The organism is Burkholderia sp. Bp9140 (assembly GCF_003853425.1).
Lineage (GTDB): Bacteria > Pseudomonadota > Gammaproteobacteria > Burkholderiales > Burkholderiaceae > Burkholderia.
Genome location: NZ_QTPQ01000036.1, coordinates 1 through 87,505, shown reverse-complemented (window position 1 = coordinate 87,505; position 87,505 = coordinate 1). Strand labels below are relative to the sequence as shown.

At 67.0% G+C, this 87,505-nt stretch carries 80 protein-coding genes and 3 pseudogenes; 31 read left to right on the top strand and 52 right to left on the bottom strand.

Annotated features, from left to right (window positions below; translation table 11 throughout):
• Both DIE21_RS27275 and DIE21_RS27270 read right to left on the bottom strand, forming a co-directional pair.
• On the bottom strand, positions 1 to 92 hold a 92-nt coding region (locus DIE21_RS27275; RefSeq protein WP_124488979.1), incomplete at its 3' end, for an SDR family NAD(P)-dependent oxidoreductase.
• A gap of 52 nt (positions 93 to 144) precedes the next feature.
• On the bottom strand, positions 145 to 885 hold the full coding sequence (locus DIE21_RS27270; RefSeq protein WP_124500594.1) for an acetoacetate decarboxylase: 741 nt from the start codon (positions 883 to 885) through the stop codon (positions 145 to 147).
• 455 nt (positions 886 to 1,340) lie between these two features.
• Here DIE21_RS27270 and DIE21_RS27260 point away from each other — a divergent pair, with 455 nt between their 5' ends.
• Positions 1,341 to 1,922, top strand: coding sequence for an undecaprenyl-diphosphatase (locus tag DIE21_RS27260; RefSeq protein WP_124500593.1), 582 nt, complete (start codon positions 1,341 to 1,343; stop codon positions 1,920 to 1,922).
• Between the two features lie 39 nt (positions 1,923 to 1,961).
• Here DIE21_RS27260 and DIE21_RS27255 read toward each other — a convergent pair whose 3' ends face one another.
• The 4 genes from DIE21_RS27255 to DIE21_RS27240 form a co-directional block, all read right to left on the bottom strand.
• Complete coding sequence (locus DIE21_RS27255; protein ID WP_124500592.1) at positions 1,962 to 2,186, bottom strand: hypothetical protein; 225 nt, start codon at positions 2,184 to 2,186, stop codon at positions 1,962 to 1,964.
• Positions 2,187 to 2,305: 119 nt separating this feature from the next.
• Positions 2,306 to 3,127 (bottom strand): siderophore-interacting protein, encoded by an 822-nt coding sequence (locus tag DIE21_RS27250; RefSeq protein WP_124500591.1) that lies wholly within the window; start codon positions 3,125 to 3,127, stop codon positions 2,306 to 2,308.
• Positions 3,128 to 3,165: 38 nt separating this feature from the next.
• Positions 3,166 to 3,873: a PadR family transcriptional regulator gene (locus DIE21_RS27245; RefSeq protein WP_124500590.1), complete on the bottom strand. Its 708-nt coding sequence runs from the start codon at positions 3,871 to 3,873 to the stop codon at positions 3,166 to 3,168.
• A gap of 340 nt (positions 3,874 to 4,213) precedes the next feature.
• The gene (locus DIE21_RS27240; protein ID WP_124500589.1) at positions 4,214 to 5,164 is read right to left on the bottom strand and encodes a helix-turn-helix domain-containing protein; all 951 of its coding nucleotides are present in this window, start codon (positions 5,162 to 5,164) and stop codon (positions 4,214 to 4,216) included.
• A gap of 422 nt (positions 5,165 to 5,586) precedes the next feature.
• On the opposite strand from DIE21_RS27240, the gene DIE21_RS27235 reads away from it, so the two are divergent.
• On the top strand, positions 5,587 to 7,185 hold the full coding sequence (locus tag DIE21_RS27235) for a GMC family oxidoreductase (RefSeq protein ID WP_124500588.1): 1,599 nt from the start codon (positions 5,587 to 5,589) through the stop codon (positions 7,183 to 7,185).
• A gap of 41 nt (positions 7,186 to 7,226) precedes the next feature.
• Entirely contained in the window at positions 7,227 to 8,714 is a 1,488-nt protein-coding gene (locus DIE21_RS27230) for an NAD-dependent phenylacetaldehyde dehydrogenase (RefSeq protein WP_124500587.1), read from the top strand.
• A 70-nt stretch (positions 8,715 to 8,784) separates the two neighbouring features.
• Here the strand turns inward: DIE21_RS27230 and DIE21_RS27225 are convergent.
• The 3 genes and pseudogenes from DIE21_RS27225 to DIE21_RS27215 form a co-directional block, all read right to left on the bottom strand.
• Positions 8,785 to 9,097 (bottom strand): annotated as a pseudogene (locus DIE21_RS27225) (porin); the annotation flags it as partial.
• 119 nt (positions 9,098 to 9,216) lie between these two features.
• Positions 9,217 to 10,164, bottom strand: coding sequence for an aldo/keto reductase (locus DIE21_RS27220; protein WP_124500586.1), 948 nt, complete (start codon positions 10,162 to 10,164; stop codon positions 9,217 to 9,219).
• 378 nt (positions 10,165 to 10,542) lie between these two features.
• Positions 10,543 to 11,163: a LysE/ArgO family amino acid transporter gene (locus DIE21_RS27215; protein ID WP_124500585.1), complete on the bottom strand. Its 621-nt coding sequence runs from the start codon at positions 11,161 to 11,163 to the stop codon at positions 10,543 to 10,545.
• Positions 11,164 to 11,269: 106 nt separating this feature from the next.
• Between DIE21_RS27215 and DIE21_RS27210 the strand changes: the two genes are divergently transcribed.
• On the top strand, positions 11,270 to 12,163 hold the full coding sequence (locus DIE21_RS27210; protein WP_124500584.1) for a LysR family transcriptional regulator ArgP: 894 nt from the start codon (positions 11,270 to 11,272) through the stop codon (positions 12,161 to 12,163).
• Positions 12,164 to 12,210: 47 nt separating this feature from the next.
• Here the strand turns inward: DIE21_RS27210 and fnr are convergent, their stop codons facing one another.
• The 3 genes from fnr to DIE21_RS27195 all read right to left on the bottom strand — a co-directional run bounded on the left by fnr (position 12,211) and on the right by DIE21_RS27195 (position 14,653).
• Positions 12,211 to 12,957, bottom strand: coding sequence for a fumarate/nitrate reduction transcriptional regulator Fnr (fnr, locus tag DIE21_RS27205; protein WP_124500583.1), 747 nt, complete (start codon positions 12,955 to 12,957; stop codon positions 12,211 to 12,213).
• 157 nt (positions 12,958 to 13,114) lie between these two features.
• Positions 13,115 to 13,582, bottom strand: coding sequence for a universal stress protein (locus DIE21_RS27200; RefSeq protein ID WP_124500582.1), 468 nt, complete (start codon positions 13,580 to 13,582; stop codon positions 13,115 to 13,117).
• Between the two features lie 660 nt (positions 13,583 to 14,242).
• Positions 14,243 to 14,653: a DUF3005 domain-containing protein gene (locus DIE21_RS27195; protein WP_124500581.1), complete on the bottom strand. Its 411-nt coding sequence runs from the start codon at positions 14,651 to 14,653 to the stop codon at positions 14,243 to 14,245.
• A gap of 278 nt (positions 14,654 to 14,931) precedes the next feature.
• Between DIE21_RS27195 and DIE21_RS27190 the strand changes: the two genes are divergently transcribed.
• On the top strand, positions 14,932 to 15,165 hold the full coding sequence (locus DIE21_RS27190; RefSeq protein ID WP_124500580.1) for a hypothetical protein: 234 nt from the start codon (positions 14,932 to 14,934) through the stop codon (positions 15,163 to 15,165).
• Between the two features lie 137 nt (positions 15,166 to 15,302).
• Positions 15,303 to 16,223 carry a serine O-acetyltransferase EpsC gene (gene epsC / locus DIE21_RS27185; RefSeq protein ID WP_124500579.1) on the top strand — a complete coding sequence of 307 codons (921 nt, stop codon included), beginning with the start codon at positions 15,303 to 15,305 and terminating at the stop codon, positions 16,221 to 16,223.
• 81 nt (positions 16,224 to 16,304) lie between these two features.
• Here epsC and DIE21_RS27180 read toward each other — a convergent pair whose 3' ends face one another.
• The 3 genes from DIE21_RS27180 to DIE21_RS27170 form a co-directional block, all read right to left on the bottom strand.
• A complete protein-coding gene (locus DIE21_RS27180) occupies positions 16,305 to 17,108 on the bottom strand; it encodes an SDR family oxidoreductase (protein WP_124500578.1) in 804 nt (267 codons plus the stop codon).
• Positions 17,108 to 17,737, bottom strand: coding sequence for a GTP cyclohydrolase I FolE (folE, locus tag DIE21_RS27175; RefSeq protein ID WP_124500577.1), 630 nt, complete (start codon positions 17,735 to 17,737; stop codon positions 17,108 to 17,110). Before folE ends, DIE21_RS27180 begins: the two co-directional genes overlap by 1 nt.
• Positions 17,738 to 17,839: 102 nt before the next feature.
• Positions 17,840 to 18,766 carry a LysR family transcriptional regulator gene (locus DIE21_RS27170; protein ID WP_124500576.1) on the bottom strand — a complete coding sequence of 309 codons (927 nt, stop codon included), beginning with the start codon at positions 18,764 to 18,766 and terminating at the stop codon, positions 17,840 to 17,842.
• A 116-nt stretch (positions 18,767 to 18,882) separates the two neighbouring features.
• On the opposite strand from DIE21_RS27170, the gene pobA reads away from it, so the two are divergent.
• The 7 genes from pobA to DIE21_RS27135 all read left to right on the top strand — a co-directional run bounded on the left by pobA (position 18,883) and on the right by DIE21_RS27135 (position 25,809).
• Positions 18,883 to 20,115, top strand: coding sequence for a 4-hydroxybenzoate 3-monooxygenase (gene pobA / locus DIE21_RS27165; protein ID WP_124500575.1), 1,233 nt, complete (start codon positions 18,883 to 18,885; stop codon positions 20,113 to 20,115).
• A 145-nt stretch (positions 20,116 to 20,260) separates the two neighbouring features.
• Complete coding sequence (locus DIE21_RS27160) at positions 20,261 to 20,977, top strand: 3-oxoacid CoA-transferase subunit A (RefSeq protein WP_006756646.1); 717 nt, start codon at positions 20,261 to 20,263, stop codon at positions 20,975 to 20,977.
• Positions 20,978 to 20,987: 10 nt separating this feature from the next.
• Positions 20,988 to 21,644, top strand: a complete 657-nt coding sequence (locus DIE21_RS27155; RefSeq protein ID WP_124500574.1) for a CoA transferase subunit B — start codon at positions 20,988 to 20,990, stop codon at positions 21,642 to 21,644.
• 88 nt (positions 21,645 to 21,732) lie between these two features.
• On the top strand, positions 21,733 to 23,091 hold the full coding sequence (locus tag DIE21_RS27150; protein ID WP_124500573.1) for a 3-carboxy-cis,cis-muconate cycloisomerase: 1,359 nt from the start codon (positions 21,733 to 21,735) through the stop codon (positions 23,089 to 23,091).
• A gap of 13 nt (positions 23,092 to 23,104) precedes the next feature.
• On the top strand, positions 23,105 to 23,890 hold the full coding sequence (pcaD, locus tag DIE21_RS27145) for a 3-oxoadipate enol-lactonase (protein ID WP_124500572.1): 786 nt from the start codon (positions 23,105 to 23,107) through the stop codon (positions 23,888 to 23,890).
• A 10-nt stretch (positions 23,891 to 23,900) separates the two neighbouring features.
• The gene (pcaC, locus tag DIE21_RS27140) at positions 23,901 to 24,287 is read left to right on the top strand and encodes a 4-carboxymuconolactone decarboxylase (protein ID WP_124500571.1); all 387 of its coding nucleotides are present in this window, start codon (positions 23,901 to 23,903) and stop codon (positions 24,285 to 24,287) included.
• Between the two features lie 163 nt (positions 24,288 to 24,450).
• Positions 24,451 to 25,809, top strand: coding sequence for an MFS transporter (locus DIE21_RS27135; RefSeq protein ID WP_124500570.1), 1,359 nt, complete (start codon positions 24,451 to 24,453; stop codon positions 25,807 to 25,809).
• 123 nt (positions 25,810 to 25,932) lie between these two features.
• Here DIE21_RS27135 and DIE21_RS27130 read toward each other — a convergent pair whose 3' ends face one another.
• The 4 genes and pseudogenes from DIE21_RS27130 to DIE21_RS37920 all read right to left on the bottom strand — a co-directional run.
• Positions 25,933 to 26,181, bottom strand: a complete 249-nt coding sequence (locus DIE21_RS27130) for a hypothetical protein (protein ID WP_124500569.1) — start codon at positions 26,179 to 26,181, stop codon at positions 25,933 to 25,935.
• 107 nt (positions 26,182 to 26,288) lie between these two features.
• Positions 26,289 to 26,906 carry a LysE family translocator gene (locus tag DIE21_RS27125; RefSeq protein ID WP_124500568.1) on the bottom strand — a complete coding sequence of 206 codons (618 nt, stop codon included), beginning with the start codon at positions 26,904 to 26,906 and terminating at the stop codon, positions 26,289 to 26,291.
• 223 nt (positions 26,907 to 27,129) lie between these two features.
• Positions 27,130 to 29,277 (bottom strand): TonB-dependent siderophore receptor, encoded by a 2,148-nt coding sequence (locus DIE21_RS27120; RefSeq protein ID WP_185640707.1) that lies wholly within the window; start codon positions 29,275 to 29,277, stop codon positions 27,130 to 27,132.
• Positions 29,278 to 29,425: 148 nt separating this feature from the next.
• A pseudogene (locus DIE21_RS37920) lies at positions 29,426 to 29,530 on the bottom strand (bacterioferritin); the annotation flags it as partial.
• 91 nt (positions 29,531 to 29,621) lie between these two features.
• Between DIE21_RS37920 and DIE21_RS27110 the strand changes: the two are divergent.
• From DIE21_RS27110 to DIE21_RS27095, 4 genes and pseudogenes are all read left to right on the top strand, one after another.
• Positions 29,622 to 30,827 (top strand): MFS transporter, encoded by a 1,206-nt coding sequence (locus DIE21_RS27110; protein ID WP_124500566.1) that lies wholly within the window; start codon positions 29,622 to 29,624, stop codon positions 30,825 to 30,827.
• A 345-nt stretch (positions 30,828 to 31,172) separates the two neighbouring features.
• Complete coding sequence (locus DIE21_RS27105) at positions 31,173 to 32,477, top strand: dicarboxylate/amino acid:cation symporter (protein ID WP_124500565.1); 1,305 nt, start codon at positions 31,173 to 31,175, stop codon at positions 32,475 to 32,477.
• 437 nt (positions 32,478 to 32,914) lie between these two features.
• A pseudogene (locus tag DIE21_RS27100) lies at positions 32,915 to 34,848 on the top strand (SMP-30/gluconolactonase/LRE family protein).
• 268 nt (positions 34,849 to 35,116) lie between these two features.
• Positions 35,117 to 38,002, top strand: coding sequence for a bifunctional YncE family protein/alkaline phosphatase family protein (locus DIE21_RS27095; protein ID WP_124500564.1), 2,886 nt, complete (start codon positions 35,117 to 35,119; stop codon positions 38,000 to 38,002).
• A gap of 132 nt (positions 38,003 to 38,134) precedes the next feature.
• Here the strand turns inward: DIE21_RS27095 and DIE21_RS27090 are convergent, their stop codons facing one another.
• From DIE21_RS27090 to DIE21_RS27050, 9 genes are all read right to left on the bottom strand, one after another.
• Positions 38,135 to 38,584: a GNAT family N-acetyltransferase gene (locus DIE21_RS27090; protein WP_124500563.1), complete on the bottom strand. Its 450-nt coding sequence runs from the start codon at positions 38,582 to 38,584 to the stop codon at positions 38,135 to 38,137.
• Between the two features lie 64 nt (positions 38,585 to 38,648).
• A complete protein-coding gene (locus tag DIE21_RS27085; protein WP_124500599.1) occupies positions 38,649 to 39,605 on the bottom strand; it encodes a hypothetical protein in 957 nt (318 codons plus the stop codon).
• Between the two features lie 288 nt (positions 39,606 to 39,893).
• A complete protein-coding gene (locus DIE21_RS27080) occupies positions 39,894 to 40,916 on the bottom strand; it encodes a MerR family transcriptional regulator (protein ID WP_124500562.1) in 1,023 nt (340 codons plus the stop codon).
• A gap of 72 nt (positions 40,917 to 40,988) precedes the next feature.
• On the bottom strand, positions 40,989 to 41,945 hold the full coding sequence (locus tag DIE21_RS27075) for an amidohydrolase (RefSeq protein WP_124500561.1): 957 nt from the start codon (positions 41,943 to 41,945) through the stop codon (positions 40,989 to 40,991).
• Positions 41,923 to 42,870: a YncE family protein gene (locus tag DIE21_RS27070; RefSeq protein WP_124500560.1), complete on the bottom strand. Its 948-nt coding sequence runs from the start codon at positions 42,868 to 42,870 to the stop codon at positions 41,923 to 41,925. Before DIE21_RS27070 ends, DIE21_RS27075 begins: the two co-directional genes overlap by 23 nt.
• A gap of 52 nt (positions 42,871 to 42,922) precedes the next feature.
• Positions 42,923 to 44,215: an MFS transporter gene (locus tag DIE21_RS27065; RefSeq protein WP_124500559.1), complete on the bottom strand. Its 1,293-nt coding sequence runs from the start codon at positions 44,213 to 44,215 to the stop codon at positions 42,923 to 42,925.
• Between the two features lie 128 nt (positions 44,216 to 44,343).
• Positions 44,344 to 45,261 carry a dihydrodipicolinate synthase family protein gene (locus DIE21_RS27060; RefSeq protein WP_124500558.1) on the bottom strand — a complete coding sequence of 306 codons (918 nt, stop codon included), beginning with the start codon at positions 45,259 to 45,261 and terminating at the stop codon, positions 44,344 to 44,346.
• Positions 45,262 to 45,269: 8 nt separating this feature from the next.
• Complete coding sequence (locus DIE21_RS27055) at positions 45,270 to 46,442, bottom strand: L-rhamnonate dehydratase (protein WP_124500557.1); 1,173 nt, start codon at positions 46,440 to 46,442, stop codon at positions 45,270 to 45,272.
• Between the two features lie 50 nt (positions 46,443 to 46,492).
• Positions 46,493 to 47,539, bottom strand: coding sequence for a 4-hydroxythreonine-4-phosphate dehydrogenase PdxA (locus DIE21_RS27050; RefSeq protein ID WP_124500556.1), 1,047 nt, complete (start codon positions 47,537 to 47,539; stop codon positions 46,493 to 46,495).
• 155 nt (positions 47,540 to 47,694) lie between these two features.
• Between DIE21_RS27050 and DIE21_RS27045 the strand changes: the two genes are divergently transcribed.
• Positions 47,695 to 48,642: a LysR family transcriptional regulator gene (locus tag DIE21_RS27045; protein ID WP_124500555.1), complete on the top strand. Its 948-nt coding sequence runs from the start codon at positions 47,695 to 47,697 to the stop codon at positions 48,640 to 48,642.
• A 247-nt stretch (positions 48,643 to 48,889) separates the two neighbouring features.
• Here DIE21_RS27045 and DIE21_RS27035 read toward each other — a convergent pair whose 3' ends face one another.
• Positions 48,890 to 50,176, bottom strand: a complete 1,287-nt coding sequence (locus DIE21_RS27035; RefSeq protein WP_124500554.1) for an MFS transporter — start codon at positions 50,174 to 50,176, stop codon at positions 48,890 to 48,892.
• 403 nt (positions 50,177 to 50,579) lie between these two features.
• Positions 50,580 to 50,735: a DUF3309 family protein gene (locus tag DIE21_RS27030; protein WP_124500598.1), complete on the bottom strand. Its 156-nt coding sequence runs from the start codon at positions 50,733 to 50,735 to the stop codon at positions 50,580 to 50,582.
• Positions 50,736 to 50,947: 212 nt separating this feature from the next.
• Here DIE21_RS27030 and DIE21_RS27025 point away from each other — a divergent pair, with 212 nt between their 5' ends.
• The 6 genes from DIE21_RS27025 to DIE21_RS27000 all read left to right on the top strand — a co-directional run bounded on the left by DIE21_RS27025 (position 50,948) and on the right by DIE21_RS27000 (position 56,570).
• Complete coding sequence (locus tag DIE21_RS27025; protein ID WP_124500553.1) at positions 50,948 to 51,622, top strand: histidine phosphatase family protein; 675 nt, start codon at positions 50,948 to 50,950, stop codon at positions 51,620 to 51,622.
• Positions 51,623 to 51,642: 20 nt separating this feature from the next.
• A complete protein-coding gene (locus DIE21_RS27020) occupies positions 51,643 to 52,674 on the top strand; it encodes a phosphotransferase (RefSeq protein ID WP_124500552.1) in 1,032 nt (343 codons plus the stop codon).
• A 76-nt stretch (positions 52,675 to 52,750) separates the two neighbouring features.
• Entirely contained in the window at positions 52,751 to 53,515 is a 765-nt protein-coding gene (locus tag DIE21_RS27015) for an SDR family oxidoreductase (protein WP_124500551.1), read from the top strand.
• A gap of 7 nt (positions 53,516 to 53,522) precedes the next feature.
• Entirely contained in the window at positions 53,523 to 54,281 is a 759-nt protein-coding gene (locus DIE21_RS27010) for an SDR family NAD(P)-dependent oxidoreductase (protein ID WP_124500550.1), read from the top strand.
• Positions 54,282 to 54,319: 38 nt separating this feature from the next.
• Positions 54,320 to 55,564, top strand: a complete 1,245-nt coding sequence (locus tag DIE21_RS27005) for an acyl-CoA dehydrogenase family protein (protein WP_124500549.1) — start codon at positions 54,320 to 54,322, stop codon at positions 55,562 to 55,564.
• A gap of 100 nt (positions 55,565 to 55,664) precedes the next feature.
• Positions 55,665 to 56,570 (top strand): LysR family transcriptional regulator, encoded by a 906-nt coding sequence (locus tag DIE21_RS27000; protein WP_124500548.1) that lies wholly within the window; start codon positions 55,665 to 55,667, stop codon positions 56,568 to 56,570.
• Positions 56,571 to 56,620: 50 nt separating this feature from the next.
• Here DIE21_RS27000 and DIE21_RS26995 read toward each other — a convergent pair whose 3' ends face one another.
• From DIE21_RS26995 to DIE21_RS26920, 16 genes are all read right to left on the bottom strand, one after another.
• Positions 56,621 to 57,754, bottom strand: a complete 1,134-nt coding sequence (locus DIE21_RS26995) for a J domain-containing protein (protein ID WP_124500547.1) — start codon at positions 57,752 to 57,754, stop codon at positions 56,621 to 56,623.
• A gap of 98 nt (positions 57,755 to 57,852) precedes the next feature.
• A complete protein-coding gene (locus DIE21_RS26990; RefSeq protein WP_185640706.1) occupies positions 57,853 to 58,560 on the bottom strand; it encodes a GntR family transcriptional regulator in 708 nt (235 codons plus the stop codon).
• Positions 58,561 to 58,624: 64 nt separating this feature from the next.
• Positions 58,625 to 59,671 (bottom strand): proline racemase family protein, encoded by a 1,047-nt coding sequence (locus DIE21_RS26985; RefSeq protein WP_124500546.1) that lies wholly within the window; start codon positions 59,669 to 59,671, stop codon positions 58,625 to 58,627.
• A gap of 7 nt (positions 59,672 to 59,678) precedes the next feature.
• Positions 59,679 to 61,169: an aldehyde dehydrogenase family protein gene (locus tag DIE21_RS26980; protein ID WP_124500545.1), complete on the bottom strand. Its 1,491-nt coding sequence runs from the start codon at positions 61,167 to 61,169 to the stop codon at positions 59,679 to 59,681.
• Positions 61,170 to 61,171: 2 nt separating this feature from the next.
• Positions 61,172 to 62,245: a proline racemase family protein gene (locus DIE21_RS26975; RefSeq protein ID WP_124500544.1), complete on the bottom strand. Its 1,074-nt coding sequence runs from the start codon at positions 62,243 to 62,245 to the stop codon at positions 61,172 to 61,174.
• A gap of 44 nt (positions 62,246 to 62,289) precedes the next feature.
• Positions 62,290 to 63,579 (bottom strand): FAD-binding oxidoreductase, encoded by a 1,290-nt coding sequence (locus DIE21_RS26970; protein ID WP_185642845.1) that lies wholly within the window; start codon positions 63,577 to 63,579, stop codon positions 62,290 to 62,292.
• A complete protein-coding gene (locus DIE21_RS26965) occupies positions 63,576 to 64,592 on the bottom strand; it encodes a 4-hydroxyproline epimerase (RefSeq protein WP_124500543.1) in 1,017 nt (338 codons plus the stop codon). Before DIE21_RS26965 ends, DIE21_RS26970 begins: the two co-directional genes overlap by 4 nt.
• Before the next feature lie 63 nt (positions 64,593 to 64,655).
• Positions 64,656 to 65,534: a dihydrodipicolinate synthase family protein gene (locus tag DIE21_RS26960; RefSeq protein ID WP_124500542.1), complete on the bottom strand. Its 879-nt coding sequence runs from the start codon at positions 65,532 to 65,534 to the stop codon at positions 64,656 to 64,658.
• 34 nt (positions 65,535 to 65,568) lie between these two features.
• A complete protein-coding gene (locus tag DIE21_RS26955; RefSeq protein WP_124500541.1) occupies positions 65,569 to 66,234 on the bottom strand; it encodes an amino acid ABC transporter permease in 666 nt (221 codons plus the stop codon).
• Positions 66,235 to 66,244: 10 nt separating this feature from the next.
• Positions 66,245 to 66,916, bottom strand: coding sequence for an amino acid ABC transporter permease (locus tag DIE21_RS26950; protein ID WP_124500540.1), 672 nt, complete (start codon positions 66,914 to 66,916; stop codon positions 66,245 to 66,247).
• A 10-nt stretch (positions 66,917 to 66,926) separates the two neighbouring features.
• A complete protein-coding gene (locus DIE21_RS26945; RefSeq protein ID WP_124500539.1) occupies positions 66,927 to 67,766 on the bottom strand; it encodes an amino acid ABC transporter ATP-binding protein in 840 nt (279 codons plus the stop codon).
• Between the two features lie 99 nt (positions 67,767 to 67,865).
• Entirely contained in the window at positions 67,866 to 68,699 is an 834-nt protein-coding gene (locus tag DIE21_RS26940; protein WP_124500538.1) for an ABC transporter substrate-binding protein, read from the bottom strand.
• A gap of 388 nt (positions 68,700 to 69,087) precedes the next feature.
• Positions 69,088 to 71,454 carry a DNA polymerase II gene (locus DIE21_RS26935; RefSeq protein WP_124500537.1) on the bottom strand — a complete coding sequence of 789 codons (2,367 nt, stop codon included), beginning with the start codon at positions 71,452 to 71,454 and terminating at the stop codon, positions 69,088 to 69,090.
• Positions 71,451 to 71,837 carry a hypothetical protein gene (locus tag DIE21_RS26930; RefSeq protein WP_260426791.1) on the bottom strand — a complete coding sequence of 129 codons (387 nt, stop codon included), beginning with the start codon at positions 71,835 to 71,837 and terminating at the stop codon, positions 71,451 to 71,453. The genes DIE21_RS26935 and DIE21_RS26930 overlap by 4 nt, the downstream gene beginning before the upstream one ends.
• A gap of 31 nt (positions 71,838 to 71,868) precedes the next feature.
• On the bottom strand, positions 71,869 to 73,515 hold the full coding sequence (locus tag DIE21_RS26925) for an EAL domain-containing protein (RefSeq protein ID WP_124500536.1): 1,647 nt from the start codon (positions 73,513 to 73,515) through the stop codon (positions 71,869 to 71,871).
• A gap of 422 nt (positions 73,516 to 73,937) precedes the next feature.
• Positions 73,938 to 74,243, bottom strand: coding sequence for a hypothetical protein (locus DIE21_RS26920; protein WP_124500595.1), 306 nt, complete (start codon positions 74,241 to 74,243; stop codon positions 73,938 to 73,940).
• 193 nt (positions 74,244 to 74,436) lie between these two features.
• On the opposite strand from DIE21_RS26920, the gene DIE21_RS26910 reads away from it, so the two are divergent.
• Both DIE21_RS26910 and DIE21_RS26905 read left to right on the top strand, forming a co-directional pair.
• Positions 74,437 to 74,730: a hypothetical protein gene (locus DIE21_RS26910; protein WP_260432551.1), complete on the top strand. Its 294-nt coding sequence runs from the start codon at positions 74,437 to 74,439 to the stop codon at positions 74,728 to 74,730.
• Between the two features lie 254 nt (positions 74,731 to 74,984).
• A complete protein-coding gene (locus DIE21_RS26905; RefSeq protein ID WP_124500535.1) occupies positions 74,985 to 75,266 on the top strand; it encodes a transcriptional regulator in 282 nt (93 codons plus the stop codon).
• 19 nt (positions 75,267 to 75,285) lie between these two features.
• Here DIE21_RS26905 and DIE21_RS26900 read toward each other — a convergent pair whose 3' ends face one another.
• From DIE21_RS26900 to DIE21_RS26890, 3 genes are all read right to left on the bottom strand, one after another.
• On the bottom strand, positions 75,286 to 76,899 hold the full coding sequence (locus DIE21_RS26900) for a histidine-type phosphatase (protein WP_124500534.1): 1,614 nt from the start codon (positions 76,897 to 76,899) through the stop codon (positions 75,286 to 75,288).
• A 185-nt stretch (positions 76,900 to 77,084) separates the two neighbouring features.
• A complete protein-coding gene (locus tag DIE21_RS26895) occupies positions 77,085 to 77,519 on the bottom strand; it encodes a phosphatase (protein ID WP_124500533.1) in 435 nt (144 codons plus the stop codon).
• Positions 77,520 to 77,835: 316 nt separating this feature from the next.
• The gene (locus tag DIE21_RS26890) at positions 77,836 to 79,194 is read right to left on the bottom strand and encodes an NAD(P)/FAD-dependent oxidoreductase (RefSeq protein WP_124500532.1); all 1,359 of its coding nucleotides are present in this window, start codon (positions 79,192 to 79,194) and stop codon (positions 77,836 to 77,838) included.
• A gap of 100 nt (positions 79,195 to 79,294) precedes the next feature.
• Between DIE21_RS26890 and DIE21_RS26885 the strand changes: the two genes are divergently transcribed.
• Entirely contained in the window at positions 79,295 to 80,248 is a 954-nt protein-coding gene (locus DIE21_RS26885; RefSeq protein WP_124500531.1) for a LysR family transcriptional regulator, read from the top strand.
• A 38-nt stretch (positions 80,249 to 80,286) separates the two neighbouring features.
• Here the strand turns inward: DIE21_RS26885 and DIE21_RS26880 are convergent, their stop codons facing one another.
• On the bottom strand, positions 80,287 to 80,484 hold the full coding sequence (locus DIE21_RS26880) for a hypothetical protein (RefSeq protein ID WP_124500530.1): 198 nt from the start codon (positions 80,482 to 80,484) through the stop codon (positions 80,287 to 80,289).
• A 191-nt stretch (positions 80,485 to 80,675) separates the two neighbouring features.
• Here DIE21_RS26880 and DIE21_RS26875 point away from each other — a divergent pair, with 191 nt between their 5' ends.
• The 3 genes from DIE21_RS26875 (at position 80,676) to DIE21_RS26865 (ending at position 83,749) form a co-directional block, all read left to right on the top strand.
• On the top strand, positions 80,676 to 81,593 hold the full coding sequence (locus tag DIE21_RS26875) for an AraC family transcriptional regulator (protein ID WP_124500529.1): 918 nt from the start codon (positions 80,676 to 80,678) through the stop codon (positions 81,591 to 81,593).
• Positions 81,594 to 82,414: 821 nt separating this feature from the next.
• Entirely contained in the window at positions 82,415 to 82,606 is a 192-nt protein-coding gene (locus DIE21_RS37575) for a hypothetical protein (RefSeq protein ID WP_221622399.1), read from the top strand.
• Positions 82,607 to 82,861: 255 nt separating this feature from the next.
• Entirely contained in the window at positions 82,862 to 83,749 is an 888-nt protein-coding gene (locus DIE21_RS26865; RefSeq protein WP_124500528.1) for an NAD(P)H-binding protein, read from the top strand.
• 34 nt (positions 83,750 to 83,783) lie between these two features.
• Here the strand turns inward: DIE21_RS26865 and DIE21_RS26860 are convergent, their stop codons facing one another.
• Positions 83,784 to 84,986 carry a benzoate/H(+) symporter BenE family transporter gene (locus DIE21_RS26860; protein WP_124500527.1) on the bottom strand — a complete coding sequence of 401 codons (1,203 nt, stop codon included), beginning with the start codon at positions 84,984 to 84,986 and terminating at the stop codon, positions 83,784 to 83,786.
• Positions 84,987 to 85,207: 221 nt separating this feature from the next.
• Positions 85,208 to 86,233, bottom strand: coding sequence for a fatty acid desaturase (locus DIE21_RS26855; RefSeq protein WP_124500526.1), 1,026 nt, complete (start codon positions 86,231 to 86,233; stop codon positions 85,208 to 85,210).
• Positions 86,234 to 86,538: 305 nt separating this feature from the next.
• Here DIE21_RS26855 and DIE21_RS26850 point away from each other — a divergent pair, with 305 nt between their 5' ends.
• Positions 86,539 to 87,363 (top strand): phosphate/phosphite/phosphonate ABC transporter substrate-binding protein, encoded by an 825-nt coding sequence (locus DIE21_RS26850; RefSeq protein WP_124500525.1) that lies wholly within the window; start codon positions 86,539 to 86,541, stop codon positions 87,361 to 87,363.
• The last annotated feature ends 142 nt before the right edge of the window (positions 87,364 to 87,505 follow it).

Sequence of the window (87,505 nt, the reverse complement as noted above, 5' to 3'; positions counted from 1 at the left end):
GCGCCCGCCTTCGCGAGCTCCAGTGCGATTTCCTTGCCGATGCCGCTTGCGGCGCCCGTGACGACTGCGGTCTTGCCATTCAGGTTGCTCATTTCGAATTTCCCGTGGTGAAAGGATTGACAGGGAGAAAGGACTGCGGACGTATTACTGAGCCAGGTAATCGTAGACGACTTCGCCGAGGCCGAGTGTCAAATCCGCGACGATATGGCGGGCCTCGACGATCTCGAGCACCGGCAGGTCGGCCACCGGCGCGAGCGCGTGCGGCGCCAGTTCGAGCGACGCGGGGCCCGTCCACGCGCCCTTCATCCTGATGTCCTGCATGTAGTAGCGCACCAGTTCGCACACGCGTGCGGTGCCGTCCACGTGCGGGATGATCTTCAGCAGGAAGTTCGGGCCGGCGAGGCGCTTCGTCTGCTCGTCGATGTCGAGTTCCTTGTGCTTGTAGCCCATCGTGCCGGTCGCGACGCGCACCTTGCCGTAGTCGAGCGTACCCAGGATGTGATCGGTGTTCACGTGCAGCGTGGGCGACGCGAGCTTCTTCGGGAAGCCCCACAGCTCGCGGCCGCCGGCGATCGGCGGGTGATCGTCGAGATACATCGCGAGCGTGTAGCCGCCGGCCTGGCCGTTGTATTCGACGGGGATCACCTGGCCGCTTTCGGTGTAGTCGCCGAAGCCGGTCGAATCGGCCATGCGAATGAATTCGTAATGCACGAGCGGCTCGGTGATCTGCAGCGGCTCGGGGACGATTTCACGCAGACGGTCGGGATCGGTGCGATACGTGATGATCAGAAACTCACGATCGACGAAACGGTACGGGCCCATCGGGAACGCAGGGCTGGTCAACGGCATCGCAAACGCTTTCGATCGGACATCGCTGGGTTTCATGCGGACTCCTTGTTGTTGATCGCTTCGTGGATGAGTGCTCGTAAGCCCGTAATCCTATGCCTGTGCGTTGCCGTTGTGCGATGCCGCATTTGGAATTAATTGTTGCCGATTTCGAATTATTTGCAACGCAAATATTGAGACGAACGGCGCATACGGCATGGAGCGCGCGTGGCGGTCCGATCCTCGCACACGTCAATGACGCCACGATGTGAAAAAGGTGAGCCTTTCCGGGACGGTTGGTGAGCTTTTACGGGAGACGGTCGTGCGGAAATGTGACAATTGTGTGAACTTGTGTTGCAGTGCGGGCTCTAAGTGCCTTCGCGCGCGGTGCACGGGTCCGTCCTGATCGCCGGTCGCCCGACGCATTAAGCAATGCTTAAGCGAATGCGCCCTAGCATCGTTCGCATTCGACCGGTACGCCCGGTCCCATCATTACGCCCCACGCAACCGGATTCATGCAGAACCTCAATCTCACCCTGTTTTCCGCCTTCAATGCCGGCGCCGCGCCGCACCCCGGCGTTGCCCGCCTCGCGATCTTCGCCGCCGACTGGCTCGTCTATGCGCTGCCCGCGATGCTGCTGCTGACCTGGATCTTCGGCGAGCGCCCGACGCGTCGCCAGGCGATCGAAGCCGGCGTCGGCACGTGCGTGGCGCTGGCGCTCGCGCAGGTGCTCGGCCATTTCTGGTTCTCGCCGCGGCCGTTCATGGCCGGCGTCGGCACGCAACTGATTCCGCATGTGCCGGACAGCTCGTTTCCGAGCGATCACATGACGTTCGCGTGGAGTCTCGCGGTCGGCATGATGCTCGCCGGCACCACGCGGCTGACAGGCTTCGTGATGGCCGCGATGGCCGTCGCGATTGCATGGGGTCGTGTGTATGCGGGCGTGCATTGGCCGTTCGACATGGCCGGCGGTGTGCTGGTCGGCACGACCGGCGCACTGGCCGCGCATCTGTACGGGCAACGCGTGGTCGAGCTGCTCGAACGGATCGGCGATGTCGTGCACGCGGTGATGATGGGGCGCGAGCGCGCGCCCTGAGCCCGGGAACCACGCGGATAAGACTTCGTCCGGACGCCTTCAACCAGGCGTCTTGGCTGCGTCGGCCGATGCCGATGTGCTGCCGCCTGCTTCGTGCAGTTCAGGCGTTTCGCCCGGGTGCTGGGCGGCGTCGCGTTCGAGAGAACTTTCCTTCAGGATCGCGCACATCGCGACGAACAGCGCGAGCACGACGGCCGCCAGGCCGCAATAGCCGGCGATCTTCAGGTTGCGAAGGAAAGGCGAAGCGTGGCTTTCTTTTGTCATGACCGGGCGCTCCTGGGCGGGCTGCGGCGGCTGTCGCACGACAGCGGCGTCGCAGACATACATATATACCAGCCACGCCGCCGATGCCAAGCCCGCCGATGCGCGGGTGCCCGTTCGCGTCAGTCTTCCAGCGTTTCATGCACGGCCGCCGCGCCGCGCTTCCAGTAGGCCGCCGCGCGGATGCGCGACTTGTCGACGCCGCGCTCGCCGGTCAGGTGCTGACGCACCGCGCGCATCGACTGCGCTTCACCGGCCGCCCACACGTAACCGTCGCCGGAGGACGGTAGCGGCAGCTCGCGCACGGTATTCAGCAGCACGTCGCCGTCCGCCGCGTCGGCTTCGGCGCGAAAGCGCCAGATTTCATGCACGTCGGCGCGCGTATCGAACGCGATCTGCGCGGTGCGATCCGCGACTTCCAGCACGACCGCCGCGCGCGTGCCGGCCGGCAATTGCTCGAGGCGCCGCGCGACCGCCGGCAGCGCCGTATCGTCGCCGATCAGCAGATGCCAGTCGAAATCGATCGGGACCACGAACGAACCGCGCGGGCCGCCGATACCGAGCCATTGGCCGACGCGGGCCTGCGCCGCCCATTGCGATGCGGGACCCGGATGGTTCAGCACGAATTCGAGATCGAGTTCGCAGGCGGCGCGGTCGAAGCGGCGCGGCGTGAAATCGCGCGCGACCGGCTTCGGCTCGCCTTCGGGAAACTCGGGGCCGTTCGGGCCGAGCGTCGGCATCGCGGGCCGCTCGGCGCCGGGCGCCGGGAAAAACACCTTCACGTGGTCGTCGAACGACGACGATTCGAAATCCGCGAGGTCGGGGCCGCCGAGGGTCACGCGCAGCAGGTGCGGCGTCACCGCGTGCACGCGCACGACCTGCAGCTGGCGGAACTTGAGGGTATGGCGCACACGGGTGACGGCGCGTTCGGATGGGTTCTGCATCAATCCGTTCTCCTATGGTTTTGACGAGGCGGCGCGGGTTACGCGCCGGTGCCGCCTTCGATTTCGGCCGTCGCGCGGCGCATGATCGCCGCGATACGCCGCTGCTCGTCGGCATCGGCGGCGCTCTTGTGGAGCAGCGCCCGCTTCAGTGCGAGGCGGGCCTCGACGAACTCCGGCAGCCAGCCGGGCTGCGCTTCGTCCTGCGCTTCGCTGCCCGCCGACTCGCCGGCGAACGCGCGGCGCATGAATTCCATCTTGCGCGCGAGGTGCGTGAGGCGCGCGAACAAGGTGTCGACGCGTTCGCGCTGTGCATTGAGATGCGCGCGGCCGGCGTCGGTCAGTGCATAGCGCTTGCGGTTGCCTTCCGCCTGCGATGCGACGAAGCCGACTTCCTCGAGATACGTGAGTGCCGGGTACACCATGCCGGGGCTCGGGCTGTAGAAACCGTTCGAGCGCGTGTCGAGCGCCTTGATCAGTTCGTAGCCGTGGCTCGGTTGCTCGGCGACCAGCGCGAGCAGCAGCAGCTGGAGATCGTCGGAGCTGAACTGGCGGCCGCGCGGCATGCCGTCGTCGCCGAAATCGCCAAAGCCGCGTCCGCCACGGCCGCCGAACGGGCCGCCGCCAAACGGGTCGTGGCCGCGGCGATGGCGGCCGATCGCGTGCCAGAGGCCGGCGAACCAGTCAGGGCCGGCATGCGCACCATGACCGTCGCATCGGGCATGGCCGCGGGAGGGGTTGTGTCGCATGATCGTGTCCTATATGTCGTAAAACATATCTAAAGATATATATCGAAAGATAGGGTGTCAAGGACGGAATATTGGGGATGAAACGGCGGCGGGGCTCGAACGGTGAGGAATGTGGCGTGGCATCGCTTGCCCGGGTTGCGTGCGTCTGGCGAGCCGGTTCGGTCGTCGCGGCAATTGCTTGCATTGCTCTGGTCCGGCACCTGTCGCCCGGGTAGCCAACGATAGAAAGGGGCTCGCCAACGACGCGATGAAGTTGCCCATCCGTCCGTGAGTGAAAGGTCGACAACGGCTCGCTGTGATCCGCCTGACGCATCCGCGCAACCGCCGCATGTGGATCGCGTCACGCGACGGGCGCATTCCGATACGCGACCCGATACGCCCCCGGACTACACCCGAACCGCGCCTTGAACGCCCGCCCGAAATGCGTGATATCCGAAAACCCGCACGCGATCGCCAACTCCAGCAGCGTGCGATTGGTATCCGCCGGATCCTCCAGCGCGCGCCGGCTCGCCTGCAGCCGGTATTCCTGGATCAGGCTCTGCGGGGTCCGCTCGGTCGCGGCCAGCGCGCTGTACAGCGTGCGCCGTGACACGTTCAGCGCGCTCGCCAGCTTGTCCGGCGACAGATCGGGATCGCTGTAGTGATGCGACAGATAGATTTCCGCGTTCATCCGCAGCGTCGCGCTGCGCGCATCGGCGCCGGTCAGCGAATCGCTCGCCTCGCGGCGGATCACCGAATCGAGCAGCATCAGCGTCGACTGCTCGAAGCCGAACAGGCTTTCCGGATCGTTCGGCACCTGCCCGTCCATCAGGTAATGGATCGATTGAAGGGCCAATTGCGCATTGCCGACGGTCCGACGCACCTGCACGCCCTCGCGCTCCACGAACCAGCGCCACATCGTGCCGCTTCTCGGCGGTGTCAGCGCGGCGACGAAGCGTGATGCGTTCGCCGATTCGATCATGTACGGCTGCGTCGCATCGTAGATCACCCACTCGCCCGGATTGACGGTCGACGTCGCGTTGCGCTGCGTGACGCGGCTCTGTCCGGCGATCTGGAACAGGATCTTGTAGCAGTCGCTGTCGGCGCGCGACGCGAGCGAGCGGTCGCGATCGACGCGGATCGCGGTGGTGTCGACGTCCGCCATGCGCAGGCCGCCAACCGTGGCAACCCGCACCGACATCCGGAACTGCGGGCCGGTGTCGTGAAAGACCAGCGGCAGGAAGCTGTCAGCGATCAGGTCGCGCAGATTCGCGCTGCTGTTGCTGGCGTCGACGACGAGTTCGTGTGCCATTGCCGGAAGAGGGAGAGGGCCGGGGAACGCGTCAAGGTTAATGCAAACGGCCGGGACGCGCGTTCAGACGCGGCCATTGTCGGGAGCCCGGCCCTGCAGCGTCAATCGTGGTTTCTCCACGTTCCCCAGGGCCGCCGCGGCACGGCATCGATCTGCACGCTGAAGCCAAAAGTATGCACGCAACGCCGATCGGCGCTTGCGGCGCGTCCCTAGAATCGACAAGCGGTCGGCAAGCTGTCCTGTCGAATCGGGCGTGCGCTCACGCGCAGCCCGTCGGCGCGTCGAATCGCACGGGCTGGCTCGCGCCATGAAAAACAACCACCGATTTTCAAGGAGACCCCGCCGAAGGCCGGGCGACGAACGCATGCGGCGACTGCGCGCGCCGGCGAACGTGGCGCGGACGACAGCGGGCGCATACCAGGATGTCCGATAGAACTTTCGACTACATCGTCATTGGCGCCGGCTCGGCGGGCTGCACGATCGCGACCCATCTCGTCGAGCGCCGCAAGGGCACCGTGCTGTTGCTGGAAGCGGGCGGCCACGACAAGGATCTGTTCATCCATATGCCGGGCGGGTTGGCGAAGGCCATTCCGCGCTACACGTGGCCGTATGCGGCCGAGCCGTCGGACGACGTGAAGGGCCGCTCGATCGCGGTGCCGCAGGGGCGCGTGCTCGGCGGCTCCAGCTCCGTCAACGGGATGCTGTACGTGCGCGGGCACCGCAACGACTACGACCGCTGGGAGACCGAGTTCGGCTGCAAGGGCTGGGGCGCGGACGACATGCTGCGCTACTTCGCGAAGGCGGAGAACAACGAATCGCTGACGGCGCCCTATCACGGCAACAAAGGGCATCTGCAGGTCACCGAGATCCGCTATCGCCATCCGCTGTCGCAGGCGTTCGTGCGGGCGGGCCAGCAGATGGGGCTCGACTACCTGATCGACTACAACGGCGAGCGGCAGGAGGGCGTCGGGTTCTATCAGGCAACGATCTTCAACGGCGAGCGCGGCTCGACGGCGGCGACGTATCTGAAGTCGATCCGGAACCGTCCGGAATTCAGCCTCGAAGTCGATGCGCTGGTCGAGCGCGTCGACATCGAGGGCGGCCGCGCGACCGGCGTCACGTATCGGCAGGGCAACCGTCGCGTGACCGCGCGCGCCCGGGCGGAAATCATCGTGTCGGCCGGCGCGATCGGCTCGCCGAAGATCCTGCAGTTGTCCGGCATCGGGCCGCGCAAGGTGCTCGAGGAGGCCGGCGTGCAGGTCCGGCACGTGCTGCCGGTGGGCGAGAACTTCCACGATCACCTGCACATGTCGGTCAACGCGACGATCCGCACGCCGGTGTCGCTCTACGGCCAGGACCAGGGATGGCGCGCATTGAAGCACGGCATCCAGTGGAAGTGGTTCCGCTCGGGCATCCTGACGTCGCCGGTGCTCGAAGGGTTCGCGTTCGTCGATACCTGCGGGCAGGGGCAGCCGGACGTCCAGTTCCATTTCCTGCCGACGATCGACTCGTTCGACGATCCGATCGGCGTGACGGCGGGCCGCACGCACGGGATCACGATCAAGACCGGCCATCTGCAACCGCATTCGCGCGGCCGCGTGACGATCCGCTCGTCGAACCCTCACGAGCTGCCGCGCATTGACGGCCGGTATCTGGCCGATCGCCGCGACGTCGATGGCCAGATCCGGGCCGCGAAGCTCGCGCTGAAGATCCTGCGCCAGCCGGCGCTCGCGGATCACGTCGACGAGATCTTCTCGCCGGACTGCCCGCCCGACGACGACGCGGGGATCGAGGACTGGGTGCGCGGCGCCGCGAAGACGGTCTATCACCCGGTCGGCACCTGCCGGATGGGCACGGATGCGGCGTCGTCCGTCGTCGACCCGCAACTGCGCGTGCACGGTATCGCGGGGCTGCGCGTGGCCGACAGCTCGACGATGCCGAGCATCCCGAGCGGCAACACGAACGCGCCGACCATCGCGCTCGCCGAGAAGGCGTCGGACCTGATCGCCAACGCGGCCTGATCGGATCTTTCACATTCAATTCGATTTCCGGAGGAATACAGATGGCACTGGTTCGGATGCTGGACGAAGTCAAGACGTTTCTCGCGCGCGAACACGGTCACTACATCGACGGCCGCGCGGTGGCCGGCCGCGGCGAACGGATCGACGTGCGCGATCCGGCCACGCGCGCGGTGATCGGCTCCGTCGCGCAGGCGACCGACGACGACGTCGAAGCCGCGATCGCGTCGTCGCATCGCGCGTTTGGCGGCGAGTGGGCAAACCTCACACCGGCCGATCGCGAGCGCATCCTGCTACGCTTCGCAGACCTGATCGACGCACACGGCGAAGAGATCGCGCAGATCGAAACCGCGCAGTCGGGCAAGCTGATCGGGTTGTCGCGCGTGATCGAGGTCGGCTGGTCCGCCCGCTGGCTGCGCTACTACGCGGGCTGGGCCACGAAGATCGCGGGCGAAACGCTCGCGCCGTCGTTTCCGAGCATGAATGGCGAGCGCTACACGTCGTTCACGCTGCGCGAGCCGCTGGGCGTCGTGTTCGGGATCATTCCGTGGAATTTCCCGGTGATGATCCCCGTGTGGAAATTCGGCGCGGCGCTCGCGACCGGCAATACGGTGCTGATCAAGTCGTCGGAGTTCACGCCGCTCACGATGCTGCGCATCGCCGAGCTGGCGACCGAAGCCGGTTTGCCGCCCGGCACGCTGAACGTGATCAACGGTACCGGCCAGGTCGGCGCGAAGGTGATCCGCGATCCGCGCGTGGCGAAGGTGTCGTTCACGGGTTCGGTGCCGACCGGCCGCATCATCGGCGAGCAAGCCGTCAACGCGAATTTCACGCGCTTCACGCTCGAGCTGGGCGGCAAGAATGCGGCGGCGTTCCTGCCGGATACGCCGGTCGACAAGATCCTGGACGGCATCGTCGAGGCCGGGTTCCTGCATAGCGGGCAGGTGTGCGCGTCGGCGGAACGCTTCTTCGTGCACCGTTCGAAATTCGACGAGGTGGTCGAGAAAATGAAGGCGCGCCTGGACAGCTTCCAGCCGGCCGACCCGATGGACGACGCCGGGATGATCGGCCCCGTCTGCAACGAGCCGCAGTTCCGCAAGTGCCTCGATGCGTTCGAGCTGGCGCGTTCGGAAGGCGACACGATCGTCACCGGCGGCGGCGCGTATGCGCGGGACGGCTTCTACGTGAAGCCGACGATCGTGCTGCCGCGCTCGCTGGATTCGGCTTCGTACCGCAAGGAGATCTTCGGGCCGGTCGGTGCATTCGTGCCGTTCGACGACGAGGAAGCGCTGATCGCGATGATGAACGACACGCCGTTCGGGCTGACCGCGAGCCTGTGGACGAACGATCTCTCGAAGGCGCTGCGCTACGTGCCGCGGATCGAAGCCGGCACCGTGTGGGTGAACATGCACACGCTGGTCGACCCGGCCGTTCCGTTCGGCGGCGCGAAGGGTTCCGGTATCGGCCGCGAGTATGGCTCGTCGTTCATCGATGCGTATACCGAGCCGAAATCGGTGACCATTCGCTTCTGATGGCAGAGCGCCAACATAAGTCCCGCCCGGCGCGAACCGGGCGGGTGTTTCTGTCCAAGACGACGGCGTTTCAGAACCGCGTACTGAACCCGATCCGCGCAACCGACTGCAGCGCGCCGCTCGACGCGCCGTTCGCGTCCATCACGCCGTTGATCTGCGCGTTGCTGCACACCCGCGACATACACCATCGTGCGCTTCGACAGCCAGTACTGGACGGCGGCCAGGAGCTGGTGCGCATGCGCGTTGTCGAGCGTGTCGTTGCCCTTCATGTACGTGTAGCTCGCGCCGATCACCCAGGCCGGCGACGGATGCCATGCCGCGCCGGCTTCCGCCGGCCACGCGCCCGCGCCGTTCCACGCGTTGTGCACGGTCGTGAAGAACGATGCGCGGCATTACCGACGCATCGCGGATCCGCAATCCGTCAATCCGTCGATCCGTCGATCCGTCGATCCGTTGAACCGCGAACCCCGCGGTTCAAGCTACCGGCCCGCCGCGGGCGACCTCAGACCGCGCTGGCCTCGTCGATCTTGCGGATATCTTCATCATCGAGCTGCACGCGGATCGCTTCGCCGAGCAACGCGAGCTGCGCGAGCGACGTCGCGCTCGCGATCGGTGCGGTGATCGTCGGCCGCGCGATCTGCCACGCGAGCGCGATCGCGGCCGGTTGCGTGCCGTGCTTCGCCGACACGTCGTCGAGCGCCGCGAGAATGCGCAGGCCGCGTGCGTCGAGATAGCCGGCGACGCGATCGCCGCGCACGCTCTTCTTCAGATCGGCCTCGCTGCGGTACTTGCCCGACAGGAAGCCGCTCGCGAGCGCGTAGTAGTTGACGACGCCGAGCTTCAGGTCGCGCACGACCGGTTCGAGATCGCGCTCGTATTCGGCGCGGTCGACCAGGTTGTATTCCGGCTGGATCACCTGGTACGCGGGCAGGCCGTCGCGCTTGCTGATGTCGGCGGCTTCGCGCAGGCGTGCGCCGCTGTAGTTCGACGCGCCGATGATGCGCACCTTGCCCGCGTCGATCAGCGCCTGGTAAGCGCCGAGCGTTTCCTCGAGCGGGGCCGTGTCGGCGAGATCGCGGTGCGAGAAATACAGGTCGATGTAGTCGGTCTGCAGGCGGCGCAGCGAATCGTCGGCGGCCTTCCGGATGTTGTCCTTCGTCAGGCCGGCGCGCGCCTCGAGCAGGCCGACCTTGGTCGCGATCACGACCTGGTCGCGCTTGCCGGAACGCTTGAGCCACTTGCCGATGATCGTTTCCGATTCGCCGCCGCTGTTGCCGGGCGCCCAGGCCGAATAGACGTCGGCCGTGTCGATGAAGTTGATGCCGGTGTCGGCGAGCGCGTCGAGCAGCGCAAACGATGCGTTCTCGTCGACGGTCCAGCCGAAGACGTTGCCGCCGAAGGCGAGCGGGGAAACCTGGAGGTCCGACGTGCCGAGGGTGCGTAGTGCCATGTTGCTCTCCGAAATCTGCGGGGTAAGGGGATCGAACGACGGGAGCGGCCGAGTTGAAGGCGACGGGACGGCGGATGGGCGAAGCGCTTTCGCCGTGGTCGCGGGGCGCTCGAACATTCTCGCCGATCGACCGGAATCGTGCAGCGGGCGCGCGGCCGCGGAGACGGAGGACTTGCCGCGGATAACGGATGCATCGTCCGCTGCGTGATTGATCCGTACGGCCGGGTTTGATCGAGAACCGGATTTCGCCGTGGCTGGGCGCGGCAGGGAGCGGGGCGAGGCGAGCAGAAGCCAGGCGTACTGCGTCGCTGCGTCGGAGCGGAACGGAATGAAAACGGGCGGCAAGTGCCGCCCGCGATCGGTCATTGATGAAGCGGGTTACCGCAACTGCACGGCCGCCAGAAACAGCACCATGCTGCCGATCGCGCCATCCAGCACGCGCCACGCGACGGCCTTGCGGAACCACGGCGCGAGCAGTCGCGCACCATATCCGAGCCCGAGGAACCACACGACACTGACCGACATCGCGCCGATCGCGAACGCGACGCGTGCGCCTTCCGGCTCGCGCGCACCGGCCGTGCCGATCAGCAGAAATGTATCGAGATACACGTGCGGGTTGAGCCAGGTGAACGCGAGCGTCATCAGCACGATCGCGACCGCGCCCTGCGGCGGCGGCGCGACGGCGTCGCCGCGGACGTCGAGCGTTTCATGCCCCGGCTTGAACGCCCGGCGCAGCGCGTTGAAGCCGAACCATGCGAGATACACGAGGCCGACGTACAGCACCACGTGGACGAAGGTCGGATAGCGTTCGACGAGCACCGACGCACCGCCGACGCCCGCGCCGATCAGGATCATGTCGGACAGCGCGCACAGCAGCACGATCTTGCCGACATGCGAGCGCATGATGCCTTGCCGGAGCACGAAGGCGTTCTGCGCGCCGATGGTGACGATGAGCGACCCGCACAGGGCGGCGCCGTGGGAAAAAGCGATCCAGTTCATGATGGTGAGAGGTGAAGCAGTAGACGGGTGAATCGGTTGGCGCTAGTCTGCGGTCGACGAGGACATAAGAGAAGCTAATTCACCTAATGCAGATTAAGGAAATCTAATGCTCGACTATGCGTTGCTCGACGCCCTTGCGGCGGTGATCCGGCACGGTTCGTTCGAACGGGCGGCCAAGGAGCTGAACGTTACGCCGTCGGCGGTATCGCAGCGCGTGAAACTACTGGAGGAGCGCGTCGGCAGCGTGCTGGTCAAGCGCGGGCAGCCGTGCGTCGCGACGACGTCGGGCGCGCTGCTGTGCCGGCATACCGAACGCGTGCAATTGCTCGAGGCCGAGCTGGGCGGCCGGATGCCGGCATTACCGGGTCAGATCGCGAGCGCATGGCCCACGTTGCGCGTGGCCGTCAACGACGACAGCGTCGCGACCTGGTTCATCGACGCGGTCGGGCCGTTCTGTACCGAGCGCAAGACCTTGCTCGACCTCGTGATCGACGACCAGGACTATACGGCCGCGCGTATTCGCGACGGCAGCGTGCAGGGCGCGGTGACCGCGCAGGCCGAGCCGATCCAGGGCTGCCGGTCGACGCGGCTCGGGCGCATTCGCTATCGGGCGGTGTGTTCGCCGGCGTTTTACGACCGCTATTTCGGCGCGGGCATCACGCGCGATGCGCTGCGTCGCGCGCCGTGCGTGATGTTCAATCCGAAGGACGGCTTGCAGGCGCGCTTCATCCGGCGCGTGACGCGCGCGGATCTCGATCCGCCGCAACACTGGATCCCGCACGTCGCAGGCTACCTGCGCGCATGCGAAACGGGGCTGGGATGGGGGATGTGCCCGGACCGGATGGTCGATCGCCAACTGGAGGCGGGCGAACTGGTCGACATGTCGCGGGGGCGGACCGTCGATATCGAGCTGTACTGGCAGAGCTGGCGCCTGTCGATCGGCTGGCTCGACGATTTCAGCGCGGCGCTCAAGGCGCGCGCCGCGCTGTTTCTCGACTGATCGAAGCGGGAGAGGCCGTTGGCGGCGCTCACATGCGCCGCGCGGAGTCAGACGTGGTGCAGGCCGTCGAAGTCGACGATCTGCACGAGGCGGCCGTGCATTTCGATCAGGCCGCGCTTCTGGAACTTCGACAGCGTGCGGCTGACCGTTTCGAGCGTCATGCCGAGATAGCTGCCGATGTCTTCGCGCGTCATCCGCAAGTTGAATTCCGACGGCGAGTAGCCGCGCTTCAGGTAACGCGACGACACGTCGAGCAGGAACGCGGCGACGCGCTCTTCGGCGTTCAGCGAACCGAGCAGCATGGTTTGCGTGGTTTCGCGCACGATCTGCTCGCTCATCAGCTTGTGCATGCGCAGCTGCATCGAGCCCGCTTCCGAGCACAGCGACTTGAGCGCGCTGTACGGGATCACGCAGACCGAGCTGTCTTCCAGCGCGACGGCGGTGCGCGGGTGGGTATCGTCGCAGATGCCGTCGAGGCCGAGCGCTTCGCCCGCGAGGTGCAGGCCGGTGACCTGTTCGCGGCCATCGTGGCGCGTGGCGACGGTTTTCAGCGAACCCGAGCGCACGGCATACAGGTTGTCGAACGTGTCGCCTTCGCGGAACAGCGCTTCGCCGCGCTTGACCGGGCGCGCCGCGCAGATGACCGACTCGAGGCGGCTGAGTGCTTCGGGTGCCAGGCCCTGCGGCATGCACAGGTGCCGCATTGCGCACGACGAGCAGTGCGGGGCCTGGCGGGGCGCCCAGCTGCCTGCATGGGACGGGGCGGCGGGGCGTGTGGCGACGGGCGTCAACATGATCGTTTACTCCGGCATTGAATCGACGGAATCATTGTCCCACCGCAAGTTGCGGCTGTCGGGTGACAAAACGTCGCGACCGCGCGCACATGCCGCGTGGCGTCGCAACGGCAGGCGTGCATGCCGCAGCGCATCCGCGGTGCGCGCGTTACGCCGCTCAGCCTGCCTGCTCGTCCGTATGCGCGGCGGCCGGAATCAGCAGCACGGGCAGCGTCGCATGCCGCACGCACTGTTCGGCGATGCTGCCGAGCACGAGGCGGCGGAAGCCGCGCCGGCCATGCGTGCCGAGCACCAGCAGATCGGCGCCGAACGCCTTCGCACCGTCGAGAATCAGCGTCGACACGTCGTTGAGCGACGACGCTTCGTTCGTCAGTGTCTCGCCCTTCACGCCCGCCGCCTGCATCAGCTTCCTGAAATCCGCCGCGAGCGCATTGCCTTGCGCGATGAGCTGGTCGCGCAGCACGGACGGATCGTAGCCCGGTACGTTGTAATAGATCGCGGCGTTCTCGACGACGTAGAGCGGCTGCAGTTCAGCACCGTGCTCCTTCGCGAGCGCGAGCGCGGCATCGAACGCGTGGCGGGACGTGTCGCTGCCGTCGACGGCAACCAGAATGCGCTTGTACATAGTGTCTCCGAGTGGCGGGTTGGGCGGAAGCCGGCCGAACGGCCGAGCGGGTCGCGCGTTGCTGCGAGGCAGAGTAAACCAATGGCAGGGACTTTGCAGCGACGTGCCGGTCGTCGCGATCGCGGCGCTTCAGCCGTTGCGGCGGCGTGCGACGGTCGCGAGCCATGCACGCGCTTCACGGTGCGCCGCGCGATGTGCACGGCGGATTCACGAACGCGTGATGACCGCATCCGCCGCCCGGACAACGGATCGCGACGGTTGGCGCATGCAATGACGGCACGCGAACGCCGTGCGGATACCGGATCGTCAGCGGTAACGGTTGCACGGGCATCGGGCGACGGTCGGCATGCGAGCGTGCCCGAGCCACAATCCCGCGTCGTCGACGCATGCCGATGACCGTCCGGCAAACCGCGCGCCTTGCCATCCATTGAATCGCGTCCGTATCGCGACGACGTGACTTCGATCAACGTCCGTGCATCTGCGTTGCGAAACCCCGAGTACCGAACCCGGTGCCGATATCGATACCGGCGCCGATTCGGAAGGTCGCGCTATCTGCGGACCGAACGACCGGCGCGCGAGCGCGCACGCCGATCCGCCGCCATCGGCCGTCGGCCCCGGCGCACCCCGGCAATCGAACGACCGATTCAAACGCCGCGCGCATTACTTCGGCACCGCCGTGATTTCGATCACCCGTTCCGGCCGGCGGCCGTGACCGGGCCAGTACGCGCTGCCATACATCCGATGAACCGGGCCGTACAGCTTGTCGCCCGCTTGCGACGGCGCGTCGAACCCCTTCTCGATCACCACGTAGCCGGCACGCAGCGCGAACGCCGGATGATTGCCGCCGGGCCGGCTGTCGAAGCCGGCGAAGCCGTCGCCGGCCTCGGGCATCGCATTGACGAGCGACGCGTTGCTGCCCGTGATCTGGTCTGGCGAGAACGCGCCGCCGCTCGCGAGACGCGCGGCCTCGCGATTCTTGCCGTCGGTGTCGACGGTGCTGTCGTGCGTGTCGTCGTTGTCGAGTTCGATGCTGCGCGGGTGCGCGGAGGGTGTTTGAGCTGACGATTCCATCGCGGCTCTCCTGGCGGCGAAGCGATCCGGATCGAAGCAAATCCCGTTCCGGGCACGACGGGAAAAAGGCGCGCGGGCGATCGCCGCGTTCGCACGGCGCGCACTGATTTGTCATGATTTATTTCAGCTAGAACACCCGTTTTCTACAGAGTATGATTCTTTTCCTGCGGAGCGGCGACAGGGGATGCAGTCTCGCCGACTCTGCCCGCACCAGGGCGCCGCAGCACCCTTAAGACGGGTAGTGAACAACAAGGCAAGGGACTAGAGGTGGCGGATTCATGCAAGCGACTACTGCGTTCACGCACCGCGGTTATCTGTTGAACTGCGCGCCCGCGCGCGCCATTGACGGTTCGTTCAAGCCCTACGTCGTGATCTCCCGATCGAGCGACGGGGAACTCGTCGCGAACCGATTTTTTCCGACCGAGCTCCAGTTCAACGACGAAGGCGACGCGATCGCGCACGCGCGCGACTGGGCGGTGCGCTGGATCGACGCGAGCAGCATCACGATCTGACGCCGTCGCGTGGCGCCAGCGTCGGCCGTCCGGCCGATCCCCCGGCGTGCCGCTGCCGGACGAAAACGCGGTAATCTTGTGGAACCCGTCACTTTATTAGCGGCCGTGCGATCGAGCGCGGCTGCCTGCATTGGCATATGTCGACATCACCCGCCCGTCAGTGGGGCCTCGAAGAAATCGTTGCCGGCTTGCGCGAATCGCGCGAGGAACTCCATCGCACGCGTCATCCGCGCGGTATCCGCGAGCTGCCGTCGCGCGACGCGATCTGCAAGATCGTCACCGGCCTGCGCGCGTCGATGTTTCCGACGCACTACGGCGCGCCCGATCTGACTGATGAAAGCGTCGACTATTACGTCGGCCATACGCTCGAAAGCACGCTGCGGATCCTGTCCGAACAGATTCGCCGCGCGCTGCCGTTCCTGCCCGAGCATGCGGACACGCCGTTCGCCGAGCTCGACGAACGCGCGTTCGAGATCGCGCGCGAGTTCGGCCGGCAGTTGCCGTCGGTTCGCGCGCTGCTGGTCAGCGACATCCAGGCCGCGTACGCGGGCGATCCGGCCGCGCAGCACATCACCGAGATCCTGCTGTGCTATCCCGGCGTGCTCGCGATGATGCACCATCGGCTCGCGCATGCATTGCACCAGCTCGGCGTGCCGCTGCTCGCGCGTTTCATCAATGAAATCGCGCACTCGGCCACCGGCATCGACATCCACCCGGGCGCGCAGATCGGCCCGAGCTTCTTCATCGACCACGGCACCGGCGTCGTGATCGGCGAAACCGCGATCATCGGCGAGCGCGTGCGCGTGTACCAGGCCGTCACGCTCGGCGCGAAGAGCTTCCCGGCCGACGGCGAAGGCACGCTGGTGAAGGGCAATGCGCGGCATCCGATCGTCGAGGACGACGTGGTGATCTACGCGGGCGCGACGATTCTCGGCCGCGTGACGATCGGGCGCGGCTCGGTGATCGGCGGCAACGTGTGGCTCACGCACAGCGTGCCGCCCGGCACGAGCGTCGCGCAGGGCAAGGTTCGCGAAGGCGGCAGCGCCGAGAAGCCGTAACACGGTGCGAACGGCGCGGGGCGTCGTTCGCGCACCGCGGATGAACGTGGGCCGCGCGGCCGCTTGCGAATCGCCGGTCCGTCAGTGCTTGCCGGCCGGCGAACGATGCTTGTACAGCACGTCCTGGTCGACGCGGATCAGGTTCTGCCCCGCGTCGACGACGAAATCCACGCCGTTGTACGCACTGCCCGTCAGCAGCAGGATCGCGCTCGCGACGTCGTCGGGGCCGGCAATGCGCGCGAGCGGCGTCGATGCGCGGCTCGCGTGTTCGAAGTCGGCCTGCGTCTGGTCGTCGCTCGGCAGCATCAGCCCGGGGAACACCGCATTCACGCGCAGCACCGGCGACGACGACAGCGCGAGCATCTGCGTGAGGTTGCCGAGCGCGGCCTTCGCGACCGTGTAGCTGAAATGGTCGCGGTGGAAGTTTTCCTTGATCTTCTGGTCGACCACGTTGACGACGACGCCCTGCGTGCCGGCCGCGCGGGCCCGTTCGTAGAACGCGCGCGTGAGCAGGATCGGCGCGCGGCAGTTGACGGCCCATGCCTGGTCGAACGCCGCGAGGTCGAAGCTCGGGAAATGGTCCTGCCAGAACACCGACGCGTTGTTGACCAGCACGTCGAGGCGGCCGAAGCGCGCATACACCTGGTCGATCAGCGCGGTGATCTGCGCGGCATCCGACAGGTCGGCCTGCAGCGCGGCCGAATCGTGCCCGTGTTCGGCGATCGTGCGGGCCGCCGCATGCGCGGCATCGGCGGAGCGGTCGTAGTGCACCGCGGTGCGATAGCCGCGCGCGGCGAAATACTCGGCGAACGCGCGCCCGGCCCGGCGCGCGGCGCCGGTCACGAGCACGACCGGCGCGTTCGCCGCTTGCTTCGTGGACTGCATTACGTGTTTGTCAGGTTGACTGAAGAAGGATTCGCGACGATCGACAGGAATTCGCGGCGCGTCGACGGATCGGTGCGGAACGTGCCGAGCATGCGCGACGTGACCATCTCGACGCCCGGCTTGTGCACGCCGCGCGTCGAGATGCACTGGTGCGCGGCTTCGAGGATCACGCCGACCCCCTTCGGCTGCAGCACGTCGAACAGCGTGTCGGCGATCTGCACGGTCATTTTTTCCTGGATCTGCAGGCGCTTCGCGAACGCGTCGACGAGACGCGCGAGCTTCGAGATGCCGACGACGCGATGGTTCGGCAGATACGCGACGTGCGCGCGGCCGATGATCGGCACCATGTGGTGCTCGCAGTAGCTCTCGAAGCGGATGTCCTTCAGCACGATCATTTCGTCGTAGCCGTCGACTTCGCTGAACGTGCGCGCGAGGATGTCGCGCGGCTCCACCGCATAGCCGGCGAAGAACTGCTCATAGGCGCGCACGACGCGTGTCGGCGTGTCGATCAGGCCTTCACGGGCCGGATCGTCACCGGCCCAGCGCAGCAGCACGCGAACGGCCTCCTCGGCTTCTTTCCGGCTCGGCCGGGATGCGGCCGGCTCGGGCCGCGGGTTTTTTTTACCCATCTGGTCGCTCCATCGAATGCGCCCGCCAGCGGCGGCGCGGATATCCGGCCATTGTTTCATGCTTTCGCGGGTCGTGCGTGCGGCCCGCCGCTCCCCCTTGCGTCACTTCGGCCATTCGTCCTGCTCGTCGTTGAACAGCGACGCGACGACGCCGCGCAGCCACGCGGTGCGCGGATCGTTGTGGTACTTGCGGTGCCAGTGCTGCTTCAGGTCGAAGCGCGGCAGCGCGAGCGGCGGCTCGACCGGCACGATGAACGCGTGCTCGGCCGCATACGCATAGCCGATCGCATGCGGCACCGTCGCGATCAGGTCGGTGCGGCTCAGGATGAACGGCAGGCTCATGAAGTGCGGCGTCTCGAGCACCGCGCGGCGCTGCATGCGCTGCTTCGCGAGGTATTTCTCGAGCACCTCCTGGCTGCGCCCCTCGGCGCGCACCACCGCATGCCCGCAGGCGAGGAACTGCTCGGCGGTGAACGGGCGCGCCTGCTCGAGCGGATGGCCGCGCCGCATCAGGCAGACGAACCGGTGCGTAAACAGCCGCTGCTGGAAGAAGTTGTTGCCGTCCAGATCGGGGAAATAGCCGACCGCCAGATCGATCGAACCGGCTTCGAGGCCGCGGCCGACTTCGTCGTGCGCGAGCGAGACCGAGCGCAGGTTCGCGTGCGGCGCAAGCGTCGCGAACGCCTGCAGCAGCTTCGGCAGGAACACGATCTCGCCGACGTCCGACAGCGCGATCGAGAACGTATGCGTGCTCGCCGCCGGATCGAAGTCGTGCGGCGCGACGAGGCCGCGCTCGATCTGCGCGAGCGCGTCGCGCGCGGCCGGCAGCAGCGCGAGCGCGCGCGGCGTCGGCTCCATCCCGCGCGACGTGCGCACGAACAGCGGATCGCCGAAGTACTCGCGCAGGCGGCCGAGCGCCGTGCTCACGCGCGGCTGGCTCACGCCGAGCAGGTCGCCTGCACGGCTCACGTTGCGCGTGTCGTCGAGCGCGACGAGGTAGGGAATGAGGTTCAGATCGAGCGCTTCCATCGCCGGGCCAATATCGTCAAAACGTATACAACATATCTTCTGAATCGCGTTGCTGGATAGTCGGGAAAGCGCTCAAATGGTCTCCATTATTCGAACCAATGTTCTGGAGACGAACAATGCGCACCCAGGTCGCCATCATCGGCGCCGGTCCGTCCGGCCTTTTGCTTTCCCATCTGCTGCGCCTGCAAGGCGTCGATTCCATCCTCGTCGAAGCGCGTTCGCGCGAATACTGCGAGAACCGCATCCGCGCCGGCGTGCTGGAGCAGGGCACTGTCGACACGCTGAACGAAGCCGGCCTCGGCGAGCGGATGCGCCGCGAAGGGCTCGAACATCACGGCATCGAGCTGTTGTTCTCCGGCCAGCGCCATCGCATCGACCTGAGCGAGCTCACCGGCGGGCGCGCGATCACCGTCTACAGCCAGCATGAAGTCGTGCGCGACCTGATCGCGGCCGGCGACGCGCATGGCCATCCGATGCACTTCGAAGTCAGCGACGTCGCGCTGCACGACGTCGAGAGCGAGCATCCGTTCGTCACGTTCAAGCACGCGGACGGCCGCGCGGACCGCATCGACTGCGACTACATTGCCGGCTGCGACGGCTTCCACGGCATCGCGCGCCAGACGATCCCCGCCGAGCGGCTGAACACGTTCGAGCGCGTCTATCCGTTCGCGTGGCTCGGCATCCTCGCCGACGCGGCGCCGTCGCTCGATGAACTCGTCTACGCGCATCACGAGAACGGCTTCGCGCTGTTCTCGATGCGCTCGCCGACGGTCACGCGCCTCTACCTGCAGTGCAAGCCCGACGAAAACCTCGCCGAATGGTCCGATGCGCGGATCTGGGACGAACTGCACACGCGCTTCTCGAACGACACCGGCTGGACGCCGACCGAGGGCCGGATCACGCAGAAGAGCGTGACGCCGATGCGCAGCTTCGTGTCGGAGACGATGCAGCACGGCCGCCTGTTCCTCGCCGGCGACGCCGCGCACATCGTGCCGCCGACCGGCGCGAAGGGGATGAACCTCGCGGTGGCCGACGTCCGCGCGCTGTCCCGCGCGCTCGGTGCCCGCTACCGCAACGGCGACGCGACGCCGCTCGAGCGTTATTCGGCGACCTGCCTCGAACGCGTGTGGCGCGCCGAGCATTTCTCGTACTTCATGACGAACATGCTGCATGCGTCGCCGGACGACTCGCCGTTCGTCAATCGCCTGAAGTTTGCCGAGCTGAAGTACGTGACGCGCTCGCGGGCCGCCGCGCAGTCGCTGGCCGAAAACTACGTCGGCCTGCCGTTCGACGACCAGATACCCCCCGAGGCATCCCGCCTTGACAACGCGCTGTGCGCGACTCTATGATCGGCCCATCGTTCGCTAATCGAATCTAGGTTCGAATAGCGAACAAATGCCGAGGGTCGACGACGGCCTCCGGCGCGGCACGCGACACGCGCGTGTCCCCTCGACAGGCCGCGCATCGTGCCGCGGGTTCGTATCAGGAAGAGACATGGTCAACAAGATTTTCGAATCGCTTCAATCGGCGGTCGCGGACGTCCACGACGGCGCGACCATCATGATCGGCGGTTTCGGCACGGCAGGCATGCCGTCCGAGCTGATCGACGCGCTGATCGAGCAGGGCGCGCGCGGCCTGACGATCGTCAACAACAACGCGGGCAACGGCGAAACGGGCCTCGCGGCGCTGCTCAAGGCGAAGCGGGTGCGCAAGATCATCTGCTCGTTCCCGCGCCAGAGCGACTCGCAGGTGTTCGACGCGCTGTACCGCGCGGGCGAGATCGAGCTGGAGCTGGTGCCGCAGGGCAACCTCGCGGAGCGGATCCGCGCGGCGGGCGCCGGCATCGGCGGCTTCTTCACGCCGACGGGCTTCGGCACGAAGCTCGCGGAAGGCAAGGAAACGCGCGTGATCGACGGCAAGTCGTATGTGTTCGAGACGCCGATCCACGCCGATTTCGCGCTGGTGAAGGCGTACAAGGGCGACCGCTGGGGCAACCTGGTGTATCGCAAGACCGCGCGCAACTTCGGGCCGATCATGGCCAGCGCCGCGAAGGTCGCGATCGTGCAGGTGTCGGAAGTCGTGCCGCTCGGCGGGCTGAACCCGGAACACATCGTGACGCCGGGCATTTTCGTGCAGCGTGTCGTCGAAGTGCCGCAGGCCGCGCATGCGGCCGAGCTGGCCGCCGAACGTGCCGCATCCCAAGCCGCCTGAGGATACTGAAATGAAACGACTGACCCGCGATGAAATGGCCAAGCGCGTCGCCCAGGACATCCCCGAAGGCGCGTACGTGAATCTCGGCATCGGCGTGCCGACGCTGGTGGCGAACCACCTCGATCGAGCCAAGGAAATCTTCCTGCACAGCGAGAACGGCCTGCTCGGCATGGGCCCGGCGCCCGCGCCCGGCGAGGAGGACGACGAGCTGATCAACGCCGGCAAGCAGCACGTGACGCTGCTCACCGGCGGCGCGTATTTCCACCACTCGGATTCGTTCGCGATGATGCGCGGCGGCCACCTCGACTACTGCGTGCTCGGCGCGTTCCAGGTGTCGGCGAACGGCGACCTCGCGAACTGGCATACGGGCGCGCCCGATGCGATTCCGGCCGTCGGCGGCGCGATGGACCTCGCGATCGGCGCGAAGCAGGTGTTCGTGATGATGGAGCACCTGACGAAACAGGGCGAGAGCAAGATCGTCGCGCAGTGCTCGTATCCGGTGACCGGCGTGCAGTGCGTGAGCCGCATCTACACCGATCTCGCCGTGCTCGACGTGACGTCGGACGGCCTCGCGGTGAGCGAGATCTTCACCGACCTGTCGTTCGACGAACTGGAGAAGCTGACCGGCGTGCCGCTGATCGACGCGACGCGCAAGGCCGCGGCCTGAACGGCAAGCGTGCCGGCGCGCGCGATCGCGCGCACGCCGGCACGCTTGGGTAGACAATAGGCGCACGCCGCTTCCCCAATCTGATGCCATGCTCGAAGACAGCGCCCGCCTGACCTCCTTCATCTGCGGCACCGAGCCGCTCAACCGGATCTGGTCACCCCGCGCGACGATCCAGCGGATGCTCGACGTCGAGGCCGCGCTTGCGCGCGCGCTCGCCGCGCGGCAGGTGATTCCCGCCGCGGCGGTCGCGCCGATCGAACGCGCGTGCGACGCCGGCCGGCTCGACGCCGACGCGCTCGCGCACGGCGCGGCGCTCGGCGGCAATCTCGCGATTCCGCTCGTCAAGCAGCTCACCGCGCAAGTGAAGGCCGACGACCCCGAGGCCGCGAAGTTCGTGCACTGGGGCGCGACGAGCCAGGACATCATCGATACCGCGACCGTGCTGCAGCTGCGCGACACGCTCGACGTGCTCGAGCCGCTGCTCGACGAAGCGTGCGCGTCGCTCGCGACGCTGGCGCGCACGCATCGCGCGACGCCGATGATCGGCCGCACGTGGCTGCAGCAGGCGCTGCCGATCACGCTCGGCCTCAAATTCGCGCAGTGGCTCGATGCGCTGCTGCGCCATCGCGCGCGCTTCGCCGAATTGCGCGAGCGTGCGCTGGTGCTGCAGTTCGGCGGCGCCGCCGGCACGCTGGCGAGCCTGCGCGAGCATGCAGCCGGCGTGAGCGCCGCGCTCGCGGCCGACCTGAAGCTCGCTGTGCCGGCCGTGCCGTGGCATACGCAGCGCGACCGCATCGCGGAAGCCGCGTCGTGCTTCGGGATGCTGACCGGCACGCTCGGCAAGATCGCGCGCGACGTGTCGCTGCAGATGCAGACCGAGGTCGGCGAGCTTGGCGAACCGGCGGCCGCCGGCAAGGGCGGCTCGTCGACGATGCCGCACAAGCGCAACCCGGTCGGCTGCGCGGCCGTGCTGACCGCCGCAGTCCGCGCGCCGAACCTCGTCGCGACCGTGTTCGCGGGGATGGTCCAGGAGCACGAGCGCGCGCTCGGCGGCTGGCAGGCCGAATGGGACGCGCTGCCTGACCTCGCGCGCCTGACCGGCGGCGCGCTCGCGCAGATCGCGCAGATCGTCGCGGGCCTCGACGTGAACACCGAACGCCTCGCCGCGAACCTCGAGCTGACGCACGGGCTGATCCTCGGCGAAGCCGTGATGCTCGCGCTCGGCGACCGGATCGGCCGGCTCGACGCGCACCACGTCGTCGAGCATGCGTCGAAGGAAGCCGTGCGCACCGGCGCGACGCTGTTCGACGTGCTCGCCGCCGATCCGACCGTATCGGCCAATCTGTCGCGCGACGCGCTCGCGCGGCTGCTCGATCCCGCACATTACGTCGGCGAGGCGCAGGCCTATGTCGACGCCGTGCTCGCGCTGCACGCGAGCACGCAATAACCAGGAGAACAAGATGCCTTTCGCCACTGTCAACGGCGTGAAACTGCATTACCGGATCGACCGTGCCGCGCGCGACGACGCGCCGTGGCTCGTCTTCTCGAACTCGCTCGGCGCAGACCTGCAGATGTGGGCGCCGCAGATTCGCCCGCTCACGCAGCACTTCAACATCCTGCGCTACGACACGCGCGGCCATGGCCATTCCGAAGCGCCGGCCGGCTCGTACACGGTCGACCAGCTCGCGGGCGACGTGATCGGCCTGCTCGACCACGTCGGCATCGAGCGCGCGCACTTCTGCGGGATCTCGATGGGCGGCCTGACGGGCGCCGCGCTCGCCGCACGCTTCCCGTCGCGCATCGTGCGCGCCGTGCTGGCGAACACCGCCGCGAAGATCGGTTCGCCGGAGGTGTGGACGCCGCGCGCGCAGAAGGCGCGTGCCGAAGGGATGGCCGCGCTCGCCGACGCCGTGCTGCCGCGCTGGTTCACCGATGCGTTCGTCGATCGCGAGCCGCGCCTGCTCGACGCGATCCGCGACACCTTCGTGCATACCGACAAGGACGGTTACGCGGCGAACTGCGACGCGCTGAACGCGGCCGACCTGCGCGAGGAAGTGAAGGGCATCGCGCTGCCGGTACTCGTCGTGACCGGCGCGAAGGACATGTCGACGCCGCCCGACCAGGGCCGTGCGCTGGCTGCCGCGATTCCCGGCGCGCGTCACGTCGAATTCGACGCCGCGCACATTTCGAACATCGAGTGCACCGACGGCTTCAACCGCGCGCTGCTCGACTTCCTGACCGCGTGAGGCATCGACGATGGACGACCAGCAACGTTATGAAGCAGGGATGAAGGTGCGTCGCGCGGTGCTCGGCGACGCGCACGTCGACCGTTCGATCGAGAACCGCACCGAGGTGACCGACGAATTCCAGAACCTGATCACGCGCTATGCGTGGGGCGAGATCTGGACCCGCGACGGCCTGCCGCGCCACACGCGCAGCCTGCTGACCATCTCGATGATGGTCGCGCTGAACCGCGGCGAGGAACTCGCGCTGCACCTGCGCGCCGCGCGCAACAATGGCGTGACGCGCGACGAGATCAAGGAAGTGCTGCTGCAGACCGCGATCTACTGCGGCGTGCCGGCCGCGAACTCCGCGTTCCATCTCGCGGACAAGATCTTCAAGGAACAGGATGGGGCCGCCTAGGTGCGGCTGAATAACACGTCCGGCTCGCGCCGGACGTGACCCGATCGCGACGCCTGCCGCAGCCGGCAGGTGTCGACGATGCATGACGTGCCGGCGGCGAATCGGCGCGCGAACAAGGAAAGGCGCGGCCATGAGGCCGCGTTGCTTACATAGGAGACTCGCGATGAATCGCGCAACCGTGGTCGATGTCCAGACCTTCATTAATGAGCAGCCGTTCGGCGGCTTCCAGTGGCTCGTGTTCCTGATGTGTTTCGTGATCGTGCTGCTCGACGGCTTCGATACGGCCGCGATCGGCTTCATCGCGCCGTCGCTGCTGGGCGAATGGAACCTCACCAAACCCGATCTCGCGCCCGTGCTGAGCGCCGCGCTGTTCGGCCTTGCCTGCGGCGCGCTCGTGTCGGGCCCGCTGTCCGATCGTCTCGGGCGCCGTTCGCTGCTGCTCGGCTCGGTGTTCCTGTTCGGTGTCGCGTGTCTTGTTTCCGCATTCTCGAACACCATCGGGCACCTGACGATCCTGCGTTTCATTACCGGCGTCGGGTTGGGCGCCGCGATGCCGAACGCGGTCACGATGATGGGCGAGTTCTGCCCGGACAAGCGCCGCGCGACCGTGATCAACCTGATGTTCTGCGGCTTCCCGCTCGGCGCCGCGTTCGGCGGCTTTCTCGCCGCGTGGATGATTCCGCATTTCGGCTGGCGCAGCGTGCTGATGCTCGGCGGCGTGACGCCGCTGCTGCTCGGCGTGCTGCTGCTGCTGAAGATGCCCGAATCGGTGCGCTTCATGGTCGCGCAGGGCCCGAGTGTCGACCGGATCCGCGCGACGCTCGCCCGGATCTCGCGCGACGCGCTGAACGCCGGCTCGTTCGCGATGACCGAAGCCGCGCCGCACACCGGCAGCAAGGGGATCGGTGTCGTGCTGTCACGCTCGTACCTCGTCGGCTCGGTGATGCTGTGGCTCGCGTACTTCATGGGCCTCGTGATCTTCTACGCGTCGATCAACTGGATGCCGATCCTGCTGAAGGACGCCGGCCTGACACCGAAGAGCGCGACGCTGATCTCCGCGCTGTTCCCGCTCGGCGGCGTCGGCGCGGTGCTGTGCGGCGTATTGATGGACCGCTTCAACGCGAACCGCGTGATCGCGGTGTGCTATGCGCTGACCGCGATCAGCGTGTATGCGATCGGGCAGGCGGCGGGGAATGTGGGGTTGCTGGTACTGGTCGTGTTCATCGCGGGCGTGCTGATGAACACCGCGCAATCGTCGATGCCGGCGCTCGCCGCCGCGTTCTATCCAACCGAAGGGCGTGGCACGGGCGTGGCGTGGATGCTGGGTGTCGGCCGCTTCGGCGGGATTGCCGGGTCGTTCCTCGTCGCCGAACTGACGCGCCGGCACTTCTCGTTCGCGGGCGTGTTCGCGACGATCGCGGTCGCGGGCCTGCTCGCGTGTCTCGCGTTGCTGATCAAGCAGGCGGCGCGGCCGCACGGCGTCGCGCAGCCGCCCGGCAAGATCGAGTCGCTCGGGCATTGAGCAGGCGCGGGGCCGGGCGATGCGCCGGCTCTGCGTGTGCCGCGGCCGGTCGTAAGGCGGCTGACACGCAACAGCGGAGCGGGCCGCTTCGGCGGCCCGTCGCCATGACGGCGCGTCGCGCCGCTACTCCGCCGCGTCGTGTTCCTTGACGAAGTTGCGCAGATACGCGCGCAGCGCGGCCTCCCGGCTGCGATGATCGGCGAGGTTCGCGGCGCCCATGTCTTCCTCTTCGCCGAACATTGTCGGCGGCGCGCAGTAGGTGCCGATCTCGATGTCTTCACGCAGCACGCGGATCTCGTGCGTCAGCGGGTGATACTCGGCGATCCAGTGCATTCCCTCGATGTGCTCGCCCGTTCTCAGCAGTGGCTTCATCGGCAATCTCCCGGAAGCAGCGGCGCAACCGCCGAAGCGGTTGTGCGCGCCCGTACCAAAAGGGTACGCCTGCCCTGCGTGAATCTCAACGGGCGCGCTGTGAGCGCTCACTGCGGCAGCAGGTGCGCGATGAGCGGATACAGCGACAGGATCAGCAGCACGGCCATCGTCACGTTGAAGATGCGCAACGCGCGGCGGTTCGACAGGAAGCGGCGCAGGCCGAGGCCGAATGCGGCCCACAGGCTGATGCACGGAAAGCCGATCAGGATGAACACGACGGCCATCCACGCGGCGTTCATCCCGTAGTCGGCGGACAGGCGGATCGTCGTCGCGGCGGTCAGCACCATCATCCACGCCTTCGGATTGACCCACTGGAACGCGGCGGCTTCGATGAACGTCATCGGCCGCGGCTTGGCGCCGTGAGCGTTCACTTCGCCGGACGTGCCGATGCGCCAGGCGAGGTACAGCAGGTACGCGACGCTCGCGGCTTCGAGGATCGTATACAGCAGCGGGACGCGCTTGAACACCTCGCCGAGCCCGAACCCGACGCAGAGCATCAGGATCGCGACGCCGATGCTGATGCCGAACAAGTGCGGCATCGTGCGGCGGAAACCGAAATTGACGCCGGACGCGAGCAGCATCGTGTTGTTCGGGCCGGGCGTGATCGTCGTGACGAGCGCGAACAGCATGCCGGCGGGCAATGCGCTCAAGGTGAGGAATTCCATCGCGGATTCTCCATTCGTGTTCGAGACAGGGAGGGAGTCAGTGTAGCGACGGTTTTCTGTACAGTACCGGTACAGTTTGACTGGCGATTGCCGGTACGGGGGAGGGGCTGTCGACGAGATGATCAGCGGCGTCGCCCGCGTGCGCGCGTCTATCTATTGCCGACGAGGCAGGCCGCGTGCGGTCGCCGGCCGGACCGCACGCGTCGTCGGCAACGTTCCGCGTCTACATCTCGTATCGCAACGTCGCCATGACGCTGCGCGGTGCCCCCGGCATGTTGAGGTTGGGGCTCGAGCCGTGTGCCGAGACGATATAGCCCTTGTTGAACAGGTTGTAGAGGTTCAACTGGAGCGACATCGGTCCGTGCGCGTACCAGGCCATCATGTCGGCCGTCACGTAGCCCGGCAAGGTCACGGTGTTCTGCGGATCGGCCATGCGTGCGCCGACGAAGTTCAGGCCGCCGCCGACGCCGAAGCCGCTGCCGAGATTCTTGGTCAGCCACAGATTGCCGGAGTGACGCGGCGTGAGCGTGGCCCGCTTGCCCTGCAATGCAGCGGTCGAGTGGGTGACGGTTGCATCCAGGTACGCGTAGCCTGCCAGCACGCGCCAGCCATGGCTGAGCTCGGCTGCACCGCTGAGTTCCACGCCGTCGGTCCGCTGCTCGCCGATCGGAATCAGTGCCGTATTGGTCGCATTGGCGACCTTGATGTTGCTGCGATCCAGCCGGAACACCGATATCGTCGTGCTGGCCTTGCCGCCAAGCCAGTCGTATTTCGCGCCGATCTCGGTATTGGTCGTGGTTTCCGGAGCGAGCTCCGCATTATTGGCCGCGAGCGAGAACGCCTCGCCCGAAGGCTGGAACGAGCGGCTCCACGACACGTAGTACGACTGCGTCCGGGTCGGCTGCCAGACCAGGCCCAGGCGCGGGCTCCATGCCGTGTCGGTACGCGACAGGCCCGGCTGTTTGGGGCGGCGGTCGAGCGTCTCCTGCTCGAAGCGATCGTAGCGGATGCCGAGCAGCGCCTTCCACTGATCGTTGAAGCTGATCAGGTCCTGCGTGTAGAACCCGAGCGTCTTGAAGATGCCGAGGTTGTTGGCGGCCGGCGTGGTCGACGTGTGCAGCGGCAGCGTCGGCAGCGCCGGCGCGAACAGGTCGAAGTTCACCGGCTTGCCGTTCGCGCCGGTGACGGGCGCCGAATAATTGACGAGATCCTTGTTCTGCTGGCCGATTTCCATCCCGTACAGCAACTCGTGCTTCATGCCGAACAGCGTGGCCTTTTGCGTGAGATCGGTCTGGTTGAACCAGCCGTGTTCCTCGCGATAGACGTTCCCGTGATTCAGCGTGAACGTCCGGTTCGCTTCGTTGACGCTGCCGACGAGCGTGTTGTTCCGGTCGAGCGAATAGTGGTAGTAGCGAGTGGCGTTGCGGATCGACCACTGTTCGTTGAACTCGTGCTTGATCGTCGCGGTGCTCGAATACACTCGCGAGCGCGAGTAGTCGACCTCGCCAGCGTTCGCCGCGCCGTAATACGCGGATGCCGGCACGTCGACCGGCCGTCCCTTGTAGGCCGGGATGCCGAAGTCCGTCACGCGGCGATCCTCGAGGTAGTCGGCCTGCAGCAACACCGTCGTCTTCGGCGCAATGCGGAATTCGAACGACGGCGCGACCGCCGTGCGATTCAGAAACTGCTGCGACCGATAGCTCTTGGCTTCTTCGTGCGCCCCGGTTATGCGGAAAGCGGCCGCGCCGTTCGCGAGCACGCGTCCGACGTCGGCTTCGACCCGACGATCGGCCCACGCGCCGTAGCTGACACCCAGGTTGGTGACGTCGATTCCGGGTTTTTTCGTCACACGATTGATTAGCCCACCTGAAGAACCTCGGCCATAAAGAACGGCGGCAGGGCCCTTGACGACTTCCACCCGGTCGACGTTCGACAGATCGCGGAAATACAGCGCATCGTCGCGAATGCCGTCGACGAACTGGTCGGCAATCGCGGAGAAGCCGCGAATGGTGACCTGGTCGCGCTGACCGTCGCCGGTGGAAAACCCGACACCCGCGACGTTCTTCAACACGTCTTGCAGGGAATTTGCGTGCTGATCACGCATCACTTCGGCCGTGATCACGTTCACCGTCTGCGGGATATCGCGCAGCGGCGCATCGATCCGGGTAGCGCTGACCGCGTTCGACGGGTTGTAACCTTCTCCCGGATCGCGAAGCGCGCTCGCGCTCACCGACACGGCCGGCAACACGTTGGTCGGCGTGCTCGTCGGTGCAGTCGTGTTTTCCTGCGCGAAGGCCGCGCCAACCATGATCGGCTGGCACGCAACGGCGGCCAGTACGGCTCGTCGTGCCGGGTGCAATACTCGTCTCATCTCCCAATCCGTCGTATGTAATGATTCGTAATTTCAGAATGCGACGCATTATCATTTGAAAGGAATGGAAGGTCAACAAGTGTTGTGTCGCCGCTAGATTTTTGATTTGTCTGATGTTTGTGCCGTGCAACGGCACCTTCGTCACGAACTGCGTGTCGATCCAGTCGAGATGCGTTTCGGTCTCGTCCAGAATGTGCTCGATAATCTCCCGGGACACGTAGTCCTGTACCGATTCGCAGCAAGCGATGCGTTCCCTGGCCGCCGACGCATTCCCGTGAAACGGCGCACGCGCTGCGACACGAAACGCCGGCACACGCCGCACCTAACCTTGATGTCGACCCGTCATGAGCGCACCCTCACCGATTGCCGGCAAGCCTGCGATTCCACGGACCGTATGGGCATTGGGCCTCGTGAGCCTGTTCATGGACCTGTCGTCCGAGCTGATCCATGCGTTGCTGCCGATCTATCTGGTGTCGACGATGGGGATGAGCGTCGACGCGCTCGGCATCCTCGAAGGGGCGGCCGAAGCGACCGCGATGATCGTCAAGGTGTTCTCCGGCGCGATCAGCGACTGGCTCGGGCGCCGCAAGGGTCTGCTGCTGGTCGGCTATGGACTCGCGGCGTTGACCAAGCCATTGTTTCCGCTGGCGTCCACGCCGGCAGTCGTCGTGACGGCCCGCCTGCTCGATCGCGTCGGCAAGGGCATTCGCGGCGCGCCGCGCGACGCGCTGGTAGCCGACGTCGCCCCGCCCGAAATCCGCGGCGCGTGCTTCGGCCTGCGTCAGTCGATGGATACGGTGGGCGCGTTTCTCGGCCCGATGCTCGCGATCGTGCTGATGCTCTGGTACGCGGACCAGATCAGGACCGTGCTGTGGTTCGCCGTGGTACCGGCCTTCGCCGCGATCGCGCTGATCGTCTTCGGCGTGCGCGAACCCGATCAGGCGAAACCGCAGCGGCGCTTTCACTCGCCGCTGCGCTGGAGCGCGCTGCGCGAGTTTCCCCGTGGCTACTGGTTCGTCGTCGCGGCCGGCGCGACGTTTACGCTCGCGCGCTTCAGCGAGGCGTTCCTGATCTTGCGTGCGCAGCAAACCGGGCTCGATGCTGCGTGGATCCCGGCCGTGATGGTCGCGATGAGCATCGCCTATTCGCTGTCCGCGTGGCCGGTCGGCGCGTTGTCGGACCGGCTCGATCGCCGCGTGCTGCTCGCGGCCGGCATGGTGCTGCTGATCGCGGCCGACCTGCTGCTCGGCATCGGCACATCGACGATCTCGATGTTCACCGGGGTGGCCGTATGGGGGCTGCACATGGGCTTTACGCAGGGCATCCTCGCCGCGATGGTGTCGGAAACCTCGCCGGCCACGCTGCGCGGGACTGCGTTCGGCGTATTCAACCTGGTGAGCGGTATCTGCATGCTGCTCGCGAGCAGCATCGCCGGCGCGCTGTGGACGCGTTTTGGCGCATCGACCACGTTTCTCGCCGGCGCTGCGCTGGTCGTGGTGCCGCTGTGCCTGTGCCGGTTCATGCCGCGACCGGGCACGCCGGCGGCGTGATGGGTCGCCTGCCGGGTTCGCCCACGTCCCGCGCAAGGCCGACCTGACGGGCGGGCACGACGGTGCCCGAAGACCGGACCCGCGTCGCGGCACACCGGGCCCCTGGATCCCCGCGCCCCCGCCCGGCGAAAGCCCGTCCTGCCACCTTCCCCGCCCGCTGCTTTCAGATTTGAAAGATGGTCCGCCGTTTGCGATAGAATGCCCCCCCTGTTCGCCGTGGCCACGTCCACGGACGAACTCGGGCACTCGAAGCGGCGTGCGCCGCGCGCGCGGAATTCCGTGTCCATTTCGATGCCGGCGATCGACCTGCCGTTGGAAACACACGTTCTATAATTTGGATTGCTAATGAAGAAGAAGCACAACATCACCCGGTACATCGTCATAGCGATGGCGCTGGGTATCGCCGTGGGCTACGCCTGTCATGGCGCGTTTCCCGACCCGAAAATGGCCAGGGAAGTCGCCGGCTACGTGTCGCTGCTGTCCGACGTGTTCCTGCGGCTGATCAAGATGATCATCGCGCCGCTGGTGTTCGCGACGCTGACGGTCGGCATCGCGCAGATGGGCGACAGCGGGTCGGTCGGCCGCGTGGGCGTGAAGGCGTTCGGCTGGTTCTTCATCGCGTCGTTCACGTCGCTGGTGCTCGGCCTCGTGACCGCGACGATCCTGAAGCCGGGCAGCCATCTCAGCCTGCCGCTGCCGGCCGTCGATGCGGCGCTCAACCTGAAGACGGGCGCGTTCACGCTGAAGGACTTCGTCGTCCACCTGGTGCCGAAGTCGATCGCCGAGGCGATGGCGAACAACGAGATCCTGCAGATCGTCGTGTTCTCGATCTTCTTCGGCACCGCGCTGTCGGCGCTCGGCGACGCCGGCAAGCGCCTGACCGGCGTGATCGACGATCTCGCACAGGTCATGCTGAAGGTGACGGGCGCGGTGATGTGGTTCGCGCCGGTCGCGGTGTTTGCCGCGCTGGCGTCGACGATCACGACGGAAGGGCTCGGCATCCTGCTCACGTTCGCGAAGTTCATGGCGAGCTTCTATCTGGCGCTGGCGCTGCTGTGGGGCGTGCTGACGCTCGCCGGGGTGACGTTCCTCGGCAAGCGTGCGTTCACGCTGATCCGCCTGATTCGCGAGCCGTTCCTGCTGTCGTTCGCGACGGCGAGCTCCGAAGCCGCGTACCCGAAGCTGCTCGACGCGCTCGACCGGTTCGGCGTGAATCGCAAGATTTCGAGCTTCGTGCTGCCGATCGGGTATTCGTTCAACCTCGACGGCTCGATGATGTACTGCACGTTCGCGGTGCTGTTCATCTCGCAGGTGTACGGGATCGACCTGCCGTTCGGCACGCAGATCACGATGCTGCTGATGCTGATGGTGACGTCGAAGGGGATGGCGGGCGTGCCGCGCGCATCGCTCGTCGTGATCGCGGCGACGCTCAACCAGTTCCATCTGCCGGAAGCCGGCCTGCTGCTGATCATGGGTGTCGACATGTTCCTCGACATGGGGCGCTCGGCCACCAACGCGGTCGGCAACTCGATCGCGGCGGCCGTGGTCGCGAAGTGGGAGGGCCAGCTCGGCGATCCGCGCGACGACGCGGATGCGGGCGGCGGCGAGGTCAAGCAGGTGGAGGTGCGGGAGACGGCGACGTCCGCGTGATTTCCCTGTTGCCGTGATGTGTGCCGGCCTGGATTCGACATGGATTCAGGCCGGCGCGATACCCGCCAGCGGTCATTCCTTTATCCGCATCCGGCGATTTTCCCGATTCGCCGAAATTCCCCTCCGTTATTGCAATGCGCCGGATTTGAACACGCGGCGATATTCGCGCAGGCGCAAACCCGACTTTCCCCGATATCAAGCGCAGACGCGTAAGTGATCATTCACTCTCGCGCAGTCGCGCGCGCCGTCTGCGACAGCGGTTCGCAATTTTTTTCGATTTATATAAAGCTATTCTCGACGCTGCCGATTATCGAATGCCGGCGATGTAATACCGACCGCGCCGGATGATTCAGCGGAAGTATTTACGCATTGCCGATTTCCAGTCATCCGGCCGCCCCGTCACGCGAATGATTCCACCATTCAGGAGAGCATCAGCCATGGTCGCCAGAAAACCGATTCAGGCCGTGCTGCTCGCTGTCGCGATCGCCGCGATTGCGCCGGCCGGACATGCGGGTAACACCACCGACTGGCTGGCGAACACCTACGGCACGCTCGCGGCGCACGTCGGCAACGTCGCGCGGTCGATGTGGGTTGCGCCTGAAGGTGTGATCTACACGGCGTCGATGTGGGACGAGTATGAAGGTGGTGTCGCGATCTACCAGAACGGCAAGAGCGTCGGCTCGATCGGCACGCATGCGGAATTCCAGGGCAGCGCGATCACGGGCAACGCGGCGTCGCTGTTCGTCGCGCTGCAGCCCGGCAGCGGCTACGGCAGCGGCGCGGTCGGGCGCTACAACCGTGCGACGCGCTTGCGCGACAAGCTCATCCAGGTCGCCGCGGCGACCAACCAGCCTCGCATCGACGTCGTCACCGGGCTCGCCACGGCCGGCTCGCTGCTCTATGCGAGCGATTTCTACGGCAATCGCGTGCGGGTGTTTACGACCGACGGCCTGTGGCAGCGGGACATCAACGTGTCCGCGCCGGGCGCGCTCGCGGTCGACTCGGCGGGCAACGTCTGGGTCGCGCAGAAAAGCGCAGGCTCGATCGTCGAATTCAGCCCGGCCGGTGCACTGCTGAACACGATCCGGCTGACCGCCGGGGCGCAGCCGTCGGCGCTCTATTTCGATGCGGCGGCGGGACAGCTGATGGTCGGCGACGAAGGCCCCGAGATGAACATCAAGCGCTATGGCGTGTCGGGCCGGCCTGCGCTGGCCGGCACGTTCGGCGTGCGCGGCGGCTATCTCGACACGACGACGGGCATCAAGGGGCAGGTCGGCGCGAAGCGTTTCACGCGCATCGCCGGGATCGGCAAGGATACGGCCGGCAACCTCTACGTGCTCAACAACCCGTGGGGCGGCAGCTGGGATCTCGGCCGCAACGGTGCGACCGACATTCACGCGTACAGCAGCGCCGGCAGCCTGCGTTGGACGCTGCAGTCGCTCAACTTCGAAGGCATCGCCGCACCGGATCCGGTCACGGACGGCGCGCTGTTCTACAGCGGCACGCACATATACAGCGGCACCGCAGGCGGCACCTTCGTCGCGAACACGGTCGATCCGTTCACGTATCCGTCGGACCCGCGCATCAATATGAGCGACACCCAGCGCGACGAGCACTTCGGGCTGCTGACGTCGGTCGGCGCGAACCGGATCCTCGTTGCAGCCGGACAGAATCCGCCGATCTATTACTTCTTCCACTTCAACGCGGCCAACGGCTACGTCGCGATCCCGGACGGGGCGATCCCGGGGCCCGCGTTCAACACGACCCGACGTGTGTCGGCCGGTTTCAGCCTCGACAGCAAGGGCGGCGTATGGGCCGGGCTCGACAAGACCGGCGCCATTTATCACTATCCGCTGGCCGGCTTCGATGCGAGCGGCAAGCCGTCGTGGGGCCGGGCGTGGCGACGCCGGTGCCGGCCAGCATCCAGCCGCTGACGCGCATCGTCTATCTCGCCGACAGCGACACGATGGTGCTCGCGCAGGGCGTCGTCGGAAGCACCGACTGGACGTCGATCGGCACGCGCATCGAGGTGTATCACGGCTGGAGCGCGGGCAACACGACGAAGCCGAATCCGGTGATCACGCTGCCGCACAGCGGCGCGAAGTCGATCGACGCGGCCGGCAACCATCTGTTCGTCGGCTACTGGTTCAGCAGCAGCGGGCCGCTGTGGCCGAACATCGACGCATTCAACCTCGACACCGGCAATCTCGACACGACGCTCGTCAATGCGAGCCCGGCGACCGTGGACACCAGCAGCGCGATCGATGCGATGGTCAGCGTGCGCGCGTACCGCCGCGCGAACGGCGAATACGTGGTGACGAAGAACAACGTGAAGGGGAACAGCATCACCGTGTATCGGTGGACGCCTTGAGGGCAGGGCCTCGAGTGCAACGATGACGCCACGATGGCTGTCATCGAAACGCCTTCGCTGTAACGATGTGTAATAAGCCGGCCCGCAATGGAACCGGTCATCCGCTTGACACTGGGCGGCGATGTAATTCCGGCACGTCGGCGATAGCCGACGCAACCCCTTCGATCGATTGGCACGGGCCCTCGCCACCGCGCGACACGGGCAGACGAGGCCAGGATCATGCCGGACACGTCAAACGGTAATCGCTCCACAAGTACAGAGGATTCCTATGAAAAATAGCCAGGTCAAGCGCGCGCTCCAACTCGGAGCCGTCATGTCGGCCGTGCTGCTTGCGTCGCAGGTGCAGGCGGACAGTTCCAGCAACGCCGATGCCGCCCGCGTGCCGAGCGGTCAGTTCGTCACACCGCTGGCCGTGCGTGGCGCGCTCCAGCAGTTCCTGAATCCCGGGCTGCCGGCCTATCCGCATTTCGTCGCGGGTGAGGCCGTGCGCTCGCAATTGAGCCCGGACGGCAAGACGCTGGCGATCATCACCGCCGGCCAGAACTCGTTGTACAAGCCGGACGGTTCGGTCGACACCGCGGCCTCGACGCAATTCATCTTCCTGTACGACGTCGCGGGCGCGAACAAGACGCGCCCGGCGCTCAGGCAGGTGCTTCAGCAGACCAACGCGTTCGTCGGCCTGGCGTTCTCGCGCGACGGGAGCAGGCTCTATGCGACCGGCGGCAGCGACGATGCGGTCTACGTCTATGCGCAGCACGGCGGCACGTGGGCGCTGTCGACGACGATCGCGCTCGGCCATGGCGGCAAGGGCGTCGGCATCCGCGTGCAGCCGAACGCGGCCGGGCTCGCGTTGTCGGCCGACGGGAAGACGCTCGTCGTCGCGAACAACTACAACGACTCGATCAGCGTGATCGACACCGCGACCAACAACGTGCGCTACGAGCACGATCTGCGCCCGTTCTTCTCCGGCAACGAAGGCCGCAACGGTGACGCGGGCGGCACGTTCCCGTTCGCGGTCGTCGTGAAGGGCAACGGCATCGCATACGTGTCGTCGGATCGCGATCGCGAAATCGTCGCGGTCGACGTTTCGTCGCCGTCTCGCGGCCGCCTGGTCAAGCGCATCAAGCTGGACGGCAACGCGCTCGGCATGACGCTCGATGCGCCGCAATCGATGCTGTTCGTCGCCCAGGACAACGCCGACCAGGTCGCGGTGATCGACACGAACACCAACGCGGTCGTGACCCGGATCGACGCGCGCGCGCCGGCCGGCGTGCTCGCGCACGGCCCGGCGCACACGGGTGCGGCGACGTATGCGGTCACGCTGTCGCGCGACGGCCGAACGCTGTATGCGACCAACGCCGGTGCGAACGAAGTCGCCGTCATCCCGCTCGTCGGCGATCGCGCGTATCGCGTCACCGGATTGATTCCGACCGCCTTCGAGCCGCACGACGTGACGTTCAGCGCGGACGGCACGTGGATGTACGTGGTGAACGGCAAGAGTACGACCGGTCCGAACCCGGACCATCTGTTCGGCGCGACCCCGGCACAGGCCGCCGCGTCGCGCGCGTCGAACGAATACCAGTTCCAGCTCGAGCGCGCGTCGCTCGTGAGCGCGCCGGTGCCGGCGGCCAACGAGCTGCCGGCGCTGACGCAGCAGGCCGCGCGCAACAACTTCTATCGTCCGGAAGACAACGACAGGGATAACGAGGTGATGGGCTTCCTGCGCCGTCACATCAAGCACGTGATCTACGTCGTCAAGGAAAACCGCACGTTCGACCAGGTGCTCGGCGATATCGGCAACGGCGCCAATGGCGATCCGCGGCTGGCCCAGTTCGGCCGGAACATCACGCCGAACTTCCATCGGCTGGCGAGCCAGTTCGTGACGCTCGACAACTTCATGAACCCGGGCGACGGCAGCATGGACGGCTGGTCGTGGGCGCTCCAGGGGCGCGTCACCAACACGGAGACGATCACCCAGCAGATCAACTACGCGGCGGTCAATCGCGGCTTGTCGTACGAGAGCGAGGGCACGAACCGCAGCGTGCCGGTCAACTGGGAAACGGTGCAGCAGCGCGATGCGGCCGCCGGCCCGGCCGGCACCACGAACTACAGCAACGCGGCCGCGGGCCTGCCGGGCGGCGCGGCGAACCTGCTGCCGGGCACGGGCAACCATGCGTCGTCCGATGCGCCGTTCGGCCGGCAGCGCGGCTACATCTTCGATGCGGTGCTCGCCGGCGGCGGCACGGTCCGCAACTACGGTTTCCTCGTGAACAACATCGGCAGCATCGGCACGGCCGCAAACCCGATCGTCGACCCGCACGCGGCCGGTGTCGTCCAGGCCGCCGCGCTCGATCCGCGGCTCGCGTCGATGACGGATGGGTATTTCCGCGGCTTCGACCAGAACTATCCGGACCAGTGGCGCCTCGACGAGTGGAAACGCGAGTTCGACCAGTATGTCGCGAGCGGCAACCTGCCGACGCTGTCGCTGGTGCGCCTGTCCCACGATCACATGGGGGCGTTCGGCACGGCGTTCGCCGGCGTGAACACGCCGGAAACGCAGCAGGCAGACAACGACCTGGCCGTCGGCCGGCTCGTCGAGGCCGTCGCGAAGAGCCCGTATGCGAACGACACGCTGATCGTCGTGACCGAGGACGATGTGCAGGATGGTCCCGACCACGTGGATTCGCATCGCGGGCCCGCATACATCGTCGGGCCGTACGTGAAGCAGGGCACGGTGATCCGGACGCGCTACAGCCAGGTCAATGCGCTGCGCACGATCGAGGACGTGCTCGGCACGCAGCACATGAACCTGAATACCGCCTACCAGCGGCCGATGACCGACGTGTTCGACGTGCACGGCCCGGCGTCGTGGAGCTACACGGCCGTCGCGTCGACGGCGCTGAAGGGCACCGGGCTGCGCCTGGCCGAAGGGGCGGGTGTGAACGCGCTGCAATACGCGGCCGGGCCGGATGTCACGCCGAAGCATGACGCGGCGTACTGGGCGAAGGTGACGGCGAAGTTCGACTTCGACGATGCCGACGAGGTGCCGGCCGATCAGTTCAACCGCGTGCTGTGGAAGGGCATGATGGGGGCGCAGCCTTATCCGAAGCTCAGGGGCGTGACGCAGAAGGTGGCGAGCCGCGACGACGACTGATCGTTCGATTGGTCGATGTGGAAGCAGGCCCTCCCGGCGGGAGGACCTGTGTTTTTTCACGAGGTGTGCGGCCAGGGTCCGCGTGGGCGGCATCCGGCGCGCCACGTGAGCGGTTGGCCGGGCTGCGCTACGTCACGCGTGCCATAGCAGGTTCGCGCTGCTGTCCGTTTCGGACAGCAGCCGGAACCCGAGCCGCTCGTAGAGGCGCCGCGCCGGGTTGCCGTGCAGCACGCTGAGCGATACGGATACGGGCTCGCGTGCGGCTTCGACCAGCAGTTCGTGCAGCACGGCTTCGCCGATGCCTTGTCCCTGTCGCGACGGGTGGATCTGGATCTGGTGGACGTGCCATTCAGCGGCGGCGCGTGTCACCTTCAGCAGGCCGATCGAGTGGGCGTCGGCGTTCGCACCTTCGCAGACGATCATCGCATCTTCGAAGTGCGCCGCGATGCGCCGGTGGTGCGCTTCGTCGTCGGTGGGGGCGCCGACGCGTCGCAGATGCTCGGTCATCGTGAGTTGGCGCAGCGTCAGCAGAAAGGGCAGGTCGGACGGGGACGCGGGACGCAGGCGGATCGCCGGTTTCATGATCGATGTGGAGGCGCTCGCGGGCGAGCTTCGACACCGATGATTCCAGCATTCACGACGCAGGTCAAAGGCCCGGCAACGGAATCTGCCGCCCGGCCGGGCGATGCTCGAGGACGTCCGTGACTTCGTATTCGGTTCTTGCTCCGTCCGGGGTTTGCCACTGCTGCATACGGACATTGCAGACGAGCACGTCACCCTTGCTGAAACTGATCTGGCTGTTGCTCACGCGCGACAGGAAGCCGGCATCCGTGATCGCCGCGTGAATCGTCGACGCGCCGTCGTACAGCCGCCACTTGTTGTCGTCCTTGAACGCGAGCGACACGATCGAGAACGCCATCCTTCGATGTTCGTCGAGAATGAGCGCGTCGGCTTGCCCGGGCGCGTGAAACCATGCGATCTCGTTGCGGGTGACCGTCTCGAACACCTCCGTGTCGGTGCCGGTGGCGAACATCACGATGCCTTCGCGTGCGAGCGGCGCAAGCACTTGCTCGGTTGCCTGTCGGACGCCGACGTCGCGCAGCAGGGTGAGGACGGAGAGGTCGATCTCGAGTTGCTCGCCGTCCACGTGCAGCAACGCCGTGTGGCCCTGCATCTGCACCCGCTGGATCTCGCGCCCACGCAGCCACTTGAGGACGGCGAAGAGACCTGTCCTCGCTTTGGGCGCGACGATGCCGAGCGCGGTCAGGATCGTGACCGCGTTGGCCAGCGCCGTGCTTTCGTTGCCGCTCAGGATGTCGCGCATGCGGCCGAGAAGCGAGGTCGCGAGCGTGAAGTCGATGCCGAAGCTGCCGGTCTTGAAGCTGCCGCGCACGTTCACCTGCGGTCGAACCAGATCGCCGCACAGTGCCCGTGTCGATGCCTCCAGCAAATCCCCGATCGCAAGCAGCGCGGGCGCGAGTTCGCGCACGTCCATTTCGGAAGATTCGAGTGCGGGACCGTCATAAGTGACGCGAAACTGGCTCATGTCGTCGAAGGGGCCGATATCGGCCCGGCCGGTACGGTTTTCATTGCGTGTGGTCATGCGAAATAGTGGCTGCAGGCGTGGACGATACCGGAAATGATTTATTTCGGATACCTTGCATGTTAAGCACGATCGACCGGCAGCGGGCGATTTTGGCCATCCGGCCAGGGCGGCTGCGTCAGGTATCCTGACGATGTCCGAAAAGCGTCGAATTGCTTGGGACTTGTGCGGTACGCGAGGCAGGCCTGACCAGTCGGTGCGCGGCCGATTTCCTGCTGGAGACGCGGCCCTATCCGCGCGGGAGCGCACGCGGCCCCGCCGTGCCGGCGGGTCGGGCCGCGCAGCGAATCACATCGTTTCCGACCGTCGGGCGGCACGCTCGCGGATCTCGGGCGACGCCAGGCACATGGCCACGGCTTCGTATCCGGGCGCACCACGGTAGGACGCTACACGGGAAGGCGGACTGTGATTCGCCGGGCACAGGATGATCGCTTCATCCGGCCCGACTGCTGACAGATCGAGGATCGCCGACGAACGCGTCATCAGGAACAGCGGCCGCGCCCCTGCGGCGGCGCGTGCACGCAGCCACGTGATCAATGCCTGTTGCGTGGGCCGGTCGAGATCCTGTTCGATCATGTCCACGACCAGTGCGCGCGGGCCATTCGACTCGAGGCAGGCAAGCAGCGCAGTCAGCGCCGGTGAGTGGGTCGCACCGGCGTCGGCGAGCGATGCCGTCGTACGCTCGACACGCGTGTTCAACGCCGGATCGGCGCGCAGCGCGGCCGATGCGGCGACACCATCGCTTTCCAGCCGGTCGAGCCCCACGAATACCGCGCCGGGCAGTGCATCGGCGAGCCGCATCGCCAGTCGCGTCTTGCCGCTTCCCAGCGAACCGATGATGTAGTTCAACGGGCGGATGTCGCGGAACTCGAACCACTCGCCGCCCCACGGCCATGGCAGGTTGAACGCGACGCCGGCTCCACTGTCGCCGAGCAGCCGCGTCAGTTCCCCGTCGGCCGGCATCCGGCCGCGCGCAAGGCCGGCGCGGATCGCGCGCACCCTGTCGAGCTTGCGGACGAGATCCTGAATCCCGTGGTCGAGCGCCGCTTCGTGAGAGGCCAGCGCCTCATCCAGACTGCACGGGTCGCCATCGAGCACGTTCGCGACCTGCGCGAGGCTCAGGCCAAGCGCGCGCAGCGCGACGACGTCGGCCGCGCGTGCGAGGTCGTCAGGGTCGTAGACGCGATAACCCGCCGGCGTTCGTTCCGGCGCGACGAGACCATGCCGCTCGTAGAGCCGCAGCGCCTTGACCGATACGCCGAGCCGCGCGGCCGCCGCCGACGCGCTCAAGCGAAGCGTGGACCTGCCCATGCGTCACCCCTGTCTGCTGTCGATTCGTGACACCCAGCATAAAGGCGACCCCAAGGGCCGGGTCAAGCCCGTTCACGAAATCCGGTACACGCGCATTGCATTGTCGTGCCAGATTGCCTGACGCGCCGCATCGCCGAGGTCCGCCATCGCACGGGCAAACGTACGCAGCAGCGCGGGATACGATACACGCAACCCCGCCACCGGAAAGTTGCTCGCGAACAGGCAGCGCTGCCACCCGAATATCGCGATCGTGTCGCGGATGATCCGCGCGTTGTCCGCCTCGTTCCACACCGCATCGCGCAAGCCGAGTTCGGAGATCTTCACGGTCACGCGCGGCGAGGCGGCCAGTGCTTGCATGCCGCTGCGCCAGCGCGCGAGCCCCGCTGCCGAGCGATCCCACGGCAGCCCCGCGTGTTCGAGCACGACGTCGACTTCGGGCGCATCGGCCAGCAGCGCGGCCGCGTCGCCGAGATGCCAGAACGGCACGCGCAGATCCCAGCTGAGGCCATGCGCGGCCAGGCGTTCCAGCGCGGCCGGCCAGCGCGGATCGTGCAGCGTGCCCGGCCCGTCGACGGCCGCATCCGGCGACGCAGCGGTGCGCGGCTTGAACCGCACGCCGCGCACGCGCGGCCACGCGGCCTGTTCGGCGAGCCGCTCGTGCGCATCGCCGGCCAGCAGGTCGACCCACGCGACGACCGCCGACGGCAGCCCGTGCGCGGCCGCGACCTCGTGCAGCCAGCGCGTTTCCGCGAGCGCTTCGTCGCGTGCCCGTTCGGCCTCGACGTGCACGCTCGCGACGATCGGTGCGCGTTGCGCGGCGTGCCGGTAGTCGTCCGCGCCGAAATCGCGGCACAGCGCCGCGTAGTCACCGAACATGAAGTGCGCCGGGTCGTACCGTTCCTGCAGCCACGGGTAGTGCGCACCGGCGCCGAGCCGCCACAGGTGGTGATGCGCGTCGACGAGCGCGGCCGGCATCGCGTCCGGCGGTGGCGCGTCGGCGTGCCGTTCAGCGCGTGCCGGCGAGCACATACGACGCATCCGGTTCGCGCAGCGTCGGCAATGCGCCGACGAATCGCCACGCATCGAGATCGAGCTCGCGCACGTAGTCGTCCTGGAACGACACGTACGCGACGCGCCGCGACGGATGGAACGACAGCGCGGTCGGGTTCGCGGGCAGCGCGACGCGTTCGATCTCTTCCAGCTGTCGAGCATCGAACACCGAGATCGACCGCTCGCCTGAATTGGTCAGCAGCAGCAGGTCGCGGCCGTCCGGCGCGCTGGTGCGGTAGATGCGGTTCGGATCGCTGCGCGTCTTCACGCGGCGGCCGCAGGTCATCGTGCCGGTGTCGATCTCGACGAGCGTGTCGTCGCCGCGATTCGCGACGAACAGCGTGCGCTCGTCGCTCGACAGCGCATTGCCTTCGGGGCGCGGGCCGGGCATCACCGCGCGCGGCGCGACGGTCGCGTCGCGCGGATGGAACTGCGTGACCGTGTTCGACAGCAGGTGCACGCCGTAGGCGCGGCTCGCATCGCGCGTGAGCGTCACGAGGTGGGTCTTCACGCCGCCGGACGGCACGGCCATGTTCGGCACGGCCTGCCGGGTCGGCTCGTCGAACACGAGCAGCATGTCGTGCGCCTCGCTCATCGCGTACAGCCGGCCGTCGCGGTCGCTCGCCATCCCGTGCGGCCGGTAGTACGGCCACAGGTCGAGCATCCGCGTGTGCGTGCGCTCGACGAGGTCGATCTCGGCGATCCGGTGATCGCCGTCATGGCCGCGCGACCACGCGGTCTCGATCCCGAAGATGCCGACGTAAGCGAAGCGATTGTTCACGTCGACGGTGAACTCGTGCGGGAAGTTCGGCAGCACGACGTGCTTGAGCGCGGCTTTCGTTTCGAGGTCGTAGAAGCTGAAGGTATGGGCGCATTTCTGCACCAGCAACAAGATGTCGTTCATGGTGTGTCTCCGTTGTTTCGTTGGCGTGTCCGCGCGTCGATGTCGGTGCGCGTCAGTCTTCGCAGCGCGTCGGCAGCGTCAGTGCGAGCAGGCCGGCCACCGCGAGCGTGACGGCGAGGCTGTACACGCCGGCGGCCGCGCTCACGTGCTGGGTCAGCACGCCGACCGCATACGGGCCGCAGAAGCCGCCGAGGTTGCCGAGCGCGTTGATCAGGCCGCGTGCGCTGCCGGCCGTCTCGACGCTGCACAGCTTCGGCGGAATCGCCCAGAACACGCCGGCCGCTGCCTGCAGGAAGAAGCCGCAGCCGATCAGGAACGCGAACGACACGATCATCGACGCATGCGTGAGCACCGACAGCGCGAGGCATGCGGCGAACCCGACGAGCGGCAGCAGCACGAACAGGCGGCGCTTGCCGGTCCGGTCAGACAAATACGACGTGGCGAACATCCCGATCATCATCGCGACATACGGCAGCATCGCGAGCAGGCCGACCTTGCCCATCCCGCCGTGCGTGAGGTTCTTCAGCAGCGTCGGCAACCACATCGTATAGCCGTAGATGCCGACCTGATAGCAGAAGTTGATCGCGATCAGCAGCCAGATCGTCGGGTTGCGCAGCATCGCGCCGAACGACGCGGCGGCCGGCGTGCCGGCGGCCTGCTTGCGCGCCTGTTCCTCGCGCAGCGCGGCGAGGATGTACGCCTTCTCGCGCGGCGACACCCAGCGCGCGGTTTCCGGGCTGTCGTCGGCGAACATCAGCCACGCGAACAGGCACAGCAGCGACAGCGCGCCGGCGCTGTAAAACAGGTGACGCCAGTCGTACGCGGCGAGGATGAAGCCGGACAGCGGCGCGGTGATCATGCCGGCGAGCGGCACGAACATGATGACCATCGCGTTCGCGCGGCCGCGTTCGCGGTCGGGAAACCAGTGGCTGACCATCGTCAGCACGACGGGCAGCATCCCGCCCTCGGCCACGCCGAGCATGAAGCGCAGCGTCAGCAACTGCCACGTATGCGTGACGAGCCCGGTCAGCACCGACAGCACGGCCCAGCTCACGAGCGACCAGGCGATGAAGGTCTTGCCGCTGCCGCGCGCCGCGCGCCGGCCGCCGGGGATCTGCAGGAACAGGTAGCCGAAGAAGAAGATGCCGCCGGCGAGGCCGGCCATCGTCGCGTCCATGCCGAGATCGGCGTTCATCCCGCCCGGCATCGCGAACGCGATGTTCACGCGGTCCATGTACGAAACGATGCAGGCGAGCAGCAGCGGCGGAATCACGCGCAGCCAGCGGCGGCGCGGAATGGTTTCGCCGGCTTCATAGGCCGGGTTGGCCGGGTTCAACAGGTTCATGGTGTCTCCATCCAGTTTGGGTAGTCGGCCGCGGCGGCCTTCTGATGGGCCGCCGTCTTGCCCTGGCGAGCCGGCAGGTGCCGGCCGCCGACGCGCAACGCCTTTCGCGTCGCGCGTGCATCCGATGTCTAGCGTCCCCAGCGCAGCACGAGCGGATCGAGCCGCCGCGCCGCGTCGAGCAGGCCCGCGCGCACCTGCGGATGCAGCTCGGGCCACGGCGCGCGCGGCTTGTCGCATGCGATCACGCCGCCTTCCTTCATCAGCGCCTTCGCGGTCAGGAAGCCCGACTGGCGGTTCTCGTAGTTGATCAGCGGCAGCCAGCGCGCGTACTGCTCGCACGCTTCGTCGCGGCGTCCGGCGAAATACGCGTCGGTGATCCGGCGGATGCCGTCCGGATAGCCGCCGCCCGTCATCGCGCCAGTCGCGCCGGCATCGAGGTCGGCGAGCAGCGTGATGCCTTCCTCGCCGTCCCACGGCCCTTCGATCGCGTCGCCGCCGAGCGCGATCAGCTCGCGCAGCTTCGACGCGGCGCCGGGCGTCTCGATCTTGAAGTACGACACGGCGTCGATCTCGCGCGCGAGCGTCGCGAGCAACGCTGCAGGCAGCGCGACGCCGCTCGCGGGCGCGTCCTGGATCATCAGCGGAATGTCGAGGCCGTCGGCGACCTCGCGGAAGAACGCGCGGATCGACGCCTCGGGCACGCGGAACGTCGCGCCGTGATACGGCGGCATCACCATCACCATCGCGGCGCCGAGCGCCTGCGCGCGGCGGTTGCGTTCCGCGCAGATCCGCGCGCTGAAGTGCGACGTCGTGACGATCACCGGCACGCGGCCGGCGACGTGCTCGAGCGTCGTGCGCGTGATGAGGTCGCGTTCGTCGTCGCCGAGCGCGAACTGCTCCGAGTAGTTCGCGTGGATGCAGATGCCGTGCGAACCCGCGTCGATCATGAAGTCGAGGCAGCGGCGCTGGCCGTCGAGGTCGAGCGCGCCGTGCGCGTCGAAGACCGTCGGCGCGACCGGAAAGACGCCCTGGTAGCGTGCGTTCATGGCCGTCCTCACTCGACGATGTCGAACTGGTCGAGGAACTCGGTCTTCAGCGTGAGACCGAGGCCCGGCACGTCGTCGCGCAGTTGCAGGAAGCCGTTCTCGGCCACCGGCTCGCCGTCGAAGATGTAATAGAACAGCTCGTTGCCGACCTCGACGTCGAACATCGGGAAGTATTCGCTCATCGGCGACGCGAGCGTGCTCATCGTCAGGTGATAGTTGTGCATCTGGCCCGCATGCGGAATCACCGGCACGCTGTACGCCTCGCACAGCGCGTTGATCTTGTGCGCCATCGTGATCCCGCCGACGCGGTTCGTGTCGTACTGCACGACCGACACGGCCTTGCGGTCCAGCAGCTGCTTGAAGCCGTACAGCGAGAACTCGTGCTCGCCGCCGGAGATCGGGATGCGCGTGAGCTGGTTCAGCTCCGCGTAGCCGTCGATGTCGTCGGCGATCACCGGCTCCTCGAGCCAGCGCGGCTGGTATTTCTCGAGCTTCGGCAGGATGCGCTTCGCGTACTCGAGGTTCCAGCCCATGTAGCACTCGAGCATCAGGTCGTTGTCGTAGCCGATCACCTCGCGGATCGCCGCGACCGACTTCAGGTTCTCCACCACGCCCTGCTGCCCGTGCGCGGGCCCGTAGCCGAAGCGCATCTTGAACGCGCGGAAACCTTCCTTCAGATAGCGCTGCGCCTCGTCCTGCATCTCTTTCAGGTCGGTGCGATAGAGCTTCGAGTAGTAGCAGGGGATCTTCTCCTTGGTGCGGCCGCCGAGCAGCTTGAACACGGGCTTGCCGACGCTCTTGCCGAGGATGTCCCAGATCGCGATGTCGACCGCCGAGATCGCCGCCATGCCGATGCCCTTGCGGCCCCAGGCGTGGGTCGCGCGGTACATCCGCTGGTTCAGGTACTCGTAGTCCCACGGGTCCTGGCCGATCACGAGCGGCGCGAGGTACTGGTCGACGATCACCTTCGCGACGTGCGGCGCGAGCGCGACGTTGCCGAGGCCGACGATGCCGTCGTCGGTCTCGACTTCGACGACCGTCCACGAATGGAAGCGGAACGTGCTCATGGTTTCCTGCGGCGCGTACAGCAGGTCCATCGCGTTCGAGCAGAAGTTGCCCTGCGGCGGGACGGTCTTGCCTTTCCACTGGAATACGCGGGCGCGCACGGAGCGGATCTTCATGATGGTGTCTCCAGGAATCGATGTTGTCGTGTGTGGATGGCGTGCGAACGTCACGCCGAAACGGTGGGGGTGCGGCGCGCGGCGCCCATCCGGCACGCGATCTGCAGCGCCTGCCAGGTCGCGCCGACGTCGGCGCTGCCGCGCCCCGCGATGTCGTACGCGGTGCCGTGCGCGGGCGTCGTGATCGGCACGGGCAGCCCGCCCTGCACGGTCACGCCGCGCGAGAAGCCCAGCAGCTTGATCGCGATCTGCCCCTGGTCGTGGTACATCGTGACGATCGCCTGGTAGTCGCCGGCCTGCGCCTTCAGGAAGATCGTGTCGGCGGGGAACGGGCCGTGGAACGGCGTGTCGGTCGGCCAGTCGCGCGACTGCAGCTTGCGTACCGCCGGCTCGATGATGTCGACTTCCTCGCGGCCGCAGCTGCCGCCGTCGCCGCCATGCGGGTTGAACGCGGCGATCGCGACCTTCGGCGCCGTGACGCCGTTCGCGAGCAGCGACCGGTAGATCAGTTCGGAGGCCTGTTCGATGCGCTCGACACTCAGTTGGGCCGCCGCGTCCTTCAGTGGAATATGCGACGAGATCCGCGCGGTCCACAGCTCGCCGAGCGTGTTGAATTCGCAGAAGTAGCCGGTCACGCCGAGCGCGGCGGCGAAGTGGTGCAGCTCGTCGTCGTGCTTGAGCCCGCCGAGCTTCATCGCGTACTTGTTCAGCGGCGCGAAGCAGATCGCGTCGATGTCGCCGGCGAGCGCGGCGTCGAGGCACTGGTCGAGCACGATCAGCGTCGAGCGGCCGCCCGCCGCGCCGGGCTGGCCGACGGTGACCTGCGCGGGATCGATCGTGCCGACCGCAACGAACGCGGCGCGCGCGGTGGACGGCCGGCCGCGCACGGCGGTGAGCGATGCGACGGGCTCGACGTCGACCGTCACGCCGGCGACGCGCTGGCCGGCTTCCCACAGCCAGCGGTCGCCGATCAGCACGAGGTTCGCGCGGGACGTCGCGTCGGGCCGCGCGAGCAGTTTCGCGATCAGCTCGGCGCCGATGCCGGCGGGGTCGCCGAGCGTCAGCGCGACGACGGGCAGGGAGGCGGCGGTCGTCATGGGGTGTCTCCGTGGCGGGCTGCAGGCGGTTGCGTGTTCAAGCGGTGTCTCCGGTGGCGGCGCGTGGCCGTTGGTCTATGGGGTTCATGCTAGGTAGACGGAATGAGTCGGTAAATTGAAAACTCTTGATGAATCGATAACCTGGAGTAATCGGAATGGGCTCGATCGATCGACGAGACTCGACTCCCCAATTGCTGAACCGCCTGCGGATGCGGCAGATCGCGCTGCTGCTCGCGGTGGATGAATGCTCGACGCTGCGCGCGGCCGCCGCGCAGCTCGGCCTCACGCAGCCGGCCGCGACGAAGATGCTGGCCGAACTGGAAAGCGCGCTCGGCCAGCGGCTGTTCGACCGCGTCGGGCGCGGGCTCGTGCTGAACCCGGCGGGGGAGCGCGTGCTCGGCTATTTCCGCGGGATCCGCGGCAGCGTGGAGGCGCTCAATCGCGAGCTCGGCGAGCTGCAGCTCGGCAGCGCGGGGCGGCTCGCGATCGGCAGCATCATGGCGGCGTCGCCGGGGCGGCTCACCGAGGCGCTGGTGCAGCTGAAGGCGCGCTATCCGCTGCTGGCGATCGACATCGCGGTCGATACCAGCGACCGGCTGATGCCGCAGTTGCGCGAAGGCGTGCTCGAGGTGGTGATCGGCCGCAACGCCGGCACCGATTGCGACTTCCGCGTGGTGGACGACGAGGCGCTCGCGATCATCGCGGGCCGCGGCCATCCGCTCGCGGGCGCCGGACCGGTCGAATTCGACGCGCTGCTCGACTACACGTGGATCCTGCAGCCGGCCGGCAGCCCGGCGCGCGAGGTCGTCGAGCGCGAGTTCCGCGCGCGTCACCAGCCGATGCCGCGCGGGCTGGTCGAGACGGGCTCGATCCTGACGACGATGAACCTGGTCGACCGTTCGCACATGCTCGGCGTGATTCCGCTGACGGTCGCGCAGCGCAACGCGGAGCACGGGCTCGTGGCGATCCTCGACTACGAGCTCGACCAGAAGCTGCCGTCGTACGGCAGCCTCGTGCGGCGCGACCGGCCGCTGAGCATTCCCGCGCAGCACTTTCTCGCGCTGTTTCACCGGGACGGGGTGGGCGATGACGGCGGCGCGTAACGGCGCGGTTTGCCAGCCGAGGCGGCCGAGCCAGCCGCGCCAGCCGAGGCGACCGAACCAGCCGAATCAGCCGAATCAGCCAAGCACGCCGAACAAGCCGCATCGGCCGAATCAGCCGCGCCAGCCGAGGCGGCCGAGCCAGCCGAGCCAGCCGAGCCAGCCGAGCCACCACCATCGCGGAACGCAGTGAAGCGTGACGGCGACGCCGGCGAGACGGGGGAGGCAGGCGACCCCGAACCGAACGGCTTCAGCGAGCCGACGGCGCGGCCGGCGCTTCGGCGAGCGACGGCATCGATTCCGGCAACGCGCGATCCGGCCGAATCCGCAGCGCGGCGACGATGCCGATCACGAGCATCGCGACCGACCCGACGAACGGCACCGTCCAGCTGCCGGTACGGTCGACGAGATAGCCGAACAGGATCGGCGACAGGATCCCCGAGATCGCCGAGCCGGCATTCATCATCCCGCTCGCGATGCCCGCGTGCGTCGGCGCGATATCGCTCGGCACGGCCCAGATCGGTCCGATCGTCAGTTCGAGACACAGGAACGACCCGGACAGGCACAGCGCGATGCTGGCCGTCGAATGCACGAACGCGAGCGGCAGCATGCACGCGAGTGCGCCGGCGAAGCTCGCGACGATCACGCTCTGGCGCGACAGCGCGAGGTTGCCGGTCTTGCGGTAGATGCGGTCGCACAGCCAGCCGCCGAGCGTGTCGCCGACGACGCCCGCGAAGAACACACCGGATGCGAACAGCGCGGTCGACTTCAGGTCGAGGCCCTTGCCGTTCAGGAAGAACGTCGGCAGCCACGTGAAGAACAGCCACGCGGTCCAGCCGTAGCAGAAGTACACGAAGATCGTCGGCGCCATCCGGCGGAACAGCGGCCCCCACGGCGTCGGGCCGGACGGTGGTGCCGGCCGGGCGGCGGCAGCGGTGCGCGCATGGCCGTTGCCGTCGTCGTCGCCGAGCGGGTGCTCGCGAAAGCCGACGACCCACCACACGAGCCACACCAGCGTCACCGCGCCGATCACGAAGAACGCCGCGCGCCACGACAGCCACGTCATCAGCGCGGCGACGATCGGCGGCGTGACCGCGTTGCCGAGCCGCGAGAACGAATGCGTGAAGCCCTGCACGACGCCGCGCCGTTCGCGCGAGAACCAGTGCGTGATCGCGCGGGCCTGCGCGGGCAGCGTCGCGCCTTCGCCGATCCCGAGCAGCAGGCGCGCGGCGAACAGCAGCGCGAGGCTGTGCACGAGCCCGGTCATGAACGTCGAGGCGACCCAGATCAGCCCGCAGCCGATCAGCGTGATGCGGGCGCCGAAGCGGTCGGCGATCCACCCGCCGACGATCTGGCAGATCGCGTACGAATACGCGAACGCGGAGAACGCGATGCCGAGCTCGGTGTTCGACAGGCCGAGCTCGGCCTTGATCGCGCCGGCCGCGGTCGCGAGGTTCACGCGGTCGACGTAGAGGATGAACGAAAGCGCGCACAGCAGCCACAGCGTATGGCGCCGTTGACGGTGATCGGTAGGCATGTGTCTCACTCCATTCTCGTGCGCGGCGTTGCAATGACGCCGCGTTCACTGGCCGGGCCAGCATCGCGTGCCGGGGGCGGCACCGTCTAGTGAATCTTTTGGATCAGTTGATAACCGGAGGGATTCGGTTGCGCTGCGTTCGGGCGCCGGATCGGGTGAGGCGCGGGTTTTCCAAGGGTGGTTGCGGGATGAGGCGGGATGGCAGGCGCCCTGGCTTCGTACCGTGCGTACCGCCTCTGCGCGGACCGGGGCCGGCCGAGGAACGCAGGCATCACGGCGCGACGGCGGCAGGCCGGGGCCCGTCGCCGGACCGGCGCCGGGCGTCGGGTGTGTAGGAAGGGCGCGCGTGCACCCCCGTTCGGACCGGCGCGCGGGTGTCGCGGCCGGCCTTGCCGTGGCAGTCTCAGATGTGACCCAGCAGTACGAGGATGACGACGATGATGACGATCATCCCGACAGTCCCCGATGGCCAGTAGCCCCAGCTTCGGCTGTGCGGCCATGAGGGAAATGCCCCGATCAGCAGCAGAATCAGAACGATGATAAGAATGGTCCCGAGCATCGCACCCCTCCTGAACGTGTTAGACGTGATGGTGGCGGCTGGCGCAATTCCCGTGCCGCTGGCGGACGGCGGTCGGCCATCGCGCGTCGAATGCGCACGGTCCGGATGCCAGAAATTCATGCGATGAATGCCGCCCGATTCAGAAAATAAATTTCAAAAATGCAATCCCCATCGCTATGCTGGGCTTCCGGTATCACTCAGGCGGGCATGCAATGGCTGAACTCTTTCTGGTCCGGCACGGGCAGGCGTCGTTCGGCACGGACGACTACGACCGGCTGTCCGCGGCCGGCGAGCAGCAGGGTGTCTGGCTCGGCGAGCATTTCGCGCGGCAGGGCCTGGCGTTCGACCGCGTGATCTGCGGCACGCTGAACCGGCATGCGCAGACCGTCGATGCGATCCTGCGCGGGATGGGCCGCGAAGGCGTGCCGGTCGACCGCCATCCGGGCCTGAACGAATACGACTTCCACGGGCTGTTCGCGGCGGCGGCCAGCGACTATCCGGAGATCGCGCGGCTCGCGGCCGGCTCGATGAAGGAATACTTTCGCGCGCTGCGGCAGGTGCTGCATCTGTGGGCCGACGACCAGCTCGGCGACACCGCGCCCGAGACCTGGATGCATTTCCAGCAGCGCGTCGCCGACGCGCGCGCCGCGATCCGCGACGGCGGCAGCCAGCGCGTGCTCGCGGTGAGTTCCGGCGGACCGATCGCGGTGACCGTGCAGCAGGTGCTCGCCGCCCCGCCGGCGAGCGCGATCGCGCTGAACCTGCAGATCCGCAACAGCAGTCTTTCGCAGTTTTTCTTCAACGCCGAAGCGTTCCACCTGGCGTCGTTCAACGGCATCCCGCATCTCGAGGATCCCGAACGCCATGCGTGGCGCACCTACGGCTGACCCCACGAACGATCGCGATGATGACGAACCCTTCCCAGCCCCTCGACGTAGCCCGCCTCACGCGCTATCTGGAAGCGCACGTGCCGGGATTCGAAGGCCCGCTCGACTTGGAGAAGTTTGCCGGCGGCCAGTCGAACCCGACCTTCCTGCTGCATGCGAAAAGCGGCCGCTACGTGCTGCGCCGCCAGCCGCCCGGCGAACTGCTGAAATCCGCGCACGCGGTCGATCGCGAATTCCGCGTGCTGAGCGCGCTGTCGGGCACCGCGGTGCCGGTCGCGCATCCGTATCACCTCTGCGTTGACCGCGACGTGATCGGCAGCCTGTTCTACGTGATGAGCTTCGAGGACGGCCGGATCTTCTGGGATCCGGCGCTGCCGGAACTGCCGAAGGCCGACCGGGCGATCTGCTACGACGCGCTGCTGCGCACGATGGCCGCGCTGCACGACGTGGACGTCGACGCGGTGGGTCTCGCCGACTACGGCCGCCCCGGCAACTATTTCGAGCGCCAGATCGGCGTGTGGACGAAGCAGTATCGCGCGGCGGAAACGGAGCGTCTAGACGCGATGGAAACGCTGATCGACTGGCTGCCGAAGGCCTGCCCGGAGGACACGGGCCGGCCTGCGCTGGTGCATGGCGACTTCCGGATCGACAACCTGATGTTCGCGCGCGACGACTATCGCGTGCAGGCCGTGCTCGACTGGGAACTGTCGACGCTCGGCAATCCGCTCGCCGATCTCGCGTACTTCTGCATGTGCCTGCGGTTGCCGTCGGGCGGCCAGGTGCGCGGGCTCGCGGGCCAGGATCGTGCCGAACTCGGCATTCCCGACGAAGCGGCGATCGTCGCGCGCTATTGCGAACTGCGCGGGATCGAGCCGATCCGCGACTGGCATTTCTATCTCGCGTTCAGTTTCTTCCGGCTCGCGGCGATCGCGCAGGGCGTGAAGGCGCGCGCGCTGCAGGGCAACGCGTCGAGCGAGCAGGCGCTGCGCGTGGGCGCGATGGCCGGCCGGCTGGCCGAACTGGCCGTCGGCGTGATCGACGCGCATCGCTGAAATCGACGGAAGCGCCGCGAGCACCGATCTCGCCGCGCGGCGGCACGACAACACATCAATGGAGGAGCACGGCAACATGGCAACGAATCTGTTCGACCTGACGGGCAAGATCGCGCTGGTGACGGGCGCGAGCCGCGGCATCGGCGAGGAAATCGCGAAGCTGCTCGCGGAGCAGGGCGCGCACGTGATCGTGTCGAGCCGCAAGCTCGACGACTGCCAGGCGGTGGCGGACGCAATCATTGCGGCGGGCGGCCGCGCCGAAGCGCTGGCCTGCCACGTCGGGCGGCTGGAGGACATCGCCGCGACGTTCGAGACGATCCGCGGCAAACACGGCCGGCTCGACATCCTCGTGAACAACGCGGCCGCGAACCCGTATTTCGGGCACATCCTCGATACCGATCTCGCCGCGTATGAAAAGACCGTCGACGTGAACATCCGCGGCTACTTCTTCATGTCGGTCGAGGCCGGCAAGCTGATGAAGGCGCAGGGCGGCGGCGCGATCGTCAACACCGCGTCGGTCAATGCGCTGCAGCCGGGCGACCGGCAGGGCATCTATTCGATCACGAAGGCCGCGGTGGTCAACCTGACGAAGGCATTCGCGAAGGAGTGCGGGCCGTTCGGGATCCGCGTGAACGCGCTGCTGCCCGGCCTCACGAAGACGAAGTTCGCGGGCGCGCTGTTCGCCGACAAGGACATCTACGAGACCTGGATGGGGAAGATCCCGCTGCGCCGCCACGCGGAGCCGCGCGAGATGGCCGGCACCGTGCTGTATCTCGTGTCGGACGCCGCGAGCTACACGAACGGCGAATGCATCGTCGTCGACGGCGGCCTGACGATCTGAGCGCGCGATGAAACTCGACAGCTACGCCGGGCAGGCCGTGATGATCACCGGCGCCGCGAGCGGCTTCGGTGCGCTGCTCGCGAGCGAGCTGGCCGCGATGGGCGCGCGGCTGGCGCTCGGCGACCTGAACGATGAAGCGCTCGAACGCGTGGCCGCGCCGCTGCGCGCGGCCGGCGCCGACGTGATCGCGCGGCGCTGCGACGTGCGGATCGAGGCTGACGTCGCGGCGCTGGTGCAGGCGGCGGCCGCGCGCTTCGGGCGGCTCGACGTCGGCATCAACAACGCAGGTATCGCACCGCCGATGAAGGCGCTGATCGACACCGACGAAGCCGATCTCGACCTGAGCTTCGCGGTGAACGCGAAGGGCGTGTTCTTCGGGATGAAGCACCAGATCCGCCAGATGCTCGCGCAGCGCGAAGGCGTGATCCTGAACGTCGCGTCGATGGCCGGGCTCGGCGGTGCGCCGAAGCTGGCCGCCTATGCGGCGTCGAAGCACGCGGTGGTCGGGCTCACGAAGACGGCCGCGCTCGAATACGCGCGCCACGGCATTCGCGTGAACGCGGTGTGCCCGTTCTACAGCACGACGCCGATGGTCACCGACGGCGACATCGGCGACCGCCAGGATTTTCTCGCCCAAGGGACGCTGATGAAGCGGCTCGGCCGCCCCGAAGAAATCGTCGCGACGATGCTGACGCTGTGCGCGAAGGAAAACACTTACCTGACCGGGCAGGCCGTCGCCGTCGACGGTGGTGTCTCGGCCTTCTGAACCGAACGAACGGAAACCGGAATCTCGAGGAGTCGATCATGGACTTTGGCTACACCCCGAAAGTGGAAGAACTGTGCGAACGCGTGCGCGCGTTCATGGACGCGCACATCGTGCCGCGCATCCGCCAGTGGAACGAGGAAGTGCATGCGGGCCAGTATCCCGTGTCGTTCATGGAGGAACTGAAGGAACGCGCGAAGGCGGAAGGGCTGTGGAACCTGTTCCTGCCGCACCTCAAGGACGACGAGCCCGGCACGGGCCTGACGAACCTCGAATACGCGCCGCTCGCCGAGATCATGGGGCGCGTGAACTGGGCGCCGGAGGTGTTCAACTGCAACGCGCCGGATACCGGCAACATGGAGCTGCTGCACATGTTCGCGACGCCCGAGCAGCGTGAACAGTGGCTGCTGCCGCTGCTGCGCGGCGAGATCCGCTCGGCGTTCGCGATGACGGAGCCCGACGTGGCGTCGTCCGATGCGACGAACATCACGACGCGCATCGAGCGCGACGGCGACGAATACGTGATCAACGGCCGCAAGTGGTTCATCACGAACGCCGCGCATCCGAACTGCAGGATCTTCATCGTGATGGGCAAGACCGATCCGGACGCCGAGTCGCACCAGCAGCAGAGCATGATCCTCGTGCCGCGCGACACGCCGGGCGTGACGGTCGTGCGCAACATCACGGTGGTCAATCACCACGCGCCGGAAGGGCACTGCGAGATCACGTTCGACAACGTGCGCGTGCCGGCGCGCAACCTGCTCGGCGCGGAAGGCAGCGGTTTCGCGCTCGCGCAGGCCCGCCTCGGGCCCGGTCGCATCCATCACTGCATGCGTTCGATCGGCGCGGCCGAGCTCGCGCTGGAACTGATGGTCGACCGCGCGCAGTCGCGCGTCGCGTTCGGCAAGCCGCTGAACCGGCATGGCACGGTCGGCGAATGGATTGCGCGCTCGCGCATCGAGATCGACCAGGCGCGCCTGCTCGTGCTGAAGGCCGCGTGGATGATCGACAAGGTCGGCGCGAAGGCCGCGCGCAAGGAAATCGCGATGATCAAGGCGCTCGTGCCGACCGTGTATACGGACGTCTGCGACCGCGCGATGCAGGTGTTCGGCGCGGCGGGGTTGAGCCCCGATACGCCGCTCGCCGATCTGTGGACCTGGGGCCGCGCGCTGCGCTTCGCCGACGGCCCGGACGAGGTGCACCTGCAGGCGATCGCGCGGATGGAGATCAAGGATGCCGTGCGCGGGTCGACCGAGCCGTACCTGACGCCGCCGCCGCGCGGTTGAGCGGCGCGCCGGGATGCGCAATGCGTCCGGCGTCTCTCGCGGGGCCTGCATGGACGAACGAATGGCGCACGCCGTAAGATGCCGGCAAGGAGATCCGGCGATGCGCCTTTCGAAGATTGATCTGAACCTGTTCGTCGTATTCGAGGCGATCTACAACAAGCGCAACCTGACGCGCGCGGCCGAGGTGCTGAACCTCACGCAGCCGGCCGTCAGCAACGCGCTGGCACGGCTGCGCAAGACGCTGAACGACCCGCTGTTCGTCAGCACGCCGGCGGGGATGATGCCGACCCCGATGGCCGAGAACATCGTCGGCCGCGTGCGCGAGGCGCTGCAGCTGCTCGATTCGAGCGCGCACGAAGGCGACGTGTTCGATCCCGCCTCGTCCGAGCGCGTGTTCCGGTTGAGCATGAGCGACCTGACCGAGGCGCTGCTGCTGCCCGCGCTCGGCGAACTGCTGCAGACGCATGCGCCCGGCATGCACGTGCGCAGCTACACGATGGACCGCCGCGAAGTGGCGACCGCGCTCGCGAACGGCTCCGTCGACATCGCGATCGACGCGCCGCTGATCGGCGACCCGCACCTGCACCAGGCGCTGCTCGTGCGCGACCGCTACGCGTGCATGATCCGCGACGATCACCCATTCAAGGGCGATACGCTGACCATGGACGACTACCTGTCGATGGGGCACATCCACGTGTCGAGCCGCCGCAAGGGCAGCGGGCACGTCGATGCGGAACTGACGCGGCTCGGGCTGCGCCGCAACATCCAGATGCGCGTGCAGCACTACATGGTCGCGCCGCTGATCGCGATGCGCGGCGACCTCGCGCTGACCGCGCCGCTCAGGCTGCTGCAGCGCTATCCGGCGCGGATTCTCGAGCTGCCGTTCGAGATGCCGGGGCTCGAATACTTCTGCTACTGGCATCGCAGCGCCGATCAGGATCAGGGCAGTCGGTGGCTGCGGGAGCAGCTGATGAGGCTGATGGGCGGGATGGGCGAGCCGCGGTGATGCGCGGGGCGCGCACGTCGCGCGTTCGCCGGTATCTGCCAGCCCGCCGCTCAGAACGAATCGTCGTCGAAGCGTGACGATGCCGGCCGGCGCTTCATGTTCTTCAGCCAGTCCCTGACCTTGTCCGGATCCTCGAACTCGCGCAGTGCCGCGCCGAGGTCCTGGTTGCCGCGCTGCATGCCGGCAATGTCGCGCGTGAGCATGCGCACGACGGTATCGGGCGCGACCTTGACGGACGACGCAATGCCGTAAGTCCGCCGGAAATCTGTCTCGACGTGCTGGATCTCCTGATCGAGTTCACGAAGCTGCTCTTCCAGGATGCCGTTGTAGCGCGTCAGCCGCGCTTCGCTGAGCCCGTCGATCGCACGGCGGTCGATCTGTTCGATCTCCAGTTGCAGTTCGAGCAACTGCAGCAGGTTGGCCTTCGCATAGGCGTGGTTGACCCGTTGCATCAGCACGGTCTTGCGTTCCTGCTCCGCGGGATCCGTTTCGCGATCGGGATGCAGCGCGCTGGCAAGCTTGCGATAGATCTCGCGGATCGACTTGCTCGATTCGGCCTGCTCGGCTTCGATCCTGGCCTGCGCGGCCGATTGCTTCGGCGCTTTCTTGCGCTTCGCGCGCTGTGCCTCGCGGGCTGCGTGAGCAGCCATGTCGCGCTCGAACTGCGCGTCGAGTTCGGCTTGCATCCGATCGGCAAGTTCGTCGGGCGACAGCGTGTCGAGATCGTCTGCCGATTCCATGCCGGGCGTTGGCGTCAGCTTCGGTTCCGGCTTCGCCGGTTCGCGATCGACCGCGGCGCTGCCGACGTTCCCGGATGCGCGATGCCGGTCGTAAATGATCTTCAGTTCCGCGTCGTCGCTGACGTTCAACAAGTCGCGCGCCATATCGGCGATCAGGTCGGAGAGTGTGCGCTGCTCGGCCTTGCTCAGTCCCTTCCGCAGGAACGCGTCGTCGAGCAGATGGATCAGCCTGGTCCGCAGCGCGGTCGCTTCCTGTTCGAGCGGCAACAGAGCGTCGACGAACTTCTTCTGGAAGACCGGCATGACGGCTTCCCACGCACCGAGACGCTCGCGTCGCTTTTCGATGTGCTTGACGAGCGTATTGAACGTGTTCTGGGCTTTCGACAGGCTGGCTGTCTCGTGACCGGGCGCGATGGCGACCGCGGCACCGCGACGTGCGGTCATGATCAATATCCTCCGGCCGCGGCGGGAGGCGCGGCAGGCCGGTATTTTAGCCGGATGGGCGCGGGCGCTCCGGCCTGCGGTGTGCCAATGCCGATGCGTTACAGCACCGCCATCGACTCCGTCATGTTCTGCTTCATGTAGTCGAGGAAGCGCTTCTGGAACAGCATCGTGTGCTCGTGCGCGGCGCGCTCGGCGGCGTCCGCGTCGCGTCGCACGATCGCGTCGATCAGTTCGTCGTGGTCGCGGCCGAGCTTGGCGGCCGTCGGCGAACTCACGGTGAAGTCGAAATGCAGATGGAGCAGGCGCTGCCCTTCGCCGAGCAGCCGCTCGTAATAGCCGACGAAGTACGGGTTGTTCGCGGCGTGCGCGATCGCCATGTGGAGCGCCTTGTTGGTCTCCGACATCGCCTGGAAGTCGCCGCTCGCGACGGCCTCCATGTAGACGTCGTCGGCCTTGCGGATCTTCGCGAGGTCGGCTTCGGAGCGCTGCGTGGCCGCGAGCCGCGTGACCGCGCGCTGGATCAGGTCGAGCGCCGAGATGTATTTCGGGAATTCCTCGATCTCGAACGGCGTGACGAGCGTCGTGCGGTTCGGCAGGATCGTGACGAGCCCCTCGCTGCTCAGTCGCGCAATGGCGTCGCGCACCGGCGAGCGCGACAGCCCGAACTGCGCGGCCAGCGAGATTTCGTCGAGCTGCACGCCCGGTTTCAGCTTCAGCGTCAGGATCTGCTTGCGCAATTCCTCATACACATACCGCCCGCCGTGCCGGCGGCCGCCACCTTCGGTTTCAACGGCCTCTTTGCTCATCTCGCTGCCTTTCCTGTAATCGGCCCGGGTCGCCGGGCGCGCTCTGGAGTTTAGCATCGCGTCCTCACGTGCCCGACGTCGCCGAGGGCCCGAACCCGTCGCCCCACGTGTCGCTGAGCATGAATCCCGCGGCCAGCGGATCGTCGGGATCGACGCCGAGCTGCTGGAATCCGAACACCCACGCGCGCCCGGTGACGCGCGGCAGCACGGCCGGCCGCCCGCCCACTTCGGTCGTGCCGAGCAGCTCGACGCGGAATTCGCCGCCGATCGTCGAGCGCGACGTCAGGCGATCGCCGACCTGCACGCGCCCGCGCGCGGCGAGCGTCGCGAGATTGGCCGAACTGCCGGTCCCGCACGGCGAGCGGTCGACGCGGCCGGGCGGCAGCGTCGTGCAGGTCTGGTACACCGTGTCGTCGACCCGGTTGCGAAACATCACGTATGCGACCTCGTTGATGTCCGGGTAAAGCGGATGCTGTACGGCGACCTGCCGGTTGATGATCTCCCTGAGCCGTACACCGTGCGTCGCGAGCTGCCGTGCGTTGCCCGGCGCGATGTCGAGCCCGATCTGGTCGACGTCGACGAGCGCGTAGTACACGCCGCCGAATGCGATGTCGGCCTTGATCGTGCCGAATTCCGCCGTGTGCACGTCGACGTCGAGGTGTTCGACGAACGCAGGCACCATGTCGAGCGATACACCGACGCAGCGGCCGTCGCGGCAGGCGGCCCGCGCGGTGACGAGCCCGGCCGGCGTGTCGAGCACGACGGTGGTCTCGGGCTCCTGCATCGGCACCATCCCGAGTTCGAGCAATGCGGTCACGACGCAGATGCAGTTGCTGCCCGACATCGGATGCGCCTTGTCGGCCTGCAGCACGATGAAGCCGGCATCCGCTTCCGGCCGTGTCGGCGGCAGCAGCAGGTTGACCGACATCTGCAGGCAGCCGCGCGGTTCGAGCACGACCAGGCGCCGCAAGCTGTCGTCGGTCTCGTTGATGTGGTTCATCTTGTCGAGCATGGTCTTGCCCGGCACGTCGAGGACGCCACCGGTGATGACCTTGCCGATCTCGCCCTCGCAATGCACGTCGACGAGCTGCAGCGTTTTGTTCCAGCGCATGATCGATTCACCTTTCCTGCTTGATGTACCAGCCCCACGGCTTGTCGCTGTCGTAGCGCGTGATCTGCTTGATCTCGAGGTAGTTGTTCAGGCCCCACTCGCCGAGTTCGCGTCCGATCCCGCTCTGCTTGTAGCCGCCCCACGGCGCCTCCGTGAACGTCGGCTGCGAGCAGTTGATCCACACGATACCCGCCCGCATCGCGCGTGCCACGCGTTCGCAGCGCGGCAGGTCGGCCGACATCACCGCCGCCGCGAGACCGAAGCGCGAATCGTTGGCCGAGCGCACCGCTTCGTCTTCCGTATCGAACGGCCGCACGCAGACGACCGGCCCGAAAATTTCCTCGCGCCAGATCCAGCTGTCTTCCGGCACGTCGGCGAACACGGCCGGCTCGATGAAGTAGCCGCGCTCCAGGTGCGCGGGCCGGCCGCCGCCCGTCACGAGCCGCGCGCCTTCGTCGCGGCCGCGCGCGATGGCCGCCCGCACCTTGTCGTACTGCCCGCGGCTCACCAGCGGGCCGAGCAGCACGCCGTCGTCGCGGCCGTTGCCGATCCTGATTTTGCGCGCTTCCTGCGCGAGCCGCTCGACGAGCGGCGCGTACAGCGCGCGCTCGACGAGCACGCGCGACGTCGCCGAACACACTTCGCCCTGGTTCCAGAAGATGCCGAACAGGATCCATTCGACGGCTGCTTCGAGATCGCTGTCGCCGAACACGATGAACGGCGACTTGCCGCCCAGTTCGAGGCTCACGTTCTTGATGTCGCGCGCGGCGGCCTGCATGATCCGGCTGCCGGTCGGCACGCTGCCGGTGAACGCGAGCTTGTCGATGCCAGGGTGCTCGGCGAGCGGCGCGCCGGCGTCCGCGCCGAGGCCCGTCACGACGTTCAGCACGCCGGCCGGCAGTCCGGCCGCGTCGGCGATGCCGGCCAGCTCCAGCGCGGTGAGCGGCGTCAGTTCGGATGGCTTGAGCACCATCGTGCAGCCGGCCGCGAGCGCGGGCGCGACCTTCCACGCGGCCATCAGCAGCGGAAAATTCCACGGGATGATCGCGCCGGCCACGCCGATCGGCTCCTTCCGGACGACCGTGCTGAAGCGTTCGTCCGCGAGCGGCACCGGCGTTTCGGCGCCGCTGTCGAGCTGTTCGGCGAGCCCCGCGTAGAAGTCGAAGCAGCCGGCGGCGTCGCCGAGGTCCCACAGCGCTTCGGGCAGCGGCTTGCCGTTGTCGCGCACTTCGAGCTCGGCCAGCTCGGGCAGGCGGTCGCGGATGCCTTGCGCGATCGCACGCAGCACGGCGGCGCGCTGCGCGCCGCTCATGCGCGGCCACGGGCCTGCGTCGAACGCGCGACGCGCGGCATTGACCGCGGCGTCGATGTCTTCCGCGGTGGCGGCGGCCACTTTCGCGATCACGGTTTCGTTGCTCGGATCGAGCGTGTCGAAGGTACGACCCTGAACGGGTGCCACCCAGCGGCCGTCGATGAAAAACTGTTCGTATGATTTCATAGTCAGTTCGGTGTCGGTTTGCGCGATTTGATGAGTTTGTCGTCCACGGCTTCGAGCCAGGTGTCCGCTACCGTGAAGCCAGTTTGAAACCGGTCGGTCGGGTCCACGCCGACCTGCGAGATGGCAGTGATCCAGGCTTGTCCAGACACGACAGGTACGACAGCGACATAGTCGCCAACCCGTGTCGTCGATGCGATGCGGCTCTCGAATCTCGACCCGATGATCGACTCGTGAACGAAGGTCTCACCGACGTCGATCGAGCCGCGCGCGTGCAGCACGGCGAGACGCGCGGAGGTTCCCGTACCGCACGGGGAGCGATCACAGCGCCCTGGAGAAACGATTGTTGCGTTGCGCGAGAAGAGCTTGCCATCTTCTCGTGTCAAAGGACCGGTGAACTGTGTGTTCGTGACGCCCTTGATGAGCGGATTGATGGGATGAGAAAAAGCGAGCTGTTCGACGGCGGCAGCCTTGATTTTCTGGCCCAGCTCACATAGCTCCCGTGCTTCGTCCGGCGTGATTCCGAATCCGAGAGACTTCGCGTCGACGATCGCAAAGGTCATGCCTCCATATGCGATATCCAGCTTCACGCTGCCGACACCCGACACGTCCACATAGGCATCGAGATGGGCTGCGAAGGCGGGCTGGTTCGTGAACTCCACCCGCGTCACCTTTCCATTGGAACACTCGCACCTTACATGGATTAGACCGGCTGGCGCTTCCAGCATGAGTTCAGTGACGGGCTCTTCCATTTTCAGCACGCCAGTTTCGAGCAGTACCGTTGCGACGCACATCGTGTTCGAGCCGGACATCGCGACATATTCGGTGGACTCACCGATCACATAGCCCATCTGCGCACGCGGGTCGCATGCCGGCAGAATAAAATTGATGTTGTGATTGACCGTGCCACGAGGCTCGAACAGGCAGATCTTGCGCAATGCGTCCCCGTGTTCCTCCAGATACATCATCTTGTCGAACATGGTATTTCCTGGCACGTCGACCAGACCACCTGTGACCACGTTGCCGACCTCACCTTCGGCGTGGCAGCCTACCATCGTGAGCGTTCTGTTCCAGCGCATGGTATTTCCCGTTACTAGTCGTGTATGGAACGCCGCCCGTCGCCTCAGAACCGATAGGCGCTGAATGGCGACAGGTCCTGCCGCGTCGGGCGGCCGGCGACGAGGTCGCCGACCAGGCGGCCCGTGGTTGCGCCGAGCGTGAGGCCGAGCTGGCCGTGGCCGAATGCCATGATCACGTTCGGCAGCCGCTTCGAGCGGTCGATCACCGGTTTCGTGTCGGGCAGGAACGGCCGATAGCCGACGCCGTATTCGACGCGTGTGGTCTGCAGTTCCGGCAGGATCCGTCGGGCCTTCTCCAGGATGATGTCCGCGCGCCGGAAGTTCGGCGCCGCATTGCGACCCGCGAACTCGATGGTGCCGCCGATCTGCAGCCCGCGCGTCATCGGGCTGAAGCAGAAGCCGCCGTCCGCGTAGATGACGGAGTGACGGAATTCGACGCCCGGGTCGGTCACGAGCGCCTGGTAGCCGGCGATGCCTTCGAGCGGCACGCGTACGCCGAGCTGCCCGAAGAACTGCCGCGAACCGGTGCCGGCCGCGACGACCACGTGATCGGCCGCGACGCGCTCGCCGTTCGCGAGCGTCACGCCGGTCGCGCGCCCGTCGGCCTCGTCGATGCGTGCGGCGTTCGCGCGGATGCGGCGTCCGCCTTGCGCCTCGAAGCTGGCCGTCAGCGCGGCGATGAAGCCTTCGGTATCGTTGACCGCGCGCCAGTCGGGAAACAGCAGCCCGTGCCGGAACCGGCCGGCGAGCACCGGTTCGAGATCGCCGATGTCCGCGGCCGTCAGCCGCTGCGATGCGAAGCCGAGCGACTGCCGCAACTCGAGATGCGGCTGTTCGTGCGCGATGCCGGCCGGATCGTCGAACACTTCGAGCACCGGGCGCTGCCCCAGCAGCGCGCGGTCGCCGCACGCATCGAGCAGCGGCGCATAGTCGGGGTAGACGTCGTGCGTCAGCGTGGCCATTGCCTGCGCGATCGACACGATCTTCGCGTGGCGGGCCGATGCGACGAACCGGAAGAACCACGGCAGGATGCCGGGCAGCGCGCCGGGCCGCAGCGCGAGCGGCCCGTTCTGGTCCAGCAGCCAGCGCGGCACCTTCATCAGGATGCCGGGCTTCGACAGCGGAATGACCTCGCTGACCGCCATCTGCCCGCAGCTCCATTTCGCGGTGCTGTCGCCGGGGGCGGCCGGATCGATCAGCGTGACGGCATGGCCGTCGCGCTGCAGATAGAGCGCGCAGCACACGCCGACGATCCCGCCGCCGATCACGACGGCCGTTGCCTCGCGCGCGGTGTCCGGTGCCGCAGGCGCGGGTTGTCGCGGAATCGCGTTCAATTGACGAACTCCTGCAGGCTGAAGCCGTGCGCATAAGGCTGGGACGAATCGACGCGATACTGCGCGCGCCCGGTGACCCACGCGCGTCCTTCGATGCTCGGCCGCACCGCGTCGAGCCCGCTGTCGAGGCGCGTGACCGATTCCACGCGGCCGATGAAGCGGCTGCCGATCAGGCTTTCGTGACAATACGCTTCGCCGGCCTTCAGCCAGCCGCGCGCGAAGCGCTGCGCGACGCGTGCGGAGCTGCCGGTGCCGCAAGGCGAACGGTCGACGAGGCTGTCGCCGGCGATCACCACCGCGCGCCCGTCTGCATCGTCCGCGATCGGCTTGCCCGTCCACATGCAGTGCCGCACGCCGCGAATCGCCGGATGATCGGGATGCACGACGTCGAGCGCCGCGTTGACCGCAAGCTGCACGTCACGACCCCACGCCAGCAGCGCGTCCGGCGTGAAATGCTCGCAGCCGGGGAAGTTCGGCTGGACCTCGACGATCGGATAGAAGTTGCCGCCGTACGCGATATCGACGGCCAGCGTGCCGAGCGCGGGAATCTCGATCTCGACGTCGCGCGCGAGCAGGAAGCTTGGCACGTTGGTGAAGCGCACCGACGTCACGCGTGCGCCGTCCATCTCGTAGCGCGCGACGATCTGCCCGGCCGGCACGTCGACGGTGACCGTGCCCGGCTGCTTCGGCACGACGAGGCGTTCCTCGATCGCGAACGCGATCGAGCCGATCGTCGCGTGACCGCACATCGGCAGGCAGCCCGACGTCTCGATGAACAGCAGGCTGAAATCGGCGTCGTCGCTGACCGGCGGATAGAAGATCGTGCCCGACATGTGCGCATGGCCGCGCGGCTCCAGCATCAGCGTGCGGCGCACCCAGTCGTGATGCGCGACGAAATCCTCGCGGCGCGCGTTCATCGTCGCGCCCCGCAGCGTCGGCGCGCCGTCGATCACCATGCGCACCGGCATGCCCTCGGTATGGCCTTCGATGCAGGTAAAGCTGTGAATCGTCATGTTGAGGTTCCTCGGTCGGCGTACCGGCGCCGTCTGGCGCCGGTACGGATGTGCACGACGTCCTTACGCCTGCGACGCCTCGAAGATCGCGCGGAACTCCGCCTTCTCGTCGTCGGTCAGCGGCTGCAGCGGCATGCGTGCGTTGCCGACCTTGAAGCCGGCCAGTTCGCAGCCGTACTTCACCTTCTGGATGAACTTGCCCGACTCCATGCTCGCCATCACCGGGAACAGCGAGCGCATCACATTCTGCGCGCCCGCGATGTCGCCGGCCGAGAATTTGTCATAGAAGCTCACGACTTGTTTCGCAAAGCAGTTCGCCGGCCCGCAGATCCAGCTCGTCGCGCCCCACAGGAAGAAGTCGAGCGCCTGGTCGTCGGAGCCGCACGACAGCTGATAGTGGTCGCGGTACTTGCCGCCGATCTCGATCGCGCGCAGCAGGTTGCCGCTGCTTTCCTTGATGCCGATCACGCGCGGATGATCCTTGAACGCGTCGAGCACGCCGAAGCCGACCTCGACGTTCGTGCGCACCGGGTAGTTGTACAGGATCACGTTCACGTCGGTCACCGCCGCGAGAATCGCGTCGTAGTGCCCGATCAGTTCGTCCTGCGACGGCAGCGCGTAGTACGGCGGCGCGATCAGGATGTTCGTGTAGCCGGCATCGCGCGCCTGGCGGACCTGCTCGATCACCTCGCGCGTCGACGAGCCGTTCGCGCCGGCGATCAGCGTGCCGCGGCTGCCGACCACTTCGCGCACGGTCTTCATCACCGCGCGGCGCTCGTCGTTCGTGAGCGCGTAGTATTCGCCGGTTGAACCGAGCGGAACGAAACCGCTGACGCCCGCGGCGAGCTGAAATTCGAGGATCGACGCGAGCGTGTCGTGATCGACCGCGCCCGATGCATCGAACGGCGTGACGAGGGCGGGCAGAATGCCTTTCAGTTGCATGAGATTTCTCCGGCTTGGGTGAGAGCGTTGCGAGTTAATAGGCATAGCGCCTGAGCATCCTGGACTCCACTACGCCGACCAGGCGGGTCAGCGGAAAGGCGACGAGGAAATAGATGACGGCGACGGTCGTCAGGAACTCGACGGGCCGTGCGGTGCTGTTCGACACGTTCTGGCCGACGAACATCAGGTCGGCGATCCCCACCGACGAAATGAGCGCGCTCTCCTTGAACAGGCTCACGACGTTCGACAGCAGCGGCGGGATCGCGCGCAGCAGCGCCTGCGGAAAGATCACGTAGACGATCTTCACGTGCGGCGACAGGCTGAGCGCGATGCACGCGTCGTGCTGCTCGCCGGCGATCGACTTCAGCGAACCGCGAAACGTCTCGCTCGTGATCGCGGCCATGTACAGCGTCAGCGAGATCAGCACCGACAGGTACGGCGGGATCGGCAGGCGCAGCACGACCGGGAAGCAGAAGAACACCCAGAACAGCTGGATCAGCAGCGGCGTGCCGCGGAAGAATTCGACGAACGCGGTGACCGGCCCGCGCAGCCAGCGCGACGGCGACATCCGCAAGAGGCTCAGCACGAAGCCGAGCAGGCTGCCGACGAGCGCGCACGTGACGGTGAACGCAAGCGTCAGCCCGAGGCCTTTCGCGAGCACGAGCCAGTACGGCCAGACGACGGCAAAATCGAGATTCACGACGGGCTCCTCAGCGCTGGACGGCGACGTCCTGGCGGCGCTCGATGACATGGACGAGTTTCGCGATCGGCAGCGACAGCGCGAAATACACGAGTGCGACGACCGAGTAGGTTTCGAGCGGCCGGTACGCTTCGGTCGCGATGCTCTTCGCGACGTACATCAGGTCGGCCACCGCGACGATCGCCACCAGCGCGCTTTGCTGCAGGCTGCCGATGCCGTTCGTCAGCAGCACCGGCATCGCGCTGCGCAGCGCCTGCGGCAGCACGACGAAGATCGTGCGTTGCCACGGCCGCAGGCCGAGCGCCACCGCGGCGTCGAGATGCTCCTTCGGCACCGCCTGCACGCCGGCGCGGTAGGCTTCCGCGTTGAACGCCGTGAGGTTCAGGCCGAGCGCGAGCACGCCCATCGCGACCGGGTCGATGAACACGTCGACCATCATCGGGATGCAGTAGAAGAACCAGACGATCTGCAGCAGCGCGGGCGTGCAGCGGAAGAATTCGATGAAGAGCTGGGCCGGCCAGCGCACGATCGCCCAGCGGCTCATCGCGAGCAGGCACAGCAGGAAGCCGAGTACGAGGCCCATCGCGTTCGCGGCGACGGCCAGCACGACGGTGATCTTCAGCCCGTCGATGAGCGCGCCGAGGCTGCCGGCGAGGAAGCTGAAATCGAAGTGATAGTTCATGGCTTCGGCCTCAGTCGAGATGCAGGACTTTCTCGAGGAATTCCCGCGTGCGCGCTTCCTTCGGACACTTGAAGATCTGGTCCGGCGCGCCTTCCTCGACGATCTTGCCGTTCGCGCAGAACACGACGCGCGTCGCGATGTCCCGCGCGAAGTGCATGTCGTGCGTGACGATGATCATCGCCATCTTCTGCTCGGCGAGCTGCAGCATCACGTTCTGGACTTCGACGACCATCTCCGGATCGAGCGCGGACGTCACTTCGTCGAACAGCATCAGCTTCGGTTCGAGCATCAGCGCGCGGGCGATCGCCACGCGCTGCTTCTGGCCGCCGGAGAGCTGGCTCGGATATGCATGCAGCTTGCTTTCGAGGCCGAGACGCGCGAGATACGTGCGCGCGCGCCCGGTCGCTTCCGCCTTCGACAGCCCGCCGACGCGCACCGGCGCGAGAATCAGGTTGCCGAGCACCGACAGGTGCGGAAACAGCGTGTAGTGCTGGAACACCATGCCGACCTGCTTCTGCAGCTTCGCGTCGATGCGCCATCCGCCGCGCGCATCGCCGCCGCGGATGTACGACGCGCCCTGGAACGCGATCTCGCCGCGCTGGATCCCTTCCAGTCCCATCATCACGCGCAGCAGCGAGCTCTTGCCGCTGCCGCTCGGGCCGATGATCACGAGCCGGTCGTCGGCGCGCATGTCGAGGCTCATGCCGTCCATCACGACGAGGTTCGGGCCGTATGCCTTGTGCACGTCGCGCAGCCGCACGAACTCGCCGTCCGGTGCGGACGTGGGCAAGCGCGTGGTCGAAAGGGGATGCATGGCCGACCTGACGGCCGTCGTTTGAGGCGACAACATGACAGTCTCTCCAGCGGCGCCCGGCATCGGCGCGCAAAGTGCGAATCGGAAAATCGGCGCCCGGCGGCGTTCCGCCGGGCTCGTCGGTGCGACCGGTGCTTACTTGCCCGGGGCCAGCATGGCCTGTACGGAAGTCTTGATGAGACGGTTCACCGCGCCCGACCTGACCTGCTGCGAGAGGTAGTCATTGAGGACGTCGAGGTCGGCCTTGGGCGTGTCCTTGCGCAGGCCGAACGCCACTTCCTGCTGCGCGAGCGGCGGCGCGGGGTTGAAGCTGGCCGCCCAGTCAGGGTGCGCTTCCGTCAGCAGCATGTTGGTGATGTTCGCGTCGGCGAGCAGGTCGGCGCGCTTCGAGATCAGCGACAGGCGCGTCTCGTCGTTGCCCGGCAGCCGCATGATCCGCGCCTGCTTCAGTTCGGCCGAGATCGCCTTGTCCTGCGACGTGCCCGACATCACCGCGACCGTGACGTTCGGCTTGTCGATGTCGGCGAGCGAGCGCAGGTTCTTCGCGATCTTCGGGTTGTTCCTGTTGTAGACGAACGAGACGTTGTAGTCGGTCGCCGGCGCGGAGAACGCGACGGCTTTTTCACGCTCGGGCGTGTCGTTCAGCGCGAGCGACAGGTCCCATTTGTCCGATTGCAGGCCGGCCACGATGTTGTCCCAGCTCGTGTCGACGAATTCGACCTTCACCTTCAGCACGTTCTGCCCGAAGTCGCGGCACAGATCCGAGAAGAAGCCGCTGTAGGTGCCCGTCTTCGGGTCGCGCATCACGTAAGGGGGCGCGACCGCGGCGCCGCAGCGCAGTACGCCGGCCTTCTTCACGGCGGCCCAGGCGTCGGGCCCGGCGGCGTATGACGGGGCGGCCGCGATGAGCGATGCCGCGGCCACGGTGCACGCGGCGATTTGACGGGTGAAACGAGACAGTCGATTCATGGTGACCTCACTTGAGATGGGTAAACCCGCATGCCTGCTGTTTTCTACACACATCGATGTGTGTTTTATTGTGTGCAGCGTTGTGTGCATATTAGAAGGGCAAAAATCGGCGTGTCAACGAGAAGTTGCGCTGTGGGTGGTCGGGTTTTCCCGATGCGCGTGGGGGCGCCGCGGGAAGGCGAACGGAGAAGGGCTGCACGACGCGGGGCCGGGGCGGCTACGCGAAGTGGGGACAGGAAAGATCAGGGGATGGCAGCGGCCGGTTCAACGGGGGCGCGAGAATGCCGATGAGTGCGGGTGTGCCGCGGGGAGAGAACGGGTTGCGAAGCGGTTGCGAGCACAACCGCATGACGGAATGGGCGAGCACGATGTCGCCGCGCCGTCGGTCTCAGAACAATTGACCTTGCCCCGAAATCACGCGCTCGAAATCGTCGCGCAGGAACGGCAGGATCGCGTCGGCGACCGGCTGCAACTGGCGGCTCACATAGAACGCGTAGTCGATCGGCGAGCGCATCGTCTCGAGCGGCTCGGGGCCGGCCGTCGTCATCACGTAGCTGATCCAGCCGCCGCGCTGGTACTGCAGCGGCCGGCCGCGCGCCTGGTTGAATTCGTCCGCGATCCGCGCGGCGCGCACATGCGGCGGCACGTTGCGTTGATATTCGCTCAAGGGCCGGCGCACGCGCTTGCGATAGACGAGTTGCGCGTCGTATTCGCCGTCGAGTGTGCGTTGCACGTAGTCGCGAATGAAGTCCTGGTACGGCTCGCGCTTGAACACGCGCCGGTAGAGCTCGCGCTGGAACGCCTGCGCGAGCGGCGTCCAGTCGGTGCGCACGGTTTCGAGCCCCTTGAACACGAGGTCCTCGCCGCCATTCGCGGCGCGCGCGAGGCCCGCGTAGCGCTTCTTGCTGCCTTCCTCCGCACCGCGCACCGTCGGCATCAGGAAGCGGCGGTAATGTCGCTCGTACTGCAGTTCGAGCGCGCTTTCCAGCCCGAAGCGATCGCGCAGGTGCGCTTGCCACCAGCGGTTCACGTGCTCGACGAGCGTGCGGCCCTTGGCTGATGCTGCATCGTCGTCGTGCTCGCGTCCGAGCCACACGAAGGTCGAATCGGTGTCGCCGTAGATGACTTCGTAGCCCTGCGCCTCGATCAACTCGCGGGTGCGATGCATGATCTCGTGGCCGCGCATCGTGATCGACGACGCGAGGCGCGGATCGAAGAACCGGCAGCCCGTCGAGCCGAGCACGCCGTAGAACGAATTCATGATGATCTTCAGCGCCTGCGACAGCGGCGCGTTGCGCTGGCGTTTCGCTTCGTCGCGGCCTTCGGACACGCGCTGCACGATGTCGGGCAGGCAATGCGCGGTGCGCGAGAAGCGCGCGCCGAGAAAGCCGGGCACCGACGTGTCGTCGCCCGGGTGCGCGAGCCCTTCGATCAGCCCGGCCGGATCGATCAGGAACGTGCGGATGATCGACGGATAGAGGCTCTTGTAGTCGAACACGAGCACCGAGTCGTACAGGCCGGGCCGCGAATCCATCACGAAGCCGCCCGGGCTGTTCTGGCCCGTCACGTCGCCGAGGTTCGGCGCGACGTAGCCGAGCCGGTGCATGCGCGGCAGGTACAGGTGCGTGAACGCAGCGACCGAGCCGCCGGTGCGATCGGCCGCGAGGCCCGTGACGGTCGCGCGTTCGAGCGCGAAGGACAGCAGGTCGGCCTTGTCGAAGATGCGCGTGACGAGTTCGCAGTCCTTCAGGTTGTAGTGCGCGAGCGCGGGCTTGTCGTGATCGAAGCGGCGCTGGATCTCGTCCATCCGCTGATACGGGTTGTCGATCGACTTGCCTTCGCCGAGCAGCGACTGCGACACGTATTCGAGGCTGAACGACGGGAACGTCCACGTCGCCGACTTCAGCATGTCGATGCCGTCGAGGATCAGGCGGCCGGCCGCGCCCGCGAAGAAGTGGTCGGGCTGTTGACCATGCGCGCGCCACTCGAGCACACTGCCGCCGCGCCCGAGCTTCAGCGGCACGCCGTGTTGCTCCGCGTGCGCATGCAGGATGCGCAGGTCGAACTGCACGAGGTTCCAGCCGATCACCGCATCGGGATCGTGCGCGTCGAACCAGTCGTTGAGCCGCGTGAGCATCTCGGCCCGGCTGTCGCAGTAGTCGAGGCGGAAGTCGGCGGCCGGCGCGTCGCCGTTGGGCGGGCCGAGCATGTAGACCTGCCGCTGTCCGCAGCCTTCGAGCGCGATTGAGTACAGCTCGCCATGGATGCTGGTCTCGATGTCGAGCGACACGCAGCGCAGCACCGGCCGGTAGCCGGTCGCCGGTTTCAGTTCGCCGTCGGTCAGCGTGCCGTCACGGCCGGCCGTGCCGCGAAACAGCACGGGCGCCGTGATGAAGCGCTCCATCGTGTAGCGGTCGGGTGGCTGGATGTCGGCTTCGTAGACGTCGACACCGGCCGCGGCGAGGCGTTTCTGGAGCCCGGACAGGTGGCGGTAGCGGCGGCAATAGAGGCCGACGACTGCGCGCTGGCGGAAGTCGCGCAGCGCGAGCGGGCGCAGCTCGGCATCGCGTTCGCCGGCCAGCGCGCGTTCGGCGAGCGCCTGCTGCCCGGCCGGCAAGAATGCGACGGCTTCCTGCGGGCGCAGCCGCACGCGGCGCGGACCGTGTTCGGTTGCCAGCCAGAACTCGATCTCGATGCCGGACGCGGTGTCCCGCCAGTGGCGGGTGAGGATGAAACCCTGCTCGAACGCCGTCAAAACGCTTGCTCGTCGTGGATGCCCAGGCGGCGGATTTTAGCGCCTCTCGCGCGGTTCCCGCCGAAGGCGGCGCCGCTGGCATCAGGTGGCAGGAAGCCGCCGGTCGACCCGCCACGCGGTGCGCGCCGCGTCGACCGGCCGCAGCAGTCAGCGGTGCGCGATGACCGGTGGCGCTTCCGCGTCACATATTCGTCTACCTGGAGCTCGAGCGCGTCGTCCTCCAGCGGCGACCGCGTCGCCGTCGCGCCCGAGCCGTCGGCACATTCGATCACCGCGGGGTGCGGCGTCGCGAGTCGCGCCGGCATGTCTTCAGCCGTCACGATACTGCCGGGATACCGATGCGAATGCCCGGCGCGCCGCAGGATCGCAGTGGACGTGCCCATCGTCATGGCGTGCCGCGGCGGCGGCCGACACCTAAGCCGGCATCGATGCGAAATCCCGCTTCAGGTGTTCCGGCCGCTGCGGCCGCTGATACAGGTAGCCCTGCGCATACTGGATCCCGACCGCATGCAGCGCGCGATGCTGCTCTTCCGTCTCCACGCCCTCGGCAATGATCTTCAGGTCGTAGTGGTGCGCGAGCGCTGCGATCCCTTCGATCAGCTTCGCATTGCCGGTCGTCAGTTGCGCGATGAACTGGCGATCGATTTTCACGTAGTCGAACGGAAAACGCGACAGCATGTCGAGATTGCTGTGATGCGTGCCGAAGTCGTCGATCGCGAACTTCGCGCCCTTCGCGCGCAGCGCGGCGAACATCTCGGTCGTGCGCGCATTCTTTTCGAGCAGGATGCGCTCGGTCACTTCGAGCACCAGCGTGAAGCCCGGCGGAAGCCGGCGGATCGTGTCTTCGACGACGGACACGAAGCGCGCGCGTTCGAGATCCTTCGGCGCGATGTTGATCGCGATGCGCAGCGGCATCGACGGCGTGAGCGCGGTCAGTTCCGACACGGCGGTCCGCAGCACGAATTCGGTCACCTTCGGCAGCATCGCGGTCGATTCGACCTGCGGCACGAACACGGCCGGGCTGATCGCTCCCCATTTCGGATGATGCCAGCGCAGCAACGCCTCGACGCCCACGGTCCTGCGCGAGTCGACGTCGACGATCGGCTGGTACACGACGTGGAACTCCTTGCGGTTCAGCGCGTTGCGCACGGCCTTCAGCAGCAGCCGGCGCGGCGCCATCGCGAGCAGGTAGGCGGCCGCGACGAGGCCGTTCACCAGCAGCGCGATCGTCACGCAGATCAGCCGGTACTGCCGATGCACCTGCGAGACGTAGGCTTGCGACGAGGTGACGGAAACCCTGAAGGGCCAGGTGCTCGACGCGATCGCGCTGCCCGCCGCGGGGGCCGTGCCGAATGGCGGCACGAACGCGCCATGCTGATCGAGGCCGCCCGCGCCCTCGACCGACAGCGTGGCCGTTTCCGCGCCGAACCGGGTACCGTGTGCGAGCATGTCCGCCAGATAGTCGCCTTCGACCAGATAAAGGACGCCCGATTGGGGCGCGGTCGCGCGAAACGCCGCCAGCACCGGAACGCGATGCTGAAACGGCGTCTGCTGAAGCAGCGCGATGGCCGTCATCCCCGGTTCCGGCGCCTGCAGGTACGCGTCGAGCGAGACGTCGATCGGACCGAGCGCCGACGAGCATGTGACGCGACCGTTGTTGGCCAGCCCGACGGCGCGAAGATAACGCAGGTGAGTGCCTACTTCGGCAAGTGTCCGGAAGATCGTCGTGCAGGGCCGTCCGACCAGCGCGTTCAACTCGTCCGGGTGCCGCGAGCGAATCCCGTCAAGGATGTGATTGACCGAGACCACGATGTCGTTCGCGACGACGCGTTCGCGCCGGGCAATCGATTCGCGCGCGAGGCGATCGGCGATGACGAACGCCAGCACGAGCACAAGCACGCAGATGATCAGGGCAACGGACAAGATGATGTGTGGCCACACCCCGCCGCGCTGGAATGCGGGCTTCGGGCCCGGCGCGGGCGTGGAGGTGCCTCGGGTCGCATTTGTTGTTGTACGCATGGGTATGCAGGTCGAACCGTTCGATGGATAGACGCGGAGCATGCGCCGTGCCTGGCCGGGGCACGGTAATTCGCGCCGAAAGCGGCGCGCTGGTCGATTCTACGCTTGCGAATCGCATCCGGTGGCATCGCGGCGGAATCGCCTGGGGGCGACGCGTTGCTCCATGCATGCATGACTGCGCATGCAGGTTGGATCGCGCGCCCGAAAAGAGCCCCGGCCGCATCGGAGTGCGGCCGGGACAGAAGACACCGTCTCTTGGCACGAGGATGGTGCGCGGCAAGTATATGACGTGACGCGCGATTACGAAATATCGTGAGTCAACAAATGGAACAATTTTGCGATTGATGCTCGACAGGAAATATTTGCGTGGCGCGTCACGTCCGGCGATCCGGGGGCCGGATCGCCGTGAACGAGGTCCATCCCGCGGGTTTTTCGGCACGTGTGCAGGCTGGGACGGGCGCGCTTCAGAAGTCGTCGCGCATCTTGTGGAGCAGGTCGCGGGGCGATTGATGCGTGTCCACGGCGGTGAGGACGTCGGTCAGGAACCAAGGCAGGTTCAGTTGCGTGTCCGAATCGCCGACGCACACGCGGATCGGCGGGGCCTTCGGCACCGCGCGGGAGCCGGGCGCCGTGCCGGCGGACGCGGACGGCGAGGACGGTACGCAATTCCTCGCTTGCTGCGGAACCGGCGACACGGTACTACCGGCGAGCGCCGGCAAGCTGGCGGCGGCAAGCAGGATCAGGAGGGCGAACGGGGTGGCGCGTTTCATGTGAATCTCCGGCGATGCATGTTCGACACCGCCGGCGAATCCGAGTTCGAGATCGTCGGTCCGCCGCAGTTCGGCGAGCAGCGCGCTCGCCTGCCGCTCCATCCTCCGCGGCAGCGCATCGTCGGTCTGGCGCAGCGGCTGCGCGAGCAGGCGCGCGGCGTCCTTCGGACAGGGAGTCAGGAACTACGGCGGCGTGCTGATCATCTTCGACGGGATGTTCGGCACATACGTCGAGGAAACGGAGCCGGTCGACTACGGCATCACGCAGCAGATCCGTTCGTACAACTTCCTGGTGCTGAATCTCCATGAATTCGTCGACATGTGGCGCGACGTGCTCGCGCCGGGGACGCTCGGGCGGCGGCTGCGGCATCTGTGGATGCCGCCCGAGCGGGCGCGGCCGGGGCATCGGCCGATCCATCCGTGGACGGTCGAGCGGAACGGGGGGAAGGACGGTGTCGCGGCCGACGCGATCGAACGCGGGGCGTGACGGACCTCACACGCCGGATCGATCGTTCAAACGTCAAGAATCGTTTGAATCACCCGTCAAATGCTTGCGATGTGGAATACGCTCATTTATCGTGCCGCCACGACCGCGCCGACACGGCGCGTCAAGCCGGATCGCAAGGAGCATTCGTCATTACCGCATTCAATCGTCGCACGCATCTTCGTGCCTTTCTCGTGGCATCGGTCGCCTGTCTCAACCTGTCGCAGCCTGCGTCGGCTGCCTACACGGAATCGTGGATGAGCGACCACGACGTCAAGGCGTACGCACAGCAGGTCAAGCATCCGCCTGGGGCGGCGCACAGTGCGACGGCCGCGAAGCCGGGGCAGCAACCCGTTCGTTCGCCGTCGAAGGCGCCGGCCGCGGCGCATGCCGACGCGAAACCCGTGTCGAAGGCACACGCGACGCCCGCGGAGGCCCGCAAGGTTCAACATGTGGTCGGCGCCGATCCGAAGGTGCACGCCGCAGCGAAGCCGAAGGCCGCGCGGGCGGCACGCACGAGCGCAGCAATTCCGCATTGACGCGGTACGCCGTGGCGTGTCACGGATACCCGTAACAGCGCTTCAATCCCGCGTAATCGTAGTAGTGGCTCGCCGGTGCGATCTTCGCGCCGTCGCACGCGGCCTGGAAATCCGTCTCGCGCTCGTTGTACAGCATCTTCACGATGAGCCGCGAGCCGTTGCGATACACGTCCCATTGCATGTTCGCGGCCATCGGCGACACCTGATCGCCGCGCCACGGGTTGTTCGCATACGTGTAGGTCTGCGCCTGCGGCGTGGGCACGAACACGTTCTTCAGGTTCATGATCGACGCGAACGGAATCACGATTTCCGCATGCGTGAAGCGCAGCTTCGCGGCGCGCGTCAGGTCGCCGCGCGCGATCGCGTCGACCTCGTTGAAGAAATCGTCCTGCAGCACCTGCGCCATCCGGTACGTGACCGGGTTCGCTTCCTGGATGCCGGGCCCCTTCTGGTAATAGTCCTCCGCGTCCTGCAGATACGCGAGCGTCCGCGCCTGCTCGGCGCCGATGTATTTCTCCAGCGTGACGCCGCCCGTTTCGGCCGTCATCGCGGGCGCGACCTGCAGCAGGTTGTACAGCACGTTCACCGCATCGACGGCCGATGCGATCTTCGTCTTGCCATCGCCCTTCAGCGTATTGGTGAACTTACCGTCCGGCGACGTGAACGCGTAGGTCCCCGTGTTCGCGAACGTATAGCCGTCTGAACCGAGCTTCGCGACGAAGGCCTGCGACACCAGCGCGGACAGCACCGTTTGCGCGACCTCCGCGACCTGTGGCGACGCCTTGATCGTCTTCAGCTTGTCCGCGACCGTCGCATCGCTCGAATAGGCCTGGTATGCCTGGCTCGCCTGATAGGTCGCGTAATACGGGGCGGACGGATCGGTCACGAGATCGGTGGCCGGCTTCAGCGAGTGGAAATACAGCAGGAAGCGGTTGGTGCCGGCGGGCTGCGCGACCGGCGTGCTCGCGGGATAGCCGGACGGCGCGGCCGGCAGCGTGATCGCGGCGGCGAGCGCCGGCTGCGCGGCGACGAGCGCGGCGGAGAAGTAGGTCGAACTGTCGACCGCGCGGTCCTGCCCCGAGTTGACGACGACGATCTGCCGGCCGCCCGACGCGAACAGTGCCGGCAACCGCTGCGCGAGCCGCGCGGCGAGCTGCTGGTGTTCGTGGATGCCGGTCTGCGTGAGATTGCCATAGCCGGGCGTCGAAATCCCTTGCACGCCGTAGCCGAGCAGTGCATTGGCCTTCATCATCGCGTACGTGTCGGCCTTCAGCTGCGCGCCGAGCGCCGACAGCGCGCCGTCCGCCTCGGCCTTGACCAGCATCGCGTGAATCGCACCGTCGTACTTGAAGCCCGACAGTCCGCGCGAGCCGTGCCGCGCGACGAGTCCGGTGTAGACGGGTGCGTAGCCGGCGGGCGGCGCTTCGTAGGTCGCCGCGTCCTGCTGCGGACGATACGGCGTCTTCGTCTGGTAGTAGGTCGCGGGTGTCGGCGTCGGTGTCGGTTGCGGTGCCGGCTGCGTGCCGCTGTTGTCCGCCGGCATGGCGGGTGCCGTCGACGTTTCTCCGCCGCATGCGGCGAGCAGCAGGCAGACGAGCGCGACGGCCGAGGCGGTGCGGGTAGGGCGTGTCATCGTGGCTTGAAACGGGCGGGACGAGGCGGGAAGCGCATCATTCCGTCTCCGGGTGGGGTCGGTCGAGCCCGGAAGTGTTGCAAGCAACTTTGACAGCAGAATGTCAGGATTCGGTCGGGCAATCGTCGGCATCGCGCCGGATTGCGACCGGCCGGCACGTGCCGGCCCGGATGCAGGTGCTCAGGTCAGTGCACGCCCGCCGATGCGATCGATCGCACCGTGTCGGTGATGCGCACGCAACGCGACAGGCCGAACGTCTCGGCTTCGCGGCGTTCCGGTTCGCTGCTCGCGACGGCCACCGCGCGCTCGGGCGGCACCCCCAGCGCCTGCAGCGCGACATCGAACGGATGCTGGTTTGATATGGAGTCCTGCTGATTGGCGTCGGTCACGACGACCGAGAAGCGGTCGAGGTTCGCACGGCCGAACTGGCCTTCGAACATGTCGCTGAGCCGGGCGGCCGGCAGCGTCGTGACGAGACCGAGTCGATATCCTTGCTCCGATGCGCTGTCGAGCCACTGGATGATCGCATCGCGCTGGTTGCGCGATTCGTGCGAATCCGGTGTCGCTTCGATCTGCGCGAATGCGGCGTCGAGACGGGTGACGATGGCTTCGATGACCACGGTGATTCCTCTCCTGAGACGTGACGATCCGTTCGCGGACGGGAATGCCACACACCTTAGCGTCGATCCGGAATAGGCGACCAATTAATATTTATATCCGACTCATACGATTCGACTAATGAATCGGGCGGCGAGCCATGACTGGCATGGGAGGCCTGCGATGCGATGTTCTCCGCAAGATTCGCCTCGCATCGACGCACTTCAACGTGATGCACCAAACGTGCGCATGCGTCGAATGCACCGGATGCGTGCATCTGAGAAAACGGCGTATCGGGCGATGTGGGCTCGATACGCCGTCTTGCGATGCCGTCGTCGATCAGTGCAGCTTGATCGACGGTTGGTTGCGGCTTTGCAGCCAGTGGCTCAGCGACTGGAACAGCGTGCGCTTCAGTCCGTACACGCTGAACAGATGCTTGCGATACAGGAACTTGTACAGCCCGATCGCGGCGAGCCCGTCGACGATCAGCGAACGCGAACGCACGCCGAGATCGGCCTGATACACGGCGCCGGCCCGGCCGAGCGACACGACGGTGCCCGCGTCGCGGAACGTGAAGCCCGCCACCGGCTTGCCGGCGAGGCGCCGCGCGAGCGCCTCGCCCAGGTACACGGCCTGCTGGTGCGCGACCTGCGCGCGCGGCGGCAGGAAGCCGCTCGCATCGGCCGACGGGCACGCGGCGCAGTCGCCGAACGCGTACACGTGCGGATCGTCGGGCGTCTGCAGCGTATCGGTCACGATCACCTGGTTCGACCGGTTGAGCGCGATGTCGCCGAGTTCCCGCAGGATCGCGGGGCCCGCGACGCCGGCCGCCCAGATCGTGATGTCGCTCGCGAGCCGTTCGCCGGTCGCGGTCGTGACCGCGTCCGCGCCGACTTCCGCGACGCGCGTCTGCGTCAGCACGTCGACGTTCAGCGTGCGCAGTTGCGCGTGCATCCTGGCCGACAGCCTTTCGTCGAGCGCCGGCAGGATGCGCGGGCCGCCTTCGATCAGCCGGATGTGCACGTCGCGTGCGGACACCAGCGCCTTGAAGCGATACGTCGTCAGCTGCTGGATCGCATGGCGCAGCGCCGCGGCCAGTTCGACGCCCGTCGCGCCGGCGCCGATCACGTTGATGCAGATCGGTGCCGCGCGCAGCGTCGGCTGCTGCTCGGCCAGGTGGTTCGCCTTCGTGCAGGCGGCAAGGAACTTGCGGCGGAAATCCTCGGCCTGGTCGAGGTTTTCGAGCGGCAACGCGTGGCGCGCGGCGCCCGGCACGTTGAAGAAGTTCGTCACGCTGCCGACGGCCAGCACGAGATCGTCGTAGCCAAGCTCGCGCTGCGGCAGGATCTCCGTGCCGTCCGCGTCCTGCACCGCGGCGATCGTCGCCGTGCGTGCCGCGCGATCGACCCGCTGCAGCGCGCCCTGCACGAAGCGGAAGCCGTGACGCTTCGCCTGTGCCGCGTATTCGATCGTGTGCGAGGCCGGATCGCGATGGCCGGATGCGGCTTCGTGCAAGAGCGGCTTCCAGAAGTGCGTCGGGTAGCGGTCGACGAGCACGACGTCGGCTTGGCCGCGGCGGCCGACCGTGTCGCCGAGGCGCGTGGCGAGCTGCAGGCCGCCGGCGCCGCCGCCGACGATCACGATGCGCGGCACGCGCGGTGCGCGATCCGTTGCAAGGGTAGGCGTGATGTTGTCCATGTTGTGGCTCCCGCTGATGACGATTCGGATGACATTGCTCAAGAACCGACGATATAGTTTTGAACCTGCTCAAACAATTTAATGTTTATAAGCGACTCATATGTATTCACTTATAGGTAAGACCGCGACGTTCCGGCAGTTGAAGGCGCTGGACATGATTGCGCGGCTCGGCAGCGTGTCGCGCGCGGCCGAGGAGCTGAACCTGACGCAGCCGGCCGTGTCGCTGCAGGTTCGCCTGCTCGAGGAGGCGGTGGGCGCCGCATTGCTGCAGCGGGTGGGGCGCGGCGTGCAGCTGACCGCGGCCGGCGAGATCGTGTCGCGCTATGCGCGTGAGATCCTGCATCTGTGGAGCGAGGCCGGCGACGAAGTGGCCGCGCTGACGGGCGATCTCGGCGGCACGCTGCGGATCGGCGCGATCACGACGGCCGAGTACCTGATCCCGCCGCTGCTGGTCAAGTTCACCGCGACGCGTCCGCACGTGAAGACGTATTTCAAGGTCGGCAACCGCGACGACATCATCCGCATGCTCGCGACGCATGAAATCGATCTCGCGGTCATGGGCAGCGCGCCCAAGGAACTGCGCACGCACGCGGTCGAGTTCGCGAAGCATCCGATGGTGTTCGTCGCGGCGCCCGGGCATCCGCTGATGCAGCGCAAGCGCGTCGCGCTGAAGGATCTCGAATCCGCGCACCTGCTCGTGCGCGAGCGCGGCGCGGGCACGCGTTCCACGGTCGAGAGCCTGTTCAAGACGTCCGGCCACCGCTTCCATGTGGGCTCCGAACTGTCGAGCAACGAGGCGATCAAGCAAATGGCCGAAGCGGGGCTCGGCGTCGCGTTCCTGTCGTTGCACGCGTGTGCACTCGAGCTGCGCACGGGGCTGCTCGGGCAACTGCCGTTTCCGGGCAATCCGATCGTGCGCGAGTGGTACGTGATCACGCTTGCCGACCGCCGGATCTCACAGGTGACGGGGCTGTTTCGCGACTTCCTGATCAAGCAGGGCGCGCCGGTGATCGACGGCGCGACGGTGGCGCCGCACGAGCGGCGGCGCAAGTAGGTGGACGAGGGCGGGCCGGGCGTCGTGCGTGTCGACCGTCAGACGATCCCGAAGTCGTCGTTGCTGTCGGGGATCGACGCGAGCAGCCGTTCGAGCCGGTACCAGCCGATCATGCGCAGGCACCATGCGGCGAGGGTGGTCCGGTCGGTGCGGTGAACGGGGCGGGCAGGGCGGCGGGCGGCGCGGGACGGTGAGGCGGGGGGGAGCGCCGCGCGTTGCGGGCAGTAATCGGGCATGACGGTCTCCGTAGGTGTCGGATGAGGCATCGTAAGCAGTGCGGCGCCCGGCGGCGCACACGCACGGATGGGCCGGAGCAGAATCGGATGATCTTTTTCCGCCCGGCGCGGGAATGGCCGGGCAAGCCCGGCAAGCGGCCGGAAAAAACGTCACAATGCGCGTTCGACACCTGATCTGGTGGAGGGGAACCATGAGCGATCCGATTCTCGCCGCGCCGACCGACAACGGCGTGCCGGTCAGCCTGCGCTCAAGCCGCGGGCTCGGGTGGCGCGGCTTCGGCGCGTCGCTGCTGCAGATTCGCGCGGGCACGTACCGGATCCCTGCCGCCGATCATCACCGCATCGGCGTGCATGTCGGCTCGCCCGTGCGCGCGGATTGCGTGTGCGACGGCGAACGCGTGTCGCGCATCCAGGCGCACGGTGACGTCGACGTGATACCCGCCGGCCTGCCGGGCCAGTGGACCGACAGCGCCGACTGCCGGATCCTGCACATCGCGCTCAGCGACACGTTCGTGCGCCGCACGTTCGACCAGCTCGAGCTGAAGCCGTCGCAGGCGCAGATCCGCCGCCGCCTGCAGGTGCGCGATCCGCGGCTGCAGCACATCGCATGGGCGATGGCCGCCGAACTCGAAGCGGAAGACGCGTCGGACCCGCTCTATGCGGAGAGCCTGTGCACGGCGCTCGTCGCGCGGCTGGTCGACAGCCAGCCGGCGTTCCGCGAGCACCGGCGCACGCTTGCGCCGAAGGCGGCGGCGCGCGTGATCGACTATGTCGAGGCCAACCTCGAGCGTCGCATGACACTGGCCGAACTCGCGGCGCTCGTGTCGATCAGCGTGCCGCATTTCAAGGTGCTGTTCCGCGAGACGCTCGGGATGCCGGTGCATCAGTACGTGGTGCGGCGCCGGGTCGAGCGCGCGAAGGCGTTGTTGCTCGAGGGCCGGCTGAGTATCAGCCAGATCGCGCTCGAAGCGGGTTTCGCGCATCAGAGCCACATGGCGAACTGGATGAATCGCGTGCTGGGGGCGACGCCGACGGAGATCGCGCGGGCGGGGGCAAGGGGTGGGCTCAGGCTCGCTTATGACGGCGAGGGCGATGGGAGCGGAGCGTAACCGGGTGGATGCGGCGCGTGAGGTTGCGGTCGCAGTGTTCGATTCGTTGCGTGGCTTATCCCAGTCCGGAACGTAGTAATTCGATCACGTTGTTGGCAGCGGAGCTTCGTCCATTCCACCTCGTTGCGTAGACCAATCACGAACGTGAGCAGGCCGAGGCTACGGGCGTTTTTGTTCTGCGGCCGGGGCGATGAGAGTCAAGACTGACGGGGCCGGGAAATTGGGGGCGGAAAATGAAAAAACCCGCACGGAGCGGGTTTCTTCGATACTATCGTCTGTCCACGGGGGGAGGCTTTCGCCCGCGAATCCCGTAGCTAGTGACGTCGATCGTATCTAAATCCAAGCGTGATGTCAAACAACAAGGATGTCATTGATGCCGTCACCACCGCGCTGTCGCGCCCGCGGATGGCGACGTTCGACGCAGTTGCACGCCCGGCAGATGACCAAGACATGGCATCACTGCGGCTGTACGCGTGGAACGCAGCCGTGTCAGGGGCGCTGCTGCCCGTGTTGCACGTCTGCGAGGTTGCAGTTCGCAACGCCGTTTCCGATGTGCTCGAAGCCGTGTATGGACCGCGATGGCCCTGGTCGCCTGGTTTCGAACGAAGCCTTCCACGGTCACGAGCGGGATACAGTCAGTGGAATGACCTCACGTCCGCTCGACAGGGGGTGACGACCGTAGGAAAGGTGATCCCGGAACTTAAGTTCGTGTTTTGGCAGAAGATGTTCACGTTCGTAACGATACCCGTCTTTGGGATCCCCACTTGCGCCGGGTATTTCCGAATCTCGACTCGAGCATTTCGGTGGCAGCACATCGGCAGATGATCTACGGTCAGCTTGAAGACATTCGGAAACTGCGCAACCGCATCGCCCATCACGAACCGATCTTTACTCGCAATCTGTTGCAGGACTACTCGACGATCATGTCGCTGGTTCACCATCGCTGCAACCTGACGGCGATGTGGGTCAGCCAATCGCAAATAGTGCTGGCCACGATCAAGGCGAAACCGTAGAGCGTTTTTTTACCTGCTTGAGCGTCAGTCGCTGGCTTCCCGGCCGGCACCACTCATGGCAGTCGGCGGCAATCGTTCCGATAAATAGAAGTCGAAATTATGCTGCCATCAATTGCGATGATGCGAGGCTTGTCATCGTGGGTGTGTCAGCACCTGCATCCCGTCATCCTTTCCTGTCCGCTTCATCCATCCCTGTGCGCCGTCCTGGCCGCGAGTGCCGACAATCACGATAACTTCATCCCCCAGGAGCGGATCGTGTTCGTGATCTTCGGAGCATCAGGCAACGTCGGACTGTCGACTGTAACGGCCCTGCGCCAGGCAGGCCATCCCGTGCGCGCGGTGCTGCGCGACGCACGCCGGCGCGAACGCTTCGCGCAGCTTGGCTGCGACGTCGCGATCGCCGACCTGATGGACGCCCGTGCGGTCGCCGCGGCGATCGATGGCGCGCAAGCCGTGCAGATGCTGTGTCCGGTGCCCGTCACCGACAGCGACCCGGCCGCGACGATGGAGCGGACGATCGACATCGTGACCGGCGCACTCGCCGCGCATCCGCCGCCGGCGCTGCTCGCGCTGTCGGACTACGGGGCGGAGCGCGACGGCAACACGGGCATCACGCGGCTCTTTCATCGCCTGGAAGAAAGGTTGAACACGGTGCCGACGCGGCTCACGCTGCTGCGCTCGTCCGAGCACCTGCAGAACTGGACGCGCGTGCTGCCGGTCGCGCTCGCAACCGGCGTGCTGCCGAGCTTTCATCATCCGGTCGACAAGGTGTTTCCGACGGTCTGGGCGCCCGACGTGGGTGTCGCGGCGGCACGGCTGCTGCTCGATTCCGCCGAAACCGGCAACGGGCCGCGTATCGTCAGCATCGAAGGGCCGCGGCGTGTGAGCGTGCGGGACATCGCGGAGATGCTCGGCGCGGCGGCGGACCACGAAATCGTCGCGCGCGAACTGCCGCGCGACGCATGGACCGCGACGCTGTTGCGCGCGGGGCTCAGCGAACGTCATGCGCAGTTGATCGTCGACCTGTACGACGTGCACAACGCGGGGCAGATCGACGTCGAGGCCGGCGTGTCGGAGCGCGTGTACGGCACGACGACACCGGCGGATGCGCTTGCCGCGCTGGTGCGCGAACACGCGCGTTGAGCGACGCGGCGGCGGAAAGGGCACGCGATGCGCGTCACGCCTGCTGCCGCACCCTGCTCAACACCGCATACGCGACCGACCCGATCACGATCCCCCAGAACGCGGAGCCGAGCCCGAGCCACGTCATCCCCGATGCGGTCGCGAGGAACGTGATCACCGACGCTTCGCGATGATCCTCGTCCTCGAAGATCCCGTGCACGTTTGCACCGATCGCGCCGATCAGCGCGAGCCCCGCGAGGATCGCGACGAAGGCTTGCGGCAGCGCGAAGAACAGCGTGACGATCGTCCCCGCGAAGAGCCCGCCGATCAGGTAGATCATGCCGTTCGCGATGCCGGCGATATAGCGCCGGTCCGGATCCTCGTGCGAGTCCTTGCCGGTGCACAGCGCCGCGGTGATCGCCGCGACGACGATCGTGATCCCGCCGAAGCACGCGACGACGAGCGACATCACGCCGGTCGCCGTGATGATCGGCCGCGCGCTCGTGTGATAGCCCGACACGCGCAGGATCGTCATCCCCGGCAGGAACTGGCCGGTGAGACTGACGACGACGAGCGGCAGCGCGAGGCTGAGCGTGGTGCCGAGCGTCCATTCGGGCGTGATGAAGATCGGCCGCGCGATGCTCGGCGACACGTTGCCGAGCTGGGCCATGCCGAGCAGCGTCGCGAGCGCGGCGCCCGTCAGCAGCACGAGCACGATGCTGTAGCGCGGCAGCAGGCGCTTGAAGATCACGTACGCCGCGATCATCCCGAACCCGAGCACCGGCTGTGCGGTCGCGGCGGAGAACGCGTGCATGCCGAACGGCAGCAGGATGCCGGCCATCATCCCGCAGGCGATGCCGCGCGGAATATGCCGCACGAGCCGGTCGAAATAGCCGGTGATGCCGATCACGAGGATGATCAGCGCGGCCGTGATGTACGCGCCGACGGCCTGGTTCAGCGTCAGCTGCGGAAAGAGGCCGACGAGCAGCGCGGTGCCGGGCGCCGACCATGCGGTCACGACCGGCACCTTCAGCTTCCAGCTCGCGAACAGCCCCGAGATGCCCGCGCCGATCGAGATCGCCCAGACCCACGACGTCACCATCGCGTTGGACGCGTGCGCGGCCTGCGACGCCTGGAAGAAGATCGCGAGCGGGCCCGCGTAGGAAATCAGTACCGCGAGAAAGCCCGCGGTGATCGCGGAGACGGACCAGTCGTGGCCGATCGAGCGGAGCGCGCCGGGCGAGGTGTTCGGTTGCATCGTCGTAGGGGAGTGCGGCCCGCGGCCGGGAGGCTGGGTCGGGGCGAATGATTGTTGGAAGCCCCGGACGAGCCGTCATTCTGGGCATTGCCGACGGAATTGGCAATTCGCCGATGCTGATCGGTGTTGTCGGCTTTTCGTAAGGGAGGCGTGCCGCGGCGGCCTTGCGCGTGCGTCGCCGTATCGGGCGGCTTCACGGCGAAGCGCGGCCCAATCGAGCGCTACGTACTGATCTGGAGATACCCGTCCACCGCGGCGACCTTCGCGCCGCTGCCCATCGACAGCGACGTCGTCCCCTGGTCGAACGGATGCACGGGCGTGTCGGTCGGCGTCCACGCATGGCGCGCCAGCAGTTCGCGATACCCGCCGCGGATCACGAAGCCGCCGCATTTTTCCGCATACGCGTCGCGCCGCATCCGGTACGCGTGCGGCAGGTCGTACCACGGCAGCTTCGGCAGGTCGTGATGCACGAGGTGATAGTTGTTGTTCAGGTACAGCAGACGCATCGCGAAGCCGGCCTCGTTGATCACGATGCGCGCCTTCGGATGCCGCGCGGCGCGATGCTCGAAGAGCGAGCGGATCATCGCGATCGACAGCGCGGGCCACGTGACCACGAGCAGGTAGTACCACCACGGCACGCCGATCGCCCACTGCAGCCATGCGAGCAGCGCGGCCACGCAGGCAGCGTGCGTGATCCACATCCGCAGATAGCGGAAGTCGCCGCGCCGGAATGCGTCGAACGCGCCGGCCAACATCGCGGCGACGCTCGTCGGCGGCCCGACCACGAGACGTCCGGCGAAGGTGGTGCGCGCAACCGTCAGCGCGCGCCGCCAGCGCGGCAGGCGCGCCCACTGCTCGCGCGACACGTAGTTCGTTTCCGGGTCGACACCCGGCACGGTCAGGTCCTCGTCGCGGTGATGATCGAGGTGCGTGTCGCGATAGAGCGTGTACGGATACCAGATCGTCAACGGCGGATAGCCGAGCAGCCGGTTCACGATCGCGGAGCGCGTCGGATGGCCGTGCAGCAGTTCATGCTGTAGCGACATGTGCCACGCGCCGAGCAGGATCAGCGGCGGCGTCGCGGCCGCGAGCGGCAGGCGCTCGGCACGCACGAGCAGCAGCACGGCGAGCCAGCCGCCGTAGATCGCGACGACCAGCAGCCAGGTCGGCCACTCGGTGCGGGCAGTGAAGCGGGCGTCGAGCGTGGCGATCGCGCGAGCGTGGTCGACGTCGAAGTATTCGGCCATGGTGCAGAGGCGGGATGAAGCGCGTGATGCGGGTGATACGGGAAGCGGACGATCGCGCCGGTGCGGGGCACGATGCGAGTGGCCGACGAGCGTCGCGGCTCGCGGCCGGCTGCAACAGCGGCATGCGACGGCGTCGCGACACTGGAACGCTAACCGGGCGGCGTAGTCGGGCCAACCAAGCAATTCGCATTTGCTTATCGCTGCGCGGACGATAAGCATCGGCAGTCTCTGCAGGGACCCGAACCCCGCCGAAATGCAAGCGAACCGGCTTTCTCCGAGGCGTCGCCGATGCGTAGAATGCGCGCATGAGCCCATGGATCGCCGGACTGCCGATGTACAACGTGACGCCGCGCCACGCCGCACTGTGGCGCGCGTTGCTGCGTGATGTACTCGATGCGTTCGCGCGCACGGGCGGGCCTGCCGGCGTCGCGCTGCTCGACGAACCGTTCGGCGACCTGCACGCGCTGTGGCGGCGCAACGACCTGCTGTTGTCGCAAACGTGCGGCTATCCGTACCGGATGCTCGGATTGCGCAATGCCGTGCACCTGGTCGCGACACCGGCCTTCGATGTGCCCGGCTGCAACGGCGCGCGCTACAGCAGCGTGCTGGTCGTGTCCGCGCGCGCGCAGGCGGGCGGCGCGACGACGCTCGCTGCCTGCCGCGGCTTGCGGGCCGCCTTCAACGGCGAGGATTCGCACAGCGGGATGAACGCGTTCCGGCATGCGGTCGCGCCGCATGCGCATGACGGGCGATTCTTCGGTTCGGTCACGTCGTTCGGCTCACATCTGAACGTGCTGCGTGCGCTGGCGGCCGGCGAAGCCGATTGCGCGGCGATCGACTGCGTGACGTTCGCGTATGTGCGCGATGCGCTGCCCGGGTTGTTGAACGAGATCCGGATCGTCGGGATGACGGCGTCGGCGCCGGGGTTGCCGTTCATTGTGTCGAAGGCGTTGGAAGGAGGGCTCGTGGGAGCGTTGCGGGATGCGCTCGATCACGCGGTCGCGGTTGATCCGGAACGGGCGCGGATGCTGAGACTGAAGGGATTCGAACGGCTGGTGCCGGGCGATTACGATGCCATTGCCGAGTTCGCGCGGGAGGCCGCCGCGCGCGGCTATCCGGAACTGGCGTGATGCGCGGGTAGTGCAGCGCGGCGGGGGGGGGGGGGGGGGGGGGGCGCCCGGGGGGGCGCGCGGGGGGGGGGGGGGGGGGGGCAGGACCGCCAGCGGGGGGGGGAGGAGGAACGTCAGATAGCGCAGGCGCGCGGCGGGCGGC

Bases quoted from the DNA above. Each gene is read 5' to 3' on its own strand.
- DIE21_RS27110 (WP_124500566.1), top strand. From the start codon at position 29,622: ATGAGCGCACCCTCACCGATTGCCGGCAAGCCTGCGATTCCACGGACC.
- pcaD (WP_124500572.1), top strand. From the start codon at position 23,105: ATGCCTTTCGCCACTGTCAACGGCGTGAAACTGCATTACCGGATCGAC.
- DIE21_RS27010 (WP_124500550.1), top strand. From the start codon at position 53,523: ATGAAACTCGACAGCTACGCCGGGCAGGCCGTGATGATCACCGGCGCC.
- DIE21_RS27105 (WP_124500565.1), top strand. From the start codon at position 31,173: ATGAAGAAGAAGCACAACATCACCCGGTACATCGTCATAGCGATGGCG.
- DIE21_RS26885 (WP_124500531.1), top strand. From the start codon at position 79,295: ATGTATTCACTTATAGGTAAGACCGCGACGTTCCGGCAGTTGAAGGCG.
- DIE21_RS27170 (WP_124500576.1), bottom strand. From the start codon at position 18,766: ATGGAAGCGCTCGATCTGAACCTCATTCCCTACCTCGTCGCGCTCGAC.
- DIE21_RS26930 (WP_260426791.1), bottom strand. From the start codon at position 71,837: ATGGGCACGTCCACTGCGATCCTGCGGCGCGCCGGGCATTCGCATCGG.
- DIE21_RS26945 (WP_124500539.1), bottom strand. From the start codon at position 67,766: ATGTTGTCGCCTCAAACGACGGCCGTCAGGTCGGCCATGCATCCCCTT.
- DIE21_RS26950 (WP_124500540.1), bottom strand. From the start codon at position 66,916: ATGAACTATCACTTCGATTTCAGCTTCCTCGCCGGCAGCCTCGGCGCG.
- DIE21_RS26850 (WP_124500525.1), top strand. From the start codon at position 86,539: ATGAGCCCATGGATCGCCGGACTGCCGATGTACAACGTGACGCCGCGC.
- epsC (WP_124500579.1), top strand. From the start codon at position 15,303: ATGTCGACATCACCCGCCCGTCAGTGGGGCCTCGAAGAAATCGTTGCC.
- DIE21_RS26965 (WP_124500543.1), bottom strand. From the start codon at position 64,592: ATGACGATTCACAGCTTTACCTGCATCGAAGGCCATACCGAGGGCATG.
- DIE21_RS37575 (WP_221622399.1), top strand. From the start codon at position 82,415: ATGATCTACGGTCAGCTTGAAGACATTCGGAAACTGCGCAACCGCATC.
- folE (WP_124500577.1), bottom strand. From the start codon at position 17,737: ATGGGTAAAAAAAACCCGCGGCCCGAGCCGGCCGCATCCCGGCCGAGC.
- DIE21_RS27020 (WP_124500552.1), top strand. From the start codon at position 51,643: ATGACGAACCCTTCCCAGCCCCTCGACGTAGCCCGCCTCACGCGCTAT.
- DIE21_RS27035 (WP_124500554.1), bottom strand. From the start codon at position 50,176: ATGCCTACCGATCACCGTCAACGGCGCCATACGCTGTGGCTGCTGTGC.
- DIE21_RS26990 (WP_185640706.1), bottom strand. From the start codon at position 58,560: ATGAGCAAAGAGGCCGTTGAAACCGAAGGTGGCGGCCGCCGGCACGGC.
- DIE21_RS26875 (WP_124500529.1), top strand. From the start codon at position 80,676: ATGAGCGATCCGATTCTCGCCGCGCCGACCGACAACGGCGTGCCGGTC.
- DIE21_RS26925 (WP_124500536.1), bottom strand. From the start codon at position 73,515: ATGCTCCGCGTCTATCCATCGAACGGTTCGACCTGCATACCCATGCGT.
- DIE21_RS26855 (WP_124500526.1), bottom strand. From the start codon at position 86,233: ATGGCCGAATACTTCGACGTCGACCACGCTCGCGCGATCGCCACGCTC.
- DIE21_RS26995 (WP_124500547.1), bottom strand. From the start codon at position 57,754: ATGACCGCACGTCGCGGTGCCGCGGTCGCCATCGCGCCCGGTCACGAG.
- pcaC (WP_124500571.1), top strand. From the start codon at position 23,901: ATGGACGACCAGCAACGTTATGAAGCAGGGATGAAGGTGCGTCGCGCG.
- DIE21_RS27230 (WP_124500587.1), top strand. From the start codon at position 7,227: ATGGCACTGGTTCGGATGCTGGACGAAGTCAAGACGTTTCTCGCGCGC.
- DIE21_RS27210 (WP_124500584.1), top strand. From the start codon at position 11,270: ATGCTCGACTATGCGTTGCTCGACGCCCTTGCGGCGGTGATCCGGCAC.
- DIE21_RS27255 (WP_124500592.1), bottom strand. From the start codon at position 2,186: ATGACAAAAGAAAGCCACGCTTCGCCTTTCCTTCGCAACCTGAAGATC.
- DIE21_RS27075 (WP_124500561.1), bottom strand. From the start codon at position 41,945: ATGTGCTCGCCGGCACGCGCTGAACGGCACGCCGACGCGCCACCGCCG.
- DIE21_RS26905 (WP_124500535.1), top strand. From the start codon at position 74,985: ATGAGCGACCACGACGTCAAGGCGTACGCACAGCAGGTCAAGCATCCG.
- DIE21_RS27095 (WP_124500564.1), top strand. From the start codon at position 35,117: ATGAAAAATAGCCAGGTCAAGCGCGCGCTCCAACTCGGAGCCGTCATG.
- DIE21_RS26920 (WP_124500595.1), bottom strand. From the start codon at position 74,243: ATGAAACGCGCCACCCCGTTCGCCCTCCTGATCCTGCTTGCCGCCGCC.
- DIE21_RS26980 (WP_124500545.1), bottom strand. From the start codon at position 61,169: ATGAAATCATACGAACAGTTTTTCATCGACGGCCGCTGGGTGGCACCC.
- DIE21_RS26900 (WP_124500534.1), bottom strand. From the start codon at position 76,899: ATGACACGCCCTACCCGCACCGCCTCGGCCGTCGCGCTCGTCTGCCTG.
- DIE21_RS26960 (WP_124500542.1), bottom strand. From the start codon at position 65,534: ATGCAACTGAAAGGCATTCTGCCCGCCCTCGTCACGCCGTTCGATGCA.
- DIE21_RS27090 (WP_124500563.1), bottom strand. From the start codon at position 38,584: ATGAAACCGGCGATCCGCCTGCGTCCCGCGTCCCCGTCCGACCTGCCC.
- DIE21_RS26975 (WP_124500544.1), bottom strand. From the start codon at position 62,245: ATGCGCTGGAACAGAACGCTCACGATGGTAGGCTGCCACGCCGAAGGT.
- DIE21_RS27245 (WP_124500590.1), bottom strand. From the start codon at position 3,873: ATGCGACACAACCCCTCCCGCGGCCATGCCCGATGCGACGGTCATGGT.
- fnr (WP_124500583.1), bottom strand. From the start codon at position 12,957: ATGTTGACGCCCGTCGCCACACGCCCCGCCGCCCCGTCCCATGCAGGC.
- DIE21_RS26890 (WP_124500532.1), bottom strand. From the start codon at position 79,194: ATGGACAACATCACGCCTACCCTTGCAACGGATCGCGCACCGCGCGTG.
- DIE21_RS27045 (WP_124500555.1), top strand. From the start codon at position 47,695: ATGGGCTCGATCGATCGACGAGACTCGACTCCCCAATTGCTGAACCGC.
- DIE21_RS27060 (WP_124500558.1), bottom strand. From the start codon at position 45,261: ATGAACGCACGCTACCAGGGCGTCTTTCCGGTCGCGCCGACGGTCTTC.
- DIE21_RS27220 (WP_124500586.1), bottom strand. From the start codon at position 10,164: ATGGCACTACGCACCCTCGGCACGTCGGACCTCCAGGTTTCCCCGCTC.
- DIE21_RS27260 (WP_124500593.1), top strand. From the start codon at position 1,341: ATGCAGAACCTCAATCTCACCCTGTTTTCCGCCTTCAATGCCGGCGCC.
- DIE21_RS27240 (WP_124500589.1), bottom strand. From the start codon at position 5,164: ATGGCACACGAACTCGTCGTCGACGCCAGCAACAGCAGCGCGAATCTG.
- DIE21_RS27005 (WP_124500549.1), top strand. From the start codon at position 54,320: ATGGACTTTGGCTACACCCCGAAAGTGGAAGAACTGTGCGAACGCGTG.
- DIE21_RS27130 (WP_124500569.1), bottom strand. From the start codon at position 26,181: ATGAAGCCACTGCTGAGAACGGGCGAGCACATCGAGGGAATGCACTGG.
- DIE21_RS26880 (WP_124500530.1), bottom strand. From the start codon at position 80,484: ATGCCCGATTACTGCCCGCAACGCGCGGCGCTCCCCCCCGCCTCACCG.
- DIE21_RS27135 (WP_124500570.1), top strand. From the start codon at position 24,451: ATGAATCGCGCAACCGTGGTCGATGTCCAGACCTTCATTAATGAGCAG.
- DIE21_RS27085 (WP_124500599.1), bottom strand. From the start codon at position 39,605: ATGACCACACGCAATGAAAACCGTACCGGCCGGGCCGATATCGGCCCC.
- DIE21_RS27000 (WP_124500548.1), top strand. From the start codon at position 55,665: ATGCGCCTTTCGAAGATTGATCTGAACCTGTTCGTCGTATTCGAGGCG.
- DIE21_RS27080 (WP_124500562.1), bottom strand. From the start codon at position 40,916: ATGGGCAGGTCCACGCTTCGCTTGAGCGCGTCGGCGGCGGCCGCGCGG.
- DIE21_RS26985 (WP_124500546.1), bottom strand. From the start codon at position 59,671: ATGCGCTGGAACAAAACGCTGCAGCTCGTCGACGTGCATTGCGAGGGC.
- DIE21_RS27125 (WP_124500568.1), bottom strand. From the start codon at position 26,906: ATGGAATTCCTCACCTTGAGCGCATTGCCCGCCGGCATGCTGTTCGCG.
- DIE21_RS27200 (WP_124500582.1), bottom strand. From the start codon at position 13,582: ATGTACAAGCGCATTCTGGTTGCCGTCGACGGCAGCGACACGTCCCGC.
- DIE21_RS26860 (WP_124500527.1), bottom strand. From the start codon at position 84,986: ATGCAACCGAACACCTCGCCCGGCGCGCTCCGCTCGATCGGCCACGAC.
- DIE21_RS27150 (WP_124500573.1), top strand. From the start codon at position 21,733: ATGCTCGAAGACAGCGCCCGCCTGACCTCCTTCATCTGCGGCACCGAG.
- DIE21_RS26940 (WP_124500538.1), bottom strand. From the start codon at position 68,699: ATGAATCGACTGTCTCGTTTCACCCGTCAAATCGCCGCGTGCACCGTG.
- DIE21_RS27155 (WP_124500574.1), top strand. From the start codon at position 20,988: ATGAAACGACTGACCCGCGATGAAATGGCCAAGCGCGTCGCCCAGGAC.
- DIE21_RS27190 (WP_124500580.1), top strand. From the start codon at position 14,932: ATGCAAGCGACTACTGCGTTCACGCACCGCGGTTATCTGTTGAACTGC.
- pobA (WP_124500575.1), top strand. From the start codon at position 18,883: ATGCGCACCCAGGTCGCCATCATCGGCGCCGGTCCGTCCGGCCTTTTG.
- DIE21_RS27055 (WP_124500557.1), bottom strand. From the start codon at position 46,442: ATGAAGATCCGCTCCGTGCGCGCCCGCGTATTCCAGTGGAAAGGCAAG.
- DIE21_RS27025 (WP_124500553.1), top strand. From the start codon at position 50,948: ATGGCTGAACTCTTTCTGGTCCGGCACGGGCAGGCGTCGTTCGGCACG.
- DIE21_RS27235 (WP_124500588.1), top strand. From the start codon at position 5,587: ATGTCCGATAGAACTTTCGACTACATCGTCATTGGCGCCGGCTCGGCG.
- DIE21_RS27215 (WP_124500585.1), bottom strand. From the start codon at position 11,163: ATGAACTGGATCGCTTTTTCCCACGGCGCCGCCCTGTGCGGGTCGCTC.
- DIE21_RS27050 (WP_124500556.1), bottom strand. From the start codon at position 47,539: ATGACGACCGCCGCCTCCCTGCCCGTCGTCGCGCTGACGCTCGGCGAC.
- DIE21_RS27030 (WP_124500598.1), bottom strand. From the start codon at position 50,735: ATGCTCGGGACCATTCTTATCATCGTTCTGATTCTGCTGCTGATCGGG.
- DIE21_RS27120 (WP_185640707.1), bottom strand. From the start codon at position 29,277: ATGAGACGAGTATTGCACCCGGCACGACGAGCCGTACTGGCCGCCGTT.
- DIE21_RS27250 (WP_124500591.1), bottom strand. From the start codon at position 3,127: ATGCAGAACCCATCCGAACGCGCCGTCACCCGTGTGCGCCATACCCTC.
- DIE21_RS27065 (WP_124500559.1), bottom strand. From the start codon at position 44,215: ATGAACCTGTTGAACCCGGCCAACCCGGCCTATGAAGCCGGCGAAACC.
- DIE21_RS27195 (WP_124500581.1), bottom strand. From the start codon at position 14,653: ATGGAATCGTCAGCTCAAACACCCTCCGCGCACCCGCGCAGCATCGAA.
- DIE21_RS27070 (WP_124500560.1), bottom strand. From the start codon at position 42,870: ATGAACGACATCTTGTTGCTGGTGCAGAAATGCGCCCATACCTTCAGC.
- DIE21_RS27180 (WP_124500578.1), bottom strand. From the start codon at position 17,108: ATGCAGTCCACGAAGCAAGCGGCGAACGCGCCGGTCGTGCTCGTGACC.
- DIE21_RS27015 (WP_124500551.1), top strand. From the start codon at position 52,751: ATGGCAACGAATCTGTTCGACCTGACGGGCAAGATCGCGCTGGTGACG.
- DIE21_RS27160 (WP_006756646.1), top strand. From the start codon at position 20,261: ATGGTCAACAAGATTTTCGAATCGCTTCAATCGGCGGTCGCGGACGTC.
- DIE21_RS27270 (WP_124500594.1), bottom strand. From the start codon at position 885: ATGAAACCCAGCGATGTCCGATCGAAAGCGTTTGCGATGCCGTTGACC.